This window comes from Sphingomonas japonica, from assembly GCF_006346325.1.
GTDB classification, from domain to species: Bacteria; Pseudomonadota; Alphaproteobacteria; order Sphingomonadales; family Sphingomonadaceae; genus Sphingomonas; species Sphingomonas japonica.
Map to the genome: position 1 here is coordinate 112791 of NZ_VDYR01000002.1, position 109764 is coordinate 222554.

Here is a 109764-nt window from a genome sequence, read left to right on the forward strand (position 1 = left end):
TGTTCTATCGTGACGCGGACGAGGCGCGCGCGGCGGGGTTTCGCGCGTGCCTGCGCTGCAAGCCCGACGCGGTCGGCCGCGACCGCGTCGCGGTGGCCCAGGCGGTCGCGGCGATCGAGGCGGCGGAGGAGGCGATCGGGCTGGAGCAGCTTGCCGGGCAGGTCGGCTATGCGCCGCATCATTTCCACCGCCTGTTCAAACGCGCGACCGGAGTGACGCCCGCGGCATATGCGCGCAGCTTGCGCGCCCGCCGCGCCGCGGAGGCGCTGCAGGGGGACGGCAGCGTTACCGAAGCGATCTACGAAGCCGGCTATTCCGCGCCGAGCCGCTTTTACGAGACCGCCGCAGACCGGTTGGGCATGACGCCATCGGCGTGGAAGCGCGGCGGCGCGGGCGTGACGATCCGCTGGACGCGCGCCGAGACCAGCCTGGGCCCATTGCTGATCGCGGCGACCGACAAGGGGCTGTGCCGGGTCGCGTTCGACGAGGACGAGGCGGCGCTCGCGCTGCGCTTCCCCGCAGCGGAGATCATTCGGGGCGGCGCGGTGCTGGCGGGACTGGCAGCGCGCGTGGTGGCCGAGGTCGAGACGCCGGGGCGCGACCATGACCTGCCGCTCGACGTGCAGGGCACCGCATTCCAGGAAGCGGTGTGGCAAGCATTGCGCGCGATCCCGCCGGGGGAAAGCCTGAGCTACGCGCAGCTCGCTGCGGCTGCCGGCAATTCCGGCGCGGTGCGTGCGACCGGGACGGCATGCGGCGCCAACCAGGTGGCGGTGGTGATCCCCTGCCACCGTGCGCTGCGCAGCGACGGCTCGCTGGGCGGCTATGCCTATGGCCTCGACCGCAAGGTGGCGCTGCGCAAACGCGAGGGAGCGCAGTGACCGGGTTCGTCATCGCCGGGCTCGATCCCGCGCCGTTCGCGCCGCTCTACGGACTGAGCGACGCGGCGCTCGCCGAGCGTCAGGTCGTGCGGATGCGCGCCGATGCCAAACCCGGATTCCCGTGCCGCGTGACGCTGGAGGATGCCGAACCGGGAGAAGCGGTGTTGCTGCTCAACCACGAGCATCTTGCCGTCGCCAATCCCTATCGCTCGCGCCATGCCATCTTCGTGCGCGAGGGAGCGCAGCGCGCGGCGACGTTCACCGACACGGTTCCAGAGCAGCTGGCGATCCGGCTGCTGTCGGTACGCGCGTTCGGCCGATCGGACATGATGATCGACGCCGAAGTGCTGGAAGGCAGCGGTTTGCAGGACGAGATCGCCCGGCTCTTCAACGCGCCGGAGGTTGCCTACATCCACGTCCACAATGCCCGACGCGGCTGCTTCGCTGCGCGCGTCGATCGCCGCTGACTACCCCGCCTTGCGACAGCGATAGACCAGCTTTTCGTTGGGCAGCGACGGCAGCGCGTTGCGGATCGCCGATTGCTGGGTGGCGAGGTTGGCGCGCGGCGCCGATTCGCCCGAGCACGCCTTGAGCTGGACACCGCTGCGCAGTTCGCGGGCGCGCGTCATCGCCGCGGCCGAGAGGAGATAGCGGGTGTTCGAATAGGTCAGCGTCGCTGGATCGAACTCGAGCACCGACACCGTCTGCTCCTCTTCCGGCACCAGGATGCGTTCCCAGCCGCCGGTGTCCTCGGCATATTGGGTGCGGCCGTTGACGCAGCCGTCGGCGCCCCACTCGATCCGCACCGGCGCGGCCGACGACACCGTCACCCGGCTGCGGTCGGGGAGCAGCGTGCAGACCAGCGGGCCAAGCGCCGCGGTGCGGTCGGCGGTGGTCTTTCCGGCCGTGTCGGCCCCGGCCTCGACCGCGGCATCCGCATCAAAGTCTGGGCGCAGGAAGAAGGCGGCGACGGCGGCGACCATCAGCACGCCGCCGATCGACGCGGCCCAGATCGCGGCGCGCTTCTGCCCGCGCGATGCCAGCAGCCCGCCGCCGCCCAGCCCAAGCGCGCCGAGCACGAGCAGCAGTGCGGCAAGCGCCATGACATTCTCGCGCGTGGTTTCGTTGTCGGCGCGCGCCGCCGCGATCGCACGTTCGCGGGCGATGCGCGCATCGGTCGCGGCCTCGCGCTCGCGCAATGCCGCTTCGGCCCTGGCGGCGGCTTCGGCGTCGCGATCCTGTTCGAGCCGCTCCTGAATGCTGGTGCAGGGCGCAGCGACGACCTGCGCTTCCTGCGACGCGCCGCGCAGGAAGGCGGCGAGCTCGGCATTGGCGATGGCGAACGCAAAGGTGCCGTCGCCGTCGTCTCCGCGGGTGATCGCCGAATTGACCCCGACCACGCGCCCGCACGGATCGAGCAACGGGCCGCCGGAATTGCCGCGCGCGATGTTGGCCGAATGGAGGAGCACCGCCGTGCCGACCAGGTTACGCGCGCCCGAGAATAGCCCCGACGAGCGCACCGGCGACAAGGGGGTAATGAAATCCGCGGCCGACTGCGCAGTGGCGATATCGACATTGCCGGGATAGCCGAGCGCGATCACCGGGTCGCCATCGGTCAGCACGCCGTTGAACAGGGTGAGCGGCGGCAGCCGCACGCCGGTGAACTCGACCAGCGCGAGATCGCGATCGACATCCACCGCGATCAGGCTGCCCTGGTAGCTCTTGTCGCCTTCGGATGGCACCACGCCGATCAGGACGTTGCCGGGATAGCGCGCCGCGAGTTCGACGACATGCGCATTGGTGACGATGCGGTTGGGGGCGATCGCAAAGCCCGACCCGTGCCCGAAGCCGACGACTTCGTCATCGACCACCGCAATCGTGACGATCCGCACGACGCCGCGCCCGGCGGCGGAAATATCATCGGCGCGCGCCGGTGTGGCTAGCGTCAGACACGCCAGCAGCAGTCCGAGCCAACGGATCATTCAAGCGCCCCCGAGTTCAGCAGATCGCGTTTCGGGGAAATCGCGAAATGGCGCAAGCATTCACAGGAAATTATACGGATCGACATCCACGATCACGCGCACCCTTGCCGGCCATTCGACCCGGTTCAACCAGTCGCGGATCACGTCCTGGACATCGAGCGCGCGGCGCGCGTGGACAAGCAGGCGAAAGCGGTGGCGGCCGCGCAGCATCGCCAGCGGGGCGGGGGCGGGGCCGTAGACGTGCATCGCGTCGATATCGGGGACACAGCGGGCCAGCGCGCGGGCGGTGTCGTCGGCTGCGGCCTTGTCCTCCGACGACACGACGATCGCCGCATAGCGGCCGAAGGGAGGCGCGGCGGCATCGCGGCGCGCTTCGGTCTCGGCGGCATAAAAGCCCTCGGCATCGCCCGAGATCAGCGCCTGCATGACGCTGGCGTCGGGGGCGGTGGTCTGGAGATAGACATGGCCGGGCTTGTCGCCGCGCCCCGCGCGACCCGACACCTGCATGATCTGCTGGAAGGTCCGCTCGGCCGCGCGCAGGTCGCCGCCTGCGAGACCCAGGTCGGCATCGACCACGCCGACCAGGGTGAGGTTGGGGAAATGATAGCCCTTGGTCACCAGCTGCGTGCCGACGACGATGTCGATCTCGCCCGCTTCCATGCGGCCGACGAACTCGGCGGCCTTGGCGGGTGACCAGATCGTGTCCGACGTGACGATGGCGGTGCGCGCCTGCGGCCATAGCAGCGCGACCTCATCGGCGATGCGCTCGACTCCCGGGCCGCACGCGACCAGGCTCTCCTCCTCGCCGCATTCGGGGCAAGCGCGCGGGGACGGGATCATGTGCCCGCAATGGTGGCAGGCGAGGCGGCTGATCAGCCGGTGCTCGACCATCCATGCGGTGCAGTTGGGGCATTGGAAGCGATGCCCGCAATGGCGGCACAGGGTCAGCGGAGCATAGCCGCGGCGGTTGAGAAACAGCAGCGCCTGTTCACCGCGCTCGAGCGTCGCGTCGATCGCGGTGACGAGCGGCGGCGCGATCCAGCGGCCGCGTTCGGGGGGCTGGGCGAGCAGGTCGATCGCCGCGATCGACGGCATCTGCGCCTCGCCGAAGCGGGCGGGAAGCTTGAGTTCCTCGTAGCGGCCGAGTTCGACCTGGTGCCGGGTTTCGATCGCCGGCGTGGCGGTGGCGAGCACCACCGGGCATTCCTCGAACTTGCCGCGCATCACCGCGACGTCGCGGGCATGATAGTGGACGCCGTCCTCCTGCTTGAAGCTGGTCTCGTGCGCTTCGTCGACGACGATCAGCCCGAGATTGGGGTAGGGCAAGAACAGCGCGGAGCGCGCGCCGACCGTGACCAGCGCCTCGCCGCTGGCGATCGCGCGCCACGCGCGGCGGCGCTGCGACTGGCGCAGGCCCGAATGCCACGCCACCGGCTCGCAGCCGAAGCGCGCGTGGAAACGCTTGAGGAACGGTTCGGTCAGCGCGATTTCGGGGAGCAGCACCAGCGTCTGGCGGCCCGCGCGGATCGCGGCGGCGACCGCCTCGAAATAGACTTCGGTCTTGCCCGATCCGGTGACGCCGTCGAGCAGGAACGGCTGAAACTGCGCTGCGCCGACGGATTGGCGCAAGATGCTGGCGACGTCGGACTGGATGTCGGACAGCTCGGGCGGGGCGTGGTTCGGGTCGGGCCGCGGATAGGGATGGTCGATATCGACCTCGATCCCTTCGAGCGCGCCCGCCTTGACCAGCCCGCGGATCACCGCGTCGGAGACGTCGGCGGTCGTAGCGAGTTCGCGGATCAGGCCCTGACGATCGCCGATCCGTTCCAGCGCCTGTTCGCGCTGCGGCGTCATCCTGCCCGGCGCCGTGCCGGACGCGCGGTACTCGGTGACGGTCCTGGCGCCCTCGAGCGCGGAAGTAGAGGCGAGCGCCATACGCAGCACGCTGGCCAGCGGGGCGAGATAATAGTCGGCGGTCCATTCGATCAGGCGGCGCAGCGATTCCGGGATCGGTGGCGCGTCCACCACGCCGAGCAGGTTGCGCAGGCGGTTGTCGCCGACTTCCTCGGTCGCGAGGCGATCGGCTTCCCAGACGACCCCCAGCAATTGCCGCGGGCCGAGCGGGGCGACGACGATCGATCCCGGCGCGGCTTCAATCCCGTGCGGCACCCGGTAGTCGAGCGGGCCGAGCGCGGAATTCATGACGATGACGCGGGCGCGGGACGATGGCATGGCCTGCATATCGCGTGTCGGGGGCGAAAGCGGAACCCCGCTAGGGTGCGTAGGTAAGCGCGACCACCGCGACATGGTCCATCGCATCGCGCGCGCCATTGCGGCCGAACTCGACGGCGTTGAGATAGCCGGCCTCGACCTGCAGCGCGCCATTCAGCTTGTGCCGGATCGAGGCATGGTTGCGGATCCGGAACAACCCGCTCTGGTTGTTCCAGTCGGCCTTGCCGCCGAAAAAGCTCTCGTGACGAAGCGCCCACGAGGTCGGGCCACCCGGGGTAAATGGCCGCGCATAAGCGATTTGCGGGCGAAGTCGGAAATGCACATCGTCGCCGTCGTTGCGAAACCGCTGTTCGAAGCGGAGCTGGCCTGTGAGCGTGCCGCCGGCGATCTTCGCCAGATCGACCGCCACCTGCTGGCGCAGGCGATTCTCGATCGTGCCGGGATCGCGGCGTGCGCTGTCGTTGCGCTGGTAGCCGATCTGAAGCCGCGCCCCGCTGTCGAGCGTGCGGGTGACCCACAGCGACTGGATCGTCTCGTACAATCCGCCATCGGCATCGCTGAAGCGCACGGTCGATTCGATGTCGAGGCTCAGCCGCTTCTCCAGCGGGACGATCGCCACCCCGGTCAGCCACAATTTCGCATCCTGCTCCTGCGCGCTGGCGGGCGCGATGCAGCCGAGTGCTGCGGCGGGGATCAGGAAATGGCGGATCGGCATGGCATCTCTTGGCACGGCTGTACGCTTGCCACATGACGCGGTAGAGGCGGTCGCGACGCGCGCCTAGCAGGCCGTCACCCGATTGTCACAAAGTGAAATGAGGCCCGCGCCATGAAGTTCTTCGCCGACACCGCCGATACCGCCGACATCCGCGATCTTGCCGACGCCGGGCTACTCGACGGCGTCACCACCAACCCGTCGCTGATCCACAAATCGGGGCGCAAGTTCCTCGAAGTGGTCGAGGAAATCTGCGGGATCGTGCCGGGTCCGGTGTCGGCCGAGGTCGTCGCGCTCGACCATGCGGGCATGATGCGTGAGGCCGAAGTGCTGCGCAAGATCGCCGACAATGTCGCGGTCAAGGTGCCGTTGACGATCGACGGATTGAAGACCTGCAAGGCGCTGACCGACGACGGCACGATGGTCAACGTGACCTTGTGCTTTTCCGCCAACCAGGCGCTGCTTGCCGCCAAGGCCGGGGCAACGTTCGTGTCGCCGTTCGTCGGTCGGCACGACGACAACGGGTTCGACGGCATGGCGCTGATCGGCGACATCCGCCTGATCTATGACAATTACGCGTTCGACACCGAGATTCTGGTCGCCAGCGTGCGGCATCCGATCCATGTCCTGGAAAGCGCGCGGTTGGGTGCCGACGTGATGACCGCACCGCCATCGGTGATCCGCCAGCTCGTCAAGCATCCGCTGACCGACAAGGGCATCGAGGGGTTCATGGCCGATTGGGCGAAGACCGGGCAGACCATCGGGTAAGGCGCAGAGGAGCTTCGCTCAGACCGAAACGATCCCCGCTTTTCCTCCAATTCAATGATTTAGGCTATTGTTGGATTGCGTTCGTACGCTACCATGCAATCGACCCAAACGATTGTCGCGAACTGGTCGTTACCCCCACAGCTTGAAAGCAGCGAGCGACCCCCGCCATGATGGCCTTATTCCAGCAAGCGCGCGCGGCGCTCGATTTTCTCGAACTTCACAAGCTGGAGCCATCGGCGGACAACTACGCCTTTGCGCTGGATTATGTGATGAACCCCGGGTCCGAGATGGCGCACGAGGTGAACGAGAAAACCTATGGCGGGTTGCGGTTGGCGTCGGGCGCGGTTCACAGCCTGATCGAGCGTTTCCTGTCCGAACGGCGTGGCAATGTCCTCGATCATCGCGAACGAACCGTGGCACGTCAGGCGGAGGAACTGGGCACGCTCACGTCCGATGCCCATGACCTGACCGAAGCTCTGGGCCGCGACGTCGGTGCGATCGTGCAGCAGCCCGGGGCCGAGATCGACAGGACGAAGGATCTGGTGGCGCGCCTGTCCGATGCGGAGCGCGATCTGGCGGAATTGCGCGACGAACTGCGCATGTTGCGAACGGCGGTGGGCGCTCCGGGCCAATCCACCGACGTCGATCGCGACGAACTGACGCAGGCGTTGAACCAGCGCGGCGCCCAGCGGGTGTTCGACGCGCTGGCCGAGCATGGTCGCCCCTATGTGCTGATGATGTTCAGCCTCGACGATCTCGCCGGGATCAACAAGCGCTTTGGGCACGATGTCGGCGGGAACGTGATCAACGCCTTCGCAGCGACGTTGCGGCAGGTCTTCGCGAAAGAGGAATTGATCCGCTGGACCGGAAACGAATTCATCATCGTGGCGGCGGACCTTGCGACAGCGGCCGCACGGCTGCTGGTGGAAGACGCGCTGACCGCGCTCAGCGCCCGCCGCCTCAAGCTGCGCGGGAACGGGGCGTGGATCGGTACCGTGACCGCGTCGGCGGGCGTGGTCGTCAGCCAGAACGAAACGCCCACCACTGCTTTGGTCAGGGCACGCGCCAATATGCTTGCCGCCGCCGCTCAAGGGGGCAACCACGCGATCGGCTGAGGCGGTTGCGGCGGCGAGCATCGGGGATCGCTGCCGGACGCGACGCGCTGCGGCAGATGCGCTAATGCCGATCGGTGACCGATCCACTGCCCCTGTCCTTTGCCGCGCACCTTGCCCGCGATCGGCGGCGGTCGGTGCACACGGTGCGGGCATATCAGGCGACGGCAGCGCGGTTGATCGCTTTCCTCCAGGCGCATTGGGGCGGGGCGGTGGATGCGGCGGCGCTTGGACGCGTCACGCCGGCCGACCTGCGTGCCTTCCTTGCCAAGCGGCGCGGCGAAGGCCTGGGCAATGCCTCGGCGGCGCGTGAGCTTTCCGCGGTCAGGGCGTTCCTCGCCTTTGCAGGTGGCCCCGATGCAGCACCGCCGCGCATCCGCGGGCCGCGCGTCAAGAAGGGGTTGCCCCGGCCGATCGCGCCAGCCGAAGCGGTCGCGTTGGCGGAGGAAGTCGAGGACGGCGCGCGCGAGCCGTGGATCGGCGCGCGCGACTGGGCGGTGCTGTTGCTGCTGTACGGCGCGGGACTGCGCATTGGCGAGGCGCTGGGGCTGACGGGAGCGGTCCTGCCGCTGGGCGATACGCTGCGCGTCACCGGCAAGCGCGCCAAGACCCGGATCGTGCCGCTGCTGCCGCAGGTGCGCAGCGCCATCGAGGCCTATGTCGCGCAGTCGCCCTATGGCACCGCGCGCAATGCGCCGCTGTTTCGGGGGGCGAAGGGCGGGCCGTTGTCGCCCGGGGTGATCCGGCGGTCGGTACGTGCGGCGCGGGTGCAGCTGGGACTGTCCGACCGGACGACGCCGCATGCGCTACGCCACAGTTTCGCGACGCATCTTCTGGGGCGCGGGGCCGACCTGCGCGCGCTGCAGGAGCTGCTCGGGCATGCCAGCCTGAGTTCGACGCAGGTCTATACCGCGGTCGATGCCGCGCATCTGATGGACGTGTACCGCAGCGCGCATCCGCGGGCCTGATTTTGCGTTCGTCGCACTGCGGGCCTAAGCGCTGCGCAATGTCCGACACCCCGATCGCGCTCTACATCCACTGGCCGTTCTGCGTGTCGAAATGCCCCTATTGCGACTTCAACAGCCATGTCCGCGAGCAGGTCGATCAGGACCGCTGGCGCGCGGCGTTGCTTGCCGATCTGGCGCAGGAGGCGCGCGAATTGCCGGGGCGGCGACTGGGGTCGATCTTTTTCGGCGGGGGCACCCCGTCACTGATGCCGCCGGCGACCGTCGCCGCCTTGATCGAAGCGGCGACCATGCACTGGGTGGCGGAGCCGGACGTCGAGATCACGCTTGAGGCGAACCCGTCGTCGGTCGAGGCGGCGCGATTCGCCGACCTTGCCGCTGCTGGGGTCAATCGCGTGTCGCTGGGGCTGCAGGCGCTCGACGACGCGGCGCTGGCATTCCTTGGCCGGGCGCATTCGGTGCGCGAGGGGCTGGCGGCGCTCGATACCGCGCAAGCCAGTTTCGCGCGGGTCAGCTTCGATCTGATCTACGCGCGCCCTGGGCAGGCACAGGCGGCGTGGGAAGCCGAGCTTGACCGGGCGATCGGCTTCGGGACCGAGCATCTCTCTCTCTATCAGCTGACGATCGAACCAGGGACGCGCTTTGCCACGCTGGCGGCGAGGGGCGATCTGGTCATCCCGGGCGAAGATGCGGCCGCCGACCTGTTCGAAGCGACGCGCGCGATCACCGTTGCGGCGGGGCTGCCGCCTTACGAAGTGTCGAACCATGCGCGCGCCGGGGCGCAGAGCCGCCACAACCTGACCTATTGGCGCTATGGCGATTATGCCGGGATCGGGCCCGGTGCGCATGGGCGGCGCGGCGGGCTGGCGACGGTGCGGCGCAAGAAGCCCGAGAACTGGCTGGCCGCGGTCGATCGCAACGGCCACGGGATCGAGGCGTCCGACCCGCTCGAGCCGCAGCAGCGCACGGCCGAGGCGCTGGTGATGGGGCTGCGGCTGGCAGAGGGGGTCGACACGGCGCGGATCGCGCGGCTGGGCGGCACGATCCCCGATGCGCTGGTCGATGCGAGGGCGGTGGCGCGGCTGGCGCAGGAAGGGTTGATCCTGCGCGATGGCGATCGGCTGACGGTAACGCCGACGGGAATGCCGGTGCTGGAGGCGATCCTGCGGACGATCGTCGCCTAGTCCCCGAACGTCTTTGGCGCCGGCGACACCGTCACGGTCGTGCCGCCGCGCACTTCCTGCACCTCGAGCGCACGCTGCGCGACGCCGTCGCGGCCGAAGCGGAACGGGCCGTCGAGCCCTGCATAGCCGTCGCTCGACGTCAGGCGGCTGGCGGGGAAGCGATCGCCGATCCGCCAGTCGCGCGCGATGCGCACGGTGAGCAGCACCGCGTCATAGCCAAGGCTCGCGAGACGGTACGGCGCGGCACCGAAGCGCGTGCGGTATTTGGTGGCGAACTGGCGATAGAGATTGTTGGGCACGCTGGCATACCAGGCGCCGCTGAGCGCTGCGTTCGATCCGACCGCCGAATCGGTGTTCCACAATTCGGTGCCCATCACCCGCGCCGCCTTGCCGGTCGGCGAGCGGCGCAGGATCGGCACGGCATTGCCCGCCGCCGACGCGCCGTCGGCAATGAGCACCGCCTGGTATGGCGAAGTCTGCGCCAGCTTGGCGACCGCCGCGCTGATCGAGTTGCGGCTGCGGTCGTAGGTCTGGAGCGATACCACCTGTCCGCCGGCATCCTCGACCGCGCGCAGATACGCGGTGGAGGCGCGCTGGCCGTACATGCCGACAGGCACCAGCCCGGCGAACTGGGTGACGCCGGTCGAGCGCGCATGCTCCACGACACGCGCGATCGACTGTGCCGGCGAATAGCCCATCAGGAAGGCGCCGTTGCCAGCGACCGCGCTGTCGTTCGAGAAGCTGAGCACCGGTACGTTGGCGCGGCGTGCGATCGGCGCGACGGCGCGCACGTCCTCGGCGAGCAGTGGCCCCAGGATCAGCCGGTTGCCGTCTGCCAGCGCGGCCTGCGCCGCTGCCGCCGCTCCGCGGGCGGTGTCGTAGGTGGTGATCCGCACGCGTTCGCTGCGCGTGTCGAGCAGCGCGAGCTGCGTCGCGTTGGCGATCGACTGACCGACCCCGGCGTTCGACCCCGACATCGGCACCAGCAGCGCGACCCGGTGGCGCGCGTCGTCCTGCGGCAGCCCCGGCTCGATCGGGGTCGGCCGCGTGGTCTCGGGCCTGGGTGGCGGCGGGCGATCGGCGTCGGGCACGCCGCGCGGGACGATCGTGGCGCAGGCGCTGGTGAGCAGCGCCGCGCCGATCACGATCAGCCGTTTCAGGCCGAACCCCCGTTGCAGGTTAACCGCTGCCTCTGCCATGACCGTCCCCTCATGCACGCCAAACTCTCCCCCGGCCTCTACATTGTTGCCACCCCGATCGGCAATCTCGGTGATTTGTCGCCGCGCGCCGCGCAAGTGCTTGCGCAAGCGGACGTAATCGCGGTCGAAGACAGCCGCGTGACGGCCAAATTGCTGAGGCATGCCGGGATCCGGCGCCCGATGCTGCCCTATCACGATCACAGCGCCGAAGGCGTGCGGCCCGGCCTGGTGGCGCGGATGGGGAGCGAGGCGGTGGCTTTGGTGTCGGATGCGGGCACGCCGCTGATCTCCGATCCGGGGTACAAGCTGGTCCGCGATGCGCGCGCGGCGGGGCATGCGGTGGTGACGATCCCCGGCCCGTGCGCGGCGGTGGCGGCGCTGACGCTGGCGGGGCTGCCCACCGACCGCTTCCTGTTCGCCGGGTTCCTGCCGCCCAAGCAAGGCGCGCGCGCCGAGGCGATCGCTGAGCTTGCAGGCATCCGCGCGACGCTGGTCCTGTACGAATCGGGGCCGCGGCTGGCGGCGACGCTCGCCGCGCTGGCGCACGGGCTGGGCGATCGCGAGGCCGGGGTGGCGCGCGAAATTACGAAGAAGTTCGAGGAATGCGTGACCGACACGCTGTCGTCGCTCGCCGCGCGCTATGCCGACGCGCCGCCCAAGGGCGAGATCGTCATCGTCGTCGCCCCACCGGGCGAAGCGACGCCGCCCAGCGCCGAAGATGCCGACGCCGCGCTTGCCGAGGCACTGACCCGGCTTTCCCCGGCCAAGGCGGCGGGCGAAGTCGCCAGGAAGTTCAAGCTCGACCGCAAGGTGCTGTACGCCCGCGCGATGGCGATGAAGGCGTGACTCGCGACCGCCGCGCTGCCGAAACGCGCGGGCGTGACGGCGAGCGGGCGGCAGCGTGGTATCTTCGGCTCAAGGGCTGGCGCATCCTCGCCGAGCGGGTGCGCACCGCGGCGGGGGAGGTCGATCTGGTGGCGCGCAAGGGCAGGTTGGTGGCGTTCGTCGAGGTCAAGACGCGGTCGAGCGATGCCGAACTCGACTTCGCGATCGACCGGCGGCGGCTGGCGCGGGTGGCGGCGGCAGCGGAAATCCTGGCGCCGCGCTTTGCGGATGGCGGCGAAGACATCCGCATCGACGTGCTGCTGCTGGTGCCGGGCAAGCTGCCGCGGCATATCGAGAATGCCTGGATCGGGTGACATCGCCGCGGCTCGCCCCTACCTGCGATGCCTAGGGAGTAATCGATGCCGCTGACTGTTGCCGTCCAGATGGACCCGCTCGATACGATTAACATTGCGGGTGATTCGACGTTCGCGTTGATGCTGGCAGCGCAGGCGCGCGGACACCGATTGTTCCACTATGCCGCCGAGGATCTGAGCTACGAAAGCGGCCGGGTGTGGGCACGCGCGCATCCGGTGACGGTGCAGCGCGTCGAGGGCGATCATTTCGAACGTGGCGACCCGGTGAATCTCGATCTGGGTGATGACGCGGATGTCGTATTGATGCGGCAGGATCCGCCGTTCGATCTCGGCTACATCACTGCGACGCACGTGCTCGAACGGATCGCCGACCGGACGCTGGTGGTCAACGATCCGGTCAGCGTGCGCAATGCGCCCGAGAAAGTGTTCGTGCTCGACTATGCGCGCTTCATGCCGCCGACGCTGATCACTCGCAGCCTCGCGGAAGCGCGGCGGTTCCTGGATGCGCATGGGTCGATCGTGGTCAAGCCGCTGCACGGCAATGGCGGCAAGGCGATCTTCAAGGTCGATGCCGACGGCCAGAACCTGTCGGCATTGGTCGAGATCTTCAACCTGACATGGCGCGAGCCGCACATGATCCAGGCGTTCCTTCCCGACGTGGCGAAGGGCGACAAGCGCATCGTGCTGGTCGACGGCGTGGTCGCGGGCGCGATCAACCGGCTTCCCGGGGCAGGGGAAATCCGGTCGAACCTGGCGGTCGGCGGATCGGCGGAGGCGGCGACGCTGACGGATCGCGAAGTCGAGATCTGCGCCGCGATGGGGCCGGAGCTGAAACGGCGCGGGCTGATCTTCGTCGGGATCGACGTGATCGGCGGCGAATGGCTGACCGAGATCAACGTGACATCGCCGACCGGAATCGTCGCGATCGACCGGTTCAACGGCACCGATACCGCGGGAATGATCTGGGACGCGATCGATGTGCGGCTTGCCGCCCGCTGATCGCCGCACTACCGCGCGGCGATGACCGAATTCATTCTCGATTGGATCGAGGCCTGGGGCTATCTGGGCATCTTCGTTCTGATGTTTCTCGAAAACGTGTTTCCGCCGATCCCTTCGGAAGTGATCCTGGGGCTGGGCGGGATCGCCGTCGCGCAGGGGCGGTTCGAGCTGGTGCCGCTGATCGTTGCGGGCACCGCCGGCACCGTCGCTGGCAATTGCGTGTGGTTCGTGATCGGCAGGGTGACGGGCTATCAGCGGTTCAAGCCGATCATCGACCGGTTCGGCCGCATCCTGACGCTCGACTGGAACGAGGTCGAGAAAATGTACAGTTTCTTCCTCAAGCACGGCGGTGCGATCGTATTCTGGGTGCGCTTCCTGCCCACCTTCCGCACGATGATCTCGCTTCCCGCCGGCATGGTGAAGATGCCGTGGTGGAAGTTCCTGGTGTTCACCACCGGCGGCAGCCTGATCTGGAACACGATGCTGGCGCTCGCAGGACTGTGGCTGGGCAACCGCTTCGAGGAGCTCGACCGCTATTTCGGCCCGCTCGCGCTGGTGGCGATGGGGTCGATCGTCATACTGTACGTGTACCGGGTGTTCACCTGGAAGCCCGGGACACGGGAGGGGGAGTGAGCCTGCTCGATCTCCCCTAGCCGGGACGACCGTCAGAACACCGCCGCCACCAGTTGCCGGAACGCGTCGGCGCGATGGCTGATCGCGTGCTTGGCGTCGGGGTCCATCTCGCCGAACGTCTGCTCGCCGCCATTGGGCAGGAATATCGCGTCATAGCCGAAGCCGCGCTCCCCGCGCGGTGGCCAGACCAGCGTTCCGTCGACACGGCCCTCGAACCATTCGACATGGCCGTCGGGCCAGGCGAGCGCCAGCGCGCAGACGAAATGCGCGTCGCGGCCGGCAAGCGGCCCCTTCGCCCGCACGGCATCCTCGACGCGCTGCATCGCCACGGCGAAGTCCTTGGTTTCCCCGGCCCAGCGCGCCGAAAAGATGCCGGGATCGCCGCCCAGTGCCTCGACACACAATCCGCTGTCATCGGCGAGCGCGGGAAGGCCCGACAGATCGGCGGCCTGCATCGCTTTCAGCTCGGCATTGGCGACGAAGGTCGTGCCGGTTTCCTCGGGTTCGGGCAGGTCGAGCTCGGCGGCTGAGATCGGTTCGACGCCATAGGGGCTGAGCAGCGCGGTGATCTCGCGGACCTTGCCGGGATTATGGCTGGCGATGACGAGCTTGCCCGGAGCGAGCTTGCGGATCGCCTGCGGCTCCTTGCCCTCTCCGCTCATTTGCCGATCGCCTGTTTCTGCGCGGCGAAGATGTCGGTGCAGCCGATGCGCGCGAGGCGCAGCAGGCGCAACAGGCCTTCCTCGTCATAGCAGGCGCCCTCGGCCGTCGCCTGCGCCTCGGCGATGGTGCCATTGTCGAGCAGCACGAAATTTGCGTCGGCATCGGCAGCAGAATCCTCGGGATAATCGAGGTCGAGCACCGGCGTACCGTTATAGATGCCGCAACTGACCGCGGCGACCTGGTGCCGGATCGGGTCGGCGGTCAGCTTGCCATCGTTGATCAGCCCGTCGATCGCCATGCGCAGCGCGACCCATGCGCCCGAGATCGAAGCGGTGCGCGTACCGCCATCGGCCTGGATCACGTCGCAGTCGAGCGTGATCTGGCGCTCGCCGAGCAGCTTGAGATCGGTGACGGCGCGCAAGCTGCGGCCGATCAGGCGCTGGATTTCCTGCGTGCGCCCCGACTGCTTGCCCTTGGCAGCCTCGCGATTGCCGCGGGTGTGGGTGGCGCGGGGCAGCATGCCGTATTCGGCCGTCACCCAGCCCTCGCCCTTGCCGCGCAGCCAGGGCGGCAGCCGCTCCTCGACGCTGGCGGTCACCAGTACGCGGGTGTCGCCGAACCCGATCAGCACCGATCCTTCGGCATGGCGGGTGAAATTGGGTTCGATCGTGATCGCGCGCATCTGATCGGGGGCGCGGCCGGATGGGCGCATTGGTGGTGTCTCCTCGGATTTGCGATGTGCCTAGAGCGATCGCGCGATCAGCGCCAGCCTCGCCAACCGATCCACTCGTTCCTACATCGCGTGCATGACCCCGCCGATCACCGAGCTGACCGACCGCGCCCGCGATGTGTTTCGCGTCGTCGTCGAGAGCTATCTCGAATCGGGAGCGCCGGTGGGATCGCGGACGATCTCGCGGCTGTCGGGGCTGAACCTGTCGCCGGCGTCGATCCGCAACGTCATGCAGGATTTGGAGGAATACGGCCTGCTCGCCGCGCCGCACACCAGCGCCGGGCGCATGCCGACCGAAAGCGGGCTGCGGCTGTTCGTCGACGGGATGATGCAGAGCCACGAGCCGACGCAGGAGGAGCGCGCCGCGATCGAGGCGCGCGCGGGCGAGGCCGGCCCGATCGAGGATGCGCTCGCTGCGACGACGTCGGTCTTGTCGGGGCTGTCGGCGTGCGCCGGGCTGGTGCTGGTGCCCAAGCGCGAACCGGTGCTCAAGCAGTTCGGATTCGTGCCGCTGTCCGACGACAAGGCGCTGGCGGTGCTGGTCGGCGACGACGGATCGGTCGAGAATCGCGTGGTCGAGCTGCCGCCGGGGATGGGTCCGTCGGCGCTCAATGAAGCCGCCAATTATCTGTCGGCAACGCTGGCCGGGCTGACGCTGGCGCAAGCCCAGTTGCGGCTGGGGCAGGAGATCGCCCGCGGCCGCGCCGAACTCGACGCCGCTGCGCGCGCGCTGGTCGAACGCGGGCTGGCGATCTGGAGCGAGGATGGCGGCGCGCGCCCGGTGCTGATCGTGCGCGGCCAGGCGCGGCTGATCGACACCGGAGATGCCGACGACCTCGATCGCGTCCGCCAGTTGCTCGACGAACTCGAAGGCAAGCAGGCGATCGCCGAATTGCTGGGCAGCGCGCGCGAAGGCGATGCCGCGCGCATCTTCATCGGGTCGGAGAACAAGCTGTTCGCGCTGTCGGGATCGTCGGTCATCGCCAAGCCGGTGCGCGCGCTCGACGGCCGCGTGGTCGGGGTGGTCGGCGTGATCGGGCCGACTCGGTTGAACTATGCGCGGGTCGTGCCCATGGTGGACTTCACCGCGGCGACGATCGCGCGCCTGCTTGCTTGAACTTTGGCCAAACACAGGGATTCGATGACCGACGAACGTAATTCTGACGCGCCCGAAGACGGAACGATCGACATGGCCACCGCCAATGCGGTCCCCGCTTTCGACGACGAGCGCGTCGCCAAGCTGGAAAACGAGCTGGAGGAAGCCCGTCAGGCAGTGCTCTATGCGCAGGCCGAGACGCAGAATGTCCGCCGCCGAGCCGAGAAGGAAGCCGCCGACGCGCGCACCTATGCCGCGACCGCATTTGCGCGCGACATTCTTTCGGTGGCAGACAATCTGACGCGCGCGCTGGCCGCGATTCCCGAAGACCTGCGCGGCGACGACAAGTTCAAGGGGCTGGTCACCGGCCTCGAGGCGACCGGTCGCGAGATCGAGAGCGTCTTTGGTCGTCACGGCATTACGAAGATCGAGACCAAGGGCGAGACGCTCGACCCCAACCGCCATCAGGCGATGTTCGAGGTGCCGACCGCGGACGCCGCGCCGGGAACCGTCGTTCAGGAAATCCAGTCGGGCTACATGATCCGCGACCGGTTGCTGCGGCCTGCGCTGGTCGGGGTGGCGAAGGCGCCGGACGCGAACTGATCCTTCCGTGAAGCGGCGGAGGATTGAGGTGACCCGGTTGCGGTATCGCCCTATCAGGGCGGCATGACGTCCCGCTTTGATGCCCTGCCCAACCGCCGTGCGATTGCCGACCGGCGCGCCCTCGCCGATGCGCTGGCGGCGCTCGAGGGGCGCGATGCGCAGATGCTGCGCCATGCCGCCACGGCGCTGCTTGCCGACGCCCTCGCCCGGGGCCGCGACGAGATCGCGCGGCGGCTCGCCGAGCATCCCTCGCGCGGGCTGGAAGCCGCGGGCGCCGGCGCCTTCCTGATCGACCAGTTGCTGCGCGCGCTGTGGGATTTCACGACCCAGCGCCTCTATCCCATCACCAACCCGACCGCGTCCGAGCGGATGACGCTGATCGCGGTCGGCGGCTATGGTCGCGGCGAGATGGCGCCGCATTCGGATGTCGATATCGGCTTTCTCACGCCGTGGAAATGCACCGGGTGGAGCGAGCAGGTCATCGAATCGATGCTGTATTCGCTGTGGGATCTGGGGCTCAAGGTCGGGCATTCGTCGCGGTCGATCGACGAGATGCTCAAGATGGCGAAGAGCGACGTGACGGTGCGCACCGCGCTGCTCGAGGCGCGCTATGTGTGCGGCGATACCGAACTGTACGAGGAAGCGTCGCGCCGCTTCAAGGCGGAGGTGCAAGCCGATACCGCGCGCACCTTCATCGCCGAAAAGCTCGCCGAGCGCGATGTCCGCCACGTCAAGATGGGCGACAGCCGCTATGTCGTCGAACCCAATGTCAAGGAGGGCAAGGGGGGCTTGCGCGATCTTCAGACGCTGTTCTGGATTGGCAAATATGCCTACAACGTCCAGCGCGGCGCCGAACTGGTCGATGCGGGATTGTTGAGCGCGCACGAATATCGCCGCTTTCACCGCGCCGACAATTTCCTGTGGGCGGTGCGCTGCCACCTGCACGCCATCGCCGACCGCGCCGAGGACCGGCTGACCTTCGACATGCAGCGCGAGATCGCCGAGCGCATGCGCTATTCCGACCGCCCCGGAAAATCCGCGGTCGAACGCTTCATGCAATTCTATTTCCTGCAGGCCAAGACGGTCGGTGACCTGTCGGGAGTATTCCTGGCGCATCTCGACGAGAAATATGCCGCGCGGGGACGGCGGTTCGGATTGCCCATCATCCGCCGGTCCCCGCGCAAGCTCAAGGGCTTCGTGCTGGATCGCGGGCGACTGGCGTTGCCGCACGACCAGTTCTTTCGCGAGGATCCAGTGCGGCTGGTGGAGATTTTTCAGCTGGCCGACCTGCACGGCCTGGAAATCCATCCGCTGGCGATGCGCGCGGCGGCGCGCGATGCCAAGCTGGCCGACGAGGTTCGCGACGACCGCCGTGCCAACGCCTTGTTCCTCGACATATTGAGCGGCGCGCGCCGCCCCGAACTGGTGCTGCGCTGGATGAACGAAGCCGGGGTGTTCGGCCGCTTCGTGCCCGATTTCGGCCGTGTCGTCGCGCAGATGCAGTTCGACATGTATCATCATTACACCGTCGACGAGCACACCATCCGCGCGGTTGGACTGATGAGCCGGATCGAGCGCGGCGAACTCGCCGACGAGCATCCGATCGCCACCGCGCTGTTCGACCAGATCGTTTCGAAGCGCGCGCTGTATGTCGCGGTGCTGCTCCACGACATCGCCAAGGGGCGCGGCGGCGATCATTCGGTGCTGGGTGCGCGGGTGGCGGAGCGATTGTGCCCACGGCTGGGGCTCACGCCCGCCGAGACCGAGACGGTGGCGTGGCTCGTGCGCTGGCACCTGCTGATGTCGGCGACCGCGTTCAAGCGCGACCTGTCCGACTTCAAGACGATCCTCGATTTCGCCGACAAGGTGCAGTCCCCGCAGCGGCTGATGATGCTGCTCGCGCTGACCGTCGTCGATATCCGTGCGGTGGGTCCGGGAACGTGGAACGGGTGGAAGCGGCAGCTGCTCGCCACCCTGTACGAATCGGCCGAGGAAGTGCTGCGGCTCGGCCACAAGCAGAAAGGCCGCGCCGAGCGGGTCGCGGCGAAACAGGCCGATGTCGCTGCCGCGGCGGGCTATTCGGAGCGCAAGATGGCGGGTCTGCGCAAGCGGCTGCCCGAAAGCTATTGGGTGGCCGAGCCGCTCGATGTGCTGATCGCCAACGTCCGTCTGGTCGAACGCGCCGGGGATACGCAATTGTCGATCGAGACCGCCGTCGATGCCGATCGCGGCGCGACGCTGGTGACGATCTACGCCGCCGACCATCCCGGCATCTTCTATCGCATCGCCGGCGCGATCCACGCCGCCGGCGGCAACATCATCGACGCGCGCATCCATACCTCGCGCGACGGCATGGCGCTCGACAACTTTCTGGTTCAGGACCCGTTCGGGCGGCCGTTCGACGATTTCGGCCAGCTCGAACGGCTGAAGACCGGGATTGCCGACGCGCTCGCCAACCGCGCGCGCCTGAGCGAGCGGCTCGGCGCCAAACCGCTCCCGCGGCTGCGCGCGGACGCGTTCCGGATCGAGCCGGCGGTGCTGATTGACAACAAGGCGTCGAATCGCTTCAGCGTGATCGAGGTCAATGCCCGCGATCGCCCGGCGCTGCTGTTCGACCTGGCACAGGCGCTGTTCCAGTCGAAGGTGACGATCCACTCCGCGCATGTCGCGACCTATGGCGAGCGTGCGGTCGATACGTTCTACGTCACCGACCTGATCGGCGACAAGATCGAGGGGGCGCTGCGCATGAAGGCGCTCGAGCGGCGGCTGCTCGATGCGGCGACCTGGGATGAGGAAGAAACCGCGGCGGCGTGAAGCGCGCGCTATTCGGAACGGATCTTCGGGGGTTGCGGCGGCACGAAGCTGATGATCTCGTCATTCTCCGCAGGCGTCGGCTTGTTGGCGTCGGTGAAGAGATCGAGCCCGCCGCCGGCGCGCTTGACCGCGATCGGCTCGCCGCCGTCGGGAAGCCGCGCGCGATAGTCGGCAAAGCCGAACTGGTCGGTGAGGCGGGTGCGCCCGAATCCCCAGCCGTCGGCGATTCGGCGCTGCAGATCGTCGACCGTCGCCGCGCTTTCGAGCAGGATCGGCGCGCGCCCTCCTCCGCGCTGGGCCGGCGCGGTCTGCGCCATCTTCTCATAGCCCATTTCGGGGCCGAGATCGGCGCAGACCAGGGCGTTGTAGGAATCATTGTCGCTGGCGGCGAGCAGCAGCTGGAACTGGCCAAGGTCAAGATCGTCGGCGGTGACTTCGTCGAGCACTTCGCCGCGATAGGTGGTCAGGTCCGCGCGCCGCGCCGCGCGCAACGCGAAGGTCGAGGTGTCGGCAATCGTCACTGGATAACCGAGATGCTTGAGATAGGCGCCGAACGCGGTGGTCCAGTCGTTGGCGCCGACGATCAGCACGCCTTCGCCCTTGCCGAGATCGATGCCGAGCCGCCGCGCGACCCAGCCAGCGGAAAAGCCGTGCGCGAAGATCGTCACCGCGACCACGGCGAAGCTCAAGGGGACGAGCGCGCCGGCTTCGGCAAAGCCCGCTTCGGTCAGGCGGAACGCGAACAGGCCGAGGATCGCGATCGCGACGATGCCGCGCGGCGCGATCCAGGCGATGAACAGCCGCTCGCGCCACGGCATCGCGGTGAACAACAGGCTGGAAAGTACGGTCAGCGGGCGCACCACGAACAGCAGGAGCAGCAGAAACAGGACGAATTCAATCCGGAACGCGCTAATCGTTTCCCAGTCGAGCGTCGCCGACAGAATGATGAACACCCCCGACACGAGCAGGACGGCAAGGTCCTCCTTAAAACGGTGTAGCGCGCGGCTGGTGTGGATCGGCTTGTTGGCCATCACCACGCCCATGATCGTGACGGTGATAAGGCCGGTTTCATGCTTGATGAGGTCGGCCAGCACGAAGCCGGCGATCACCGTGACCAGCAGTACCGGTGCCTTGAGATACTCAGGGACCAAGCCGCGCGGGAACAGCCAGGTGATCGCGTAGCCGAGCGCGACCCCGATCAGCGCGGCGAGCGCCGACGCCGCGCCGACTTCGGCGGCGATCGCACCGACATCGACCGAGCTGCCTTCATAGGTGACATAGCTGAGGATGCCGACCGCGAGCAGCGCGCCGATCGGGTCGTTGACGATCCCTTCCCATTTGAGCGTGTCCGACACCCGGCGCGGGACGCGCAGCGTGCGCAGCATCGGCCCGATCACGGTCGGGCCGGTGACGACGAGTACTCCGCCGAGCAGCAACGCGACGTCCCACGACAGCCCGGCGCCGTAATAGGCGGCAAGCGTGCCCAAGGCCCAGCCGATTGGCACGCCCAGCACGACCAGCCGCAGCACCGGCCATCCGGCATGGCGCAGCTCGCGGAAATTGAGGCTGAGGCCGCCTTCGAACAGGATCACCGCGACCGCCAGCTTGATGATCGGTTCCTGCAGAACGCCCAGGTCGCGATCGGGGACGATGATTCCGGTCACCGGCCCGGCGAGGATACCCGCGATCAGCATCAGCGCGATCGCCGGGCGGCCGGTGCGCCACGCCAGCCACTGCGCGCCGATGCCAAGGATGCCGATCAGCGCGAATTTGACGAGCAGCGAGTCGATCATTCGGTAAGTCCGGCGGATGGTGTAGGGTGGCTCGGCGACATGGTGAAAGGCACTAGCATGGCGGTATTGGGTATCGGGGGGATTTTCTTTCGCGCAGCCGATCCCGACGCGCTTTCGGCATGGTATCGCGAGCATCTGGGCGTCGGCGCGGGCTGCAATGCCGAGGGGACCGGCGATCCCAGCGAATGGTTCTGGAAGGTGCAGGGCGGCCCGGTGGTATTCGCGCCGTTCAAGGCGGACAGCGACTATTTCGCCGCCGACAAGGCCTATATGCTCAACCTGCGCGTCGACGATTTGGACGGGATGCTCGAGCAGTTGAACGCGAGTGGCATCGCGATCGAGACGCGCGACGAATGGGATTCACCCGAAACCGGTCGCTTCGCGCGCATCCACGATCCCGAAGGCAACGCCATCGAATTGTGGGAGATGCCGCCGCAATAAGCTAGGCGAGTGCGATCACCGGCCGCCAAAGCTGTAGGTAAGCGCCACCCCGCCCGAAAGCTGGTCGCGGCTGCCATAGTCGCGCACCAGCGGCGAGCGGCCGGCATCGGCGATGAGCCGGTCATACTTGGCATAGCCGGAGACGCCCCAGCGCGGGGTCAGCTGGCGCAGCACGCCGATATTGGCGCCAACCGCCTGAACGCCGCCGTCCGGATCATAGGCGGCGACGCCGGTGGCCGTGGCGACATCGGGCGTGACGCCGAAATAGGCGCGCTGATAGCGCCGATCGGTGAGCGTCAGCCGCGGCCCCGCCGCGACCAGCCATTTGTCGCCATCGCGCAGGATATAGTCGGCGCCGATATTGGCGATCCATCCCTTATGCCCGCCAAGCCCCTTGCGGACCTCGCCGCGCAGGCGCAGCGCCGGAAGCAACTGATATTGGGCAAAGCCGCCGACTTCGACGGTGAAGCCGACCTCGGGCACGGCGACGTCGATCTCGCCGGTGCTGCGTTCGCCTTCGAAGCCGATCGCCGGGCCGACTGCGAAACCGCCGCGGTTCCACACCGGGAAGCCGGCACTTTCATCGGGCGCCTCGAACGCGAACACGTCGTCGCCGCGCGCCCGTGATACGTCGATGAACGGGCGCAGCGAAACGCCCGATGCGCCGGGATAGCTCGGTACCAGCTGCGGACCCAATCCGACGCGCCAGCGCAGTGGTTCGTCGGGCACCGTATCCTGGGCCTGCACCGCGGCCGGGGCGACCAGGAGCGCGAGGGCCAGGGCGGGGAGCACCAGCGCGCTCCGATGCGGCGCGTTCACCGACGCCCGCCGGTCATTGCTGTTTGGGTGCCAATACCATCAGCATCTGGCGGCCCTCCATGCGAGGATAGGCCTCAACCTTGCCGTCCTCGGCAGTGTCGGCCTGGACCCGCTGGAGCAAAGCCATGCCAAGCTGGCCGTGGCTCAACTCGCGGCCGCGGAAGCGCAGCGTGATCTTGACCTTGTCGCCTTCGCCCAGAAAGTCGTGAACCTTCTTCATCTTCGTATCATAGTCATGATCGTCGATGTTCGGACGCATCTTGATCTCCTTGATCTCCTGCGTCTTCTGGCTCTTGCGGGCGATATTGGCCTTTTTCTGGGCCTCGTATTTGAACTTGCCGACATCGAGGAACTTGGCGACGGGGGGGTCGGCGTTCGGCGACACCTCGACCAGGTCGAGCCCGACCTCGGCAGCCTGCTCGATCGCCTCGCGCGTGAACATGACGCCCAGATTCTCGCCCTCGTGATCGATCACGCGGACCTTGGGCGACTGGATGAACTCGTTGAAGCGGGGGCCGTTCATCGGCGGTGGCGCCTGCGGGCGCCGCATCGGGGGTCGTATAGTGCTATCTCCTAGGAACGTTGACACGTCAACATAGGGGCAAATGCGTCATCTTGAAAGGCGCGAAGCGCGCCCGGCGCGCTTTCGCTCAATGGAGCGTGTCGAGCCGGATCGAAAGATCGGGAAGCAGCAGCGGCGCGACCGTGTCGTGTGCCGCGTTCGGTAGTATCAGTCTCGTCCGCGGATGCCCTAGCACAGATCCGGCGGCGTCGCCTCCTTGGTCAGCATCGCGATCGCGTCGTCGAGCGGCATCACCTGCTGCCCCTGGCTGCCCAGGGTGCGGATCGCGACGGTGGCCTCCTCGGCCTCGCGCTTGCCGATCACGAGCAGATACGGGACCTTGGCGAGGCTGTGCTCGCGCACCTTGTAGTTGATCTTCTCGTTGCGCAGGTCGGGCTCGACGCGGATGCCCGCGGCCTTGAGCTTGTCGACCGCTTCGCCCGCATAGCCGTCGGCGTCGGACACGATCGTCGCCACCACCGCCTGCACCGGCGCCAGCCAGACCGGCAGCTTGCCGGCGAAATGCTCGATCAGGATGCCGATGAAGCGCTCGTAGCTGCCAAAGATCGCGCGGTGGAGCATGATCGGGCGGTGGCGTTCGCCATCCTCGCCGACATAGCTGGCGTCGAGGCGGTCGGGCAGCACTCGGTCCGACTGGATGGTGCCGACCTGCCACGTGCGTCCGATCGCGTCAGTCAGATGCCATTCGAGCTTGGGTGCATAAAAGGCCCCTTCGCCGGGCAGCTCTTCCCAACCATACTCCTCGGTAGCGAGCCCCGCCGCGACCACGGCGTCGCGCAGCTCGTTCTCGGACAGATCCCACATCTCCTCGCTGCCGAAGCGCTTGTCGGGGCGCAGCGCGAGCTTGATCGCGTAGGTGAAGCCGAAATCCTTGTAGATGCGGTCGGCGAGCGCGCAGAAATTGCGCACTTCCTCGACGATCTGGTCCTCGCGGCAAAAGATATGGGCGTCGTCCTGGGTGAACTGGCGCACGCGCATCAAACCGTGCAGCGCACCGTGCGGCTCGTTGCGATGGCAGCAGCCATTTTCATAGAGGCGGAGCGGCAAGTCGCGATACGACTTGATCCCCTGGCGAAAGATCAGGACGTGCGCCGGGCAGTTCATCGGCTTCAATGCCATCCAGTCGGCGTCGTCGCTGACGATCGGACCTTCGTCCTCGGTATTGGGAACCTCGTCGGGGATGACGAACATGTTTTCGCGATACTTGCCCCAATGCCCCGACTGCTCCCACTGGCGCGCGTCCATCAGCTGCGGCGTCTTGACCTCGCGATAGCCGGCACCATCGATCGCGCGGCGCATATACGCCTCCAGCTCGCGCCAGATGATGTAGCCATTGGGGTGCCAGAAGACGCTGCCATGCGCCTCGGCCTGGAGGTGGAACAGGTCCATTTCCTGCCCGAGCTTGCGATGATCGCGCTTGGCCGCTTCCTCGAGCCGCATCAGATGCGCGTCGAGCTGCTTCTTGTTGAGCCAGCCGGTGCCGTAGATGCGGCTGAGCATCGCGTTGTTCTGGTCGCCACGCCAATAGGCGCCCGACACGCGCGTCAGCTTGAACGCTGCCGGATCGAGCCGCCCGGTCGAGGGCATGTGCGGCCCGCGGCACATGTCGAGCCATTCGCCCTGGCGGTAGATGGTCAGTTCCTCGCCGCTATCCTCCTTGGCGGAAAGTTCGGCGGCCCATTCCGCCTTGAACGTCTCGCCCTGTGCATTCCAGCGCTCGATGAGCTGCTGGCGGCTCCAGACCTCGCGCTGGAACGGCTCGTCGCGCGCGATGATGCGGCGCATCTCCTCCTCGATCGCGGGCAGGTCGTCCTCGGTGAACGGCCGGTCTTTTGGCGCGAAGTCGTAGTAGAAGCCGTCTTCGGTCGCTGGGCCGAAGGTGATCTGCGTACCCGGGAAAAGGTGCTGGACCGCTTCGGCCATGACGTGTGCGAGATCGTGGCGCACCAGCTCGAGCGCGTCCGCTTCGTCGCGCGCGGTGATCAGCGCGAGCCGTGCATCGCCGTCGAACGCGCGCGTCAGGTCGCGGACTTCGCCGTCGACCCGCGCCGCGATCGCCGCCTTGGCAAGGCCGGGACCGATCGCCGCGGCGACGTCCGCGGGCGTAGTTCCCGGCGCTACCTCGCGGACGGAGCCGTCGGGCAGCGTGATTCGGAACAGTGCGGACACGGGAAATCGCCTTTCGTTGCGGATGCGCGAGGCGCGGCTTATGCCGTCACACGGCGCGGCTAGGCAAGTCGTTGCGGGGGAACGGGCGATGATGATGACCGTGATCGTGGTGGCGGTCGTGTCGGGCGCATTGCTCGCGGGGGCGGCATGGGGGCTGTATGGATCGCTCTCGACCCGAACCGAGGGGTTTCTGGTAGCGCTCGCCGGCGGGTCGCTGATCGCATCGCTGGTCACCGAGCTGGTCGAACCGTCGATCGAGCGCTCGTCGCTCGGCGTCGCCATGGCGGGCATCGCGGGCGGGGCGGTCGTGTTCACCCTGCTCGACAGCTGGATCGAGCGCAGCTGGGGCAGCGAGTCTGGCGGCGGGCTGCTCGCGGCGATCACGCTCGACGGAATTCCCGAGAACCTCGCGCTGGGGGTCGCGTTGATCGGCGCGGGCATGCCGCAAATCGCGGCGCTGGCCGGATCGATCCTGCTGTCCAATCTGCCCGAAGCGGCAGGCGGCGCGCGCGACATGGCCAGGGACGGCAGAGGCAAGGGCAAGGTGTTCGCGCTGTGGGGCGCCACCGCGGCGCTGCTGTCGGCAGCGGCGATCCTGGGCAATCTGCTGCTGGCGGGCGTGTCCGAACACTGGCTGGCGGCGATCCGCTGCTTTGCAGCGGGTGCGGTGGTGGCGAGCCTGGCGATCGAGGTGTTTCCCAAGGCGTACAAGGACGACCACCAGATGGCGGGGATCGCCACCGCGCTCGGGCTGGTACTGGCCTTCGTGCTCGGCGATCTCGGGGGCGGCTGAGCCGGGTCAGGCGATGCCGAACGGCACCACCATGTTGCCCGCGCCGTGCCCGATCGCCGCACGGCCCAGATACGGCACGCCGAGCGCGTCGCACCAGCGCCGCACGATGAATTCGGGCGTCTCGCCGAACGGGGGATCATTCTCGACGACATCGCTGACCATGCCGAGCCGGACTCCGGCAATCCCCTTAAGCTGCGTCGCGTTACCGAGCTGGAACAGCATCCGGTCGATGCGATAGAGCGGTTCGGACACGTCCTCGATCATCAGCACATGGTCGGTCAGGTCGGGCAGCCAGGGCGTGCCGATCATGCTGGTCAGGATCGCCAGGTTGAACGCCGCCGCCGGGCGCCGCTCGCCCCCGGCGTCGAGGCTGGGTTCGAGCACGCGGCAGTCCTTGTTCACCAGCCAGGCGAGCGCGCGCCCGATCGACGCGCCCTGATCGGCGCGGCCGATCTCGAGCGGCATCGGACCGTGCACCGTGTGCCCGATGCGGCGGGCATAAAGCGCGCCGAGCAGGAAGCCCATGTCCGAATAGCCGAGATAGGTCTTGGTGCGGGCGGCGGGGCCGAGCTGCGGCATCACGCGATCGAGGATGCGGTTCGAGCCATAGCCGCCACGCGCGAACCAGATCGCGTCGATACCGGGATCGTTGGCATAGTTGAGGAATGCTTCGGCGCGTACCGCGTCCGAGCCGGCGAAATGGCCTTCGCTAGCGAAGCATTGCCGATGGACCGCGATCTCGACCTCGGGCGTAAACAGCGCCGCCAGCGCCTGGACGCGATCGGCCTGGACCTGCGTGATCGGGCGGGCGGGGGCGACGATGCCGATCTTCACTGCTGCCATCCCATTCCAAAGCCTTGCCCCAACTCTCCCCGCCCGATAGCGCGAGGCGATGCAGCACGGCAAATCCTACTTCTTCGTCGGCATCGGTGGGTCGGGCATGATGCCGCTGGCGATGATCCTTGCCGGACGCGGCGCGACCGTCGCCGGGTCCGACCGCGCGCTCGATCAGGCGAGGCTTCCCGCCAAGTTCGACGACCTGGCGGCCCGCGGCGTGGAGCTGTTCGCGCAGGACGGCAGCGGGATCACGTCGCCCGACCAGATCGTCGTCGCGTCGGCGGCGATCGAGGCGAGCGTGCCCGACATGATCGCTGCCGAGCGGGTCGGCGCGGTGCGCACGACGCGCGCCGAATTGCTCAGCAGCCTGTTCAACCAGTCGCCGCGCCCGATCGGCGTCGCGGGCACGTCGGGCAAATCGACCGTGACCGGCATGATCGGGTGGATATTGCATGCTGCCCGACGCGACCCGACGGTGATGAACGGCGCGGTGATGACCAATTTTGCGCATGCCGATGCACCGTTCGCCAGCGCGCTGGTCGGCGGCGGCGACGATTTCGTCAGTGAGGTCGACGAAAGCGACGGATCGATTGTGCTGTATCGTCCGCACATCGCGGTGCTCAACAATGTCAGCCTCGACCACAAGTCGCTCGCCGAGCTGCGGCAGCTGTTCGGCGATTTCTCGGCCAAGGCGCAGACCACGATCGTCAATATCGGCGATCCCGAAGCGGCGGCGCTGGCGGCATCGCTCGATCCGGTGCGGTTGGTGACGGTTGCGGTCGAGGGCGATGCCGATCTGATGGCGTGCGACCTCGAGCCCGAACCGTTCGCGATCGGCTTTACTCTGGTCGCGGGGGACGAGCGAAACGCCGTGCGGCTGGCGGTGCCGGGGCGGCACAATGTCGCGAATGCGCTGGCGGCAATCGCGGCGGCGCGCGCGGCAGGAGTGCCGCTGGCGCAAGCGGCGGCGGCGATCGAGGGGTTCACCGGGCTCAAGCGCCGATTCGAACTGGTCGGCAGCGCGCGCGGCGTGTCGGTGATCGACGATTTCGGGCATAACCCCGAAAAGATCGCGGCAACGATCGACACGTTGCAGGCGTTTCCCGGGCGTCTGCTGCTGCTGTTCCAGCCGCACGGATATGGGCCGTTGAAGGTGATGCGGCGCGAGCTGGTGGCGATGTTCGCGCGGCGGCTGCGCGAGGGCGACCTGCTCGTCCTGCCCGATCCGGTCTATCAGGGCGGCACCACCGACCGCTCGGTGACCAGCGCCGACATCGTCGCCGACCTGACCGCACAAGGCGCCCCCGCGCGCCACGTCCCCGACCGCACCGCCGCCGCCGCGCATCTGGTGAGCGCCGCCGCGCCCGGCGACCGCATCGTGGTGATGGGCGCGCGCGACGATACACTGGGACTGCTGGCGCGCGAAATGATGGAGATGCTGGGCAGATAGGCCTGGAAAGCAGCCTTGACATGGAAAGTAGGCTTGTCGTAAAGCAAACTTGTCATTGCAAGGAGCCGATCCGTGTCGCCCAAAGAAGCAAATCGCCGCTACCTTCGCCGCTTCTTTCCGAGCATGGGCGTCTATGTGGTGTTGCTGCTGGGATCGAACCGGATCCAGCATTGGTATCAGCCGACCGGCGCGGCGCTGTTTGCGCTTGCCATTCTCCCGGCGCTTCCAATTCTGGCGGTGATCTGGGCGCTCGGGATGGCGGTGATCGAGCAACCCGACGAGTATATCCGCCTGAAGCTCGTCAAATCGATGCTGATCGGCACCGCCATATTGCTGGCTGTCACCACCGTGTGGAGTTTCTTGGAGGACGCCGGGGTCGTGCCGCCCAAGCCGATCCATCTTGCCTTTCCATTGTGGTGCGCTGGCATGTTCCTGGGTCAGTGCTTCATCTGGATGCAGGAACGCGCCGCCGGAACCGGCGAATGAACAATCATCTGCGCAGCCTGCGCGCCGAGCGAGGGTGGAGCCAGCAGGCGCTCGCCGACCTGCTCGAGGTGTCGCGGCAAAGCGTCAATGCGATCGAGACCGGGCGCTACGATCCCTCGCTGCCGCTGGCGTTCAAGATCGCCGACCTGTTCGCGCTTCCGATCGAAGCCATCTTCGTCAATCCATCGCAGGAGCCGTCCGCATGATCCGCCTCGCCCTTTCGATCTCCATGGCGCTGGCTGCCGTACCCGCCGCCGCGCAGACCACGCCCTCCGCCGAAGGGACGCGCACCGCGCTCGCGCCTGTCGCGAGCCAGACCGACCATCTGACGATCATGACGACGATGGGGGAGGGGCCGCCGGTACTGCTGATCCCCGGCCTCGCCAGCCCGCGCACGGTGTGGAACGGCGTTCGAACCGACCTCGCCAGAAACCACCAAGTGATTTTGCCGGAGGTACGCGGCTTTGCCGGCGGCGATCCCGGCGGCAACGTCGAACCGGGCATGCTGGATGGTATCGTCGCCGATCTGGCCGAGTATCTTCGCAAGCGCGGCGGCGAAAAGGTCGCGGTTATCGGCCATTCGATGGGCGGGCTGATCGGGATGATGCTGGCGGCGCGCCATCCCGAACTGGTCGACCGGCTGATGGTGGTCGACGCGCTGCCATTCTTCGGTGCGCTGTTCGATCCGAACGCGACCGCCGCCTCGGTCGAGTCGCAGGCACGGGCGATGCAGGCGCAGATCGCGCAGGGTCCCGATGCCAAGGCGAGCACTGCAGTCACCAGCGATCCCGGCGGCATCTGGTCGAACACGCCGGCGGGACGCATCCAGGTCGCCAACTGGTCGCGTATGGCCGATCCCAAGGTGGTGGCGCAGGCGATGTACGAGGACATGGTGACCGACCTGCGCCCCGATCTGGGACGCATCACCGCCAAGCCCTTCACCGTCCTCTATGCGACCGGGGCGGGGCCGATGGCGACGGCAATCTGGGAGCGCGAATATAATGGCTCCCCGGCAACGCTGGTCGCCGTCCCCGACAGCTATCATTTCATCATGCTCGACCAGCCGGAGCGCTTCGCGCGCGAAGTGGCGACGTTTCTGGCGGATTAGCCCGCTGCCGCAGCGGGCGGTGCTTGGGGGCGGTGCGGTTTCCAAAGCGGCGCCGTCCCCCTATCTCCGGGCGCATGACCGACACCCCCGAGGCGCGCATCGCCTATCACCACAGCCCCGGCACCGGGCCGACGATCGTGTTCCTGCCGGGCTATGCATCCGACATGCAGGGCACCAAGGCGCTGGCGATCGAGGCCTGGGCGAAGGCTGAGGGCCGCGCATTCGTGCGCTTCGACTATCGCGGCTGCGGCGCCAGCGAAGGAAGCTTCGAAGACTTCACGCTCGCCGACTGGCGCGACGACGCGTTGATGATCGTCGATCGGCTGGTCGAAGGGCCGGTGGTGCTGGTCGGGTCGTCGATGGGCGGGTGGATCATGCTGCTGGTCGCCAGGGCGCGCCCGGATCGCGTCATCGGCATGGTCGGCATCGCGCCCGCGCCCGATTTCACCGACTGGGGATTTTCGCCAGAGGACAAGATGGTGTTGCTGAGCGAGGGGCGACTGGAAAAGGCCTCGCTTTATGGTCCCGAACCGACGGTGACGACACGTGCCTTCTGGACTTCCGGCGAATCGAACCGGCTGCTGTTCGGCTCCTTGCCGATCGGGTGCCCGGTGCGCATCGTCCAGGGCATGGCCGACCCCGAAGTGCCATGGGAGCGCAGCACCCGGCTGGCGCAACTGCTCGGTTCAGCCGACGTGCAGGCGTGGCTGGTCAAGGACGGCGACCACCGCCTGTCTCGCGACCGCGACATCGCGATGATCCTGCGCGCCATCGAGGAAGTGACGCCCCGCCCATGATCCTGCCGCTGATCCTGCTCCAGACGCTGGCGACGCCGGTTTCGGACGAATCGAAGCGCCATCAGGCGTGCGTCGACCTTGCGATCTCCAACCCCGCCGCGGCGCTGGCCGAGACGACCGAGTGGCAGCTGGCGGGCGGTGGCGCGCTGGCGCGGCAATGTCTGGGCGTTGCCTTTGCCACCCAGGCGAAATGGCCGGCGGCGGCGGTGGCGTTCGAGGACGCCGCGCGCACCGCCGAGCGCGCAGGCGACCGCCGTGCCGGGACCTTCTGGGCACAGGCAGGCAATGCCTGGCTGGCGGGCGGCGACACCGCAAGGGCACGCGCGGCGCTGGATACCGCGATCGGGTCGGGACAATTGGCGGAATTCGCGCTCGGCGAAGCGCATCTCGACCGTGCGCGCACGCTGGTCGCAGCGGGCGATCCCGGGACCGCGCGCACCGATCTCGACCGGGCGCTGCAATTCGCACCGGCCGATCCGCTCGCCTGGCTGCTGTCGGCGACGCTGGCGCGGCGCCAGGGCGACCTGCCGCGTGCTCGTACCGACATCGCGCAGGCGCTGAAGCGATCGCCCGACGACGCATCGGTGCAGCTCGAGGCCGGCAACATCGCGGTGTTCGGCAACGATGTCGCCGCGGCGCGAACGGCGTGGGAAGAGGTGCAGCGGCTGGCGCCGGGCAGCCCACAGGCAAAGTCGGCGGAGGCGGCGCTGCAGGGGCTGCCGGTGGAGTGATTTCCCCCGATGTGCTTCCCCACTCGGTTGGTTTCGAGCGAAGTCGAGAAACCGCCAAATGGTGCCCAGCCCCGTTTCTCGACTACGCTCTAAACGAACGGGGGAGTGCGGGTCACTTCAAATAGAAGTCCACCGTCGTCACCACGCGCACCTTCTTGAACGGCGAATCGGCGACGCCGTAGCCGGGCTGTTCGCCGTCGCGTGCTTCGATCGAGAAATAGCCCTGCGTTGCCGACTTGATCCCGCCGACGCTGGTGCCGCTGTCGTTGGCAAACTGCTCGGCCGACGCGCGCGCGTCCTTGGTCGCCTCGGCGACCATCGCCGGCTTGACGTCGTTGAGCCGGGTAAAGCTGTAGACCATGCCCGACCCTTCCTGCAGCACGACGCCGCGGCGGACGAGTTCGAACTGGCGCGCGACGGCGGCGCGGGCCTTGGCGATTTCGGTCGTGCGCAGTTGCAGCCGCTGGCTGATCGTGACGTTGGCCTGGCCCAGATTGTTATAGCCCTGCGACACGCCGGCACCCGCCGGGCTGAGCGCATCGGCGGGGAAGCCCAGTGCGCGAAAAAATGCCTCGATCGTAGCGGTATCGCGGTCGATGCTCGCCTGGACTTGTCCGAGATCCTCGCCCTGCTTGGAATAGTTGAGCGTCCACACCGCGAGGTCGGCGGTGACGTCGCGCTCGGCCAGCCCGCGCACCGTTACCGAGCGATCGGCGAGCCGCGCCCGCACCAGCCCGTTTCCGAGCAGATAGCCGCCGACGATCATACCGATCGCCAGGACGCCCGCCGCGATCAGCAGCGCCAGCGCACGATTGTCGAACAAGCGGCTTTGCATCGGATATTCCCCCACCATATGCGGTTGGCCGGTTCTGCGCATCCGCCGATGAACCGTTGCTGTATTACGATGAACGGAGCCGATTGGCCATGACCAAATATCTGCACACGATGATCCGCGTAACCGACCCAGACGCCACCATCGCCTTCTTCAATTTGCTGGGACTGGAGGAAGTGCGGCGCATCGAGAACGAAGCGGGACGCTTCACGCTGATCTTCCTCGCCACTCCCGATGCGATGAACGGCCCGGGCGAGCGCGCCGATGCCGAGGTCGAGTTGACCTACAACTGGGACCCCGAGGAATATGGCAGCGGGCGCAATTTCGGGCACCTCGCCTATCAGGTCGACAATGTCTACGACGCCTGCCAGCGGCTGATGGATGGCGGGGTGACGATCAATCGCCCGCCGCGCGACGGGTATATGGCGTTCGTCAAGTCGCCCGACGGCATTTCGGTCGAACTGCTGAGCGCCGAGCGGCTGGAGCCGGCCGAGCCGTGGGCCTCGATGCCGAATACGGGCAGCTGGTGATGCCGCTGGAGATCGTGCGCATCCCCGCGCTCGCCGACAACTATATTTTCCTGGTGCATGACGATGCCAGCGGCGAGACCGTCGTCGTCGATCCCGGTGCCGCCGATCCGGTGCTCGTGGCCGCGGCGGAGCGCGGTTGGACGATCGGCGCGATCTGGAACACGCACTGGCATCCCGACCACACCGGTGGCAACGCTGCGATCAAGGCGGCGACCGGCGCCACGGTGATCGCCCCGGCCGCCGAAGCCGCCAAAATCCCGACCGCCGACCAGCTGGTGAGCGAAGGCGATACGGTCACGATCGGTCATCATCGCGCCATCGTGCTCGAAACACCCGCACATACCGCCGGCCATGTCAGCTTTCACTTCACAGGCGACGCGCTCCTCTTCCCCGGCGATACCCTGTTCGCGATGGGCTGCGGCAGGCTGTTCGAGGGTACTGCCGACCAGATGTTCGCGGCGATGCGGCGCTTTTCGGCGTTGCCAGACGCCACCACGGTCTATTGCGCGCACGAATATACGCTGTCGAACGCGCGCTATGCGGCGGTGGCCGAGCCGGACGATGCCGATATCGCCGGGCGGCTGGCGGCGGTCGAGGCGCTGCGGGCTGCGGGCGAGGCGACCGTTCCGACCACGATCGGCGAGGAACGCGCGACCAATCCGTTCCTGCGCGCACGCGACGCGGCGCAGCTTGCCGAGCGCCGCGCGGCAAAGGATGCCTTGTGACAACATAGGATGCGGTCAGGCGCGCGCGTCTGCGTTATAGGAAGGCCCGGGGGGGATCATGGAGGTTGCGATGATCCGGATTGCTGTACCGATGCTGCTGATTCTGGCGGGATGCGCCACGAGCGCCGAACGGACCGCACAGCAGGAACAGCGCAGCGCCCGCGACGCCGCAGAACTGGCGGATCAGCTCGACGGACTGGTTGCGAGCGACACGCGCAATTGCCTCGACACCCAGACGCGCAGCTTTGCCACCGACGTCGTCGGCCCGAATATCCTCTACCGCGAATCGCGCGCGCGCATCTGGGTGACGCGAACCAGCGGCGACTGTTCGGCGGGCGGGCGCGATCCGGTTCTGGTCACCCGGTCCTTCGCGGGGCAGTTGTGCCGGGGCGACATCATCCGCTCGGTCGATCGCAGCGGCGGCATGCTGGTGGGGTCGTGCGCGGCGGGCGAGTTCACGCTCTACAAGCGCCCTGAAGGGAACGAGACATGATCCGGGCCCTGGCAGTGGCGACCTGTGGCCTGCTGCTCACGGGCTGCACGCCCAGCCCCGAGCAGCAGGCGGCGACCGACGCGCGCGCCGATGCGCGGCTGGCGAGCGCGATCGGCGACCGCGTGCCAGGCACGGCGCAGGACTGCATCGATCCGTCGCTGATCGACGGGCCGCAGGTGGTGGCGCCGAAAACGGTGATCTATCGCGAAAATGCGTCGCGCATCTGGGTCAGCACCGCTGAGGGTTGCCCGTCGCTGCGCGCGACATCGACATTGATCGTCGATATCTACGGCAGCAATCTGTGCCGCAACGACCGGTTTCGCACGATCGATCCGGGCAGCAGCATCCCTGGTCCCTATTGCCGCTTCGGCCCGTTCACGCCGTTCGACAAGCCGCGCTGATCGAAACCAGTAGCCGGGCTGTACTCCGGCGCTGGCGGTCGCAAGGCTTCGGTCGCCAAGGCTCCGGCTTTCGCCGGAGTACGGGAGCTTCGGATCGGAACAGGATTCACCGCCGCAGCAGGAATACGGCATGCTCTGCGAACAGATTGGCGGCAGCGGAGCGGGTGCGCTTGTCGCCGCTCAGGAACCACGCATCCTCTACGGTGATGCCCCGCTCGGCGACCATCGCGCGAAAGTCGTCGATGGTGACGTGATGGATGTTGGGCGTGTCGTACCAGCGTTCGGGCAGCAGACGCGTCACCGGCATGCGTCCGCCCCACAGCAGCGACGCGCGCACTTGCCAGTGCGCGAAATTAGGGAATGACACGAATGCGCGGGTGCCGATCCGGACGAGATGGTCGAGCACGATATGCGGCCGCCGCGCGGTCTGGAGCGTCTGGCTGAGGATGGCATAGTCGAACGCGGCGTCGGGATAATCGCCAAGGTCGGCGTCGGCGTCGCCCTGGACCACCGACAGGCCGCGCGCGACCGCCGCCGCGACGTTGGCGGCATCGATCTCCAGCCCGCGCGCATCGATGCCGCTGCGATCGCGCAGCGCCGCCATCAGCGCGCCGTCGCCGCAACCGATGTCGAGCACGCGGCTGCCGGGTGGCACCTTGGCAGCGATGATCGCCAGGTCGGGGCGCAGCGCGGTCATCTTTCCCCGGCCCTCAGGAACCCGTCGATCACTCGGTTCATCTCGGGCGCGTCGAGCAGGAAGGCGTCGTGTCCGAACGGAGAGGACAGTTCGACGAAGCTGGCGCGCGCGCCGGCGGCGTTGAGCGCGTGGACGATCGCGCGGCTGTCGCTGGTCGGATACAGCCAGTCGGTGTCGAAACTGATTACCGCAAAGCGCGCCGTGGTGTGGCGAAAGGCGTTGGCGAGCAGCCCGCCATGCTCCTCGGCCAAGTCGAAATAATCCAGCGCGCGGGTGATGTAGAGATAGGAATTCGCGTCGAAGCGATCGACGAAGCTGATCCCCTGGTGCCGCAAATAGCTCTCGACCTGGAAATCCGCGTCGAAGCCGAAGCTCTTGGCCCCGTTCGGACGCTCGGGACTGTGTTGCAGTCGGCGGCCGAATTTCTCGGTCAGCCCGGCTTCGGACAGATAGGTGATGTGCGCCGCCATGCGCGCCACCGCCAGCCCGGCGGTCGGCGGGGCGCCATCGCCATAATAGGCTCCCCCGCGCCAGTTGGGATCGGCCATGATCGCCTGCCGCCCGACTTCGTGAAAGGCGATGTTCTGCGCCGAATGCCGCGCGGTCGAGGCGATGACGACCGCGGCGGCGACGCGATCGGGAAAGGTGCTGGCCCAGGACAAGGCCTGCATCCCCCCCATCGAGCCGCCGATTACCGCGCGCAGCCGCGCCACCCCGAGATGATCGAGCAGCATCGCCTGTGCACGCACCATGTCGCGAATGGTGATGACGGGGAACGCCATGCCCCAGGGCTGGCCGGTCGCGGGATTTTCGCTGGCCGGTCCCGACGAACCCATGCAACTGCCCAGCACGTTGGCGCAGATCACGAAATGCCGCGCCGGATCGACCGGCAGTCCGGGACCGATCAGCCGCGTCCACCAGCCGGGCTTGCCGGTCACGGGATGCTCCGACGCGACATAGTGGTCGCCGGTCAGTGCGTGGCAGATCAGCACGGCGTTCGATCCATCCGGGTCGAGCGTGCCATAGGTCTCGTAGGCGATCTCCACCGGCGACAGCAGCATGCCGCCGTCGAGCCGCAGCGGCCCGGCAAGCGTGACATGGCGCCTGAGCCCAAAGCGTGCGTCGTCCGGCATGGCGTGCGCGGTATCGCCCGTCGCCGCTGCGTTCAAGCCGCGACCTTGCCTTGACGGTGCAACTGCGCCAGTGGCAGCCGCCATGAACGCACCCGTCCCCAAGCCGTGGATCCTGGGCATCGCTCCGTATGTTCCCGGCCGATCGACCATCGACGGCGGTACCGTGGTCGCCAAATTGTCGTCCAACGAGAATCCGCTGGGCACTCCGCCGGCCGCGCGGGCGGCATTCGACGCGGCGCTGGGCTCGCTCGAGCGCTATCCCGATCCCGCGGCGACCGCGCTGCGCGAGGCGATCGCACAGGCCCACGATCTCGATCCGGCGCGGATCATCTATGGCACCGGGTCGGACGAAGTGCTGCATCTTGCTGCCGGTGCCTTTGCCGGGGTCGGCGACGAGGTTGTGTTCGTGCGCTATGGCTTTGCCGTCTACGAGATCGCCGCGCGGCGTGTCGGCGCGACCCCGGTGATCGCGCCCGACCGCGACTATGCCACCGACGTCGATGCGATCCTCGCCTGTATCACGCCCAACACGCGGGTGGTATTCGTCGCCAATCCCAACAACCCGACCGGTGCCTATGTCGCAGGCGGCGAGATCGCGCGGCTCCACGCGGCGCTGCCGCGCGACGTGCTGCTGGTGATCGACCAGGCCTATGCCGAATATCTGGCACCTGAGGACGACGACGGCGCGCTGGCACTAGCGCGCGAGGCGGGCAACGTGCTGGTCACGCGCACCTTCTCCAAGATTTACGGGCTGGCCGCCGAGCGGATCGGCTGGGGCTATGGCTCGGCCGAGGTGATCGACGCGCTGCACCGTATTCGCGCGCCGTTCAACGTTACCACGGCAGGACAGGCGGCGGCGATCGCCGCACTTGGCGACGCTGCGTTCGTGGAGCGCAGCCGCGTGCACAATGCGCAGTGGCTGGCGTGGTTCGAGGATCAGATCGCCGCGCTCGGCAATGCCGGGCTGCGCTGCGTCCCGTCCAAAGCCAATTTCTCGCTGGTGCTGTTCGAAGGGCCGGTGACGGCCGAGGCGGCGTATCACGCGCTGCTGGCACACGGCTTTATCGTGCGCTGGCTGCCCGGACAGGGGCTGCCGCACGGGCTGCGTATCACCATCGGCACCGAGCAGCAGATGCGCGGCATCGCGCAATTGCTGCGCAGCATCATCGCAGCATGAGCGCGCCGTTCGACCGGCTGGCGATCATCGGGCTGGGACTGATCGGCTCGTCGCTGGCGCGCGGTGTGCGCGCAGCGCTGCCCGGCGTGACGCTGGTCGGATATGATGCCGACCCGGCGGTCCGTGCGACGGCGCGGCGGATCGGCCTTGCCGACACCATCGCCGACCTGCCGGGCGAGGCGGTGCGCGGCTGCGACGGAGTGATCCTGTGCGTGCCGGTCGGTGCGATGGGTTCAGTCGCGGCGGAGATCGCCGCCGACCTCGATCCCGCCGCGATCGTCAGCGACGTCGGTTCGTGCAAGGCGAGCGTGGTCGATGCGCTGCAGGCCGCGCTTCCCGGCGCGGTCATCGTTCCGGCGCATCCCGTCGCGGGCACCGAGCGCAGCGGTCCCGAGGCGGGGTTCGCGACCTTGTTTCGCCAGCGCTGGTGCATCCTTACCCCGCCCGAGGGCACCGACCCTGCCGCGGTCGATCGCGTCGCTGCCTTGTGGCGTGCGCTGGGATCGGATGTCGAGATCATGGCGCCCGACCATCACGATCGCGTACTCGCGGTCACCAGCCATCTGCCGCATCTGATCGCCTATACCATCGTCGGCACCGCGTCGGACCTCGAGGAGATCACCCAGTCCGAGGTCATCAAATTCTCGGCGGGCGGATTTCGCGACTTCACGCGCATTGCCGCTTCGGACCCGGTGATGTGGCGCGACGTGTTCCTTGCCAATCGCGAGGCCGTGCTGGAGATGCTGCAGCGCTTTTCCGAGGACTTGTCCGCGCTGCAAAGGGCGATCCGCTGGGGCGAGGGCGACGCGCTGTTCGATCGCTTTACCGCGACCCGCGCGATCCGCCGCTCGATCGTCGAGCAGGGGCAGGACGATGCCCGCGAGGATTTCGGACGCAGCCACGACTGAGCGAGCCCGATCGGAGGGTCTTGCCTCCAGCAGCCATGCATTGGGTCATCACCAGCGGTGCGAAGGTGTCCGTGCTCGACATCGCCAAGCAGGGAGCGATCACCGGGATGCGCGATGCGGCGTGGGCGGTCTGGAAGCGGCCGCCGTCGTTCCGCCCGCCGCCTTATCCCGCCCACTCCACCCACGCGCCGTGCGCGTTGACGGTCGCGAGCGTCGTCCGCGTGCCGCCCGGCCACAAGGTCAGCTCAAGCTGGACGAGCTTGCGGATATCGTCCCATTCGAAGCTGACATGCGCCAGCGGCCGTTCGGTCGTGGCATGCTTGCCCGCGTCGGCGATCAGGGCGAGGACGCGTGCGCGAGCTTGGGGCGGCAAATATTGCAGCACGATCGAATGGAATATGGCTCGGATCGTTCCCGCATCCTGCGGCTCGGCCAGCCGCTGTTCCAGCCAGGCCGCCGCATCGCCGCGATCGATCTGCGGCGGATATACTTGCGCAAGCGCGATCGCTGCATCGAGGCGGGCGGCGCGGGCGTCCTGATCCGGCCAGCAATAGGCGCGCAGGCGGTCGCACACAGCCGGGTCGGCGACGTCGAGCGGCGCGATATCGACGCCGCGCGCGGACGTGATGCGGACGGAAGCGTCGGGCGGCGGCGGGCCGCGCCATTCGGGATGGAGGCGAAGCATGGCGGCCGGGCTACCGGCAAAGACGCCGCCCAGGTCATAGCCGTATCGCCCCAGATTGAGGTTCAGTCCCGCGCTCGACCCGAGTTCGAGCAATTCGAACGAGGCGCCGGGGAATGCCGTCGCCGCGACCATCAACGCGGCCATGATCGCCGCCGCGCGCCCCACCTCGTTGGTTTGCGGGGCGCTGCCGATCCAGTCGGCGACGAAACCGTCCTGCGCTTCGAGTGCGTCGCCGAGCACCTTGGCGAAATCGCCGTCGCGTTCCTTGTACAGACGGACCAGCGCCGCATCGGCATGGCGGCGCGCAAGGGCGTGGAACGCGCTTGCGAAACGCAGGCCGACCGCGGCGTCGCCTCGATCGCCCGGCCAGCCGGCGATCCTGGCAAGGGTCAGTGGACCGCGATGGAGGATGTCCGGCCCCGCTTCCAGCACGCGTGCCGTGAACGGCGACGCCATCGCCCGGCAGATCGCGGCCTGTCGCAGGAATTCGCCGCCGTCGCCCGTCATATCGCCTTCCTCCGCTCTGCCGCTTGTTGCGCTGCACCCGCCCCGCAAGTAAAGCCCCGCGATCCATGTCCGACCCGATCATCCTCGCCGTGCCGAAGGGCCGTATCCTGGGCGAAGCATTGCCGCTGCTCGCACGCGCCGGGATCGTCCCCGAAGCGGCGTTTGCCGACGATTCCAGCCGCGCGCTGCGGTTCAGGACCAACCAGCCGGACATCGACCTGATCCGGGTGCGCGCGTTCGACGTCGCTACCTTCGTGGCGCATGGCGCGGCGCAGATGGGCATCGTGGGGTCCGACGTGCTCGCCGAGTTCGACTATTCCGAACTCTATGCACCGGTTGATCTCGGCATCGGCCATTGCCGCCTGTCGGTTGCCGAGCCTGCCGACATGGCGGCAAAGGACGACCCCCGCGGATGGAGCCATGTCCGCATCGCCACCAAATATCCGCACGTCACCCGCCGACATTTCGAAGGCCGCGGCGTACAGGCCGAATGCGTCAAGCTGAACGGTGCGATGGAGCTGGCGCCGGTGCTCGGCCTCGCCCCCCGCATCGTCGATCTGGTGTCGTCGGGACGGACCTTGCAGGAGAACGGACTGGTCGAGGTCGAGGTGATCGCGCAGGTGACGTCGCGGCTGATCGTCAACCGCGCCGCGTTCAAGACCCGAGGGCAGGTCGTGCCGCTGGTCGATCGGTTTCGCCAGGCGGTGGCGGCATGATCCGCCTCGACGCCAGCGACGCAGGCTTCGACCGCGCATTCGCAGACCTCGTCAACGCGCGGCGCGAAGCCGATGCCGATGTCGCGCGCGATGTCGCGACGATCATCGCCAGCGTGCGCGACCAGGGCGATGCCGCGCTGGCCGCGTTCACGTCCAAGTTCGATCGGCATGAGCTGGACCAAAGCGGCTGGCGGATCGAGAAATCTGATCTGGTCGCGGCGCTGGGCGGACTGTCCGACGAGTTGCGCGGGGCGCTGACGCTCGCGCGCGACCGCATCCGTGCCTATCACGAGAAGCAGCGCCCGGCCGACAGCGACGCCATCGACGACGCCGGGGTGCGGCTCGGCGCGCGCTGGCGCGGGGTCGATGCGGCGGGAATGTACGTGCCGGGCGGGCGCGCCGCCTATCCGTCATCGGTATTGATGAACGCGGTTCCGGCCAAGGTCGCGGGCGTCGAGCGGCTGGTGATGGTCACGCCCACCCCGGACGGCAAGGTCAACGCCCTGGTGCTCGCCGCCGCCGAACTGGCAGGGGTCGACGAGGTGTGGCGGATCGGCGGAGCGCAGGCGATCGCCGCGCTCGCATTCGGCACGGACCGCATCGCGCCGGTCGACATGATCTGCGGCCCCGGCAACGCGTGGGTGGCGGAAGCCAAGCGTCAGCTCTACGGCGTCGTCGGCATCGACATGGTCGCCGGGCCGAGCGAGATCGTGGTGGTCGCCGACGGCGCCAACGATCCGGCATGGATCGCCGCCGATCTGCTCAGCCAGTCCGAGCACGACCCGACCAGCCAGTCGATCCTGCTGACCAGCGATGCCGGGTTCGCCGATGCCGTCACAGCCGAGGTCGATGCCCAGATCGGCACGCTGGCGACGAGAGACGTCGCACGCGCGGCGTGGGATGCGAACGGGGCGATCATCGTGGTCCCGACGCTCGAAGAGGCGATGCCGCTGGTCAACCGTTTGGCGCCCGAGCACCTCGAACTCGCCGTCGCCGATCCCGAGCCGCTGTTCGACCTGGTCCGTCACGCCGGGTCGGTGTTCCTTGGCCGCAACACGCCCGAGGCGGTCGGCGATTACGTCGCCGGACCCAACCACGTACTGCCGACCGGCCGCCGCGCGCGCTTCGCCAGCGGGCTGTCGGTCCTCGATTTCATGAAGCGCACCAGCTTCCTGTCGCTGTCCGACGAAGGGCTGGCGGCGATCGGCCCGGCGGCGGTGGCGCTCGCCGATGCCGAAGGCTTGCCGGCGCATGCGCGTTCGGTGGCGATGCGCCTTTCCACCCAGAGCGGGTCACAGAGTTAGAACATGCCCAGCAAGACTTCCCGTACCCGAACGCAAGCCCGCGCCGCCGCGCGGCTCGCCGCCGTCCAGGCGCTGTACCAGCGCGAGATGGAGGGCACGGCCATCCCGGCCTTGCTCCACGAATTTCATCAGCACCGGCTGGGCGCGACGATCGAGGATGTCGAATATGCCGATGCCGACGTGCTGTTCTTCGACGATCTGGTAACGGGCACGACGACCCGGCTGGCCGACATCGATGCGGCGATCGCGGCGCGGCTGTCGTCGGGCTGGACCCTCGACCGGCTCGACAAGCCGATGCGTCAGATCCTGCGCGCAGGCACGTACGAATTGCTGGCGCGGCCCGATGTGCCGACCGGTGCGGTGATTTCCGAGTATCTCGACGTGACGGATGCGTTCTACGACAAGCGCGAGAAGGGGTTCGTCAACGGCCTGCTCGACGCGGTCGCAAAGGATGTGCGGGGGTAGGGCCGTATCCCGCATCGCCCCAGGTCGCGGCGATCTATGGCGTCAGGAGCCAGCCGGCGATGCAGCCGCCGGCGACGATGGCCGGCGTGACCCAAACGCCCTTGACGCGCCAGACCGCGACCAATGCTGCCGCGAAGACGGCGGTTGCGACCAGCGGATCGGACACGCGCTCGGCGGTGGTCCGGACAAGTTGAAGGAAGGTCGCTGCGATAATTCCGATGACGGCCGCGGCCACACCCGCCAAGATGCGATGTGCCCGCGGATTTTCGACCACCGCCTCCATCCGTTCGAACAGGATCATGGAAAAGGCGAAGGCCGGCAGGAACATACCCGCCGTTATCGCCAGACCCCCGCTAAGCCCGCCGATTACATAGCCGACAAAGGTCGCGAAGATGACGAGCGGCGCCGGCAGCAGACCGGCGAGCGCGATGCCATCGAGGAACGTGGAATCGGAAATCCATCCGCGTCCGACCGTATCGGCGCGCACATAGGGGATCGCCGTATAGGCACCGCCGAACGTGAGCAGGCCGCCCTTCAGGCCTGCCACGAACAAGGCGCCCAGCGTGACCGGCGCACCGTCGATCGGCAATCCGCAGGCAGGGGGCAAGGTCATGGCCGCATTTCCAAAGGCAGCGGCGATTGCGGCGATGAGGAACACCGCGATCAGAAGCGGGCGCTGCGAAAACGCATAGGTGAGCCCGGCGGCGACAAGCGCGATCCAGAACGGCACACCGGCCAGCGTCGCGACCAGGGCCGCCAGCGCGATCAAGGCCAGCAGCCGGTCTTCGATCGCATGTTCGCCGATGCGGATCACCGCGCGCAGGATAATCGCCAGAACCGCGATCTGTACGCCAAGCAGGACGCCCGAAAAGCCCGGATTGCCCGCGATCAACGTCATGTACAGCCATGCCGCGACCAGCATCAGCGCGAAACCGGGCAGCATGAAGCCGAGCCCCGCAAGCAATCCCCCCAGCCGGCCGCGTGCCATCATGCCGAAATGGACGCAGAGCTCGTGTGCTTCGGGTCCGGGCAAGACCTGCAATATCGCAAGCAACCGGTTGAACCGCGCGCGATCGATCCAGCGTTCCTGTTCGACCAGCGTTTCGCGGATCATGGCGATCTGTGCCACGGGTCCGCCGAATGCGAGCGCGCCGAACCGCAGGAATTTCAGGAACAGGGCGATCAGGCTGATCTGCGGCGGCTCGGCCCGGGCTTCATCTTCGGTCATCCCAACGCTCCCTTCACCGCAAGCGCGGTGGAATGGAGCGGACTTGGACGGGAAGACGTCTGAACGGGCGTCCGCGTTGGCCCGGGACGCAGAGCATTGGGCAGCAGCCATCGCGCTGTCAACTTCGACGGGCCGCAAGAGCAGACATAGTGTCGCTCCGCATGTATCGGTGGGCGCGTGAACGAAGCCGCTTTCCTGACTGCCCTGCGCGCACTGCCGCTTCACCCCGGCGCGCGGGGGCTGGCGGACGATGCCGCCGTGCTCGGCACCCAAGTCCTCACCCACGACATGCTGGTCGAGGGGGTGCATTTCCTGCCCACCGATCCGGCTGGCGACGTCGCGTGGAAGCTGGTGGCGGTCAACCTGTCCGACCTTGCCGCCAAGGGAGCGGTGCCGACGGGCGTGCTGATGGGCTACGGCCTTGCCGGCGACGATGCGTGGGACCGGGCGTTTCTGGCGGGGTTGGCGGAGACGCTGACGGCGTTTGCCTGTCCGCTGCTGGGCGGGGATACCGTCGTGCTGCCCAAGGGCGCGCCGCGCATGCTGTCGCTGACCGCGATCGGCGAGGCTTCGGTCGCTCCGGCGCGAAGCGGGGCGCGGATGGGGGATGCCTTGTGGGTGACGGGCACCATCGGCGATGCCGGGGCGGGCTTGGCAATCGCGCAGGGAGCCGACGGGCCGGGCGAGCTGCTGGCCCGCTATCGCCGGCCGGTGCCTCGGTTGGCCGAAGGCCTGGCGCTGGCGCCGCTGGTGTCGGCGATGATGGACGTGTCGGACGGGTTGCTGATCGACGCCAGCCGGATGGCGGCGGCCAGCGGGTGCGGCGTGGCGATCGAGCTTGGCGACGTGCCGCTGTCGGATGCCCTCAGATCAATGCCTTCCCCGACGTTCGTTTCGAGCGCAGTCGAGAAATCGCCGCACAGCGCTCAATCAGGTTTCTCGACTTCGCTCGAAACGAACGGAAGGGGGGAGGGATTATCGGAGTTGGGCACCGTGCTCGCCGCCGTCACCGCAGGCGACGATTACGAATTGCTGTTCGCCCTCGCCCCCGGCCTCCAGCCGCCTGTTCCAGCGACGCGGATCGGCATGTTCGCCGCCGGGCCGGGCCTGACGCTTACCCACCGTGGCGAACCCGTCCCTTTGCCCAAGCGACTGGGATTCGAACATTCCGCCTGAGCGCCAAGCCAGCTTGCGCGGATTCGATCGTCCCTCCATACCTTGCACGATTCGCGAACGCGCACCCGGCTTGAGACCGGGGCCGGGCGATACAGGAAGAGGGGAATACCCGGAATGTCGATCGTGTACATCGCCATCGTCTGCGGCATCGTCGCCGTGCTCTACGGCGCCTTCACCAGCAGCCAGGTGCTGCGCGCGTCGCCGGGCGACGCCCGGATGCAGGACATCGCCGCCGCCATCCAGGAAGGCGCCAAGGCGTATCTGGGCCGCCAGTATACCGCCATCGCCATCGTCGGTGTCGTCGTTGCGGTGGTGATCGCGCTGACGCTCGGGCTCGAATCGACGGTCGGCTTCCTGATCGGCGCGGTGCTGTCGGGCGTCGCGGGCTATGTCGGCATGAACATCTCGGTACGCGCCAACGTACGCACGGCGGAAGCGGCGCGGACGTCGCTCCAGGGCGGCCTGACGCTGGCGTTCCGGTCGGGTGCGATCACGGGAATGCTGGTCGCCGGGCTTGGCCTGCTCTCGATCTGCGGCATCTTTTGGTATCTGGTCGCCGTCACCGGCGTCGCCCCCAACGACCGCGAGGTGATCGACACGCTGACCGCATTGGCGTTCGGCGCGTCGCTGATCTCGATCTTCGCGCGATTGGGCGGCGGCATCTTTACCAAGGCGGCGGACGTCGGCGCCGATCTGGTCGGCAAGGTCGAGGCGGGGATTCCCGAGGACGACCCCCGCAACCCCGCGGTGATCGCCGACAATGTGGGCGATAACGTGGGCGACTGTGCGGGCATGGCCGCCGACCTGTTCGAAACCTACGTCGTCACGCTCGGGCTGACGATGGTGTCGATCGCATTGCTGGTGCAGGCGTCTTCGGCCGAGCTGCTCAACCTGATGGCGCTGCCGCTGCTGGTCGGCGGGGTGTGCATCGTCACCTCGATCATCGGCACCTACATGGTCCGGCTCGGCAAGGGCAGCATCATGGGCGCACTCTACAAGGGGTTCTGGACCACTGCGATCCTGTCGGTTCCTGCGATCTATTTCGCGTGCGCCTATGTGCTCGGCGACATGAACGCGGTGATCGGCGGCGCGGGGTTCCTCGATCCGGCGAGCGACGCGCTCACCACCGAGGCGGCGCTGGGTTCGGCGGCGACCGCGGGGGCGAGCTTCACCGGCATGGACCTGTTCTGGTGCATGATGATCGGGCTCGGCGTCACCGGCGCGCTGGTGTGGATCACCGAATATTATACCGGCACCAATTACCGCCCGGTGCGATCGATCGCCAAGGCGTCGGAAACCGGCCACGGTACCAACGTCATCCAGGGGCTGGCGATCAGCCTTGAATCGACGGCGATGCCGACGCTGGTGATCGTGATCGCGGTGATCGCGGCGTATCAGCTGGCCGGGATCATCGGCGTGGCGTTCGCGGCGACCGCCCTGCTGGCGCTGGCCGGAATGGTCGTGGCGCTCGACGCCTACGGGCCGGTCACCGACAATGCCGGCGGTATCGCCGAGATGGCAGGGTTGCCCGATGACGTGCGCGAGCGCACCGACGCGCTCGATGCCGTGGGCAACACCACCAAGGCGGTGACCAAGGGCTATGCCATCGGATCGGCGGCGCTGGCGGCGCTGGTGCTGTTCGGCGCCTACACCACCGATCTCGAGCGGTATTCGGCGGAGCTCGGCATCGGCGTCGTCGATTTCTCGCTGAGCAATCCGTACATCATCGTCGGGCTGCTGCTCGGCGCGCTGCTCCCCTATCTGTTCGGTGCGTTCGGGATGACCGCGGTCGGCCGTGCGGCGGGCGCGGTGGTCAAGGACGTTCGCGACCAGTTCCGCGACAATCCCGGCATCATGGCCGGCACCAGCCGTCCCAATTACGGGCGCACGGTCGACATCGTCACCCGCGCCGCGATCAAGGAGATGATCGTGCCGTCGCTGCTGCCGGTGCTGTCGCCGGTCGCGGTGTTCTTCGTCATCCAGGCGGTCGCGGGGCGCGAACAGGGTTTTGCGGCGCTGGGGGCGATGCTGCTCGGCGTGATCGTGTCGGGGCTGTTCGTCGCGATCTCGATGACCAGCGGCGGCGGCGCGTGGGACAATGCCAAGAAGTTCATCGAGGACGGCAATCACGGCGGCAAGGGGTCCGAAGCGCACAAGGCGGCGGTGACCGGGGATACCGTGGGCGATCCGTACAAGGACACTGCAGGCCCTGCAGTCAATCCGATGATCAAGATCACCAATATCGTAGCGCTGCTGCTGCTGGCGATACTGGCGGGGGGATGAGCTTGCGCTCTGTCGGATCAGCCGTTGAACCGCAAGTCGGCTAGCACGGGGAAATGATCCGACGGGTAGCGGCCATCGGTGTTCGCATCGATGGTCGCGAACCGTTCGACCGCGAACCCGCGGGTGAGCAGCCAGTCGATGCGCTTGCCCGGCGTGCCCTCGAACCCGTGGAACGTCCCTTCCGGCCCCTCGACCGTCTGCGCCGCGCCACGGGCATCCGCCAGGTCGCGGGTCAGCACCGCATGCGCTTCGCTGTCCGGCCCGGTGTTGAAATCTCCGGTCAGCACCACCGGCCCCGGGCCTGCGATCGCGGCGATGCGATCGGCGATCACGCCCGCGCATCTGGTGCGCGCCGCCTCATCCTCCGCGCGGTAGGGGAAGTGGGTATTGAACAGGTGGAAGCGGCGGCCGTCCGCGATGCGCTCGAACAGGCCCCACGTCGCCATGCGGGGCAGCGGATGGCCCCAACTGATGCTCGCGAGCACGTCGGGCGTTTCCGACAGCCAGAAATTGCCCAGATCGATCACGCGCAGCCGGTCGTGGCGATAGAACACCCCCATATGCTCGTCGGCATGCCCGCCGCGGCGATCGATGCCGAACCAGGCCCAGCCGGGCAGCGCGGCGATCCAGGCGTCGCCCTGCAGCTTGAACAATTCCTGCGTGCCGACGATATCGGGGTCGGCGGCGCGCACCGTGTCGAAGAACAGCCGCGCGCGGTTCGGCCAATAGTCGTCGCCGTCGGATGCGATCGGCAGCCGGACATTGAAGCTCATCGCGCGCAGCCGCGGGCTGGGTTGGCGCGCGCGCGCGGGGCGCAGCGTGGCTGCGGCGAGCCCGCTGGCGATCAGGGTGCGGCGACCGATCATCGCGCCGTCCTTGCGCGGCACGCGCTGCGGCGCAAGGGCGTTGATCGCGCGCCGCTTTCCTTTTGCCGCGGCCCGGAGTAAGGGCAGCGGCACTTTTGCGAACCGATGGGGGCTTTTTGGCCAAGGAAGAACTGCTTGAGATGCGCGGCAGGGTGGTGGAACTCCTCCCCAACGCCATGTTCCGCGTCAAGCTCGAGAACGATCATGAGATATTGGGGCATACCGCCGGCAAGATGCGCAAGAACCGCATCCGCGTGCTGGTCGGCGACGAGGTGCTCGTCGAACTGACCCCGTACGACCTGACCAAGGGTCGCATCACCTATCGCTTCAAATAAGGCGACCGGGCCGATGCGGCTCGTGCTTGCGTCCTCCTCGCCCCGCCGCCGCGACCTGCTTGCGCGGATTGGCGTCGTGCCCGATCGGGTCGACGCGCCCGACATCGACGAAAGCCCCCTGAAGGCCGAGCTGCCGCGCCCATACGCGTTGCGGCTGGCCGAGACCAAGGCGCGTGCGGTGCCGTGCGGCGCAGGCGAGATCGTGCTGGCGGGCGATACCACGATCGCGGTCGGCCGCCGCATCCTTCCGCCTGCCGAGAGTGAGGATGTCCAGCGCACCTTGTTGGGGCTGTTGTCGGGGCGGCGCCACCATTGTCTGTCGGCGGTGTGCGTGATCGACGCGGGCGGCAAGGCGCGGCTGCGGATCGCCGACACCATCGTCGCGTTCAAGCGGCTGACCGCGCGGGAGATCGATAGCTACATCGCGTGCGGCGAGGGGCTCGGCAAGGCCGGAGGCTATGCCATCCAGGGGCGCGCCGAGGCGTTCGTGCGCTTTCTGTCGGGATCGCATTCGGGCGTGATCGGGCTGCCGCTGTTCGAGACGCGCGCGTTGCTTGTGGCGGCGGGCTATCCGCTTGGCTGAATGGCTGGTCGAGACCGGGATCGGCGAGGTGCGCGCCGCGCTGGTCGAGGACGGCACGATCGCACAGGCGAGGATCGAACTGCCCGGGTTGCGCGAAGGGACGGTCGCCGAGGCGCGACTGACCGAGGTGGTGACCCCCGGTGCGATCGGGCGGGTGACGCTGGAAGGCGGCGAGGTCGCGCTGCTGCAGCCGCTGCCGCGCAGCCTGACGCAGGGCGCGTGGGTGCGGGTGCGGGTGGTGCGCGAGGCGATCGCCGAGCGCGGGGCGATGCGCCCGCCGCGGGTGATGGTGAGCGACGATGCGGTGGGCGACGGCCCCGACCTGCTGGCGCGGATCGCGGCAACCGGCATTCCCGTGCGAACCTGCCTTGCACACCAGCCCGATGCGCTGGAGGCGGCGGGGTGGTCCGAAGTGATCGAGGAAGCCCGCACTGGCGAGATCGGCTTTGGCGGCGGGGCGCTCAGGATGAGCGTGACCCCGGCGATGACCCTGTTCGACGTCGACGGCCCGCCACCGCTCGAACCGCTGGCGGTCGCGGCGGCGGGCGCGGTGGCACGTGCGATCGTGCGGCTTGATATCGGCGGGTCGATCGGCATCGATTTCCCGACGCTGAGCGGCAAGGCGGCGCGCGCGGCGGTGGCCGAAGCGATCGACGCCGCGCTGCCGCTGCCGTTCGAGCGGACCGCGATGAACGGGTTCGGCTTTATGCAAGTGATCCGGCGGCGATCGCGGGCGTCGCTTGCCGAACTGATTCAGGGCGATGCGGTGGGAGCGGCGGCCCGCGCGGCGCTGCGCGCGATCGAGCGGGTTTCGCCGCCCTACCTTCGCCCCCATATCGTACCGCGAGCGGTGGCGCTGCGGATCGCGGCGCGGCCGGACTGGCTGGACGAACTGGCGCGGCGAATGGGCGCGGTGCCGGTGATCGAGCCCGAACAGGAACGATGATGGCAAGGATTTCCGGCTGCCCGATCTGCGGCGCTGCACCCTCCCCCGAGCAAAAGCCGTTCTGCAGCCGCGGCTGCAAGGACCGCGACCTGTTGCAATGGCTCGGCGAAGGCTATCGCCTGCCGGGCGCGGCGATCGACCCCGACGATGCCGCGAACGCGCAAAGCGGGCTGGACAGCGACCCGGACCGCGACTAAGGACCGCGCTTCCCGCCCGATGGCGGTGTGCCCGAGTAGCTCAGTTGGTAGAGCACACGACTGAAAATCGTGGTGTCGGTGGTTCGAATCCGCCCTCGGGCACCATTTTTCCGCCAGACGCCGACAGCGCTCAACTCACGCTGCGCTCGCCATGTTCGAGCATGGCGGGAATGACGATCTCTTCCTCGTCGGCCAGATGCCGGTCGAGCAAAGTCGTAAGGTCCGTGAATGCATCCGCATGGCGATCGATTGCGGATCGCGCGGCAGCAGTCGGGCCACGCGCGCTGTCCACCATCGCCCGCGCGGTTTCGAGCGCCGCATGCAACGCCGCGTCGATCCTGTGGTGGTCGTTCTCCAGCAGGTCGAAGGCCGCCGCCATACGCGGGTCGAGCGCCCTGAATTTGGGGAAGTACGCCGCATCCTCGATCCGGTGATGCGCATCGAGATGCCCGAGAAACGCATTGAACGGCGGCACGAAATGTGCGGGCAGCGCAGCGGGATCGAGACCGTCGCCGCGTGCCCGCGCGTTGAGCTCACCCAGTGCGGCTGCCTCGGCGCGAAGCGCGGCGTGAACATGCAGCCAGAAGTCGGCGAGCTGTCCGAAGCGGGCATGACTGCGCCAGCCGGATTGTGGATAGCGAGCGCGCAGATAGGCGATGCTGTCGGGCAGCCCGGCGCGGGCGGGCAAGAGCAGGTCGGGGGGTGGCAACACGGCCTTCAGATAGGAACCCCGATCGCCTGCACAACGCGGATCACGCCGCGCTCTGGTCGATCCCGAGTTCGCCGAGCTTGCGATAGAGGGTCGAGCGACCGATGCCGAGGCGGCGTGCGACTTCGGTCATGCGGCCGCGATAATGGCCGATCGCGAGGCGGATGACGTCGGCCTCGATCTCCTCGAGCGCGCGCAGGTTGCCGTCATGCTTGAACAGCGTGACGCCGCCATTGGCCGAAAGGCCGCCGGGCGCGCTGCCATTGGCGCGCGGCAGCGCGAGCTGCGCGATCTGGGGAAAATCGCCGCGGGTCAGCGCGTCGCCGTCGCACAGCACCGCGGCACGGAACAGCGCGTTGTGGAGCTGGCGGACATTGCCGGGCCAGTCATAGGTGCCGAGCAGGGCAAGCGCGTCATCGGTGATGCCGAGTGGACGCAGGCCCGGTTGCTGCGCGATGCGGCCAAGCAGGTGCCGCGCGAGGGCGGAAATGTCGCCGGGGCGTTCGCGAAGCGGCGGGATCGTCACCTGGACGACGTTGAGGCGGTAATAGAGGTCCTCGCGGAAGCGACCCGCCTCGACTTCCTCGATCAGCGTCTTGTTGGTGGCGGCGATGACGCGGACATCGACTTCGCGGGTGTGGCGCGCGCCGAGCGACTGGATTTCGCCCGATTGCAGCACGCGCAGCAGTTTGACCTGGGCTTCCAGCGGCATCTCGCCGACCTCGTCGAGGAACAGCGTTCCGCCATCGGCTTCCTGGAAGCGGCCGATCTTGCGTTCGAACGCGCCCGTGAAGGCGCCCTTTTCGTGGCCGAACAGCTCGCTTTCGACGAGATTGGCGGGGATCGCGCCGCAATTGACCGCGATCATCGGCTTCTTGCCGCGCGGGGACGCGGCATGGATCGCCTCGGCGACGACTTCCTTGCCGACGCCGCTCTCGCCCTCGACCAGCACCGGCACGCGGGCGCGCGCCGCCTTGGCGGCGATGGCGAGCGCAGCGCGGAATTGCGGGGCGGAGCCGACGATCTCGTCGAACGCCAGCGGCATCGACAGTTTCTCGGTGAGCGGGCGCAGCTCGCCCTTGCTCTCGGCGCCGATCGCGGTGTCGAGTGCGGCGAGCAGGCGTTCGGGGGCGATCGGCTTGACCAGGAAGTCGGTGGCGCCCGAGCGCATCGCGCCTACTGCGCTTGCGACCGAACCATTCGCGGTCAGCAGCAGGATCGGCAGCTGCGGCCGGTTGAGGCGCAGTTCGGCGATCAGCGCGGTGGCGTCGAGATCGGGTGCCCAGTGATCGAGCAGGATGGCGTCGAGTGCCATCCCGTCCTGCGTCCCCAGCATCGCCACCGCGGTATCGTGGTCGCCCGCGAATACGGTGCGCCATCCCCTGCGCATCGCGATCGCCGCGACCAAGCGGCGCTGTGCCGGTTCGTCGTCGATCAGCATCAGCACCCGCTGGCCGTTGCGTGTCATATGTGTCCCCACTGTCCCGGTTCGAGGCAGTTGAATAGCGCAGGCGGGTAAAGGCGGGCTTAAGCGGTCGGGGCGCGATCCCCCTTGAAGCGAGGGGCGTGGCGTGGCTATGGATTGGACGAACCCAGTGACACCCAAGGATTTGTCGATGGCCGAAACCGGCGATGCCCACCCCGTCCACGAAGTGCAGCCGCACGAAGCGACCTACAGCTGGTTCACCGGATTGATGAAGACCGGCACGATCGTCACCGTCATCGTCACCATGTTCGTCATCTTCCTGATCGCCAGCTGACGTGAAGATCGCCGTCCTCAAGGAGCAGGCCCCCGGAGAGCGCCGGGTCGCGGCGGTTCCGGAGACGGTGAAGAAGTTCGTCGGACTGGGCGCGACCGTGGCGGTCGAAGCCGGGGCGGGAATCGCGGCATCGGTGCCAGATCAGAGCTATGCCGAGGCGGGTGCCGCCGTCGGCGACCGCGCCAGCGTGGTCGCCAATGCCGATATCCTGTTGGGCGTGCAGGGGCCCGACCCGGCGTCGCTCGCAGGGATCAAGCAGGGCGCCTGGCTCGTCGCCGGGCTCAATCCCTTCGGGGAGCGCGCGCGGGTCGACGCCTATGCCGCGCTGGGCGCCGAGGCGATGGCGATGGAGTTCATGCCGCGCATCACGCGCGCGCAGTCGATGGACATATTGTCGTCGCAGTCCAACCTGGCTGGATACAAGGCTGTGCTCGACGCGGCCGCCGAATATGGCCGCGCCTTTCCGATGATGATGACCGCCGCCGGCACGGTGAGCGCGGCGCGATTGTTCGTAATGGGGGTCGGCGTGGCGGGGCTGCAGGCGATCGCGACGGCGCGGCGGCTGGGCGCGCAGGTGTCGGCGACCGACGTGCGCGCGGCGACGAAGGAGCAGATCCTGTCGCTGGGCGCCAAGCCGATCTTCGTCGAGAATGTCGCAGGCATCGAGGGCGAGGGCAGTGGCGGCTATGCCACCGAGATGTCGGACGAATACAAGGCGGCGCAGGCCGAACTGGTATCGTCGCACATTGCCAAGCAGGATATCGTCATCACGACGGCGCTGATCCCCGGGCGACCGGCCCCGCGGCTGATCTCCGCCGCGCAGGTGGCGAGCATGAAGCCGGGCAGCGTGATCGTCGATCTTGCGGTCGAGGCGGGCGGCAATGTCGAGGGCGCGGTCGCGGGCGAAGTGGTCGAGGTCGGCGGGGTACGGATCGTCGGGCATCGCAACGTGGCCTCGCGGCTGGCGGCGGACGCTTCCGCACTGTTCGCGCGCAACCTGTTCAATTTCCTGTCGGCATTCTGGGATAAGGATTCCGGGCGCCCGGTGCTGGCCGATGGCGACGAGATCGGCGACGCGGTGCGGCTGACGCGTGGCGGGCAGGTCGTCAACGCGCGGCTGCTGTCCGCCTGATGGGGCTTTTCTCCGCCACCGAGACCAAGGTCGATATTGTCGAGCGCGACTATGCGCCGGTACTGATCGACGGCGAGCGGGTGCTGGCCGCGTTCAAGACGATCCGCGACCTGGTGTTCCTGACCAATCTGCGCTTCGTCCTGGTCAATGTGCAGGGGATCACCGGGCGCAAGGTCGAGATCGAGAGCGTGCCGTACCGATCGATCGTGCGCTGGTCGATCGAGCGCGCGGGGACGTTCGACCTCGATTCGGACCTGAAGGTCTGGGTTTCAGGGACGGCCGCGCCGATCGAGGTCAAGGTGAGCGCGGGCGCCAACATCGTCGCGATCCAGCAGGTTCTTGCGCGGTATATATTGGGCGGGGGGCGATAGGAGCGAGCCATGGACTTCATCAGCATCCTGTCGATCTTCGTGCTGGCATGCTTTGTCGGCTATTATGTCGTGTGGTCGGTGACGCCGGCGCTGCATACGCCGCTGATGGCGGTGACCAACGCGATCTCCTCGGTCATCATCGTCGGGGCGCTGGTGGCGAGCGCGGCGGCGGGGTCGCCGGTGGCGAAGTGGCTGGGGCTGGTCGCGGTCGCGCTGGCCAGCGTCAACATCTTCGGCGGCTTCGCCGTCACTGAACGCATGCTGGCGATGTACAAGAAGAAGGAGCGCTGAGCCGATGCACGACGCAGCGCCCGTAAACCCCTGGGTCGCGCTCGCCTATCTGGTGGCGGGAGTGTTGTTCATCCTCGCGCTGCGCGGGCTGTCTTCGCCGCAGACCAGCCGCCGGGGCAATCGTTTCGGCATGATCGGCATGACGATCGCGGTGGTGACGACGCTGGTCACGCACGAGATCGCGAGCCTGCCCGAAATCCTGGCTGCGATCGCGGTCGGCGGAGCGGTCGGCTGGATGATCGCACGGCGCATCGCGATGACGGCGATGCCGCAACTGGTCGCGGCGTTCCATTCGCTGGTCGGGCTGGCGGCGGTGCTAGTGGCGTGCGCGGCGTTCCTCAACCCGATCGCATTCGGCATCGCCAAGATGGTGATCCCGATGATCGGCCAGCCATTCGCGGTGATCGATCCGGTCAGCCGGGTCGAGATGGGGCTGGGCGTGGCGATCGGTGCGATCACCTTTTCGGGCAGCGTGATCGCGTTCCTCAAGCTGAACGGCAACATGGGCGGCAAGCCGATCCTGCTGCCGGGGCGGCATGTGCTCAACCTGGCGGTGCTTGGCGGCATCCTCGCGCTGGTCGCCTATTTCACGCAGGACCAGTCGCCGTGGATCTTCTGGACGATCACGGTGCTGGCGTTCGTGATCGGGTTCCTGCTCATCATCCCGATCGGCGGCGCAGACATGCCGGTCGTGGTGTCGATGCTCAACAGCTATTCAGGCTGGGCAGCCGCGGCGATGGGGTTCACGCTGGGCAACACCGCGATGATCGTCACCGGCGCGCTGGTGGGCAGCTCGGGCGCGATCCTGTCCTACATCATGTGCCGGGCGATGAACCGCAGCTTCCTCAGCGTGATCGCGGGCGGCTTCGGTGCGTCCGACAGCGGCGGCGGCGCGGCGGCGGCGAGCGACCGGCCGTGGAAGCGCGGGTCGGCGGAGGATGCGGCGTTCCTGATGGCGCAGGCCGAACAGGTCATCATCATTCCCGGATACGGCATGGCGGTGGCGCAGGCGCAGCACGCGCTGCGCGAGATGGGCGACAAGCTCAAGGAAGCCGGCGTGCGCGTGAAATACGCGATCCACCCCGTTGCCGGGCGGATGCCGGGGCACATGAACGTGCTGCTCGCCGAGGCCAATGTGCCCTATGACGAGGTGTTCGAACTGGAGGACATCAACGGCGAATTCAGCCAGACCGACGTGGCGTTCATCATCGGCGCCAACGACGTCGTCAATCCGGCTGCCAAGACCGACAAGGGATCGCCGATCTATGGCATGCCGGTGTTCGACGTCGGCAAGGCCAAGACGGTGCTGTTCATCAAGCGGTCGATGGGCGGAGTCGGCTATGCCGGCGTCGACAACGACGTGTTCTACGCCGACAACACGATGATGCTGCTCGCCGACGCCAAGAAGATGGTCGAGGAAATCGTCAAGAACCTCGATTAGCGGAGCGATCGATCCGTTTCGGTGCCAATCCGGCGAAAGAGTTACGTATTTTGCGTAGTTGGTCCGCTGCGGCGGCAACTCCGCTCCCCCTGAACGGCGTTCGCGCGTTAGGCTTGCTGCCATCGAACAGGGAGATTGCCGATGTCCGTTCCGCCCGCTTTGTCGTCCTCCGCAAGCGGTCCCGCGCTGACCGCCACCTTGCCCGACGCCATATTGGTGACCGGGGACATGGCACGCCGCGATATGCTGGCGGCGACGATTGCCAAGGGCGGCGTGCGCGTCGCCGCGCTGGTCGAGCCGGACGCGGTGCCGGACGCTGCGAAGAGCGGCGCGGCGCTGGTCTATCTCGACCTGTCGTCGCTCGGCGACGCACAGCTCGACGCAGCCCTTGCTGCAGTGGCGACGATCACGGCCAGCGGTAGCGCGGTGATCGCCGACTTCGCGCGGGCGCAGCTCGAGCACGTGGTCGGCGACCTGTTCGGTTCGGCGGCGGCGCTGTTGTGCGATCCCGGCGATGGCGAGCGCATCGCCGCGGTCGCGCTGGCGGTCGCGCGGCGCGGGCCGATGCTGGGCGAACGCAGCCGCGACGCTTCGGACGAGCGGTTGCAGCGGCTCAACGACGAGGTCGCGCGGATCGCCGAGACTCTGGCGCGGCTGACGCGCGGCGGCGAGGAAGGGACAGGCAGGCGCGGGGGCGTGGCCGACCGGTCGCTGGGCTATGCCGCGGAACCGGCGGGCGTGGGCGGCGGCAAGGCGGCGGCGATCCGCGCGATCCTGCGCGCGCGGCGGCTGCGCGACCAGCATCTGGGCAACGAATTGTTCGCCGACCCGGCGTGGGACATGCTGCTCGACCTGCATGCCGCCGCGATCGAGGGCGCGCAGGTGTCGGTATCGAGCCTGTGTATCGCCGCCGCGGTGCCGCCGACCACGGCGCTGCGCTGGATCCAGACGCTGCACGAACGCGGGCTGTTCGAGCGGCGGCAGGATCCGTTCGACAAGCGCCGCGCCTATATCGCGCTGAGCGAGACCGGAAGTGCGGCGATGACCGCCTATTTCGCGGCGCTGGGGGAAGCGGCGCCCAAGGTGGTGTGACGGCTTGCTAGGCAGGTCGGGCCGGCGTAAGGGCAGCGCTGCGGGCGCTTAGCTCAGTTGGTAGAGCATCTCGTTTACACCGAGAGGGTCGGCGGTTCGAGCCCGTCAGCGCCCACCAGTCTGGATTGGCGTCGCTCAATCCGACGTCACAATATCCGCATCAGCCGGGTCGCGACTGCGAGCCATGGCGCGTCCGAGACGACCTGCTGGCGCTGGCCCGGGCCGAGCGGAAGCAGATGCAGCTTGCTGCCCTCCACCCCGATCAGCCGCCCGAAGGTGAAACGCCCGGCGGGGCGCGGAACGAGCACGTCGCGGTTGAGCGCGCGCGCGAAGTCGGCCGGGGCGAGCCGCGCGCACCACAGTTCGTCGCCGGCGCGATAGTCGCCGACGCTGCCGGTGACCTGCACCGCGACCAGGTCGCCGCTCGCACGCGGCGCCGTCACCGTCGCCGGCTGGCGCAGCGCGTGCGCGCCATCGGCACCGAGTTGCGCAGCGACGGCGATGTCGGGGCGATCGGGTAACGTCACCAGATCGGCGGCATCGACCCCCAGCGCGGCGGCGATGCGGTTGAGCCAGCCGACCGAAACCGTGCGGGTGCCGGTTTCCAACCGCCCGATCGTCTGCGCGGTGGTCGGCGGCACACAGGCGCGGGCGACGTCGTCGAGCGTCATCCCCTTGGCACGGCGGACTTCGCGAATGGCGGTGATCATGCAGGCCTCGTCATCTGAACCGATATGGTTTTATTTTTTTCCTACAACCATGCCGATGTGGCAAGTGAAAAGCGTGCGAGTCGGCTGATGTGTTGCCGTCGCGGTGCAGGGAGGCGATATGCGGGAATTGGTCGAGCGGGGGTTTGACGAGGGGCGGGTCGGCGGGACGGCGCGGCGGCGCAGCGTCACGGTCAATCTGGCCGAATCGCCGCTGTCATGGCTCAAGTCGCGCGGGCATGTCGATGCGCGGCAATATGAGGCGGGGGAGCGGCTGCGCGGCGATTACGAGACCGCGTCGCTGGGACCGCGGGTGACGATGCGCTGGGACCCTGCGCCCGCGACCACGCGGCGCTCGGGGCCGCCCGAGGCGATCGACTCGACGCTGGCGCAGATTTCCGCCAAGCGCCGGTTCGATGCGGCGCTGGCGGCGGCAGGGCCGGGGCTGGGCGACGTGCTATGGCGCGTGGTGTGCGCCGGCGAGGGGCTGGCGCATGCCGAAAAAGCGCTGGGCTGGCCGAGCCGCGCGGGCAAGCTGGTGCTTACGCTGGCGCTCGACCGGGTGGCGGATCATTATCGGTTGGGGTGAAGGTGCGGGACAAGGGCCTCAGGAAGCGGTTGTAGAGCCAGTGGATGCCGATCAGCGCGATGCCGAGGCCGAGGAACGAGGCGATCCTGAGGAAGCCGTCGAGCCGAGCGGCGTCGATTACCACGATCTTGAGCGTCACGAGGACCAGCAGGCCAAGCCCGCCGCGGCGCAGGTCGGATGAGGTGGCAGCGATGCCGCGCCATAGCCAGGCAACCGCGAGCAGCAGCAGGATCGCGGAATAGCCCCAATTTTCCGCGGTGGAGACGGGGCCGGTGAGGATGCTGCCATGGGTCGCCTGACGCACCAGCGCGAGCGCGGCGGCGAGCGTGAGCGCCATCGCGATGCGGCGGTCGCGGGTAGCGGCAAGGCTGGCGAACCAGACGGCGGCGGCGGCAAGGTGGATGACGGCGAGGTTGGCGAGCGGGAGCGTGCCGACGGCTTGGGGGACCGCCAGCGGGGAGAGGAAGAGGAGGTCGAACCAGATGATGCGCAGCAGGCCGATCGCCATCAGCGCGCGGCCTGCCCACGCGGCGTCGCGGCGAAGCAGCAGCCAGCCGCCGGCGAGGAAGGCCTGGGTGATGAACGCTCGCTCGGCAAACCCGCGCGCGATGAATTCGGGTGCAGTGTCGATCGCGAGTGGCAGCTTGAGCGCGACGTAGCAGCACGCGATGGCGGCGGCGCCGGCGAGCCAGATCGCCTGGCGGCGGAATGCGCCGAACGCGAACCGATCGGCAAGCATCCAGGCTATGGCGAGCGCCGACGGGGCGGCGAGCGCGGCGAGCAGGCGCGCCGGTTCCTCCAGATAGCGGTAGGTGAGGGCTTCCCCACCAAGCGACACGAACATGGTGTTCGCGACATCTGCAAGACCGGGCAGGGCGATGGTGATCGCGACGACGAGCGCAAGCAGCGACAGGCGCGCGAGGTCGGGGTCGGAGAGGCGGCGTGCCCAGGCGATCAGCAGCGCCATTGCCGCGACGATGGGAAGCGCGATCCATAGCGGCGGGAGCAGCTGACCGGTCGCGACGATCGCCAGCAGCGCGGCGAAGGCGGTGCCGCCGATCAGGCCGGAATCGCCGCTGCCGAGGCGGTCGCGGTGGCGGTGGGTGAGGCCGATGAGCGCGGCGAGCGGGATCAGCGCCAGGAGGAACCAGCCGCCGGGGCTGGCGAGCGCGGGCGCGGCGAGGTTGGCGACCAGCAGCGGCCCGGCGGCGCCGAGCGCGGCGAGCGCTGCCCACACACGATCCCGGCGCGACAGGGCCATGCCGGTGCCGCCGAACAGTGCCGCTCCGACAACCGCGGCGACGATCGTGGCGGAGGTGGGGCCGCTGGCGAAGGCGAACCCGAGCAGCAGCAGGAACAGGGCCAGCGCGATCGGTGCGGCAAGGAGCAGCCGCGCATCCTTCCAGCCGAGCACCAGGCTGGCGGCGGCGATGGTAAGGTAGAAGCTCCACGCCAACGCGCCGAAGTCGAGCACCGGGGCGAGCGCGAGCAGCTGGATCAGCCCGAGGGTCAGCGGCGCGAGGCGCAGCCAGCCGAACCGGTCGGTGGTCGGCAGCGCGAGCGTCGCGGCGACCGCGAGCAAGATCACGAAGGCGCCGACCGCGGCAACGCTGCCACCATCCACTGCGGCGATCAGGAACCCGGTCCAGGCGAAGCCCGCAGCGGTGGCGGCGACCGCCAGCCACGGCCAGCGGCGATGCCCGGCAAGCGCGAACAGGGCAGCGATGAACAGACCCAGATAGACCAGCAGCGGCGCGATCCCGGCAGCGTCGAAGCCGGCGACGAGCGGGGCGAGGAATCCCCCCGCCAGCGCCATCACCGCGGTCGGCGGGCCGTGGCGCAGCGCGAGCGCGAGGCCGATGCCGGTGACGACGAGCATCAGCGCGAAGGCGGGGAGCGCACCGATCAGGGCGTACACTGCCGCGGCGAGGTAAAGCGTGCCATAGGCGCTGGCGACACCCGCTCCGGCCAGCGCCTGCGCGACGCGCTGGTCGCCCGAAAAGGCGGGCAGACGGCGGGCGGCTTCGCTGGCGGCGATGAGCAGGGCGGCGAAGATGGCGGCGATGAGGGCACGGGCGGCAGGGCCGATCAGGCCGCTTTCGATCGAATAGCGCACCAGGAAGAACGCGGCGACGACCAGCGCGGCGGCACCGACCCAGATGAGGAGGCGGCCGCCGATCAGATCCTCGAGATTGGGAGCGGTGAAGCGCGGGGCGGCGGGTTCGGGCTGCGGCGGGCCGATCGCGGCGCTGCGGTCGGTCGGCGGGCTGGCGCGGGGTGGCGCGGGGACTGCGCGCGGCTCGTGCGGGGCGGCGGCAGGGATCGGGCCGGGGTCGAGGCGGATCAGGCGGTCGTGGAGACGGGCGATTTCTGCCTCAAGCCTGGTCGTGCGCCGCCACAGCTGGCCGAGGGCGAACGCGCCTGCGATCAGCACCAGGAGGAGGAGGCCTTCCATCGCAGCGGCTTGTGGCACAGGCGGCGGTGTTTGTCGCGTGAGGTGGTGCGACGTGTCTCGACTTCGCTCGACACGAACGGGGTGGGGTGCAGCGCCCTATGGTGTCTGGACCGGTTCGCCCGGCACGGCCTCCTGGACCGCATAGCGAACCGGCGAAGCGGAGAGCATCAGCTTGGGCAGCGGCTTGCCCGCCGTGACGAGTGCCTGGTCGATCGGGATTGCGGCTTCGCTTTCGTTGGCGAGGAACGCTTGGACCAGCCGGGTTCCGCTTTCGGGGAGCAAATTGGCAGGGATCGCGGTCGGGGTTCGGCCGATCGCGGTGAGCCAGTGCGGGCGGCCGTCGATCCAACGTGTCGCGGGATGCGCGACCTGAAGGTCGACCAGACCCTTGAAACTGCCGAAGATCAGCGGGCGATCGCCGTCGAACAAGACCACGGGACCGTCCGCTGCACGCGGTGCGGTGAGCGCATCGAGCGCGGCGATGCCGTTGCCGTTCGGCCCGAGTACGGTCTGGTCAATCGTCAACGGATCGATGCCAGTCATTGCCTTGAGCCGAGTTGCGAGCCAGCGCGTCGGTTCGCCGTCGCCCAGCTGTTGCGGGTTTTCTGTGGCGTGGCTGAAACCGACATGCATGAGGATCTTGGAATTCGGATAAGCCTTGAGCGCGCGTTCGACGACATATTCCGCCTGCGCCTGTTCGCGTTTGTCGATGGCCGCATACATGTCCGTCGATCGCTCGTGGGAGGTGGTTTCATACGCCACCGGCCGATAGCCAAGCGCAAGCGATTGGCGGATGAAGTCGGCAAAGACCGGATCGCGCAGGTACAAGCCGGTCTCCCGCTCGGGATAGCCGCGTCGGGCAAGCTCGCGCATCATCTCGGCCGCTTTGGCGTCGGACTTGACGTTGCTTAGCGCCTCCACAGCGAGAACGTCGTACCCGAGCGGGCGCAGCGCGCGGGCGACCTGCAGCGCGAAGGCGCGGTGACGGGGGGCGGCGTGATCCTCGTTGAGGATGACGATGCGAGTGTCCTGCGCGCGCTCGACAATGGCGGCGATCGCGTTGCGAGCGGTGGCGGTCTCGATCCGCGCGATGTCGGGATCTTCGGGCAGGGGCTGAGGCGACGCCGGCGGTGCAGGTTCGCCGGTCAGCAGACCGACTGCCGACGCCCATTGATCATAGGCGAATCCAGGCTTTGGCTCGCTGTTGGAATCATGGGCGAGTGGGCGGAGCAAGGTTTCGGCGTCGAGGTAGCGTCCCTGCAGCATACCGTTCATGGCGCGGCCGATCGCTTCCTGTTCAGCGGGAGTCGGTTCGTCCTGTGCCATCGCGACGGGTGCGAGTAACGCGCAGGCGAGCGCGGCTAGTGACCGTGCGAGACGCGCGCGACGCGGCGTGATGCTTGGCATTATGTGGTTTCTCCCCGCCTTTAGCTTCCAGCGAGGCCATGCTTGGGTCAACCCCAGCCACCGACAAAGGCGATCGGAACCCTGGACCCCGACCTCGGGTCCCATCAAAGTAATACTTTGATGGGTGCCCTGCCGCCGGGGTACGTTTACGTCCCGGGACGAATGGCTTAGGCATTCGCGTTGATGGGTCGAGGGGGGGTTGCGATGCGGATGGTGCTGGGCTTGGCGGGGTTGGTGCTGGCGAATGCGGCCTGGGCGCAGGAAGCTGGGGCGCAGCAGGCCGGGGCGCCGGTCGAGTATGAGCTGTCGTTCGACAATGCCGTGCATCACGAGGCGCGGATTTCGGTCACGTATCGCGACCTTGCCGCGGGGCCGGTGCGGTTGCAGATGTCGCGGTCCTCGCCCGGGCGCTATGCGGTGCACGAGTTCGCCAAGAACGTCTATTCGGTCGAGGCCAAGGACGGGCGGGGCAGGACGCTGCCGCTGACGCGGACCGATCCCTATGGCTGGAGCGTCGCCGGGCACGACGGCACGGTGACGGTCAGCTACACGCTGTTCGGCGATCGCGCCGATGGCACCTATTCGCAGATCGACACCAGCCACGCGCACCTCAACATGCCGGCGACGCTGATGTGGGCGACGGGCTATGACGACCGCGCGGTGCGGGTGCGGTTCAAACCGCTCAAGCCCGACTGGAAGATCGCGACGCAGTTGAAGGCGGAAGGAAACAACCGCTTCTACGCGCCGAACCTGCAATATCTGATGGACAGCCCGACCGAATTGTCGAGCCATATGGTGCGCGAATGGCCGGTCGACGACAGCGGTACCAACCGCATGATCCGATTGGCGGTGCATCATGCCGGTACCGAGGCCGAGGTCGATCGGTTCGCTGGCATGGCCAAGAAGATCGTCGCCGAACAGATCAAGGTGTTCGGAGACGTGCCGGATTACGACTTCGGCACCTATACCTTCCTCGCGGATTATCTGCCCTGGGTGTCGGGCGATGGGATGGAGCATCGCAATTCGACGGTGATCTCGAACAATCGCGGCTTCGCCGAGGCCGATTTCGGGCAGATCAACACGCTGGCGCACGAATATTTCCATTCGTGGAACGTCGAGCGGATCCGCCCGGCCGAGCTCGAGCCGTTCGACTTTACCAAGGCCAATCCGACGCCGTCGCTGTGGCTGGCGGAAGGATTCACCAACTATTACGGGCCGCTGACGACCAAGCGCGCAGGTGTGATGTCGCTCGACCAGTGGCTGGCGGGAACGTCGGGAGCGCTCAACTATGTGCTCAACACGCCGGGGCGCAGATATGGCTCGCCGCAGGAGATGAGCCTGCGCGCGCCGTTCGTCGATGCCGCGGAGTCGATCGATCCGGCGACGGGCAATATCTTCACCTCCTATTATGTCTATGGGCAGGTGATCGGCATGGCGCTCGACCTGCAGTTGCGGCAGCGTTATCCGGGCGTCACGCTCGACGACTATATGCGCGCGCTGTGGCGGGTGCACGGCGTGACCGAGCGGCCGTACGCGCCTTCCGACCTGCGCGACCGGCTGGCTGAGGTGACCAAGGACCGCGCGTTCGCCGACCAGTTCTTCGCCAGCACGATCGAGGGTAACAGCCTGCCCGACTATGCGCCGCTGCTGGCGCAGGCGGGGCTGATCGTACGGGTTGCCGACCCCGCGGCGGGTTGGCTGGGGCCGGTGGCGGTCGAGGAAGGCGCGGGCGGAGTGATGCTGGCGAGCCAAGCCGCGCCGGGGACGCCGATTTATGCGGCGGGGCTGGACGAGGGCGACCGGATCATCAGCGTCGGCGGCACGCCGATCGCGAGCCAGGCGGACTGGGCCACGGCGACGTCGGCTGCGAAGCCGGGGGACCGGATCGAGATCGTGGCGATGCAGCGCGGCGCCGAAAAGCGGGCGCGAGTGACGGTGGCGGCCAATCCAAGGCTGGAAGTGGTGCGCGATCCCCAGGCCACCGCGGCGATGCTGGCGTTTCGCCAGGCGTGGCTGGGGGCGGACGTTGCGGCGGAGGCGGGGGCCGAAGATTGACCCTTGTCTTTGGGCGGAGAGTGATCGAGCTGCCGCGCAGCGTGTCTCGACTATGCGCGACACCAACGGGTTGAGGCAGGCGATGCGGTTTGATCTTATCCGGTGTCACGGGTCGGGGAATGACTTTCCGCTGATCGATGCGCGCGCGCTCGATCTGAGCGATGGCGATTGGGCGCGGATCGCGCGCGTTCTGGCGGATCGTGGTGGTCCAGTCGGGGGCGACGGGCTGCTGCTGCTGACTGCCGGTGACGCCGATCACGCGTTCGGGATGCGGATGTTCAATTCCGATGGGAGCGAGAGCGAAACGTGCCTCAATGGCTTGCGCTGCGTGGCGCGGCTGGGGTTCGAGTTGCTGGGGATCGATGCGGCGCGGGTGCGGTTGAAGGCGAGTTCGGCAGAGGTGGCGCGCAAGGCCCAGATCGCGCCGGGAGTGGTGACGGTCGAGACGCGGGCGGTGGCGTCGATCGATCTGGCGCGGGTCGGCTTGCGGATCGCGGGCGATGCCCTGATCGAAGGCGGCGTGCCGGGGTTGCCGAGCGCGCGCGCGTTCACGGCAGTGGCGATGCCCAATCCGCATCTGGTGAGCTTTGTCGATGCGGTCGATGACGGGGAGCTGTCGGCGATCGGGGAATGGGCGGAGAGTGCGCCCGATATCCTGCCGGGGCGGGGGAATGTCAGCTTCGTCGAGCTGCGGAACGGCGGGCTGTTCGTGCGGACGTTCGAGCGGGGTGTCGGACTGACCGACAGCTGCGGCAGTGCGATGGCGGCGTCGACCTTTGCGGCGGGCCTGACCGGGCGCGCGGCGTTCGGGTGCGAAGTGACGGTGTTCAATCGCGGCGGGATGGTCCGCGCCACGGCTGCGGCACCCGAGGACGGCGCGGTGGTGGCGATCGCGGGCAACGCGACGTTCTTCGAGGATGCCAGCGTCGGGATCGAGGGCGATGCGGTGGCGGAGCGGGTAGTGCACCGCGTGCGGCGAGACGAGATCGCAGCTTGGGACGCAGTACTGGCGGATGTAACCATATAGGCGTTTTACGCTTGACATCGTCACGCTGTTTGGGTACATTACAGGAACGCTGAAGAATTGCGAGTCGGGGCCTTGGTCCGGGCGACAGTGAACGAACGCTGGCGTTCGCGCTGCGCTCGAACCCGTCCCTCGACTTCGCTCGGGACGAACGGGGGTGTTCGGGATGGCTCAGCCTAACGCCAAGCGGGCGCGCGCCAAGGCCAAGTTGCCGTCGATCGCGGTGCGCAAGGCGTGCTTCCTCGAAGTGCTGCGGCAGACCGGGATCGTCAGCCGCGCGGCGCGCGAAGCAGGGGTGCCGAGTTCGACGCTGTACGCGCACCGCGCGCGCAACAAGGGGTTCGCGGCCGACTGGGACGCGGCGATGGCGCAGGCTCTCGACGAGCTCGAGGCGGTGCTGCTCGAGCGGGCGCGGGACGGCACCGAGAAGCCGGTGCTGTTCCAGGGCAAGGTGGTGAGCAGCGTGCGCAGCTATTCCGACGCGCTGGCGATGTTCCTTTTGAAGGCCAAGCGGCCCGAAGTGTACGACCGGATCGGCGGGGGTTCGGGCGCGATGGTGACGGTCAGCGCCTATGAGGTGCTGAGCGAGGAGGATGCGCGCGGCGAGGTGCGCAAGCGGCTCGACCGGCTGGCGGAGCATGAGGACGGCGCATGACATCGCGCGCGGCGCAGGTGGCGCGCGGTCCGGAGCGGGCGGCATTCGAAGGCGGGGTACGCGACTGGAAGGCGGCGCTGTACGACTGGGAATTCTGGGCCGATCCGCGGCAGTTGCCGCCGCCGGGCGACTGGCGGGTGTGGCTGATGCTGGCCGGGCGCGGGTTCGGCAAGACGCGGACCGGGGCGGAATGGGTGCATGGTCTGGCTCGCAATCCGGCGGCGCGGATCGCGCTGGTCGGCGCGACGCAGGGCGATGTCCGCGCGGTGATGATCGAGGGGGAGTCGGGATTGCTGGCCACGGCGCGCGGGCCGGTCAAGTTCGAGGCGACCAAGGGACGGCTGGTATGGCCCAGCGGCGCGCAGGCGTTCGTCCATTCGGGGGAGTGCCCCGATGGCTTGCGCGGGCCGCAGTTCGGCCATGCCTGGTGCGACGAGATCGCCAAATGGGCCTATCCCGAAGCGACCTGGGACAATCTGGCGATGGCACTGCGGCTGGGCGAGCATCCGCGCACGCTGGTGACGACGACGCCGCGGCCGATCGCGCTGCTGCGGACGCTGCGGGCGATGCCGGGAACGGTAACGGTGACCGGGCGGACGGCGGAGAACCGGCTGCTGCCCAAGAGTTTCCTTGCGGCGGTGCACGAAGCCTATGGCGGCACGCGGCTGGGACGGCAGGAGCTGGACGGCGAGCTGATCGACGAGGCGGCCGGCGCGTTGTGGACGCGCGGGCTGCTCGATCAGTGCCGAACGGCTAGTGCCCCGAGCGTGCGGCGGGTGGTGATCGGCGTCGATCCCCCCGCCGGGATCGGGCGCGACGCGTGCGGGATCGTCGCGGTGGCGCTGGGGCGCGATGGCTGCGGCTATGTGCTCGAGGATGCGAGCGTGGTGGGCGCGTCGCCCGAGAACTGGGCGCGCGCGGTGGCGGCGTGCGCGGTGCGCAACGGCGCCGACCGCGTGGTGGCCGAGGCCAACCAGGGCGGCGCGATGGTCAAGAGCGTACTGCAGGCCGCGGATGCGGTGATGCCGGTGGCACTGGTACATGCCAGCCGCGGCAAGGTGGCGCGCGCCGAGCCGGTCGCGGCATTGTACGAGGGCGGCAAGGCGTTCCACGTCGGCGGCTTTCCGGCGCTGGAGGACGAACTGTGCGGGCTGGTGCTGGGGGGCGGCTATGAAGGGCCGGGGCGATCGCCCGACCGCGCCGACGCGCTGGTGTGGGCTATGACCGAGCTGCTGCTGGGGAAGCGGCGGGGGGAGGCGAGCGTGCGGGGGTTGTGAGGGCCGGATGATCGAGGGCGGGGAGCCCTTCACCAACCTCGCCTAGCCGCCGCGCGGCAAGGCTTCATATCCTCTCCCACTGGAGAGGATAGAAACGGGGAAATCTGCAATGAAATGGTTCGGTCGGAAGGCGGGGCGTGCTTTGGCGCGTCCGGGGTTGGCGCGTGGGGTGGCGATCGGGGAGTGGCCTCGCAGCTACGAGGCGCAGGTTCGGGAGGGGTATTGCCTGAATGCCATCGCGCAGCGGGCGGTGCGGATGGTGGCGGAAGGGGTGGGATCGGCGCCGCTGACCGCATCCGATCCGGGGCTGGCCGCGCTGGTGCGGGCGCGGTCGTCGGGGCAGGTGCTGACCGAGACGGTGGCGGCGCATCTGCTGCTGCACGGCAATGCCTATGTCCAGCTGCTCGGGGACGGGCTGGGCGGGGTCGGCGAGCTGTTCGCGCTCAGGCCCGAGCGGGTCGCGGTCGAGGCGGATGCCAATGGCTGGCCGGTGGCGTATCGCTACCGCGTCGCCGAACGCGTCGTGCGGATCGCCGCGGAGGACGAAGGCGGGCGGCCGCAGATCGTCCATCTCAAGGGCTTCCATCCGCTCGACGATCATTATGGGCTGGGCTGCCTGGGCGCGGCGGCTGGCGCGATCGCGATCCACAATGCCGCCGCCAAGTGGAACAAGGCGCTGCTCGACAATGCTGCGCGGCCTTCGGGTGCGCTGGTGCATGAATCGCCGGATGGATCGGTGCTGTCGAGCGACCAGTTCGAGCGGCTGCGCGAGGAGATGGAGGCGGGGTTCGCGGGGGCGGCCAATGCCGGGCGGCCGATGCTGCTCGAAGGTGGGCTCAAGTGGCAGGCGATGAGCCTGACCCCGGCCGACATGGATTTCGTCGGGCTGAAAGCGGCGGCGGCGCGCGAGATCGCGCTGGCGTTCGGTGTGCCGCCGATGCTGCTCGGGCTGCCGGGCGACAACAGCTATGCCAATTATCGTGAGGCCAACCGCGCGGTGTGGCGCCAGACGATCCTGCCGCTGGCCGGGTCGGTACTGGCAAGCCTGGAACAGGCGCTGCGCGGGTGGGACGCAGGCGCGGCGCTGGCGGTCGATGTCGACCGGATAGCGGCGCTGGCCGAGGATCGCGAGCGGCTGTGGGCGCAGGTGAGCGCCGCGGATTTCCTGAGCGATCCCGAGAAGCGGGCGATGCTGGGGGTGGTCGCTACAACCGATACTGCGTCGTCGGCAGGCGGCAGGTAAGCGTCGTGCGGTCGTAGGTGCCGCCGGCTTCGGCGCAGCGGTCGGCCTGGACGATCGGGACCACGAACACCAGCGCGACCAGCGCGGCGAAGAACGCGAGCAGGATGATGCGAAGGCGGCGGCGCATGGTTGCCGGGTAATCGCTGGCGATCGGATTGGGAACACGTGTCCCGACTTCGGCGTGCTGCGCCGAAGTTTATCCCGAGCACGTCGAGGGGCTCGACATGAACGGTCGGAGAAAGGATCCCATCATGGATGCAAGCGTGCTGGCGCAGCTGATGCTGACCGCCGACGACGATGGTGCCGACCTCGCGACGCTGCGCGCGATCGCCGAGGAGGCAGGCGAGCTGGGGGCGGCGCGGGCGCTGGCCCGGTTGGGGCTGGGCGATACCGGCGCCGCCAAGGACATGGCCGAACTGCGCGAGCTGCTGGGAGCGTGGCGCGACGCCAAGCGCTCGGCGGTCAAGGCGGCGGTCGGGTGGATCGTGCGGATGCTGGCAGCTCTGGTGCTGGTCGGCTTGGCGGTGCGGCTGGGGTTTTCGGGATGGGTGAAGTGAGCGCGGTGCGGTTCGCTGGATATGCCGCCGTGTTCGATGTCGCCGATCGCGGGGGCGATGTCGTGCGGCGTGGCGGGGTTCGGTGGGCGGACGAGGTGCCGCTGCTGTGGCAGCATTCGGGGCCGCCGGTCGGGATCATCGAGCATCTCGAGGCCGACACGCGTGGGGTGCGGGTGATCGGGCGAGTGATCGAGGCGCGCGCAGCGACGCTGGTCGCTTGCGGGGCGATCACGGGATTGTCGTTCGGATACCGCGCCCGGGCGGTCGAGCAGGGAACATTTCGTGAACTTCTCATCCTCGATCTGATCGAGGTGAGTCTGGTCGCGCAGCCGATGCAGCGGCTGGCGCGGATACATCGGGTCGAAGCAACGGGAGAAAGTGCATGAGCGACGTGACGGACAGCCTGGCGGGCAGCTTTGCCGGGATCGAGAAAAGCGGCGTGGTCGCGAGCCGGCCGATGCTGGCGGGCGCGACAAGTGCGAGCGGGGGCGCATTCGGCGGGTTCCTGCGGTCAGGTGCAGGCGTGCTCGAATTGAAGGCGATGTCGGGCGTGAGCGGCGCCGATGGCGGCTATGCGGTGCCGCGCGAGATCGATGCGGTGATCGACAGCGTGCTCAAGGCGACGAGCCCGATCCGCGGCATCGCCAATGTCGTGCAGGTGGGCAGCGCTGGCTATCGCAAGCTGGTCGCAGCGGGGGGTACGCCGTCGGGCTGGTCGGCGGAAACCGCGGCACGGCCGGAGACGGCGACGCCGACCTTTTACGAGATCGCGCCGCCGATGGGCGAGCTGTACGCCAATCCGGCGGCGAGCCAGGCGATGCTCGACGATGCCGGGTTCGATGTCGAGGGCTGGCTGGCGAACGAGATCGCCATGGAGTTCGCCAAGGCCGAGGGGGCGGCGTTCGTCGGCGGCAACGGCACCAACCGGCCCAAGGGGTTCCTGACCTATCCGACCGGGACCGCGGGCGACGCGACGCGGGCGTTCGGGACGATCCAGTATCTGGCGAGCGGGGCGGCGGGCGATTTCGCCGCCAATCCGCAGGAGCGGCTGATCGACCTGGTCCACAGCCTGAAGGGACCGTATCGCCAGGGCGCGAGCTGGGTAATGAACGCGTCGACGCTGGCGCGCATCCGCAAGATGAAGACCAGCGACGGCGCGTTCGTGTGGACGCCGGGAATTGCTTCGGGCCAGCCCGACACGCTGCTGGGCTATCCGGTGGTCGAGGCCGAGGACATGCCCGACATCGCCGCGAACAGCCTGTCGATCGCGTTCGGCAATTTCAAGGCGGGGTATCTGGTCGCCGAGCGCGCCGAGACCGCGATCCTGCGCGATCCCTATTCGAACAAGCCGTTCGTCCATTTCTACGCGACCAAGCGCGTCGGCGGGGCGGTGACCAATTCGGAAGCGATCAAGCTGATGAAGTTCGCGGCGGCGTGATCCGGTGGGGGGCGGGGCCGGCAGCGGTCCCGCCCCCATGCTTTTTGAACAACGGGAGACGATCATGGCAGATGCCTTTTTTAACCAGGCCGACCAGGTGTCGGCCCCGGCGACGCGTGCGGTGGCGATAGTGCCGCACGATACCGCCGCGCTGGCCGACATTCCCAAGGCGCTGTACGTGGGCAGCGGCGGCACGCTGGTATTGCGCGCGAGCGGCAGCACCGGGGATGCGAGCTTTCGCAACGTCGCATCGGGCAGCGTGCTGCCGGTGCGCGCGAGCCATGTTCGGGCCACCGGCACGACCGCGGCCGACATCGTGGCGCTGGGCTGATGGCGGCGATCGCCGTCGGCATCCCGATCGGGCGGCGCAATGCGCGGGCGGGGTTCGACTTTACCGGACCCGCGCTGCCGCCCGGCGCGGTGCTGACGCGGGCCAGCGCAGCGACCTGCGTGACGGCACAGGGGTTGCTGGCGACGCTGCCGCCCGATGCACCGCGTTTCGACCATGATCCGGCCAGCGGACGGCGGCGCGGATTGCTGATCGAGGATGCGGCGACCAACATCGTGATCGGCAGCAGCGCGTTTGCGGCGGCGCCGTGGATCGCCGACAGCCTTTCGTTGGCGTCCGGCGCTCCGGCCCCCGACGGCAGCGCGTCGGCAACGCTCGCCACCGACGCCAGCGAGACGGCGTACGGAGTCATGTCGCAGAATTTCGCGGCACGGGCACAGCCATCGGTCGCGTCGCTGTTCGTGCGCAAGGATGCAGTCGCGGCGAGCGTGCGATCGCTGCTGCTGCGGCTGCGGCTGCCGCAGCACGATCTGAAGCTCGATACGGCAAGCGGAGCGCTGGTCGCCAGTGGGCCAAGCGCGGGCGTCATCGATCATGGCGCATACTGGCGGGCGTGGGTCAGCGCCGACGCCGGGGTGTCGAGCGTGTGGTGCTACATCGCCGTCGCGCAGGGCGTGCTTGGCGCGGGCAACAGCCCGACCGTGACAGGAAGCGCGACGATCTGGGGAATGCAGGTCGAGAACGGCGTCCGGCCGACCAGCGCGATCGCCACCGAAAGCGCCGCGGCGACGCGCGCGCGCGACCGGCTGACGCTCGACTGGTCGCGCTGGGGGATCGTCGATGCGGCGATGCCCGTCCGATACGTTTTCGACGACGGGTCGAGCGAGGTCCGCACGGCGACCGTCGCAGCCGGGCTGAGCGAGGCACCGAACGACCTGGGGCGGGCGCATATCGCGCGCATCGAGCGCGCCTGACGGCGCTCGCAGATCGACGCGCGCGCCTGAACGGCGCTCGGAGGACAACAAGCGCCAGAGCGGCGCGGGCAGGCAACAGGGAGATCGACATGCAGCAGGGACCTGGCGCAGTGGCGCCGGGCGGCGGCGACCGCGTGGCTGCGATCGCCGCCGCCAAGACATGGGCGCGGATCGAGGGAGAGGGCGAGACTGCGCTGCTCGGCACGATGGTCGATGCCGCCTATGCGCTGGCCGAGGCGTTTACCGGGCAGGTGCTGATCGCGCGCGAGATCGTCGTGGTGCGACCGGCAAGTCCGTGGTGGGGCGCGATCGGGGTGGCGCCGGTGACCGGCGTGGCGCGGGTCCGAGGGGTGCCCGCGGACGGCGCCGCGTTCGACCTGCCGGTCGAGGGCTATGCCATCGATATCGACGCAGAGGGTGACGCCTGGTTGCGGGTGACGCAGCCCGGTGCGGGCGGCCGCGTCGAGGTGACGCTCACCGCCGGGATTGCGGCGGACTGGGCAAGCTTGCCGCCGCCGATCGCACAGGGAATCGTCCATCTGGCGGCCGACCGCTTCATGGCGCGCGACCGCGACTTGCCGCCGCCTGCGGCAGTCGCAGCCTTGTGGCGGCCGTTCCGGCGGATGCGGCTTTCCAGCCGGCGTAGGGCTTCGGCGTGATGGAGCGGCTGATGCAGCGCGGCGAGCAGCGGGCCGAGGCAGCGGCGGAGCGGCTGCGCATGCGGGTGGCGCAGCTGCTGCGCGATCGATTGCCCGGCGCGGCGGTGACGATCGAACGCGGCGGGATCGCCATCGAGGGGCGTGCGATCGAGGCACGGCGCGATGCCGATCCGGCGCTGCGCTGGATCGCAGGAGAGTTGCGATGAGCGTGCATGAAGCGCTGACGGCGGCGCTGGTCGCGACATTGCGCGGCGATCCGGCTTGCGAAGGTGTCGGGGTGTTCGACGCGCCGCCGGTGCGCGCCAGCCCGCCCTTCGTCGAGGTGACGCCGCCCATCCTGGCCGACTGGGGCGCCAAGGACCGGCGCGGCGTCGAGGCGCGGCTGCTGATCCGGATCGAGGATGCGGGCGAGCGGCCGGTGCGAGTGCGCACGCTGGCCGACGCGGTCGGCGGCGTGGTCGCGGCCGGCGTGGCGGTACCGGGCTGGGAAAGCGGCACAGCGGTGCTGGCGCGCAGCCGGATCGCGAGACGCGGCGATGCCAAGGGCGATGGGCGCTGGATCGCGACAATCGAGTTCCGGATGCGGTTGCTGGAGTCGGTTTGAGAATGCGCTGCGTGCGCATTCCGCCGCACCAGCCCGCTCCCCCACCCGGCCACCCATCGGAATACCGTGTGGCCGGTCGGGTGGGGAGCGGGCCGGTGCGGCACTATCAACCAAAAGGAGAGTCATCATGGCGGTGGAGAAGGGGAGCGCGTTCCTGCTCAAGGTCGGGAACGGAGCGCAGCCGGTGGCCTATGCGACCGTCGCCGGGCTGCGCACGACGCAGGTGTCGATCGGCGGCGAGGCGGTGGCGATCACGTCGAAGGATTCGGGCGGCTGGCGCGAATTGCTGTCGGGCGCGGGCGTGCGCTCGGTGAGCGTGTCGGCGGCGGGGATCTTCACCGGGTCGGCGGCGGAGACGCGCATCAAGGCGTCGGCACTGGCCGGGGCGATCGACGACTATCGGCTGAGCTTCGAAAGCGGCGAGACGCTGACCGGACGCTTCCTGGTGACGCGGCTCGACTATGCCGGGGACTATAATGGCGAGCGCAACTACACGGTCAGCCTGGAGAGTTCCGGGCCGGTGGTGGCGGCGTGAGCCGGGCGGCCAACCCGGCGCGCGGCGAGGCTGAATTGCGGGTCGGCGGAATTGCACTGGTATTGCGGCCGTCGTTCGAGGCGCTGGTCGCGGCCGAGCAGGAGCTGGGGCCTTTGTTCGCGCTGGTCGAGCGTGCGGCGGAAGGGCGGCTGGCGCTGGGCGAGATGGTGGCGCTGTTGTGGCACTGTGTCCGCGACATTCCCGAGGGGATGACGCGCGCGCGGTTCGGCGAGGCGGTGGTGGCGGGCGGCCTTGCGGCGGCGACGCCGGTGCTGCGCGCCGTGCTGCGACAGATCCTGAGCGGGCGGTGACGTTTGCCGGTGCGGCCGCCCGGCTCGCCGGGATGGCGGGAGTGGCGTTCGGGTGGTCGCCCGATGCGTTCTGGCAGGCGACGCCGGACGAGCTGGCCGCACTGGTGCGCGGCTTGGCGGGCGACGCGCCTGCGCCGCCGGACCGCGGCGACCTTGCGAGACTGATGGAGGCGTTTCCCGATGGAGGATGAAGTCGAGCGGCTGGTAATCGGCGTGCGCGCCGACACCGCCGCGTTCGCGCGCGACGTCGCCGAGATGCGCACCAGCCTGGAAGGACCGTTCGCGGCCGGGGCGGGGCGCGCGGGCGACGCGATCGAGCGGTCGCTGCTGCGCGCGGTGCGCAGCGGCAAGCTGGGGTTCGAGGATCTGCGTCGCACCGCGCTGGCGGTGATGGGCGACATCGCGTCGAACGCGGTGGCCGGCGGGGTCGGCGCGATCGTCGGCGGCAGCGGGCGCAGCGGCGTCGGCGGCCTGCTGAGCGGCTTGCTGTCGGCGCTGTCGGGCGCGCCGGGGCGGGCGACGGGTGGTCCGGTCAGCCCCGGGCGGCCTTATTGGGTCGGCGAGCGCGGGCCCGAGCTGTTCGTGCCGACATCGGCGGGGCAGGTGCAGGCGGCAAGCGGCGGCGGGCGCGATGTGCGCGTGGCGATCACGGTGCGCAGCGACGGCGGCACGGGCGCTCCCGAAGCGCTGGCGCGGTCGAGCCGACAGGTGGCGCGCGCGGTCAAGGCGGCGCTGGTCGGGGTGGAGTGAGCGGAAGGGGGAAGCGCGTGGGGCACGCCCCCTCCACCACCGACCTGCGGTCGGCGGTCCCCGGCATCAGGTCGATCAGGCTCCCAGCCTGATCTTGGATTGCCGAGGGCAATCCACCCTGATGCTCCATGCCTGGGAGGATATATGGGTTTCTGGCTTTGCGACCGGCGGAGCGTGCAGACGACGAGCGTGATCTCGCGCTTCGATCCGCGCTTCTGGACGGTCAATTTTCCGCGGCCGATGATGGCGAGCGTCGTCACCACCGCGCACGACGCGCTGAGGGTCGATTGCACCTTCTATCGATTGCGCGACCTGGCCGGGCTGATCTGGGAAGCGGAGGATCGCTACGACCATCCGCTGCTCAAGTACGAGACCGATCGCGATTTCCGGGGATGCCGCCTGCGCTTTCGCTGGCGCAGCGAAGGGGTGCAGCCGCTCGATGCCATCGACGGCCCGACGTTGACGATCGAGGGGCGCGATGCCGACGGCACGGCGAAAGCCTGGTATGTGCGGCTGTGGAACTATGCCGAAGGCACGCCCGAAAATGCCGAGATCGCAATCGATTTCGACGATCTGGTCGGCGGCTTCCTGCTGCCGGAGGAAGCCGATCCGGTGTTCGCCGGCGATGTCGACCGGATGTTCATCTCGATCGTGCCGCCGGGATATTCGGAGGAAGGACTGCACCTCGACGCGCCGATCGAGGCGAGCGTCGCGATCACCGGCCTGGCGTGCGAAGGACCGCAATCGGTGCTGGCGATCGGCGATGCGATCGTTCCCGAGCACGGGCTGTCGATCGCGAGCGGCTATGACGACAGCTATAACCTGACGCCCGCGCGCCTGCTGCGCAACGCGCTGCAGCTGGGGTATCGCGGGGCGATCAACCATTATGTCGGGATGAGCCATTATTTCCGGCTCGAACGGGTCGACGACCGGTTCTACGTCAGCCTTGCAGGAGGCACGCTCAATGCGCCGTGCGCGGCATGGCACCGCGATTTCGCCGAGCGTGCGCGGGCGCTGGGCTATGGCATCATCTGGTCGCTGAGCTACGAACTGTTCGACCTGCATTGCTGGGGCGACTGGAAGCAGCGCGCATGGGACGGGTCGCCTGCGCTGACCGGGTGGGAGCCGCCCTCGACATTGCTGTCGCCCGCGCATGCCGGGGCGATGGGGTATCTGCACGCCGTGGCGCAGGCGTTCGTCGCGATCGGGCAAGGCGCGGAGCTGCCGATCCGGTTCCAGATCGGCGAACCGTGGTGGTGGGTGACGCCGCAAGGGGTGCCGTGCCTGTACGATGACGCGGCCAGGGTAGCGTTCGGCGGCGATCCGACGGTGATGACGTCGATCCGTGGGAGCAAGAACCAGGCCGAGCGCGACCTGCTCGACGCGGCGGGGGCGCTGCTGGCGCAATCGACCGCGGCGCTGGGGGATGCGGTGCGGGCGCAGGCGCCGGGAGCCGAGCTGCTTCTGCTCGCCTATCTGCCGACCGTGCTCGATGCCGAAGCGCCGGAGGCGATGCGCGCCAACCTGCCGCTGGGCTGGGCCAGGCCCGCGTTCGATGTGCTGCAGCTGGAGGACTATGACTGGGCAGCGACGGGTAATGTCGGCGCCAGCCGCCGCGGCGTCGCGCTCGCCGAGGCGCGGCTGGGCTATCCGGCGGCCGAGCAGCACTATCTGGCCGGATTCGTGCTGCGCCCCGACCAGTCCGACCAGTGGCGCGCGATCGATGCGGCTGCCGAGGTCGGGCGCAGGCGCGGCGTGGCAGCGACCTTCGTGTGGGCGCTGCCGCAGGTGCTGCGCGACGGATATGTCCATTTCGACGAGGAGGAACCGGTGGAGGGTTTTGACGACGTGCGCTTTCCGATTGCGCTGGGGCGCGCGGCGGAAGTCAGCCCCGAGACCGGCAGCACGATCCTGACCAGCGCGTCGGGGCACGAGCAGCGCAACGCCAGCTGGGCCGGCGCGCGGACGCGGTACGATGTCGGGCCGGGAGTGCGATCACACGCGGATATCGCCGCTCTGCTTGGCTTCTTTCGCGCGCGGATGGGGCCGGTGCGCGGGTTCCGGTTGCAGGATCCATTCGACCATAGCTCGCGGGGCGATGGCGCGCCGCCGTCGCCGTTCGACCAGGCGATCGGCGAGGGCGATGGGCAGACGCTGCGCTTTGCGCTGGTCAAGAACTATGGCGCGGTGGCGCGGCGCATCACGCGGCCGGTGGCGGGAAGCGTGCGCATTGCGATCGGCGGTGACGAGACAGCCGGTTTCACGCTGGACGCAGGCGGCTGGATCGACCTCGACACCGCGCCCGAACCGGGGGCGATCGTCACCGCCGGCTTCGCGTTCGACGTACCGGTGCGGTTCGCCGAGGAGCGGCTGAACGTGAGCGGCGCGACGTTCCAGGCGGGCGAGGCGGCGAGCGTGCCGCTGATCGAGATCCGCGAGGATTGAGGCGGCTGCCCCCGAGCAACAGGCTCGCGTCCAGCTGAGAAACGCCCGGTAGCGCCCAGTTCGCGTTTCTCGACTTCGCTCGAAACGAACGGATCTCTCTTTGAAAATCAGGAGTATGTGATGCACGACATCACGACCCGCGCCTTTGCGTGGCGCGTCGAGCGGCGCGACGGGGTGGCGTTCGGGCTGACCAGTCACGACCGCGACCTGTGGCTGGACGGCATGGTCTATCGCGCCAATCCGGGGATGACGCCGTCGGCGATCGAGCGCAGCGACGGGCTGGATGCCGACAGCATGGACGTGACCGGGGCGCTCGACCATCCCGCAATCGTCGAGGCGGACCTGCTGGCGGGGCGCTGGGACGGAGCGCGGGTGGCGCTGTTCGCAGTCGATTGGACCGGGACGCAGCCGCCGATCGCGCTGGGCGAAGGGACGATCGGCGCGATCGAGACGCGCGCGGGCGGCTTCACCGCCGAACTGCGCGGGGCAAGTGCTCGCTTCGACGCGGCGGTAGTCGAGGAAACGTCGCCCGAATGCCGCGCCGAGCTGGGCGATCGGCGCTGCCGCGTGGCGATGGCGGCGCGGCGGCGCTTTGCGGTGGTAATGGCGGCGGAGGGCGCGGTGCTGACGCTCGATCGGTCTGAGCCGAGCGCCAATGGCTATGGCGGCGGCCTGCTGCGCTGGGTTTCGGGTCGCAATAGCGGACTGGAGGATGCGATCGCGCAGTCCGATGGGCCCGACGTGACGCTGCGCGCACCGCCGTGCTTTGCCGCCGAGGGGGCCAGGGTCGAGCTGATCGAGGGGTGCGACAAGTCGCTCGCGACCTGCCGGGGCCGGTTCGGCAACGCCGCGAATTTTCGCGGCGAACCGTTCCTGCCGGGGATCGACCTGCTGACGCGATATCCGGGGGCATGACCATGAAGAAGCGCACGGTGGAAGTGCCGCCGCGTTCGGCGCGCGTGGCGGCGGCGGCGCGCGCGCTGGTCGGGGTGCCGTTCCGGTTGCACGGGCGCGACCCCGCGACCGGGCTGGACTGCATCGGTGTGGCGGCGCTGGCCGTGCGCGGCGGGGGCAGCGACGCACCGGTGCCGGTTCCGACCGGCTACGCGCTGCGCTCTGGCGATGTCGGGCGCATGCTCAAGGGACTGGCGGCGGCGGGGCTCGAGCCGGTCGGCGACAATGTTCCCGGCACGGTAGCGCTGGTGTTGCCCGGGCCGCGGCAATTGCACCTGGCGGTGCTGACCGACGCCGGTTTCGTCCATGCCGACGGCCGCGCCAAGCGCGTCGTCGAGCGGCCGGGGGCTCTGCCATGGCTGGTGCTGGGACGCTGGCGCCTGCGCGAAGGGGAGGAATGACATGGCGACGCAGGTATTGACCGCGGTCGGCGGGATCGTCGGCGGCCCGGTCGGCGCGGCGATCGGCGGGCTGATCGGGCAGAGCGTCGATCGGGGGGTGCTGTTCGCGCCGCCCGCACGGCAGGGGCCGCGGCTCACCGAATTGGCGGTGCAGACCTCGTCCTACGGCACGCCGATCCCGAAGCTGTTCGGGACGATGCGCGTCGCAGGCACGGTGATCTGGTCGACCGACCTGATCGAGACCGAAACCGAGGACGAGGGCGGCAAGGGCGCGCCGGACAGCGTGCGCTACAGCTATTCGGTATCGTTCGCCGTGCTGCTCTCGGCACGGGCGATCCGCGGGGTCGGGCGGATCTGGGCCGACGGCAAGCTTCTGCGCGGCGCGGCGGGAGATTTCAAGAGCGCGTGCAGCTTTCGGCTGCATAACGGCGGCGAGGACCAGCCACCCGACCCGCTGATCGCCGCGGCGCACGGGATCGGCGCGGTACCGGCGCAGCGCGGCTGTGCCTATGCGGTGTTCGAGGATCTGGCGCTGGCCGACTATGCCAACCGCATTCCGTCGCTGACCTTCGAAGTCGAGGCGGACACGGGCGCGATCGACGCCGGCGCGATCGTCGCCGAGTTGTCGGGCGGCGCGGTGGGTAGCCAAGGCGCGGTGCTGCCGCTCGGCGGATTTTCCGCGCATGGCGGTTCGCAGCGCGCGGTATTCGAGGCGCTGGCCGAAGCGAGCGGCGGCTGGTTCGCGCCGGAGGCGGCGGGGTTGGTGCTGTGCGCCGGCGAGGGGGCAAGCCGCGACGTCGGCGATGCCGGGATTGGCGGCGCGCATGCGGTGCGCGCTCGGGCGATCGAGCCAGCCGACCGCGCGCCGCGGATCGTCACGGTGCGCCATTACGACGCCGCGCGCGATTATCAGGCAGGGGTGCAGCGGGCGACGCGCCCGGGTGCCGGATCGCGCAGCGAGGCGATCGACCTGCCCGCCGTGGTATCTGCCAGCGCGGCCAAGGCTATCGCCGAGGCGACGATGGCGCGTGCCGATCGCGATCGCGAGCGACGCACGCTGCTGCCCGGAAACGCGGCGCTGGACGTGCGTCCGGGCGATCGGGTGACGATCGCGGGGGAGGAGGGGCAATGGCGGGTGCGCCGCTTCGCGCTGGAGACGATGGCAGTGACGCTGGAGCTGTCGCGGCTGACCCGCGCGCCGAGCGCAGCGGCGGCAGCGGCATCGGGCAGCTTCGTCGCGCCGCGCGATGCGGTCCACGGTCCGACCCGCATCGAGGCGTTCGAATTGGCACCGGTTGGAACCGAAGCCGCGAGCGCCCCGACGATCGCGATCGCGGCGGCGGGGGAAGGGCAAGGCTGGCGACGGGCGGCGCTGATCCTGAGCAGCGATTCGGGCGCGAGCTGGCAAGCGATCGGCGCGACGCGCGGTGCCGCCGTGATCGGCACGGTATTGGCGCCGCCGGGTGCGGCATCGGCGATGATCGAGGATCACGTCCATGCGATCGAGGTCGAGCTGGCGCATCCCGGGATGCAGCTTGCCGGCGCCGACGCGGTGCGGATCGACCAGGGCGCCAATCTGGCGCTGGTCGGGCGCGAGCTGATCCAGTTCGGCACGGTCGAGGCGATGACGCCGACGCGATGGCGGCTGACGCGGTTGTGGCGCGGGCGGCGCGGGAGCGAGCGCGAGATCGCGGCGCATGCCGCGGGCGAGCGCTTCGTGCTGATCGAACCGCAGCGTGTGCTGACGCTGCCGGTCTCCACTGCTGCGATCGGGCAGCAACTGCGCGTGGCGGCCAGCGGCATCGGCGACGGCGTCGGCGCGGCCGAGGCGATCGTGGCGATCGATGGTCGATCCCTGCTGCCGCTGGCGCCGGTCCATCCCTCGATCGAGCGCCATGGGGACGGATCGGCGACGCTGCGCTGGGTACGGCGCAGCCGGATCGGATGGCGCTGGAGCGATGGCGTCGATGCGCCGATCGGCGAAGAGCGCGAACGCTATCGCATTGCCGTGACCGTGCCGGGATCGCCGGCAGCGGAGATCGACACCGAAGCGCCGCAGCTGACGCTCGATCCGCAACAGGCTGCGGCGCAGACGCTGGTCGCGCTGCGCCAGGTCGGCACGCACGGCCCGTCCCCTGCCAATATGTTCGCGCTCGGAGCGCTATCGGGAGATCAAGGATGAGCGAGACCACCAGCCGCTGGGCGTTGCCGCTGCTGCACGCGGGCCAGGCGCAGAAAGAGACGACGCACAACGAAGCGCTGATGCGGATCGACATGATGCTGCACGCCAGCGTCGAAGCGATCGGCGTACTCGCGCCACCTGCCGAGGTGGAGCCCGGACAGAGCTGGATCGTGGGCGACGGCACAACCGGAGCGTGGGGCGGTCGCGACGGGCAGCTGGCGACCTGGACCGAGGGTGGCTGGCGCTATGTTGCGCCGCAGCAGGGGATGCGCGTCTGGTCGCGCGCGGACGGGGTGTGGGCCGACCGTATCGATGGCGGCTGGACGATCGGCATCGTCACTGCCGGCGCGATCCGGATCGCGGGACAACAGGTCGTAGGCGCACGATCGGCAAGCGTACCGATCCCCGATGGCGGCGCCGTTATCGACGCGGAAGCGCGCGCCGCGATCGCCGGAATCATCGACCGCCTGGCGTCGCACGGACTGGTGGAAAGCGGCTGATCTGTGCCCTTGAGGCAACAGTCCTGCAATTTGTTTCGCTTGCGCGGAAACCAACGACGAAGTAGTGAGTTTGCGCTGTCCGTAGTGACAACGAAGAAAGGGGACTATGATGCGGAAGCTTGCCGTTGCAATGGCACTTGCCTCCACCGCGCTCGCCACTCCCGCCCTCGCCCGCGACAATGCGTGGTATGTGGGCGTCGAAGGCGGCGCGATGATCGTCGAAGACATCGATTTCAAGCTCGATGGCACCGAAACTGTCGTTAATTCGACGGACTCCAACTATGGCTGGGATGTCGATGGCATCGCCGGTTACGACTTCGGCGCGTTCCGCGTCGAGGCGGAAGTCGGCTATCGCCGCGCAACCGTCGACGAGCATCGCACCACGGTCGCGCTCGGCGGCATTCCTGCCGGCGTCTATGACGATCGCGCATTCGGCAAGGCATCGGCGCTCAGCTTCATGCTGAACGGTCTGCTCGATTTCGGCGCCGACGACGGCGTTCAGGGCTTTGTTGGCGGTGGCGCCGGTGTGGCCCGCGTGAAGTACGACGAATACGGCATCTCGCCGGTCGTTCTGATCGACGACAGCGACACGGTTTTCGCTTGGCAGGCGATTGCGGGTATCCGCGCTCCGCTCAGCGAAAATGTGGACGTCTCGCTCAAGTATCGCTTCTTCAATGCCGACGACGTCAAGGTCGTGGCAGCGACGGGCGACCTGCTCGAGTCGCGGTTCCGGTCGCACAGCCTTCTGGGTGGCCTGATCTTCAACTTCGGTGCGCCGACGCCTCCGCCGCCGCCACCACCGCCGCCTCCTCCTCCGCCTCCCCCGCCGCCTCCGCCGCCTCCGCCGCCGGAAGTGGTTTGCACTCCTGGACCGTATATCGTGTTCTTCGAGTGGGATAAGTCGGACATCACGCCTGAGGCAGCCGGCATTCTCGACAACGCGGTTTCGGCCTATCAGAGCTGCGGTAACGCGCAGGTCATGCTGGCTGGTCACGCCGACAAGTCGGGCCCTGCGGACTACAACGTCGGTCTGTCGCAGCGCCGTGCAGATGCCACCCGTGGCTATCTGTCGTCGCGTGGCATCCCAGACGGCGTCATCTCGTCGGAAGCGTTCGGCGAAGGCCGTCCGCGCGTCGACACTGCCGATGGCGTCCGCGAACTCCAGAACCGCCGCGTGGAAATCACGTACGGTCCTGGCGCCGGAATGTAATCTACCCGAATATCGGGACAGCGTATTCGAGGGGGTCGGGCAACCGGCCCCCTCTTGTATTTGTAGCGACTGCGTATGGGTGCCGCGAGCACCCGGCCGCGGCGGTACGTTAGGGACCGAGGTCGGGTCGTCACCTTGCCACGATCGGTTCGATGCAAGCGTGCAGAGGCTCGCCCCGCTGGCCGTCTGGCCGCGACATGCAGGCGTTCGTCAAAGCGGCAGGGTTTGCGCCGGCGATTGCGTCGCCCTGCCAAGCGAAGCTCTTACGCGGCGTTCGAAATGCCGCACTCGTGGAGCCGTTAGTCGATCAGCGCGGCGCGCATCCAATCCGCAACGATCGCATCGTCCAGCGCGTCGATACGGCGCAGCTCTACCATCATGCCAAGTTCGGGATAGCGAATCCGGGTTCGCGCGCCTGCGTCGCCGATCGGCGCGACGACCAAGCGACGGTTTACCTTGGCGCGGTGATGCATGCGGGCGGTGTTTTCCTGTCCGACATAGCAGCCTTTGGCGAAGCTGACGCCGTTCAGCTCGCGCGCATTGGCTTCCAGCCACAGCGTTTCGCCGGAGCCCAGTTCGGCGATCCCCTCGGTGACGCCGCGCGACAGCCGGTTCGCCCGCCATGCCGCGGACGCATCCTCGCCGTCGCCGTCGCCGAGCCAGCGATTGCCCAACTCGGCGAGGCGCGGATCGGGCACGCCGCGGGCCGGATCGCGCGACCAGTGGACGCCGCCGGCGACGCGCTCGATGGTGACCGGGCGCCGCAACCGGTAGAGTGCGAGGCGCCGTACCAACGCGTCGGCCTGATCCGCTTCGCAATCGATGAGCAATGCTTGGCCGCCGTCCCTTTCGTCGTCCCACAGCACGAAGTCGAACAGCGCTTTGCCTTGCGGTGTCATCAGACCTGCCCATCGCGGGCTGCCGGGCCGCACGGCGACGACGTCCTGCGTCAGCAGCCCTTGCAGGAAATCGCGCGCTTCGGGGCCGGCCACGCGGATCAGGGCGCGGTCCGCGAGCCAGGTGCTGGTTTCGGTCATCCTGAGAAGGTAGGGGGTAGCTGGAACCAGCGAAAGAGGCGGCGATGAACGGCGATACCTTGTTGACCGGGGGGACGGTCCACCTTCCCGGCGGAACGGCGGAAGTCGATGTGCTGATCGAGAATGGCCGGATCGCGGCGATTGGCGGCACGCACGATGCCGCCGAGACGATCGAATGCACCGGACTCGACATCCTGCCGGGCGTGATCGACAGCCAGGTCCATTTCCGCGAGCCCGGGCTCGAGCATAAGGAAGACCTCGAGAGCGGCAGCCGTGCCGCGGTGCTCGGCGGTGTGACCGGGGTGTTCGAAATGCCGAACACCAATCCCAACACCGACAGCGAAGCCGCGATCGCCGACAAGCTGTCGCGGGCCAAGGGGCGGATGTGGTGCGACCACGCCTTTTATGTCGGCGCGACTGCCGCCAATGCGCACGAACTAGGTAGGCTCGAGCGGTTGCCGGGGACGGCGGGGGTCAAGATCTTCATGGGGTCGTCGACCGGTAACCTGCTGGTCGACAAGGACGATGCGCTGCTGGCGGTGCTGGCGTCGGGCACGCGCCGCGTGGCGATCCATGCCGAGGACGAGGATCGGATGAACGCGCGCGCCGCGACGCACCGGATCGACGGCGACGCCGCGTCGCACCCGGTGTGGCGCGACGACGAAAGTGCGATGATCGCGACCAAGCGCATTCTGGGGCTGGCGCGAACGGCGCGGCGGCGCATTCATGTGCTGCACGTCTCGACTCCTGCCGAACTGGCGCTGCTCGCCGCGCACAAGGACATCGCGACATGCGAAGTGACGCCGCAGCACCTGACACTGGCCGGGGAGGACGCTTATCCGCGGCTGGGAAGCCATGCGCAGATGAACCCGCCGATCCGGTCGGGCGCGCACCGCGACGGGTTGTGGCACTGGCTGGGGCAGGGCGTTCCCGACGTGATCGGTTCGGACCATGCGCCGCATACGCTGGGCGAGAAGGCGAAGCGCTATCCGGCGTCGCCGAGCGGCATGCCCGGCGTGCAGACGCTCCTGCCGCTGCTGCTCGATCATGTCGCGGCCGGGCGGCTGACGATCGCAAGGCTGATCGACCTGACGAGCGCGGGGGCGCAGCGCATCTTCGGGATCGTCGGCAAGGGGCGGATCGCGATCGGTTATGACGCCGACTTTTCCATCGTCGATCGCCAGCGGCGCTGGACGGTGACCAGCGACTGGCTCGCCTCGCGCAGCGGCTGGTCGCCGTTCGAAGGGATGGCGCTGACCGGCAAGCCGATCGGCACGATCATCCGCGGCAAGCGGGTGATGTGGGAGGACGAATTGGCCGAAGCCGCGACCGGCGAGCCGATCCGGTTCGAAGCGACGGAGTTTCGCTGACCTACATCCCGCTGTTGATGTGCAGGATGTTCCCGTCGGGATCCTTGAACCATGCCGCGGCGAACCCGTCGGTCCGATAGGCATCGCCGTCGAACTTCATTCCGTCCATCGTGCCATAATCCTCGAAGGCGACGCCTCTCGACTTGAGTTCGGCAACGATCGCATCGAACGCTTCGCCGCAATCCCACACGACCGCGTTGGCGCAATTGGTGCCAGCCTCGTCGCTGCGGTACACGTTGAGGAACGTCGTACCCGTCCGCAACGTCAATACGCCTTCGGTGTCGGCCACGATGGCGAGCCCGAGCGTATCGCGGTAGAAGGTCCGGGCACGATCAACGTCCTTGACCGCGACGATCGCGCTGGAATTGCGGTCCGTGAGCATCGGTTTTCTCCCTTGTGCCTCGGACGTAACGCACCGAGCACCAAAGCGTGCCGACCGGTCAGCCGCGAGCCGGCGCTTCTTCGCCTCCGGAATGCCCGACGTCCTGGACCGGCTGGACGCTCGCATAGGGCATCACCAGCGTACCATCCGGCGCGGCGGTGAAGGTCGTCTGGGTCGGATAGGCGATCTCGATGCCGTCGTCGTTGAAGCGCTGGAGGATGGCGATGCCGATCGCCGTGCGGACGTCGTAGAAGGTCGCATAGTCGGGACCCGCGGTGTCGAACTCGATCTCGAAATCCAGGCTCGACGCGCCGAAATTGACGAAGCCGGCGCGGATGAAGATGCCCTGGTTGGCCTCGACGATGTCCTTGAGAATGCCGGGGATCGCGGCGCAGGTGGCCGGCGGCGTCTGATAGATGACGCCGATCGTCCATTTGTGGCGGCGATGGTCGCGCCGCGTGTTGTTGAGGATCTCCTTTTCGAGCAAATTCTTGTTCGAGATGATCCGCTCCTCGCCGGTAAAGGCGCGGATCCGCGTCGATTTGAGGCCGATCGCCTCGATGCTGCCAAAGGTCTGGTCGTAGTTGATGCTGTCGCCGCGGCGAAACGGCTTGTCGAAGATGATGGAGAGCGCTGCGAACAGGTCGGCGAAGATGCCCTGTGCGGCGAGGCCGATGGCGATGCCGCCGACGCCCAGCCCGGCGACCAACCCGGTGACGTTGACCCCAAGATTGTCGAGCACCACGATCAACGCGATCGCGAACAGCGCGAACGTCACCAGCAGGCGGATGATTCCCATCGCACTGCCAAGCGCCTCGCCATGATGGTCGCCCTGCGTGCGCGCCTCGACCATCCCCAGGATGATCTCGCGCGCCCAGATCGCGGCCTGGAACACCGCGGCGATGGTGAACAGGAAATTGACCGTGCTGGTCAGCAATTCCGGCGCATAGGCATAGCCCTCGACCAGCTTGATCGCGACCATGATGATGAAGAAATTGCCGGTCTTCGCCGCCGCGCGTCGCAGGATCGCTGCCCATCCGGTCGAATCCGGCTTGGTTTCGTTGCGATGCGTCGCCCAGTTGCGCACCCAGTGGAGCGCGCCGACGATCAGCACCGCGATCACGGCGGCGATCGCCAGTTGCAGCCAGTTTGACTGGATCCAGGCCAGCGATGTGGCGACCAGTTCGCCCACCTGTTCCTGAAAGCGATCGGGGGACCAGGCCGGGGCGGTCGGCGGGGCGGCGGCGTTGGCCGCGGCGGCATTGCTCATGAAATTCTCGTCAGGCTGCTTTGGCAGGATGGGGCTCGGGCCGCGCGGCATCGCGTTCGAGAAAGGCGATCAGCCCGCGTTCGGCACGGGTCAGATACCGCGCCGTACGCGGCAGCTTCAACCCCTGTACGAACGCGGCCTGCGCCGCCTTGTCCTTGGCCAGGTCCACCAGCTGTGGATGGACATAGGATTTGCGCGCGATCGCCGGCGTATTGCCCAGCGCCTGCGTGACCGGCTCGAGCATCGCCTTGAGCCCGATCGGCGCCTGGGCCGTAACCAGCGTCTCGAACGCGATCGCACTCGCGCCCCAGGTGCGGAAATGCTTGGCGGTGAAATCATCGCCCATCGCCGCATGGATATAGTCGTTGACGTCGCTCGACGTCACCGCATGCGCCTCTCCGGCATCGTCGAGCCAGCGGAACAGATGCTGCCCCGGCAGGTCCTGGCATTTGCGCACGAACCCGATCAAAGACCGGTCGGTGATCGTCAGCACGCGCAGTTTGCCCGACTTGGCGGTATACTGCAATTTGAGCGTCGATCCGCCCAGCTTGGCGTGGCGCTTGCGCAGCGTCGTCGCGCCGAAGCTCTTGTTCGCCTTGGCATAGCCCTCATTGCCGATGCGAACATGGCCGAGGTCTAGCAGCCGCACGACGGCAGCGACCGCGCGTTCCTTGCTCAGCGATCGCTTGCGCAGGTCGCGCTCGACCGCCTTGCGCAGCGCGGGGAGGCGATTGCCGAACGCCGCGCACAGATCGTATTTCGCCGCTTCCTGCGCCTCGCGGAACTGCGGGTGATAGCGATATTGTCGTCGTCCCTTGTCGTCATAGCCGATCGCCTGGATGTGGCCGCCGCCGGTCGGGCAGAACCACGCCTCGGTATAGGCGGGCGGCAGGCCGATCGCATTGAGCCGGTCGATCTCGTCGCGGTCGGTGATGCGCTCCCCCCTGGCGTTCCAATACCCCCAGCCGCCGCGTACCTTGCGCCGCGTGATGCCGGGTCCGGTGCATTCGACGAAATGGATCTTGGCGGCCAACGTGGTTTTCCTTCGGTGTGGCTCAAGGAATGTCCGCAAGCCGCTTTCGTTCCGGAACCGCCGCCCCGGCGCGATGGTTACCGCGCTATTGCTTCCCCAGTATCAAGGAGTTTCCCCATGGCCGATCTGTCCTCGACGCGCGTGCTCATCCTCGCCACCGACGGGTTCGAGAATGACGAGCTGTTCAAACCGCGCCAGGCGCTGCTCGACGCCGGGGTGCAGGTGACGCTGGCCTCGATCAGGACCGATCCGATCCAGGGGGTGAAGAACGATAGCGAGCCTGCCGACACGATCACCCCGGACATGACGATCGACGATGTCGATACCGAGGATTTCGACGGCCTGCTGCTCCCCGGCGGCGTCGGCAATCCCGACAAGATGCGGATGCAGGAACGCGCGGTCGACATCGTCGAGGAGTTCATGGACGACAGCAAGGTGGTCGCGGCGATCTGCCACGCGCCGTGGCTGCTGGTCGAGGCCGACGTCGTCGACGGTCGCCGCGTCACCAGCTGGCCATCGGTGCGCACCGACCTGACCAACGCCGGTGCCGACGTGGTCGATGAAGAGGTCGTCGTCGACGGCAACCTCATCACCAGCCGCAAGCCCGACGACATCCCGGCATTCAACAAGGCGATGATCACAGCGCTCACCGAAGCGATGGCCGAAACGGCGGACTAACCCTTTCGTCATTCTGGCAAACGCCGAAATGGCAGTAACCGCTCGCTAGGGTTTCCCCACTAAGCACAAGGGCGCGGAGCCACGGTCTCCGCGCCCTTTCGTTTGCCCGGAGCTGTTCATGCGCCTCGCCATTCCTGCCATTGCGCTCGCCATCGTCGCCGTTCCCGCCCAGACACAAGGCACTGCGGCCCCCTTCACGGTGGTCGAGCAGGGGCGCGGCTATTCCAGCCTCGCCGATGCTGTGAACGCGATCGGCGGCGGTAGCGGCACGATCCGCATTGCCCCCGGCACCTATCGCGACTGCGCGGTGCAGACCGAGGGCCGCGTCAGTTTCGTCGCCGCCCAGCCCGGCACCGCGATCTTCGACGGCGGCGTGTGCGAGGGCAAGGCGGTGCTGGTGCTGCGCGGGCAGGGATCGAAGGTCGATGGCCTGATCTTCAGCAACATCCGCGTGCCCGACGGCAACGGCGCGGGCATCCGCATGGAACAGGGCAATCTGGTGGTCAGCAACGCGATGTTCCTCGACAGCCAGTCGGGTATCCTCGCCGGAGCCGATCCGGCAAGTTCGATCGAGATCGACCATTCGTCCTTCGCCGGGCTGGGCAAGGATCCGACCGGCAACGGCGCGCACGCCGTCTATATCGGCCGCTACGGATCGGTCCGCGTCACCGCCTCACGCTTCGAACGCGGCACCGGCGGGCATTATCTCAAAAGCCGCGCCGCCAGGACGATCGTCACCGGATCGAGCTTCGACGACAGCAAGGGGCAGGACACCAATTACCTGATCGACATGCCCAACGGCTCGACCGGGCGCATCGCCGACAACACCTTCGTCCAGGGGCCGAACAAGATCAACTATTCGACGCTGATCACGGTCGCGCCCGAAGGCGTCGAGCACAGCAGCGCCGGCATGGTCATCGAAGGCAACACCGCCACGCTAGCGCCGGGCTTCGAATATCGCACGACGTTCGTGGGTAACTGGTCGGACGACAAGGTGACGGTGCGCGACAACGCGCTGGCGGAGCGGATTACGGTGTATGAGGACCGGTGAAGGCCGAAATGCAAAGCGAGCGGCAATAGTGACAGGTGACTGACAGCAAAGGTGCTTTATTCACCCTGCTTCGGGTACCAAGCTATCGACATTGCGGACTGCTGCTATCCAGCCATACACGGCGCCAGCAATGTAGACGCGGAATTGAGCCGGATCGACGATCACCCTTTTGGCGTTATTGACGCACGGCTTGCCACGATTGATAATTTGGCCGCGGAGTTGGCTTTCCTCATCCGAGCCGGGGTCTGACAGAACGAGGCGAGAGGCACGTTCCGGCTCCAACAGGACGAAACATCCTGCGACACGCGCGAACTTGCGGTCGGTGGCTTTACGATTCTGGCCAAGGCGTCTCTCTCGGGCAAGGAAACGCCGCCGAACTTCGGGATCAAGCACATCCTTGTGCGTCAGCACGACGTCGGGCGCATAATTCGCCAACACTGCTTCGATCAGCGCGCCGCGGTCATATGTCGAGCGGCAAGTACTGCCCGAATTCTGGACCAGCATGGGATTACAATCTCCGTAGTACGGAGATTCCCGAAGGGGCGGGTGCGGCAACGCCGAATAACATCCTTGATGAGTCCGAATAATCCGGTCGAGCCCCCACCAGCTTGTAGGACTGTTGGGCGGGTCGTCGATAGCCAATCGAAGTAGCCTGTTGCTCGGCAACTTGGTACAGCGGACGAATCTGTATGCCTCCGCCGCAAGCCTTCTACTTACAGGACTGACGACGGCCGGAGCCCTGAGCCTGAAATCGGGATCGAGAGGGCGCTCGCCAGTGACAATTATTTCTTCTTCTTCTGCGGCTATCGACGAGTCGTCTTCCCGGCCCCGATTTTTCGTCCGACCGGCGCGCGTCTCTTGCGATTGCCCGACCGTCGGCGATGTGGGACCATCGAACGAATGCGATGCATTCCAAGGCCAGCCCAACGCTATTGCAGCTACAATAGTCCAAAGGCGATTACCCAACATATCTAAAATGATGGCAGCATTCGGCGGTCGTCACAACCCGCTTGATAAGCGTGCGTTTGCGCGCCGACTGCTCAAGGACGCACATCTGCCCGCTCGGTAACCAGCTTAGACAAATGGTTGCGTGCCTCCCCCACCATCCCTCACCCGCAACTTCTTCGCCAGATATTCCAGACACGCCACCCGCCGCCACAGCCCGCTGTCCCCGATCGCCTCGACCCGGAAGAACCGCCGCATCGCCGGGAACTCCAGGTCGATCACCCGGCCCATAAATTCGGGCTCCAGCAATCCCCCATGCTCGTCCCCCATCGGGCGCAGGCGGCGCTGGATCGCGTAGCTTTGCTGGCGCAGCCACACCGGGCGGATGCGGGTCGACCATTCCTTGAAGCGGTGAGCACGCGATGGGGCTTGCGCGAAGTGGTGCCCGTAATCCGAAGGCTGCCGCGCCAGCGCGGGCTCGATCGCGGTCAGTAGCGCCGCCTCGAACTTGCCCGCCCGTTTGAGCGCCATCGGCAGCGTCATCGCGTCCGCCACCACGCGGTGGTCGAGGAACGGCATCAGATACGCGCCGTGGCGCGCCTCCAGGCTGATCTCGCGCCCGAACAGCGCGCGGGCGCGGACGCGCGGATAGACCGTCTCGATCTCGGCGCGGGTGGCTTTGGCATCGGCGGACGGCAACCCGATCGCGCGCGCGATCTTGGCCCCCACCGCGGCGATGAAGCCTTCGCCGTCGAACAATTCGGTCGCGTCGCTCGCCACGAATCGCCCGAAGAACGTCCGCGCGATATCCGCCGGGGTGAACCTCCGGTCGGCGAGGTAGAAGAAGTCGCGATAGATCTCGCCCGCGCCGCCCGATACCGCCAGCCGCCCGCCCGCGTGTCGCCGGTCGCGCGCGCCGGCATAGCCGCCCTCGTCGAAGATGTTGCCATAGGTCGGCAGGCCATCGAATTCGTGGAAATTGCGTTCGACCTGCGCCGCGAATTCATCGGGGGTCGGCCGCGGCCGCCCCTTGGTGATCCATTCGACGTCGAACCCCAGCCGCTCACCGATGCCCTTAGCGAGCACCACGTCGCTGCCCTCGACGGGGCCATAGACATAGACGTGCGGCTGCACCCCCTCCGCCCGCAGCGCCGCCAGTACCAGCCGCGAATCGATCCCGCCCGACAGCGGACAGTTGATCGCATCGCCGAAGCTGCGTGTGTGCGGGCTGAGGATATCGCGCAGCAGCCCCTTTTGCCGCTCGATCCGATCGGCGACCGGTGCGTCCAGGAAGTCGCGCGGCAGCGGCTTGTCGATCGCATGGTCGATCGTGCCGGTGTCGGTCAGCTCGACGATCCTGTCCGGCCCAAGCGTCTTGAGCTGAGCGAACACCGTATCCTCGCCGACCGGCATCACGTTGAACGCGAATTCGTACACTCCCTGCGCATCGAACGAGACGCGCGGCAGGCACTTGGCGGCGGCGAGCAGCGAGGTCGAGAAGATGCGCCGCTCGGCATCATGGTAGAGCTCGAACGCGCCGAACCAGTCGGTGAACACGAACGCGCGGCCCTCGCGCACCACCAGCGCGACGAACTGCCCGCCGATCCGGTCCCATGCCAGATGCGGCAGGCTCGCCTCGCGCAGCAACGCCTGCAGCGCAGGCAACCCCATCCGCCCGTCGACGGTGATCGTTCCCGCGACCGCGACGAAATCCGCGCCCTCGGCCAGCACCAGTTCCGGCCCGCCGCAGATATAGGGGGCGGTGAGCACGCGCCAGCGTCCGACGCGGTGCTCGGTCATCGCGGTAAAGCCGTGCAGCGCATACTGCGCGCGCGCGGTCGCGACGGCCCGATCGGCGAAGTCGGGATCGGCGTCGTGGACGAGGAACAATGAGGCCATGCGTTACCTTGCCCTCATGCCGGATGCGCGGCAGCAGGCTTGCGCGCCCGCCCGATCGGCACGAACCCCGCCGCCTTGCGCCGCCGTGTCACATAGGTGTCGAACCCGATCTGCACGCCGACCAGCATGTACGGAAACGGATTGAGCGCGATCCCGACGAACAGCGCGCCGATCAGGATTATGAGGTGCGTGTGCTGCAGCGCGCTCGCCAGCGGCGCGATCCATGCCTCGTCGGGCGGCGCGTTCGCATAGCGCCGGCGGATCAGCTCCATGCGGAATACGCCCCCGAAATGGATCATCAGCCACAGCGCGAGGCCGATCCAGCCCTGCTCGCCCAGCATCTCGAAATAGGCGCTGTGATAGGCGCGCCCGGCATCGACCTCGGGCGAGAAGGTGACAGTCTGGTTTGCGCCTTCGCCGGTCACCTCGACCTTGTTATATGCGATCTTGTTGGCGCGATAGGCGTCGAAGCCGCCGCCCAGCGGATGCTCCTGCACATAATCGAGCGTCCATTTCCACACCGCCAGCCGGGTCGAGGCGCTGGCATCGGCCTGGTACGACTTGATCGTCGACATGCGGTCGGTGAAGGTCGATGGCAGGAACGGCAGCGCTACCAGCCCGACCGCCGCGATCCCGATAAGGTACGGCAGGCGCCGCTTGACGTCGCGCAGCATGAGGACGCCGAGCACGGCAACGCAGACCAGGCCGGTGCGCGCCGACGTCCCGATCGGCATCAGCAGGCAGGCGAAGATCAGGCAGTATCCGAACGTCTTCACCCGCCAGTCGGGCGGAAACACGGTGCCGTGCCGCATCAGCCACAGGATGATCGGGATCACCCCGACCGACACTGCCGAGATGATCGAGCTTTCGAACAATCCCGAATTATTGTCGACGATCAGGTTCAGTTCGCCATAGCCCGCGCCGCCCGAGAACACCGTCTTGAGCCCGCCGACGATCACGATCGTGCCTAGCGACAGGATAATGAACAGCAATATCGCCTCGAAGCGCAATTTGGTGCGCAGCGTCAGCGGCAGGAAGATCGCGAAAGCCAGCGATTTCCACGCCCATCCCCATTTCTCCGCCGCCTCGATCGGGAAATCGGCGCGCCCGGTGGTGAACGCACACCAGCCGAGCAGCGCCAGCAGCAGCAATTGCCGCCACGCCAGCCGCACGTCGCGTTTGTCGTCGACCGCCGCCCAGCTGAGCACCGCCGCCGCCACCGCGATCAGCGAGATCGGCACGGAGTTGAGCAGGTAATAGCTCATCCGCTGCGGGCTGACGATGTCGATATAAGCATAGACCAGGATCAGCAGGAACGGCCGCTTGAAGGCGGCGGCGAACATCGCGATCAGGAATGCGACGAAGAACAGGTCACGCATCGCTGCGCGGCTCCGCCTTCGCCTTGCGCCAGCTGCGCTTCTCCGCGCTCGGCGATGCGGCATCGTCGTCGAGATCGCCGCGCGCCAGCAGCCGCCAGGCGGCGATCAGCATCAGCCCGTGCGTCAGCAATATCGAGAAATTGTCGATCATGTCGCGCGCGTGCGTCCCCGAATGAAGCGAAGCCTATCGCACGGCGCGGTTGATGGGGCGTTAAGCCTCGCGCGCATCGCGGCGTCTTTGCGATTGCCTTGCGCGCCCGCTTGCGCGACGCAGGGCCGGGATGCGGCACGGCGGAACATGGATGCGGCGATGACGCAGGGCAGGGTGCGGTTCGATCGCTTCACGCTCGATCCGGACGAGCGGCGCTTGCTGCGCGACGGCGAACCGGTCGAGCTGAATGCGCGCTATCTCGATGCGCTGGCGCTGCTGGCGCGGCATCCGGGCCAGCTCGTGACCAAGGACCGCTTCCTCGAACAGGTGTGGCACGGCGTGCCCGTCACCGACGAAGCGCTGACGCAGTGCATCCGCGCGCTGCGCCGCGTGCTCGGCGACGACGCCGCCCGCCCGCGCTTCATCGAAACCGTGCCCAAGCATGGCTATCGCTTCATCGTCCCGGTCGAGCCGGACGAGCACGCACAAGCGGCGTCGGGCACGAGCGGGCAGGAGTTTGCGCTGCTCGGCGCGGCGGGAGCGCTTGGCGCCGGCGCTGCCGGAATTCTCGGGGGGTTGTTCTACGGCTTCGCCAGCACTGCCCAGCCGCTGCAGCCCGGCACCGGCGCGCTATCGATGTTGGCCGTGTTACTCGCGATCACGGTCGTGCTGGCGCTGGTCGGCGGGGCAGGGGTCGCGTTCGGGATCGCCGCGGCCAGCGCGTGGCGGCCGGGCCAGCGCTGGCTGCGCATCGTCGGCGGCGCGCTGGGCGGCTTGGTCGTCGGCGCGGGCGTCAAGCTGGTCGGGACCGACGCGTTCGACCTGCTGCTCGGCCAGTCGCCCGGAGACATCACCGGCGCGGGCGAAGGCGTGGTGCTCGGCGCTGCGGTCGGCATGGGCAGCTGGCTGGCTGCGACCCATCGCCGCTCGCTGGCGCACGCCGTGGCATCCGCCGCAGCGATCGGCGCGCTTGCCGGCCTGTCGCTCGCGCTGCTCGGCGGACGCCTGATGGGCGGCAGCCTCGCGCTGCTGGCGAGCCGCTTCCCCGCGTCGCGCCTGCGCCTCGACGCGATCGGCGCGGTGTTCGGCGAAACCGGCTTCGGCCCGATCAGCCATGCCGTCACCGCCGCGCTCGAAGGCGGCTTGTTCAGCGCTTGCATCGTCGCGGCGATGCTGGCGGCCGAACGCTGGAAGACCACCACTTCGACATCATGATCCGCAACGGGCGAAAGAGGTCACCCCAGCCCTTACCATTGACCCCGCCTTAACCACCGCCATGCCAAATCGCCGGGGATGCGGATCCTGCACATCCTCGACCACAGCCTGCCGCTGCACTCCGGCTATACGTTTCGCACCCGCGCGATTTTGAAGGCGCAGGTCGCGCGCGGCTGGGACATCGCCGGCGTCACCGGTCCGCGCCATCCCGGCAACGCCGACCTGAGCCGCGAGACGATCGACGGTCTCGACTTCTTTCGCACCGTCCCCCCGCGCAAGGGTCCGCCGGTAATCGGCGAACTGCTTGAGATTGCCGCCTTCGCCCACCGCATCGCCGAGGTTGCGCGCGACTTCCGCCCCGATATCCTCCACGCGCATTCGCCGGTTCTGAACGCGCTGGCAGCACTACGCGCGCGTGCCGTCACCGGCGTGCCGCTGCTTTACGAAATCCGTGCCTTCTGGGAAGATGCCGCGGTCGGCAACGGCACCGGCCGCGAAGGCTCGGCCCGCTATCGCCTCACCCGCATGGCCGAAACGCACGCTGTGCGCCGGGCCGATGCGGTCGCGGTGATCTGCCAGGGGCTAAAGGACGATCTGGTCGCGCGCGGCATCGCCCCCGACCATATCATGCTCTCGCCCAACGGCGTCGATCTGAACGTGTTCGGCGATCCGCTGCCGCCGGACCCGGCGCTCGTGCGCGATCACGGTCTGGAGGGCGCCGACACCATCGGCTTCATCGGCAGCTTCTACGACTATGAAGGCCTCGACGACCTCATCGCCGCGATGCCCGCGCTGGTCGCGCGCCGCCCTGCCGCAAAGCTCATCCTGGTCGGCGGCGGTCCGATGGAAGCCGCGCTGCGCGCGCAGGCTGCCGCCTCGCCGGTCGCCGAGCGCATCGCCTTCATCGGCCGCGTGCCGCACGATCAGGTCGATCGCTGGTACAGCGTCATCGACGTGCTCGCTTATCCGCGCAAGCATATGCGCCTGACCGATCTCGTCACGCCGTTGAAGCCGATCGAGGCGATGGCGCAGCGCCGCCTGGTCGCCGCCTCCGACGTCGGCGGTCACCGCGAGCTGATCCGCGATGGCGACACCGGCAGCCTGTTCGCCCCCGACGATCCGCCGGCGATCGCCGCGGCACTGGCCGCTCTGTTCGAAGACCGCTCGGGCTGGGAAGCGCGGCGCACCCGCGCGCGCCGTTTCGTCGAGGCAGAGCGTAACTGGTCGTCAAATATTTCGCGCTACGCTCCGGTCTATCAACGGCTGATCACTGCCACTGCATTGGAACCTTCATGGTCGCGTTCGCCTCCCGCCAAAGCATGAACCTCTCGGTGGCGCAGCTCGCCGCCGCCGTCGTCGCCGGGCTCGTCCTGCTGGCGATCGCGATCGCGCCGGCCGAAACGCTCGAGGCGCTGGTGATGGCCAGCGGGCTTCCCGCCGTGCTCCCTGCCGCGGCGGCGCCGCTCGGCCTCACCGCACGGGCGGCGCTGCTGTTCGTCGCGGCATGCGGGTTCGGCGCGCTGGGATGGGCGCTGGTCCAGCTCGGCTTCGGTGTCCGGCGCACGCCCGATCTTGACACAGACGATGTCGCGGAGCTTCCCTCGATCCGCCGCGCCGATGCCCATCCCGATGCCCCCGCGCGGGCTCCGGTGCGCGCGGCGCGCGATCTCGGCGATCCGTTCGCTGCGGATCTCGCGGCATTCGCTGCCGAGCCGGGCGACGACGAAATCGCCCTTCCCGCCGATCTCGATACTCCGCTCGCCGCGTTCGATCCCGGCGCGGTCCGCCCGATCCCGCTGACGGCCGATCGTCCGGCGCGGCTCGATGCCGGCGAGCGCATCGAGACGTTCGAGCTCACTCCGGCGCGGCGTCCGGCGCCGGTTCTCGCCGCGCCGCCGGTCGATATCGAGCCCGCGGCCGAGGCCCCGATCGCCGGACCGGAGACCGAAGCCACCATCCACGCGCTGCTCGCCCGGCTCGAACGCGGCGTCGAACGCCGCCGCCGCAGCCCCGCGCCGCCGCAGATCCACGCCGCGCTCGATTCGCTGCGCCACGCGGTCGGCGCCTGATCCGCTCATCGGTCCGCGACGCTCAGCAATTCCAGCTCCGCCTCGACCCGGACGCCGTCATCGTGCCGCGTTACTACCACAGCGTCGGCGATCAGATGCCCCGCCACCGGGAGATCGAGGTCGGGCAGCGCATCCAGCCAGCGCGCGATTCGCTCGCCTGACGCGGTCTCGACCCGCAGCGTGTGCCGCGCGCCGCTGAACGTCACGCTGGCCCAAGGTTCGGCGTCGGCGGTGATGACGTCCAGCACGATCCCCGCCTGTGCCGCCGCGCGGACCAGCGCGCGCTCGACCAGCCGCCCGGCATCGGGCTCGCGCATCATCGTTGCTCGGCCAGGAACGATTCGATTCGCCGGACCGTGCGCGGGCGCGGCTCGCGGCCACGCCGCAGATCGTGGACGAAGCGCGGATCGGCCATCGCCCGCCGCCCGAACGCGCTCGCCGACATATCCTGTTCCCGAAGGTAGCGTTCCACCTTCCACCGCAAATCCATCCACACCGCCTCCTGTCGCGACTCGTTATGTTCCTCTTCTGTTCCTTGAAATCCTACTTGTCTAGGATTTTTCCTGCGGCTAGGGATTGCGTGTGGACAGTCTCGAACAACGCTGCATTCTCGCCGATTTGGTGCGCGAACGCGGGCTTAGCCTAGCGGCGCTGTCGCGCGACCTGCTTCGCCGCAACGCCGCGTATCTCCAGCAATATGTCACCCGCGGATCGCCGCGGCTGCTGGCGGAGGCGGACCGGGCGTTGCTCGCCGACTATCTCGGCATCGACGAAACCGTGCTCGGTGGTCGGCCGCGCGGCGCAGTCACGCATGTGCCATTGCTCGCGATCGGCGCGTCGGCGGGGCGGGGCAGGCTGGTCGATGCCGCCGCGCGCCGCGTCGCGCAGCCGCTGCCCAGCGCCTTGCTCGAACAGCTCGGCGTTGCCCCCGCCGCCGCCTCGATGATCGTGGTCGAAGGCGATTCGATGGCGCCGACGCTGGCCGACGGCGACACCATCCTGGTCGATTCCGCCGATCGCCGCGTTACCGCCGCGCCGCGGCTCTACGTGCTGCGCATCGACGACGCGCTGATGGTCAAGCGGGTCGCGCTGGCTGACGGCGTCTGGCACGTCACCAGCGACAATCCCTGCGCACCCGATCCGGGTCGGTTCGATCCCGGCACGGTCGCATTGATCGGCCGCGTCCGCTGGCTCTCGCGCGAACCCGACTGAACGGCGCGGTCAGCCAGCCCGGCGCTGGTCGGCTGCCCAGATCAGCAGCGCGATCAGCGCCCCGATCGCAGTGCCGACCACGAACCCCGCCGATGGCTGGCCGAGCGCAACGCCGATGCCGGTGCCGACCAGCATCGCGATCGCGACGAATGCGCCGCCCGCTTTGGGGCCGGGGGATTTGGTGGCGGGACCGGTCATCGCGCCGCTCTGCCATGTCCCGATGCCGGACGCCAGTGTCCCGCATCGGGCCGGGCGATACGCTTGCGGCGGCGTGGTGAACGCGCGTCAACCCTCGCGCCGCGCCCCAGCCGCGGCAGTTCCAATCGTGGCACGCGGCTTGAGTGGGGGTGGCGGCATGGACAAGACCATCTACCTCCCCGATCGCGGCGCGGTCGCCGACGCCGCCGACCTGATGCTCCGCTTCGGCGCGGAGGCCGGGCTCGAAGCCGCGATCCGTGCCAATCGCAGCCGCGATCTCGGCAACCATGTCCATTTCTGCCGCTGGCGTTCGATCGAACGGCTGATCCTCGTGCTCGGCGATGATATGGCGACCGGTACGCTGCACTGAGCGGCGTGCCCGGCGATCTGCCGCCCGCCACGCATTTTGCGCCATTGTCGCGCCGCCCCCGCCCGCGCTACTAAGCCGCATGGTTTCGCGCACGCGTCGGCGTTCTTGTGTTCTGGCCGCCGTCGGTTGCACCCTGCTGGCAGCGCCGCCCGCGCTCGCGCAGGACACTAGCCTCGATCCCGGCACCCCGCTCGATGCCGACGCCGATATCGGGGTCGCCTGGCCGGATCTCGCGCTGCAGCCGGGCGAGGAGGCCGCTGCTACCGACGCGACCACCGACATCGCCGCCGAAGCGCGCTACAGCTGGCGGATCGAGGGGCTCGATGCCATCTGGACCGACCTGATGCGCCAGCGCTTCGACGCCGCCTCGACGCTGAAGGCCAATGACGACGATCCCGCCAACGCCGCGCAGATCAACCGCCGCGCGCGCGAGGACGTCGAACTGCTCAATCAGATCCTGCGCGCCGAGGGCTATTACGACGCGCGCATCCGCCCGCAGGTCGAGCCGCAGGCGGGCGAGTTCCTCGTCACGCTGGTCGTGCGTCCGGGGCCGGTCTATCGCCTCAACTCGATCGATCTCGCCGGGATCGAGGGCGCGGGCGACAAGACCGACGAACTGCGCGAGGCGTTCGCGCTCGAGCCCGAGGCCCCGGCCAATGCCGACGCGATCGCCGCCGCCGACGAACGCCTGCGCACCGCGATCGGCAGCGAGGGTTTTCCGTTCGCCAGGGTCGCCGAGCCGGAGATCGTCATCGATCATGCCACCCAGACCGCGACCATCGGCATTGCCGTCGATCCGGGGGCGCAGCGCCGCTTCGGCCGCATCGTCACGACGACCGACCGGGTGTTCGACGGCGACCACGTCCAGGACATTGCCCGCTTCGAACCCGGCCAGCTCTACGACGCCGCCGAGGTCGAGGATCTGCGCCGCGCGGTCATCCAGACCGGGCTGGTCTCGTCGGTCGATATCGTTCCGGTGGAGGGGCAGGCACCCGGCACCGTCGATCTGCAAGTGGCACTCGAACCCGCGCCGCCGCGCACGATCGCGGGCGAATTGGGCTACGGCACCGGCGAGGGCGCGCGCGCGGAAGTCAGCTGGACGCACCGCAACCTGTTCCCGCCCGAGGGCGCGTTCACCGTGCGCGGCGTGCTCGGCACACGCGAACAGCTCGGCAGCCTGGTGCTGCGCCGCAACAATTTCCAGGATCGCGATCGCGTCCTGACGCTTCAGGCATCGGCCGCGCATCTCGAACGCGACGCCTTCGAGGCGGACACGATCAGCCTGTCCGGCGCGCTCGAACGCCAGACCAACATCTTCTTTCAAAAGACCTGGACCTGGTCGCTCGGTGCCGAGCTCGTCGCCACCGACGAGCGCGACGTGATCCTCGACACCGGCGAGGCGCGGCGGCGGACCTATTTTATCGGCGCGCTGCCAACGTCGCTCAACTATGACGGCTCGGACGACCTGCTCAACCCGACCACCGGCTTCCGTCTCGGCGGGCGCTTCTCGCCCGAAGTGTCGCTCAGCGGCCAGACCTTCGGCTATTCGCGCATCCAGCTCGACGCCAGTGCCTATCAGCCGGTCAATGACCGCGTCGTGCTGGCCGGACGCGTGCGGCTCGGCTCGATCCTCGGCGCGCCCCGCGACGCGATCGCGCCGTCGCGGCGCTTTTATGCGGGCGGCGGCGCATCGGTACGCGGCTACGGCTTCCAGTCGATCGGTCCGCGCGATCCCAATAACGAGCCCGTAGGCGGGCGCTCGCTCAGCGAATTTTCGCTCGAGGCGCGGGTCAAGGCGTTCGGCAATTTCGGGATCGTGCCGTTCTTCGACGGCGGCAACATCTATACCTCGACGCTGCCGCGCTTCTCGGACTTCCGCTACGGCGCCGGCGTCGGGGTGCGGTACTATTCCAATTTCGGCCCGATCCGCGTCGATGTCGGCACCCCGCTCAACCCGCAGCCGGGCGATTCGCGCATCGCGGTCTATGTCTCGCTGGGCCAGGCGTTTTGAGCGACGACGTCCAGCAGCCGAAGCGTCGCAGTCCCTGGCCGCGCCGCATCGCTGGCACGCTGGCGCTGCTCGCCGGGTTGTGCGCGCTGGCGCTGGTCCTGCTCGACAGCCCGCTCGGCCATCGCTTCGTCGCCGACCGCATCGCCGCGCTCGAACCCGCCAACGGCCTGCGCTACCGCGTCGGCCGGATCGAGGGATCGCTGTTCGGCAAGGCGCGGCTGATCGAAGTCCGCCTGTTCGATCGCAACGGCTTGGTGTTCCAGGCGCCGCAAGCCGAACTCGACTGGAACCCCTTCGCATGGAGCGCCAACACCCTGGCGATCCGCCGCCTGATCGTACCGCGCGCGACGCTCGCCAAATTGCCCGAACTCACGCCGACGGGCCGCACCGGCCCGATCCTGCCCGGTTTCGACATCGCCATCGGCGAATTGCGCGTCGATCGCCTCGACCTTGCCGCCGCCGTCACCGGCCGGCCGCGCACCGGGCGCCTCGTCGCCCGCGCCGATATTCGCGGCGGCCGGGCGATGGTCGACCTGGCCGCGTTGGTCGAGGGCAGCGATTTCGTGCGGATCGACCTCGACGCACAGCCCGACCGCGACCGCTTCGACCTGCGCGCGCGGGCACGCGGGCGCGCCGACGGCGTATTGGCGAAGCTGACCGGGATTGCCCGCCCGCTGTCGCTGACCATCGCGGGCGACGGCCGCTGGTCGCGCTGGCAGGGCCGCGTGCAGGCGGATGCGGGCGACGAACGCCTGATCGACCTTGCGCTCGGCAACGAAGCCGGGCGCTACACGCTGGGCGGGACGGTCGCGCCGCAAAGCCTGTTGCGCGGTCGGCTGCAGCGGCTGACCAGCCCGCGCATCCTGGTCAACGCCGCCGCCACGCTCGCCGACCGCCGCCTCGACGGCAACGCGTCGCTGCGCACGCCGTCGCTCGATATCGAGACGACTGGCGAGATCGACCTGGCGCGGAGTGCCTTTCGCAACCTGCGCACCCGCGCGCGGCTGCTCCGCCCGCCCGCACTGTTCCCCAACATGACCGGACGCAATGTCGAGCTGCGCGCGATTCTCGACGGCGCGTTCGCCACGGCGCGCTTCGACTATCGCATCACCGCCGACCGCTTCGCCTTCGATGCGACCGGGTTCGAAGGCGCGCGCGCCGCCGGGCGCGGGCGACTGTCGAAGGCGCCGGTGACGGTGCCGGTCGCCTTTACCGCGCGCCGCGTCACCGGCGTCGGCGACGTCGCGGGCGGCATCCTCCAGAACCTGTCGGTATCCGGAAACCTGCGTGTCACGCCGACATTGGTGCTCGGCGACGACCTGCGGCTGCGCTCGGACAAGCTCGACGGGCGCATCATGCTGATGCTCGACCTCACCAATGGCCGCTACGAAGTCAGCCTGAACGGCGGGCTCAACCGCTATCTGATCCCCGGCCTCGGCATCGTCGACGTCCAGTCGCGGCTGACGGTGATGCCCGGCCCCGGTGGCCGCGGCACCCGCGTGGTGGGCACCGGCGTGGCGCAGATGGTGCGGCTCGACAACGCGTTCTTCCGATCGCTGACCGGGGGATTGCCCCGCATTGTCGCGCGGCTGGAGCGCGGTCCCGACCGGGTGCTCTATTTCCGCGACCTGGTGCTGACCTCGCCCGACCTCACGCTGCGCGGCAACGGGTATCGCCGCACCGATGGCAGTTTCTTCTTCGAAGGCAGCGGCGAGCAGGCGACCTACGGCCCGGTTACTGTTCGCCTGGACGGTCGCATCGACCGCCCGGTGCTCGATCTGACCTTCGCCAGCCCGCAAGCGACGCTGGGCTTGGCCGGCGTCACCGCGCACCTCGATCCGACGCCGGCGGGCTATGCGTTCACGGCGCAAGGCGGCTCGCGGCTCGGGCCGTTCACCGCGCGCGGGCGCATCGATCTGCCGCGCGGCGGCAGCGCAACGGTCATCTTCGAGGAGCTGCGCGTCAGCGGCACGCGCGCCACCGGCCAGCTTGCGATCGTCCCCGGCGGTTTCGACGGACGGCTCGACATCGATGGCGGCGGGTTGTCGGGCATGCTGCGCTTCGTGCCGGTAAATGGTGTCCAGCGGATCGAAGGCGACATCGACGCACGCGCCGCAGCGCTGGCGGGGGTGACGGTGCGCCGCGCGAGCCTTGCCTTTGCGACGCTGCTCGATCCCGGTGGGACGACGCTCGAAGCCACCGTCGCCGCGCGCGGGCTGCGCGCATCGGGGCTCACGATCGGCAGACTCGCCGCCAGCGCGAAGCTGACCGACGGCGTGGGTGAGATCACCGCTTCCTTCTCGGGCCAGCGCGGCCGGGCGTTCGACCTGCAAAGCGTCACGCGTGTTAGCCCCGACCAGTTCCGCATCCAGCTCAAGGGCAGCGTCGATCAGCGCCCGCTCGCGCTCGACGAGGCCGCGGTGGTCAGCCGCGATGGTGATGGCTGGCGGCTCGCGCCGGTCGATCTCAGCTTTGCGGGCGGCACCGCGCGGCTTGGCGGCCGGGTCGGTCCGGGCGAGACCAGCGTCGAGGCAAGCGTCGCTCGCCTGCCGCTGGCGGTGCTCGACATCCTGCTGCCCGGCGCGGGGCTGAGCGGCGCCGCCACCGGCAAGCTCAGCTATACCGACCGCGCCGGCGTGCCAGATGGCCGCATCGACATGCGCGTGCGTGGATTGAGCCGCGCGGGGCTGGTGCTCTCGTCGCGGCCCGTCGATCTCGGCATCGCCGGGGTGATCGACGCCCGCCGCGCGGGCTTTCGCGCGGTCGTGGCCAGTGACGGCCGCATCATCGGCCGGGCGCAGGCGCGGATGGCACCGCTCGGGCCGGGCGCGCTGTTCCAGCGGATCGCGAATGCACCCTTGTTCGCACAGGTCCGCTATGACGGCCCTGCCGACACGCTGTGGCGGTTGACCGGGATCGAGCTGTTCGACCTTTCCGGGCCGGTCGGTATCGCCGCCGATGTCGGCGGTCGCCTCGCCGATCCGCGCATCCGCGGCACCGTCGTGTCGAAAACCGCGCGCATCGAAAGCGCGGTCACCGGCACGGTGCTGACCAATGTCCAGACGCGCGGCCGCTTCAACGGATCGCGGCTGGTGATCGACGAGTTCTCCGCCAGCGACGGGCGCGAGGGCAGCGTCAGCGGCTCGGGCGCGTTCGACCTGTCGGCGGCGTCGGGCTTCGCGATCGACCTCAATCTTCAGGCGCGGAACGCGGTGATGATCAACCGCGACGATATCGGCGCGGCGGTGACCGGGCCGATCACGATCCGTTCGGACGGCAATGGCGGCACGATCGGCGGCGACGTCCGGCTCGACCGCAGCCGCTATCGGCTGGGACAGGCGGTCACCGCCGCCGCGATCCCGCGGCTCAACATCCGCGAAGTCAACCAGCGCGGCCCGGATGACGAAGAGGACATCGTTCCCGTCGAACCATGGCGGCTCGATCTGCGCGCACGCGCCCCCGGCGGGCTGTTCGTGACCGGGCTCGGCCTGTCGAGCGAGTGGTCGACTGACATCCAGATTGGCGGTGAGCCGACCAATCCCAAGATCACCGGCCGCGCCGACCTGGTCCGCGGCGATTATGAATTTGCCGGCCGCACCTTCGATCTCGATCGCGGCGCGATCCGCTTCGACGGCTCGGTCCCCGCCAATCCGTCGCTCGACATCGCCGCCAATGCCGACACGCAGGGGCTCAACGCGACGATCCGCGTCACCGGCACCGCGCTCAGGCCGGAGATCGGCTTTTCCAGCATTCCGGCGCTGCCCGAGGACGAACTGCTGTCGCGACTGCTGTTCGGCACCTCGATCACGCAGTTGTCCGCCCCCGAGGCGCTGCAGCTGGCGGCGGCGGTGGCCGCGCTGCAGGACGGCGGCGACGGGCTCAATCCGATCAACGCGGTGCGCCGCGCCGCCGGGCTCGACCGCCTGCGCATCCTGCCTGCCGATCCGCAGACCGGGCAGGGCACCGCGATCGCCGCGGGCAAATATCTGACGCGGCGGACCTATGTCGAGATCATCTCCGACGGTCAGGGCTATTCCGCGACGCGCGTCGAGTTCCAGCTCACCCGCTGGCTGTCGTTGCTCTCGTCGATCTCGACGATCGGGCGGCAAAGCGCCAACATCCGGGTATCACGCGATTATTGATTGATCGCGCCGCGATCGCGCGCCACTGGCGGGGAGCGACTGGCTCGCCTGTACCTCCCTTGCGTCCGACTCCAGCGTTCGAGGCCGAATGACGCTTTCCCAGATCCTGTCGGTGACCGTGCTTGCCGGGATGATGCTGCTGTTCCTGTGGGGACGGCTGCGCTACGATATCGTCGCTATCCTGGCGCTTCTCGCCGGGCTGGCGGTCGGCATCATCGCGCCCGACGATGCGTTCAGCGGCTTTTCCGACGATATCGTCATCATCGTCGGTTCGGCGCTGGTGATTTCGGGTGCGGTCCAACGCTCGGGCGTGATCGAGACGCTGCTCGCACTGCTTGCCAAGCGGGTGACGCGGGTGCGTTCGCAACTGCTGCTGCTGACCGCCTCGGTCGGCTTCGCCTCGGCGCTGGTCAAGAATATCGGCGCGCTGGCGATGTTGATGCCCGCATCGTTCCAGATGGCCAAGCGCTCGGAAAGCTCGCCATCGGTGTTCCTGATGCCGATGGCGTTCGCGTCGCTACTCGGCGGGCTGATGACACTGATCGGCACCTCGCCGAACATCATCGTCAGCCGGGTGCGCGGCGAGCTGACCGGCGAACCGTTCCGCATGTTCGATTATCTTCCGGTCGGGCTGGGGCTGACGCTGATCGGGCTGCTCTATCTGCGCTTCGCCTATCGCCTGCTGCCGCGCGACCGCCGCGCCGCGCCGACGATGGGCGAGGCGCTCGACATCAAGAGCTATGTCACCGAAGCGACGATCACCGAAACCTCGCCTGCCGCCGACGAGACCGTCGCCGCCTTCGTCGCGCGCCACGACTCCGAAGTCACCGTCACCGCGGTGCTGCGCGCCGGCATGCGCAGCGCGCCGCATCCCGACACCGAATTGCGCAGCCGCGACACGCTGATCCTGGGCGGAGCGCCCGACGCCCTCGAACGCGTCATCGCGCGCGACCGCCTCGCGCTCGAGGGACACGACCGCGACGCGCCGGAAGGGTCGCAGGAAGACGATATCGGCGTCATCGAAGCGGTAGTGAACACCGAATCGGTGCTGATCGGCCGCACCGCCGGACGCATGCTGCTGCAGCGGCGCTTCGGCGTGAACCTGATCGCGGTGGCGCGGCGCGGCGAGCGGTTGACCCGGCGGCTCGCCAATATCGAGCTTCGCGCCGGCGACGTGATCGTGCTGCAGGGACCGCTCAGCCTGCTTCCCGAACGGCTGCGCGACCTCGGCTGCCTGCCGCTTGCCGAACGCACGCTGCGGCTGGGCAGCGCGCGCAAAGGACTGCTGCCGCTGGCGATCCTCGGCGCGGCGATGGCGGCTACGGCGACCGGGTACGTCCCCGTCGCGGTCGCGTTCTTCGCCGCTGCCGGGCTGATCCTCGCCAGCGGCGCGCTGCCTATCCGCGAGGCGTATGATCATGTCGAATGGCCGATCCTGATCATGCTCGGCGCGCTGATCCCGGTCAGCGACACGCTGCGCACCACCGGCACGACCGACCTGATCGGCGCGTTCCTTTCGGATACCGCGGCGACGCTGCCGCCCTGGGGCGCCGTGGCGATGATCCTGACCGCGGCGATGGCGGTCACGCCTTTCCTCAACAATGCGGCGACGGTGCTGGTGATGGCGCCGATTGCCGCGACCTTCGCGACCGGGCTGGGCATGCGCCCCGAACCGTTCCTGATGGCGACCGCAGTCGGCGCGGGGTGCGATTTCCTCACGCCGATCGGGCATCAGTGCAACACGCTGGTGATGGGGCCGGGCGGCTATCGCTTTTCCGACTATGCCCGGCTGGGCGCGCCGCTGTCGCTGATCGTGCTGGTGTTCGGCACGCCGCTGATCCTGTATTTCTGGCCTGCGCTTTGATTTGACGGCTGCGCGCCCCTAGCTTGAGGCGAAACCCAAGCAGGAGAGTGCAATGCGTACCCCCGAAGCCGTCGCCGGAATGCCGTGCCCGGTGTGCAAGACCGGCCTGGCGATGAGCGAGCGCAACGGCATCGAGATCGATTACTGCCCCACGTGCCGCGGCATCTGGCTCGATCGCGGCGAACTCGACAAGATCATCGAGCGCGCGGCTGCGCAAGAGGCGCCGCCCGCGCCGCAACCACCTGCGCCGCCGCAGCCCGGCTACGCTCCCGCTGCGCCCTATCCGCCACAGGCGCACAATCCGTGGGACCGCCCGAGCCACCAGGGCCAGGGCTACGACCCGCGCTACGGCAAGAAGCGCAAGAAGTCGTTCCTTGAGGAAATGTTCGACTGAGGCCCACGTGACGTCGGCCGGTGTCGTGCTATGCCGCAAGCCATGACCTCGATGACCTATGCCGACTATCTCGCGCTCGACACGGTGCTGGGGGCGCAGCATCCGATCTCGGACCATCACGACGAACCTTTGTTCATCGTCATGCATCAGACGATGGAGTTGTGGATGCAGCAGACCATCCACGAAGTCGGTCTCGCCTGCCGCCTGATCGCCGCCGATCGCCTCCACGAAAGCTACAAGACGCTGGCGCGGGTCAGCCGCATCCAGGCGGTGATGACGCTGTCGTGGGACGTGCTCCAGACGATGACCGCGACCGACTATCTGCGCTTCCGGCGCGTGCTCGGCACCTCGTCGGGCTTCCAGTCGGACCAGTTCCGCACCGTCGAGGTGATGCTCGGCTTTCGCGACGGTCCGCGCCACGGCCCGCACACCCGCGCGGCGGCGGCGCAGCCCAGCCTGTGGGACTACGCCAACGCCGCCGCACACCGCGCCGGGCTGCCGATTCCGCCTCGCGCGCTCGCCCGCGACTGGTCCGCGCCCTATGCGCACGACGCGGAGGTCGAGGCGGCATGGGCGCTGGTCTATCGCGACGAGGAGCGCTGGTGGCCACTCTATCAGCTCGCCGAGAAGCTGGTCGATGTCGACGAGGCGTTCGCATCGTGGCGGCACAAGCATGTCCTGACCGTGTCGCGCATCATCGGACACAAGCAGGGCACCGGCGGCAGCAGTGGCGTCGATTATCTCGCGGCGACCCTGCCCAAGCGCGCCTTTCCCGAACTCTGGTCGCTGAGGACGCAGCTGTGACCAGCTACAAGCATTTGTTCCAGCGCGCGCTCGCCGCGGCTCCCGAGCGGCTGCACATGGCGGCGCACAGCCATCATCTGTGGCCCGACGCGTCGTGGCTGGGGCACCAGGCGGCCTGGGACGACGCCGCGCGGCTCGCCGACAAGAAATGGTCGCGGGTGATGGGCGAGATCTGGCAGGGCGCGCAGCACCATGTCGCGCGCGAGCTGAAGCTGCCCGATCCGGAAACCGTGGTGTTCGCCGGCAATACCCATGATTTCCTGGTACGCATCGCCTCGGCGATCGACGCCCGCCCGCTGCGCATCCTCGCCACCGACGGCGAATTTCACAGTTTCCGCCGCCAGGCCGCGGCCTGGGTCGAGGCGGGGCAGGCGACGCTCGACCTGGTGCCTGCTACCGGCCATGATCCGGTCGCGGCGCTTGCCGAACGGATGGCGCAGCGGCGGCATGATCTGGTCGTCGTCAGCCAGGTGCTGTTCGGATCGGGCCGCGTGCTGTCGGGGTTCGACCGGCTTGCAATCCACGCCGCGCCCGAAGGGCCGTGGCTGCTGATCGACGGCTATCACGGCTTCATGGCCACCGACACCGATCTCGAAAGCATCGCCGACCGCGCTTTCTACACTGCCGGCGGCTATAAATACGCGATGTCGGGCGAAGGCGTAGGCTTTCTCCACGCCCCGCCCGGCTTCGCGACGCGCCCCGTCCAGACCGGCTGGTATGCCGAGTTCGACGATCTGTCGCTGCCGCCGGGCGGAATCGGCTATGCCCCCGATGCGCGGCGTTTCCTTGGCGGCACTTTCGACCCGTCGGGGCTGTACCGGTTCGTCGCGGTGCGCGACATGCTGGTGCGCGAACGGCTCGACACCGCGGCGATCAGCCGCCACGTCGCAGGCTTGCGCGACCTGCTGATCGCCGGGATCGAGAACACCGCGCTTGGCCATGCAGAGCTGCTCAACCCGCCGATCGGCGGCCCGCAGGCACGCTTCCTTGCCCTGCGCAGCCCGCACGCGGGCAAATGGCAGGGGCGGTTGCTCGAACGCGACGTCGTCACCGACGTGCGCGGCGACGTGCTGCGCATCGGACTGGGTCTGTATCATGACGAGCGCGACGTGGCGCGGTTCGTCGAGGAAGCAGGGTGGCTCTGATTCGGTTCAGCGCTCGACCACTTGCCCGCGCATCGGCGCCAGCTTCGACAGGAACCGGTTCTGCGCCGAAAAGCTCACCCCCTCGTCGGCCATCGCCGCCTGCAGATTCTCGACCAGCCGGTTCATGTCGGCCTGCTGGATGCCCAGATCCTTGTGCGCCGCCTTCATGTCGCGCCCTGAATAGGAACACCCGGCATTGAGGATCGCGCAGAACTGCTCGAAGATCGTCCGCTTCAACCGCACCTGATCGTGGTTGGCGAATACCGGCCCGGTCACCGGATCGGCGAAGTTGCGCCGCACGAAGCCATCGACGATGCGGTGGATACCGTCCTGCCCGTGGAACGCCTGCGCCATCGCATCGCCCTCGAAGGCGCGCGCGCCGAGATTGCCGGGGCGCACCGCATAGGGTTCGACCGCTTCCTCGCCCGGCATCGCATGGGGCGGGGCGGCGGGCGGCGTTTCCTGGAACAGCAGCGCGACAGCGAGCAGGATGGCGGGCATGGTCGTCTCCAACATCAGAACCCGGCCTGCAGCTGGAACAGCACGCCGCGCTGGTCGGGCACGGTGGCGATCGAGCCGAGATCGGAATAGGCGACCGTCGCGGTCAGGTTGCGGTTGATCGCATAGGCGGCGAACGCGTCGAACCAGTCGTGCTCGCGGGCGATGCCCAATTTGTCGGGCTTGGACCGGTATTCGCCGCCGATCACGAAGCGGCGCGACAACTGATACGCCGCCGATCCTTCGAAATGCAGGTCGTAGCTGTCGTCCTTGTCGCCGCCAAATCCCAATATGCCCAGCTGATTGGCCTTGGTCGCGCGTGCGGTGACGTTGAGCAGCACGCTGTGCGACAGCAACAGCTTGGTCGCCGACACATAATAATCCGCGCCTTCGGAATGCCTCGCTCCGACCGCGGCGACGATCGGCGCGTCGAGATTCTTCTTGTACTGGATGCCGGCCGCGATCGCGGGCAGCATCGGCGCGCCATAGACGACGTCGCCGAGCAGCTTGACCTTGGCGCCATAGACGTCCTGGTCGAAGGCGAAATCCTGGCCGATGCCGAGCACGGCGCCGATCTCGTTGGTGTTGAAATTCTGGCGCGCATAGCTCAGCTCGACGCGGTCGAAGATGCCGATCGCGACGCTTAGGCTGCGGAAATCATAGC

General features: G+C 68.3%; 115 protein-coding genes and 2 tRNA genes (2 of these 117 running past the window's edge). 82 read left to right on the plus strand and 35 right to left on the minus strand.

Annotation, left to right across the window (positions count from 1 at the left end; translation table 11 throughout):
* A protein-coding gene (ada, locus tag FHY50_RS12620; protein ID WP_140231281.1) for a bifunctional DNA-binding transcriptional regulator/O6-methylguanine-DNA methyltransferase Ada crosses the window boundary here: on the plus strand, window positions 1-881 show its 3' portion. It extends 157 nt beyond the left edge of the window; the window shows 881 of its 1038 coding nt (coding positions 158-1038); the start codon falls outside the window, past its left edge; the stop codon is at window positions 879-881.
* Complete coding sequence (locus tag FHY50_RS12625) at window positions 878-1348, plus strand: DUF1203 domain-containing protein (protein WP_140231282.1); 471 nt, start codon at window positions 878-880, stop codon at window positions 1346-1348. The genes ada and FHY50_RS12625 overlap by 4 nt, the downstream gene beginning before the upstream one ends.
* Here FHY50_RS12625 and FHY50_RS12630 read toward each other — a convergent pair whose 3' ends face one another.
* Genes FHY50_RS12630 through FHY50_RS12640 form a run of 3 tightly spaced genes read right to left on the minus strand, consistent with a single transcriptional unit; the run spans window position 1349 to window position 5810 of the window.
* The gene (locus tag FHY50_RS12630) at window positions 1349-2863 is read right to left on the minus strand and encodes a S1C family serine protease (protein WP_140231283.1); all 1515 of its coding nucleotides are present in this window, start codon (window positions 2861-2863) and stop codon (window positions 1349-1351) included.
* Between the two features lie 60 nt (window positions 2864-2923).
* Window positions 2924-5104 carry a primosomal protein N' gene (locus tag FHY50_RS12635; RefSeq protein WP_140231284.1) on the minus strand — a complete coding sequence of 727 codons (2181 nt, stop codon included), beginning with the start codon at window positions 5102-5104 and terminating at the stop codon, window positions 2924-2926.
* A gap of 31 nt (window positions 5105-5135) precedes the next feature.
* Window positions 5136-5810, minus strand: coding sequence for a DUF2490 domain-containing protein (locus tag FHY50_RS12640; protein WP_140231285.1), 675 nt, complete (start codon window positions 5808-5810; stop codon window positions 5136-5138).
* Window positions 5811-5921: 111 nt separating this feature from the next.
* On the opposite strand from FHY50_RS12640, the gene fsa reads away from it, so the two are divergent.
* The 4 genes from fsa (at window position 5922) to hemW (ending at window position 9836) form a co-directional block, all read left to right on the plus strand.
* Window positions 5922-6575, plus strand: a complete 654-nt coding sequence (fsa, locus tag FHY50_RS12645) for a fructose-6-phosphate aldolase (protein WP_140231286.1) — start codon at window positions 5922-5924, stop codon at window positions 6573-6575.
* Window positions 6576-6742: 167 nt separating this feature from the next.
* Entirely contained in the window at window positions 6743-7690 is a 948-nt protein-coding gene (locus FHY50_RS12650; protein ID WP_140231287.1) for a GGDEF domain-containing protein, read from the plus strand.
* Between the two features lie 74 nt (window positions 7691-7764).
* A complete protein-coding gene (locus FHY50_RS12655; RefSeq protein ID WP_180345153.1) occupies window positions 7765-8655 on the plus strand; it encodes a tyrosine recombinase XerC in 891 nt (296 codons plus the stop codon).
* 38 nt (window positions 8656-8693) lie between these two features.
* A complete protein-coding gene (gene hemW, locus FHY50_RS12660; RefSeq protein ID WP_140231288.1) occupies window positions 8694-9836 on the plus strand; it encodes a radical SAM family heme chaperone HemW in 1143 nt (380 codons plus the stop codon).
* Here hemW and FHY50_RS12665 read toward each other — a convergent pair.
* Complete coding sequence (locus tag FHY50_RS12665) at window positions 9833-11035, minus strand: penicillin-binding protein activator (protein WP_140231289.1); 1203 nt, start codon at window positions 11033-11035, stop codon at window positions 9833-9835. The two genes, hemW and FHY50_RS12665, sit on opposite strands and share 4 nt — an antisense overlap.
* A gap of 12 nt (window positions 11036-11047) precedes the next feature.
* Between FHY50_RS12665 and rsmI the strand changes: the two genes are divergently transcribed.
* The 4 genes from rsmI to FHY50_RS12685 are packed head-to-tail and all read left to right on the plus strand — an operon-like array spanning window position 11048 to window position 13866.
* Window positions 11048-11881 (plus strand): 16S rRNA (cytidine(1402)-2'-O)-methyltransferase, encoded by an 834-nt coding sequence (rsmI, locus tag FHY50_RS12670; protein ID WP_140231290.1) that lies wholly within the window; start codon window positions 11048-11050, stop codon window positions 11879-11881.
* Window positions 11878-12234: a YraN family protein gene (locus tag FHY50_RS12675; RefSeq protein ID WP_140231291.1), complete on the plus strand. Its 357-nt coding sequence runs from the start codon at window positions 11878-11880 to the stop codon at window positions 12232-12234. Before rsmI ends, FHY50_RS12675 begins: the two co-directional genes overlap by 4 nt.
* Before the next feature lie 45 nt (window positions 12235-12279).
* The gene (gshB, locus tag FHY50_RS12680; RefSeq protein ID WP_140231292.1) at window positions 12280-13233 is read left to right on the plus strand and encodes a glutathione synthase; all 954 of its coding nucleotides are present in this window, start codon (window positions 12280-12282) and stop codon (window positions 13231-13233) included.
* A 21-nt stretch (window positions 13234-13254) separates the two neighbouring features.
* Window positions 13255-13866, plus strand: coding sequence for a DedA family protein (locus FHY50_RS12685; protein WP_140231293.1), 612 nt, complete (start codon window positions 13255-13257; stop codon window positions 13864-13866).
* Window positions 13867-13898: 32 nt separating this feature from the next.
* On the opposite strand, the gene rdgB is transcribed toward FHY50_RS12685, so the two are convergent.
* Both rdgB and rph read right to left on the minus strand, forming a co-directional pair.
* Window positions 13899-14528, minus strand: coding sequence for an RdgB/HAM1 family non-canonical purine NTP pyrophosphatase (gene rdgB, locus FHY50_RS12690; RefSeq protein WP_140231294.1), 630 nt, complete (start codon window positions 14526-14528; stop codon window positions 13899-13901).
* Window positions 14525-15241 carry a ribonuclease PH gene (gene rph, locus FHY50_RS12695; RefSeq protein WP_140231295.1) on the minus strand — a complete coding sequence of 239 codons (717 nt, stop codon included), beginning with the start codon at window positions 15239-15241 and terminating at the stop codon, window positions 14525-14527. The genes rdgB and rph overlap by 4 nt, the downstream gene beginning before the upstream one ends.
* A gap of 94 nt (window positions 15242-15335) precedes the next feature.
* On the opposite strand from rph, the gene hrcA reads away from it, so the two are divergent.
* From hrcA to FHY50_RS12710, 3 genes are all read left to right on the plus strand, one after another.
* Window positions 15336-16376 (plus strand): heat-inducible transcriptional repressor HrcA, encoded by a 1041-nt coding sequence (gene hrcA / locus FHY50_RS12700; RefSeq protein WP_140231296.1) that lies wholly within the window; start codon window positions 15336-15338, stop codon window positions 16374-16376.
* 24 nt (window positions 16377-16400) lie between these two features.
* Window positions 16401-16958 (plus strand): nucleotide exchange factor GrpE, encoded by a 558-nt coding sequence (gene grpE, locus FHY50_RS12705; RefSeq protein WP_140231297.1) that lies wholly within the window; start codon window positions 16401-16403, stop codon window positions 16956-16958.
* 63 nt (window positions 16959-17021) lie between these two features.
* The gene (locus FHY50_RS12710; RefSeq protein ID WP_140231298.1) at window positions 17022-19772 is read left to right on the plus strand and encodes a [protein-PII] uridylyltransferase; all 2751 of its coding nucleotides are present in this window, start codon (window positions 17022-17024) and stop codon (window positions 19770-19772) included.
* A gap of 8 nt (window positions 19773-19780) precedes the next feature.
* Here FHY50_RS12710 and FHY50_RS12715 read toward each other — a convergent pair whose 3' ends face one another.
* A complete protein-coding gene (locus FHY50_RS12715) occupies window positions 19781-21565 on the minus strand; it encodes a cation:proton antiporter (protein WP_166745443.1) in 1785 nt (594 codons plus the stop codon).
* Window positions 21566-21622: 57 nt separating this feature from the next.
* On the opposite strand from FHY50_RS12715, the gene FHY50_RS12720 reads away from it, so the two are divergent.
* Window positions 21623-22006: a VOC family protein gene (locus tag FHY50_RS12720; RefSeq protein WP_140231458.1), complete on the plus strand. Its 384-nt coding sequence runs from the start codon at window positions 21623-21625 to the stop codon at window positions 22004-22006.
* Window positions 22007-22021: 15 nt separating this feature from the next.
* Here the strand turns inward: FHY50_RS12720 and FHY50_RS12725 are convergent, their stop codons facing one another.
* The 3 genes from FHY50_RS12725 to thrS form a co-directional block, all read right to left on the minus strand.
* The gene (locus FHY50_RS12725; RefSeq protein WP_166745444.1) at window positions 22022-22798 is read right to left on the minus strand and encodes a MipA/OmpV family protein; all 777 of its coding nucleotides are present in this window, start codon (window positions 22796-22798) and stop codon (window positions 22022-22024) included.
* Between the two features lie 40 nt (window positions 22799-22838).
* Window positions 22839-23375: a translation initiation factor IF-3 gene (gene infC / locus FHY50_RS12730; protein ID WP_140231300.1), complete on the minus strand. Its 537-nt coding sequence runs from the start codon at window positions 23373-23375 to the stop codon at window positions 22839-22841.
* 201 nt (window positions 23376-23576) lie between these two features.
* The gene (gene thrS, locus FHY50_RS12735) at window positions 23577-25577 is read right to left on the minus strand and encodes a threonine--tRNA ligase (protein WP_140231301.1); all 2001 of its coding nucleotides are present in this window, start codon (window positions 25575-25577) and stop codon (window positions 23577-23579) included.
* An 88-nt stretch (window positions 25578-25665) separates the two neighbouring features.
* Here thrS and FHY50_RS12740 point away from each other — a divergent pair, with 88 nt between their 5' ends.
* Window positions 25666-26370: a ZIP family metal transporter gene (locus FHY50_RS12740; protein ID WP_140231302.1), complete on the plus strand. Its 705-nt coding sequence runs from the start codon at window positions 25666-25668 to the stop codon at window positions 26368-26370.
* A 6-nt stretch (window positions 26371-26376) separates the two neighbouring features.
* On the opposite strand, the gene FHY50_RS12745 is transcribed toward FHY50_RS12740, so the two are convergent.
* Complete coding sequence (locus FHY50_RS12745) at window positions 26377-27204, minus strand: LD-carboxypeptidase (RefSeq protein ID WP_140231459.1); 828 nt, start codon at window positions 27202-27204, stop codon at window positions 26377-26379.
* 58 nt (window positions 27205-27262) lie between these two features.
* Between FHY50_RS12745 and FHY50_RS12750 the strand changes: the two genes are divergently transcribed.
* The 6 genes from FHY50_RS12750 (at window position 27263) to FHY50_RS12775 (ending at window position 31779) form a co-directional block, all read left to right on the plus strand.
* Window positions 27263-28657, plus strand: coding sequence for a glutamate ligase domain-containing protein (locus FHY50_RS12750; RefSeq protein WP_140231303.1), 1395 nt, complete (start codon window positions 27263-27265; stop codon window positions 28655-28657).
* Window positions 28658-28729: 72 nt separating this feature from the next.
* On the plus strand, window positions 28730-29143 hold the full coding sequence (locus tag FHY50_RS12755) for a hypothetical protein (RefSeq protein ID WP_140231304.1): 414 nt from the start codon (window positions 28730-28732) through the stop codon (window positions 29141-29143).
* Complete coding sequence (locus tag FHY50_RS12760) at window positions 29140-29349, plus strand: helix-turn-helix transcriptional regulator (RefSeq protein WP_140231305.1); 210 nt, start codon at window positions 29140-29142, stop codon at window positions 29347-29349. Before FHY50_RS12755 ends, FHY50_RS12760 begins: the two co-directional genes overlap by 4 nt.
* Entirely contained in the window at window positions 29346-30251 is a 906-nt protein-coding gene (locus tag FHY50_RS12765; RefSeq protein ID WP_140231306.1) for an alpha/beta fold hydrolase, read from the plus strand. Before FHY50_RS12760 ends, FHY50_RS12765 begins: the two co-directional genes overlap by 4 nt.
* 74 nt (window positions 30252-30325) lie before the next feature.
* The gene (locus FHY50_RS12770) at window positions 30326-31048 is read left to right on the plus strand and encodes an alpha/beta hydrolase (protein WP_140231307.1); all 723 of its coding nucleotides are present in this window, start codon (window positions 30326-30328) and stop codon (window positions 31046-31048) included.
* A complete protein-coding gene (locus FHY50_RS12775; RefSeq protein ID WP_140231308.1) occupies window positions 31045-31779 on the plus strand; it encodes a tetratricopeptide repeat protein in 735 nt (244 codons plus the stop codon). The genes FHY50_RS12770 and FHY50_RS12775 overlap by 4 nt, the downstream gene beginning before the upstream one ends.
* 112 nt (window positions 31780-31891) lie before the next feature.
* On the opposite strand, the gene FHY50_RS12780 is transcribed toward FHY50_RS12775, so the two are convergent.
* Window positions 31892-32614 carry an SIMPL domain-containing protein gene (locus tag FHY50_RS12780; protein ID WP_140231309.1) on the minus strand — a complete coding sequence of 241 codons (723 nt, stop codon included), beginning with the start codon at window positions 32612-32614 and terminating at the stop codon, window positions 31892-31894.
* Window positions 32615-32703: 89 nt separating this feature from the next.
* Between FHY50_RS12780 and FHY50_RS12785 the strand changes: the two genes are divergently transcribed.
* The 4 genes from FHY50_RS12785 to FHY50_RS12800 all read left to right on the plus strand — a co-directional run bounded on the left by FHY50_RS12785 (window position 32704) and on the right by FHY50_RS12800 (window position 34760).
* The gene (locus FHY50_RS12785) at window positions 32704-33141 is read left to right on the plus strand and encodes a VOC family protein (RefSeq protein WP_140231310.1); all 438 of its coding nucleotides are present in this window, start codon (window positions 32704-32706) and stop codon (window positions 33139-33141) included.
* The gene (gloB, locus tag FHY50_RS12790) at window positions 33141-33866 is read left to right on the plus strand and encodes a hydroxyacylglutathione hydrolase (RefSeq protein WP_140231460.1); all 726 of its coding nucleotides are present in this window, start codon (window positions 33141-33143) and stop codon (window positions 33864-33866) included. Before FHY50_RS12785 ends, gloB begins: the two co-directional genes overlap by 1 nt.
* 70 nt (window positions 33867-33936) lie before the next feature.
* Window positions 33937-34359 carry a hypothetical protein gene (locus FHY50_RS12795; RefSeq protein ID WP_140231311.1) on the plus strand — a complete coding sequence of 141 codons (423 nt, stop codon included), beginning with the start codon at window positions 33937-33939 and terminating at the stop codon, window positions 34357-34359.
* A complete protein-coding gene (locus tag FHY50_RS12800; RefSeq protein ID WP_243846647.1) occupies window positions 34356-34760 on the plus strand; it encodes a hypothetical protein in 405 nt (134 codons plus the stop codon). The genes FHY50_RS12795 and FHY50_RS12800 overlap by 4 nt, the downstream gene beginning before the upstream one ends.
* Window positions 34761-34866: 106 nt before the next feature.
* Here the strand turns inward: FHY50_RS12800 and metW are convergent, their stop codons facing one another.
* Together metW and metX are read right to left on the minus strand one after the other, a co-directional pair.
* Window positions 34867-35457, minus strand: a complete 591-nt coding sequence (metW, locus tag FHY50_RS12805; protein WP_140231312.1) for a methionine biosynthesis protein MetW — start codon at window positions 35455-35457, stop codon at window positions 34867-34869.
* Window positions 35454-36590 carry a homoserine O-acetyltransferase MetX gene (metX, locus tag FHY50_RS12810; RefSeq protein WP_140231462.1) on the minus strand — a complete coding sequence of 379 codons (1137 nt, stop codon included), beginning with the start codon at window positions 36588-36590 and terminating at the stop codon, window positions 35454-35456. The genes metW and metX overlap by 4 nt, the downstream gene beginning before the upstream one ends.
* An 82-nt stretch (window positions 36591-36672) precedes the next feature.
* Between metX and hisC the strand changes: the two genes are divergently transcribed.
* Window positions 36673-37767 carry a histidinol-phosphate transaminase gene (hisC, locus tag FHY50_RS12815; protein WP_140231313.1) on the plus strand — a complete coding sequence of 365 codons (1095 nt, stop codon included), beginning with the start codon at window positions 36673-36675 and terminating at the stop codon, window positions 37765-37767.
* Complete coding sequence (locus FHY50_RS12820; protein WP_140231314.1) at window positions 37764-38675, plus strand: prephenate/arogenate dehydrogenase family protein; 912 nt, start codon at window positions 37764-37766, stop codon at window positions 38673-38675. Before hisC ends, FHY50_RS12820 begins: the two co-directional genes overlap by 4 nt.
* A gap of 163 nt (window positions 38676-38838) precedes the next feature.
* On the opposite strand, the gene FHY50_RS12825 is transcribed toward FHY50_RS12820, so the two are convergent.
* A complete protein-coding gene (locus tag FHY50_RS12825; protein ID WP_140231315.1) occupies window positions 38839-39867 on the minus strand; it encodes a DUF2332 domain-containing protein in 1029 nt (342 codons plus the stop codon).
* A 65-nt stretch (window positions 39868-39932) separates the two neighbouring features.
* Between FHY50_RS12825 and hisG the strand changes: the two genes are divergently transcribed.
* From hisG to nusB, 3 genes are read left to right on the plus strand one after another with little or no spacing between them, the layout of a single operon-like run.
* Entirely contained in the window at window positions 39933-40583 is a 651-nt protein-coding gene (hisG, locus tag FHY50_RS12830; protein WP_140231316.1) for an ATP phosphoribosyltransferase, read from the plus strand.
* Window positions 40580-41887: a histidinol dehydrogenase gene (hisD, locus tag FHY50_RS12835; protein ID WP_140231317.1), complete on the plus strand. Its 1308-nt coding sequence runs from the start codon at window positions 40580-40582 to the stop codon at window positions 41885-41887. The genes hisG and hisD overlap by 4 nt, the downstream gene beginning before the upstream one ends.
* Before the next feature lie 3 nt (window positions 41888-41890).
* Entirely contained in the window at window positions 41891-42352 is a 462-nt protein-coding gene (gene nusB, locus FHY50_RS12840; protein ID WP_140231318.1) for a transcription antitermination factor NusB, read from the plus strand.
* A gap of 34 nt (window positions 42353-42386) precedes the next feature.
* On the opposite strand, the gene chrA is transcribed toward nusB, so the two are convergent.
* On the minus strand, window positions 42387-43580 hold the full coding sequence (gene chrA / locus FHY50_RS12845) for a chromate efflux transporter (protein ID WP_140231319.1): 1194 nt from the start codon (window positions 43578-43580) through the stop codon (window positions 42387-42389).
* A gap of 177 nt (window positions 43581-43757) precedes the next feature.
* On the opposite strand from chrA, the gene thiL reads away from it, so the two are divergent.
* Both thiL and FHY50_RS12855 read left to right on the plus strand, forming a co-directional pair.
* Window positions 43758-44756: a thiamine-phosphate kinase gene (thiL, locus tag FHY50_RS12850; RefSeq protein WP_140231320.1), complete on the plus strand. Its 999-nt coding sequence runs from the start codon at window positions 43758-43760 to the stop codon at window positions 44754-44756.
* Between the two features lie 114 nt (window positions 44757-44870).
* Window positions 44871-47039, plus strand: a complete 2169-nt coding sequence (locus FHY50_RS12855) for a sodium-translocating pyrophosphatase (RefSeq protein WP_140231321.1) — start codon at window positions 44871-44873, stop codon at window positions 47037-47039.
* Window positions 47040-47056: 17 nt separating this feature from the next.
* Here the strand turns inward: FHY50_RS12855 and FHY50_RS12860 are convergent, their stop codons facing one another.
* Window positions 47057-47905 (minus strand): endonuclease/exonuclease/phosphatase family protein, encoded by an 849-nt coding sequence (locus tag FHY50_RS12860; RefSeq protein ID WP_140231322.1) that lies wholly within the window; start codon window positions 47903-47905, stop codon window positions 47057-47059.
* 116 nt (window positions 47906-48021) lie between these two features.
* On the opposite strand from FHY50_RS12860, the gene infA reads away from it, so the two are divergent.
* The 5 genes from infA (at window position 48022) to FHY50_RS12885 (ending at window position 50071) form a co-directional block, all read left to right on the plus strand.
* On the plus strand, window positions 48022-48240 hold the full coding sequence (infA, locus tag FHY50_RS12865) for a translation initiation factor IF-1 (RefSeq protein WP_033923152.1): 219 nt from the start codon (window positions 48022-48024) through the stop codon (window positions 48238-48240).
* A 13-nt stretch (window positions 48241-48253) separates the two neighbouring features.
* Entirely contained in the window at window positions 48254-48823 is a 570-nt protein-coding gene (locus tag FHY50_RS12870; protein WP_140231323.1) for a Maf family protein, read from the plus strand.
* A complete protein-coding gene (locus FHY50_RS12875) occupies window positions 48816-49769 on the plus strand; it encodes a ribonuclease (protein ID WP_140231324.1) in 954 nt (317 codons plus the stop codon). The genes FHY50_RS12870 and FHY50_RS12875 overlap by 8 nt, the downstream gene beginning before the upstream one ends.
* Complete coding sequence (locus FHY50_RS12880; RefSeq protein ID WP_140231325.1) at window positions 49766-49966, plus strand: DNA gyrase inhibitor YacG; 201 nt, start codon at window positions 49766-49768, stop codon at window positions 49964-49966. Before FHY50_RS12875 ends, FHY50_RS12880 begins: the two co-directional genes overlap by 4 nt.
* Window positions 49967-49995: 29 nt before the next feature.
* A tRNA-Phe gene (locus FHY50_RS12885) sits at window positions 49996-50071 on the plus strand.
* A 25-nt stretch (window positions 50072-50096) separates the two neighbouring features.
* Here the strand turns inward: FHY50_RS12885 and FHY50_RS12890 are convergent.
* Both FHY50_RS12890 and FHY50_RS12895 read right to left on the minus strand, forming a co-directional pair.
* Complete coding sequence (locus tag FHY50_RS12890) at window positions 50097-50675, minus strand: hemerythrin domain-containing protein (RefSeq protein WP_208402847.1); 579 nt, start codon at window positions 50673-50675, stop codon at window positions 50097-50099.
* 43 nt (window positions 50676-50718) lie between these two features.
* Window positions 50719-52143 carry a sigma-54-dependent transcriptional regulator gene (locus FHY50_RS12895; RefSeq protein ID WP_140231327.1) on the minus strand — a complete coding sequence of 475 codons (1425 nt, stop codon included), beginning with the start codon at window positions 52141-52143 and terminating at the stop codon, window positions 50719-50721.
* Between the two features lie 148 nt (window positions 52144-52291).
* Here FHY50_RS12895 and FHY50_RS12900 point away from each other — a divergent pair, with 148 nt between their 5' ends.
* The 7 genes from FHY50_RS12900 (at window position 52292) to FHY50_RS12930 (ending at window position 56880) form a co-directional block, all read left to right on the plus strand.
* Entirely contained in the window at window positions 52292-52435 is a 144-nt protein-coding gene (locus tag FHY50_RS12900; protein ID WP_166745445.1) for an aa3-type cytochrome c oxidase subunit IV, read from the plus strand.
* Between the two features lies 1 nt (window position 52436).
* On the plus strand, window positions 52437-53567 hold the full coding sequence (locus FHY50_RS12905; protein ID WP_140231329.1) for an NAD(P) transhydrogenase subunit alpha: 1131 nt from the start codon (window positions 52437-52439) through the stop codon (window positions 53565-53567).
* On the plus strand, window positions 53567-53938 hold the full coding sequence (locus FHY50_RS12910) for a PH domain-containing protein (protein WP_140231330.1): 372 nt from the start codon (window positions 53567-53569) through the stop codon (window positions 53936-53938). Before FHY50_RS12905 ends, FHY50_RS12910 begins: the two co-directional genes overlap by 1 nt.
* 9 nt (window positions 53939-53947) lie before the next feature.
* Complete coding sequence (locus FHY50_RS12915) at window positions 53948-54229, plus strand: NAD(P) transhydrogenase subunit alpha part 2 (RefSeq protein WP_140231331.1); 282 nt, start codon at window positions 53948-53950, stop codon at window positions 54227-54229.
* Window positions 54230-54233: 4 nt separating this feature from the next.
* The gene (locus FHY50_RS12920) at window positions 54234-55670 is read left to right on the plus strand and encodes an NAD(P)(+) transhydrogenase (Re/Si-specific) subunit beta (RefSeq protein WP_140231332.1); all 1437 of its coding nucleotides are present in this window, start codon (window positions 54234-54236) and stop codon (window positions 55668-55670) included.
* Window positions 55671-55811: 141 nt separating this feature from the next.
* Window positions 55812-56762 carry a helix-turn-helix domain-containing protein gene (locus FHY50_RS12925; protein WP_140231333.1) on the plus strand — a complete coding sequence of 317 codons (951 nt, stop codon included), beginning with the start codon at window positions 55812-55814 and terminating at the stop codon, window positions 56760-56762.
* Window positions 56763-56804: 42 nt separating this feature from the next.
* A tRNA-Val gene (locus FHY50_RS12930) sits at window positions 56805-56880 on the plus strand.
* A gap of 28 nt (window positions 56881-56908) precedes the next feature.
* On the opposite strand, the gene FHY50_RS12935 is transcribed toward FHY50_RS12930, so the two are convergent.
* Complete coding sequence (locus tag FHY50_RS12935; protein ID WP_140231334.1) at window positions 56909-57472, minus strand: helix-turn-helix domain-containing protein; 564 nt, start codon at window positions 57470-57472, stop codon at window positions 56909-56911.
* Between the two features lie 118 nt (window positions 57473-57590).
* Here FHY50_RS12935 and FHY50_RS12940 point away from each other — a divergent pair, with 118 nt between their 5' ends.
* Complete coding sequence (locus FHY50_RS12940; protein ID WP_140231335.1) at window positions 57591-58058, plus strand: DUF6456 domain-containing protein; 468 nt, start codon at window positions 57591-57593, stop codon at window positions 58056-58058.
* Here the strand turns inward: FHY50_RS12940 and FHY50_RS12945 are convergent.
* Window positions 58012-60513, minus strand: coding sequence for a DUF2339 domain-containing protein (locus FHY50_RS12945; RefSeq protein WP_140231336.1), 2502 nt, complete (start codon window positions 60511-60513; stop codon window positions 58012-58014). The two genes, FHY50_RS12940 and FHY50_RS12945, sit on opposite strands and share 47 nt — an antisense overlap.
* 96 nt (window positions 60514-60609) lie before the next feature.
* Complete coding sequence (locus FHY50_RS12950; protein WP_140231337.1) at window positions 60610-61839, minus strand: hypothetical protein; 1230 nt, start codon at window positions 61837-61839, stop codon at window positions 60610-60612.
* Window positions 61840-62124: 285 nt separating this feature from the next.
* On the opposite strand from FHY50_RS12950, the gene FHY50_RS12955 reads away from it, so the two are divergent.
* The 5 genes from FHY50_RS12955 to FHY50_RS12975 all read left to right on the plus strand — a co-directional run bounded on the left by FHY50_RS12955 (window position 62125) and on the right by FHY50_RS12975 (window position 68174).
* Complete coding sequence (locus tag FHY50_RS12955; RefSeq protein ID WP_140231338.1) at window positions 62125-63975, plus strand: M61 family metallopeptidase; 1851 nt, start codon at window positions 62125-62127, stop codon at window positions 63973-63975.
* Between the two features lie 82 nt (window positions 63976-64057).
* Window positions 64058-65002, plus strand: a complete 945-nt coding sequence (gene dapF / locus FHY50_RS12960) for a diaminopimelate epimerase (protein ID WP_140231339.1) — start codon at window positions 64058-64060, stop codon at window positions 65000-65002.
* A gap of 163 nt (window positions 65003-65165) precedes the next feature.
* Window positions 65166-65654, plus strand: coding sequence for a hypothetical protein (locus tag FHY50_RS12965; protein WP_140231340.1), 489 nt, complete (start codon window positions 65166-65168; stop codon window positions 65652-65654).
* Entirely contained in the window at window positions 65651-66931 is a 1281-nt protein-coding gene (locus FHY50_RS12970) for a DNA-packaging protein (protein WP_140231341.1), read from the plus strand. Before FHY50_RS12965 ends, FHY50_RS12970 begins: the two co-directional genes overlap by 4 nt.
* Window positions 66932-67040: 109 nt before the next feature.
* Window positions 67041-68174 carry a phage portal protein gene (locus FHY50_RS12975; RefSeq protein WP_140231342.1) on the plus strand — a complete coding sequence of 378 codons (1134 nt, stop codon included), beginning with the start codon at window positions 67041-67043 and terminating at the stop codon, window positions 68172-68174.
* Here FHY50_RS12975 and FHY50_RS14260 read toward each other — a convergent pair.
* Window positions 68137-68301, minus strand: coding sequence for a hypothetical protein (locus FHY50_RS14260; RefSeq protein WP_166745446.1), 165 nt, complete (start codon window positions 68299-68301; stop codon window positions 68137-68139). The genes FHY50_RS12975 and FHY50_RS14260 overlap by 38 nt on opposite strands.
* A gap of 124 nt (window positions 68302-68425) precedes the next feature.
* Between FHY50_RS14260 and FHY50_RS12980 the strand changes: the two genes are divergently transcribed.
* From FHY50_RS12980 to FHY50_RS13065, 18 genes are all read left to right on the plus strand, one after another.
* A complete protein-coding gene (locus FHY50_RS12980) occupies window positions 68426-68731 on the plus strand; it encodes a DUF6127 family protein (protein WP_180345155.1) in 306 nt (101 codons plus the stop codon).
* Window positions 68719-69117: an HK97 family phage prohead protease gene (locus tag FHY50_RS12985; RefSeq protein ID WP_140231343.1), complete on the plus strand. Its 399-nt coding sequence runs from the start codon at window positions 68719-68721 to the stop codon at window positions 69115-69117. The genes FHY50_RS12980 and FHY50_RS12985 overlap by 13 nt, the downstream gene beginning before the upstream one ends.
* Complete coding sequence (locus FHY50_RS12990) at window positions 69114-70169, plus strand: phage major capsid protein (RefSeq protein ID WP_140231344.1); 1056 nt, start codon at window positions 69114-69116, stop codon at window positions 70167-70169. The genes FHY50_RS12985 and FHY50_RS12990 overlap by 4 nt, the downstream gene beginning before the upstream one ends.
* Before the next feature lie 64 nt (window positions 70170-70233).
* Window positions 70234-70500: a spike base protein, RCAP_Rcc01079 family gene (locus FHY50_RS12995; protein ID WP_140231345.1), complete on the plus strand. Its 267-nt coding sequence runs from the start codon at window positions 70234-70236 to the stop codon at window positions 70498-70500.
* Window positions 70500-71432, plus strand: a complete 933-nt coding sequence (locus FHY50_RS13000; protein ID WP_140231346.1) for a phage head spike fiber domain-containing protein — start codon at window positions 70500-70502, stop codon at window positions 71430-71432. The genes FHY50_RS12995 and FHY50_RS13000 overlap by 1 nt, the downstream gene beginning before the upstream one ends.
* A gap of 89 nt (window positions 71433-71521) precedes the next feature.
* Window positions 71522-72091 carry a head-tail connector protein gene (locus FHY50_RS13005; RefSeq protein WP_140231347.1) on the plus strand — a complete coding sequence of 190 codons (570 nt, stop codon included), beginning with the start codon at window positions 71522-71524 and terminating at the stop codon, window positions 72089-72091.
* A gap of 11 nt (window positions 72092-72102) precedes the next feature.
* Window positions 72103-72297: a hypothetical protein gene (locus FHY50_RS13010; RefSeq protein WP_244935371.1), complete on the plus strand. Its 195-nt coding sequence runs from the start codon at window positions 72103-72105 to the stop codon at window positions 72295-72297.
* A complete protein-coding gene (locus tag FHY50_RS13015; RefSeq protein ID WP_140231349.1) occupies window positions 72294-72695 on the plus strand; it encodes a tail completion protein gp17 in 402 nt (133 codons plus the stop codon). The genes FHY50_RS13010 and FHY50_RS13015 overlap by 4 nt, the downstream gene beginning before the upstream one ends.
* A 127-nt stretch (window positions 72696-72822) precedes the next feature.
* A complete protein-coding gene (locus FHY50_RS13020; protein ID WP_140231350.1) occupies window positions 72823-73230 on the plus strand; it encodes a phage major tail protein, TP901-1 family in 408 nt (135 codons plus the stop codon).
* On the plus strand, window positions 73227-73541 hold the full coding sequence (locus tag FHY50_RS13025; protein ID WP_140231351.1) for a gene transfer agent family protein: 315 nt from the start codon (window positions 73227-73229) through the stop codon (window positions 73539-73541). Before FHY50_RS13020 ends, FHY50_RS13025 begins: the two co-directional genes overlap by 4 nt.
* Complete coding sequence (locus FHY50_RS13030; protein ID WP_244935372.1) at window positions 73538-73732, plus strand: phage tail assembly chaperone; 195 nt, start codon at window positions 73538-73540, stop codon at window positions 73730-73732. Before FHY50_RS13025 ends, FHY50_RS13030 begins: the two co-directional genes overlap by 4 nt.
* Window positions 73722-74291 carry a tail tape measure protein gene (locus tag FHY50_RS13035; protein WP_140231352.1) on the plus strand — a complete coding sequence of 190 codons (570 nt, stop codon included), beginning with the start codon at window positions 73722-73724 and terminating at the stop codon, window positions 74289-74291. The genes FHY50_RS13030 and FHY50_RS13035 overlap by 11 nt, the downstream gene beginning before the upstream one ends.
* A 144-nt stretch (window positions 74292-74435) precedes the next feature.
* A complete protein-coding gene (locus FHY50_RS13040) occupies window positions 74436-76736 on the plus strand; it encodes a DUF2460 domain-containing protein (RefSeq protein WP_140231353.1) in 2301 nt (766 codons plus the stop codon).
* A gap of 120 nt (window positions 76737-76856) precedes the next feature.
* Window positions 76857-77651 carry a DUF2163 domain-containing protein gene (locus FHY50_RS13045; RefSeq protein ID WP_140231354.1) on the plus strand — a complete coding sequence of 265 codons (795 nt, stop codon included), beginning with the start codon at window positions 76857-76859 and terminating at the stop codon, window positions 77649-77651.
* Window positions 77652-77653: 2 nt separating this feature from the next.
* Window positions 77654-78091, plus strand: a complete 438-nt coding sequence (locus tag FHY50_RS13050; RefSeq protein WP_140231355.1) for a peptidoglycan endopeptidase — start codon at window positions 77654-77656, stop codon at window positions 78089-78091.
* A gap of 1 nt (window position 78092) precedes the next feature.
* Window positions 78093-80273 (plus strand): GTA baseplate fiber-binding domain-containing protein, encoded by a 2181-nt coding sequence (locus tag FHY50_RS13055; RefSeq protein WP_140231356.1) that lies wholly within the window; start codon window positions 78093-78095, stop codon window positions 80271-80273.
* On the plus strand, window positions 80270-80773 hold the full coding sequence (locus tag FHY50_RS13060) for a DUF2793 domain-containing protein (RefSeq protein ID WP_140231357.1): 504 nt from the start codon (window positions 80270-80272) through the stop codon (window positions 80771-80773). The genes FHY50_RS13055 and FHY50_RS13060 overlap by 4 nt, the downstream gene beginning before the upstream one ends.
* Before the next feature lie 109 nt (window positions 80774-80882).
* Entirely contained in the window at window positions 80883-81983 is a 1101-nt protein-coding gene (locus tag FHY50_RS13065; protein ID WP_140231358.1) for an OmpA family protein, read from the plus strand.
* Between the two features lie 299 nt (window positions 81984-82282).
* Here FHY50_RS13065 and ygfZ read toward each other — a convergent pair whose 3' ends face one another.
* Entirely contained in the window at window positions 82283-83020 is a 738-nt protein-coding gene (gene ygfZ / locus FHY50_RS13070; RefSeq protein WP_140231359.1) for a CAF17-like 4Fe-4S cluster assembly/insertion protein YgfZ, read from the minus strand.
* Window positions 83021-83064: 44 nt separating this feature from the next.
* On the opposite strand from ygfZ, the gene FHY50_RS13075 reads away from it, so the two are divergent.
* Window positions 83065-84390, plus strand: a complete 1326-nt coding sequence (locus tag FHY50_RS13075) for a dihydroorotase (protein WP_140231360.1) — start codon at window positions 83065-83067, stop codon at window positions 84388-84390.
* Between the two features lies 1 nt (window position 84391).
* Here the strand turns inward: FHY50_RS13075 and FHY50_RS13080 are convergent, their stop codons facing one another.
* The 3 genes from FHY50_RS13080 to FHY50_RS13090 are packed head-to-tail and all read right to left on the minus strand — an operon-like array spanning window position 84392 to window position 87075.
* Window positions 84392-84772, minus strand: coding sequence for a VOC family protein (locus tag FHY50_RS13080; RefSeq protein WP_140231361.1), 381 nt, complete (start codon window positions 84770-84772; stop codon window positions 84392-84394).
* A 58-nt stretch (window positions 84773-84830) separates the two neighbouring features.
* Window positions 84831-86042, minus strand: coding sequence for a mechanosensitive ion channel family protein (locus FHY50_RS13085; RefSeq protein WP_140231362.1), 1212 nt, complete (start codon window positions 86040-86042; stop codon window positions 84831-84833).
* A 10-nt stretch (window positions 86043-86052) separates the two neighbouring features.
* Window positions 86053-87075, minus strand: a complete 1023-nt coding sequence (locus tag FHY50_RS13090) for a DNA topoisomerase IB (RefSeq protein WP_140231363.1) — start codon at window positions 87073-87075, stop codon at window positions 86053-86055.
* A gap of 117 nt (window positions 87076-87192) precedes the next feature.
* On the opposite strand from FHY50_RS13090, the gene FHY50_RS13095 reads away from it, so the two are divergent.
* The gene (locus FHY50_RS13095) at window positions 87193-87753 is read left to right on the plus strand and encodes a type 1 glutamine amidotransferase domain-containing protein (RefSeq protein WP_140231364.1); all 561 of its coding nucleotides are present in this window, start codon (window positions 87193-87195) and stop codon (window positions 87751-87753) included.
* Between the two features lie 118 nt (window positions 87754-87871).
* Complete coding sequence (locus FHY50_RS13100) at window positions 87872-88804, plus strand: right-handed parallel beta-helix repeat-containing protein (RefSeq protein WP_140231365.1); 933 nt, start codon at window positions 87872-87874, stop codon at window positions 88802-88804.
* Window positions 88805-88864: 60 nt separating this feature from the next.
* Here the strand turns inward: FHY50_RS13100 and FHY50_RS13105 are convergent, their stop codons facing one another.
* The 4 genes from FHY50_RS13105 to FHY50_RS14265 all read right to left on the minus strand — a co-directional run bounded on the left by FHY50_RS13105 (window position 88865) and on the right by FHY50_RS14265 (window position 93178).
* Complete coding sequence (locus FHY50_RS13105; RefSeq protein WP_140231366.1) at window positions 88865-89308, minus strand: hypothetical protein; 444 nt, start codon at window positions 89306-89308, stop codon at window positions 88865-88867.
* A 570-nt stretch (window positions 89309-89878) separates the two neighbouring features.
* The gene (locus FHY50_RS13110) at window positions 89879-91648 is read right to left on the minus strand and encodes an asparagine synthetase B family protein (RefSeq protein ID WP_140231367.1); all 1770 of its coding nucleotides are present in this window, start codon (window positions 91646-91648) and stop codon (window positions 89879-89881) included.
* A 14-nt stretch (window positions 91649-91662) separates the two neighbouring features.
* A complete protein-coding gene (locus FHY50_RS13115) occupies window positions 91663-93027 on the minus strand; it encodes a putative O-glycosylation ligase, exosortase A system-associated (RefSeq protein WP_140231368.1) in 1365 nt (454 codons plus the stop codon).
* The gene (locus FHY50_RS14265) at window positions 93020-93178 is read right to left on the minus strand and encodes a hypothetical protein (protein WP_166745447.1); all 159 of its coding nucleotides are present in this window, start codon (window positions 93176-93178) and stop codon (window positions 93020-93022) included. Before FHY50_RS14265 ends, FHY50_RS13115 begins: the two co-directional genes overlap by 8 nt.
* A gap of 159 nt (window positions 93179-93337) precedes the next feature.
* On the opposite strand from FHY50_RS14265, the gene FHY50_RS13120 reads away from it, so the two are divergent.
* From FHY50_RS13120 to FHY50_RS13130, 3 genes are all read left to right on the plus strand, one after another.
* Window positions 93338-94393 carry a winged helix-turn-helix domain-containing protein gene (locus tag FHY50_RS13120; protein ID WP_166745448.1) on the plus strand — a complete coding sequence of 352 codons (1056 nt, stop codon included), beginning with the start codon at window positions 93338-93340 and terminating at the stop codon, window positions 94391-94393.
* 78 nt (window positions 94394-94471) lie between these two features.
* Window positions 94472-95716 (plus strand): TIGR04063 family PEP-CTERM/XrtA system glycosyltransferase, encoded by a 1245-nt coding sequence (locus FHY50_RS13125; RefSeq protein WP_140231370.1) that lies wholly within the window; start codon window positions 94472-94474, stop codon window positions 95714-95716.
* Window positions 95686-96462 (plus strand): hypothetical protein, encoded by a 777-nt coding sequence (locus FHY50_RS13130; protein ID WP_140231371.1) that lies wholly within the window; start codon window positions 95686-95688, stop codon window positions 96460-96462. Before FHY50_RS13125 ends, FHY50_RS13130 begins: the two co-directional genes overlap by 31 nt.
* Window positions 96463-96467: 5 nt before the next feature.
* Here the strand turns inward: FHY50_RS13130 and FHY50_RS13135 are convergent, their stop codons facing one another.
* Window positions 96468-96782 (minus strand): hypothetical protein, encoded by a 315-nt coding sequence (locus FHY50_RS13135; protein ID WP_140231372.1) that lies wholly within the window; start codon window positions 96780-96782, stop codon window positions 96468-96470.
* Between the two features lie 262 nt (window positions 96783-97044).
* On the opposite strand from FHY50_RS13135, the gene FHY50_RS13140 reads away from it, so the two are divergent.
* Window positions 97045-97674 carry a S24 family peptidase gene (locus tag FHY50_RS13140; protein WP_140231373.1) on the plus strand — a complete coding sequence of 210 codons (630 nt, stop codon included), beginning with the start codon at window positions 97045-97047 and terminating at the stop codon, window positions 97672-97674.
* 9 nt (window positions 97675-97683) lie between these two features.
* Here the strand turns inward: FHY50_RS13140 and FHY50_RS13145 are convergent, their stop codons facing one another.
* The gene (locus tag FHY50_RS13145) at window positions 97684-97872 is read right to left on the minus strand and encodes a hypothetical protein (protein ID WP_140231374.1); all 189 of its coding nucleotides are present in this window, start codon (window positions 97870-97872) and stop codon (window positions 97684-97686) included.
* Between the two features lie 157 nt (window positions 97873-98029).
* Between FHY50_RS13145 and FHY50_RS13150 the strand changes: the two genes are divergently transcribed.
* From FHY50_RS13150 to FHY50_RS13180, 7 genes are all read left to right on the plus strand, one after another.
* Window positions 98030-98242: a hypothetical protein gene (locus tag FHY50_RS13150; RefSeq protein ID WP_140231375.1), complete on the plus strand. Its 213-nt coding sequence runs from the start codon at window positions 98030-98032 to the stop codon at window positions 98240-98242.
* Between the two features lie 79 nt (window positions 98243-98321).
* The gene (locus tag FHY50_RS13155; RefSeq protein WP_140231376.1) at window positions 98322-100253 is read left to right on the plus strand and encodes an autotransporter assembly complex protein TamA; all 1932 of its coding nucleotides are present in this window, start codon (window positions 98322-98324) and stop codon (window positions 100251-100253) included.
* A complete protein-coding gene (locus FHY50_RS13160) occupies window positions 100250-104395 on the plus strand; it encodes a translocation/assembly module TamB domain-containing protein (protein ID WP_180345156.1) in 4146 nt (1381 codons plus the stop codon). Before FHY50_RS13155 ends, FHY50_RS13160 begins: the two co-directional genes overlap by 4 nt.
* A gap of 88 nt (window positions 104396-104483) precedes the next feature.
* The gene (locus FHY50_RS13165; protein ID WP_140231377.1) at window positions 104484-106259 is read left to right on the plus strand and encodes an SLC13 family permease; all 1776 of its coding nucleotides are present in this window, start codon (window positions 104484-104486) and stop codon (window positions 106257-106259) included.
* A 52-nt stretch (window positions 106260-106311) separates the two neighbouring features.
* The gene (locus tag FHY50_RS13170; RefSeq protein ID WP_140231378.1) at window positions 106312-106653 is read left to right on the plus strand and encodes a TFIIB-type zinc ribbon-containing protein; all 342 of its coding nucleotides are present in this window, start codon (window positions 106312-106314) and stop codon (window positions 106651-106653) included.
* 42 nt (window positions 106654-106695) lie between these two features.
* Window positions 106696-107457: a tryptophan 2,3-dioxygenase gene (locus FHY50_RS13175; protein ID WP_140231379.1), complete on the plus strand. Its 762-nt coding sequence runs from the start codon at window positions 106696-106698 to the stop codon at window positions 107455-107457.
* Window positions 107454-108602: an aminotransferase class V-fold PLP-dependent enzyme gene (locus FHY50_RS13180; RefSeq protein ID WP_244935373.1), complete on the plus strand. Its 1149-nt coding sequence runs from the start codon at window positions 107454-107456 to the stop codon at window positions 108600-108602. The genes FHY50_RS13175 and FHY50_RS13180 overlap by 4 nt, the downstream gene beginning before the upstream one ends.
* 6 nt (window positions 108603-108608) lie before the next feature.
* Here FHY50_RS13180 and FHY50_RS13185 read toward each other — a convergent pair whose 3' ends face one another.
* Window positions 108609-109103: a group I truncated hemoglobin gene (locus FHY50_RS13185; RefSeq protein ID WP_140231380.1), complete on the minus strand. Its 495-nt coding sequence runs from the start codon at window positions 109101-109103 to the stop codon at window positions 108609-108611.
* Between the two features lie 14 nt (window positions 109104-109117).
* On the minus strand, window positions 109118-109764 hold the 3' portion of the coding sequence (locus FHY50_RS13190; RefSeq protein WP_140231381.1) for a DUF3034 family protein. Its footprint extends 226 nt past the window's final position; the window shows 647 of its 873 coding nt (coding positions 227-873); its start codon lies off the right edge, out of view; the stop codon is at window positions 109118-109120.

What these genes read in the sequence shown, in the direction of transcription:
- FHY50_RS12630 (WP_140231283.1), bottom strand. Translation starts at nt 2,863, where the DNA reads ATGATCCGTTGGCTCGGACTGCTGCTGGCGTGTCTGACGCTAGCCACA.
- FHY50_RS12635 (WP_140231284.1), bottom strand. Translation starts at nt 5,104, where the DNA reads ATGCAGGCCATGCCATCGTCCCGCGCCCGCGTCATCGTCATGAATTCC.
- FHY50_RS12640 (WP_140231285.1), bottom strand. Translation starts at nt 5,810, where the DNA reads ATGCCGATCCGCCATTTCCTGATCCCCGCCGCAGCACTCGGCTGCATC.
- fsa (WP_140231286.1), top strand. Translation starts at nt 5,922, where the DNA reads ATGAAGTTCTTCGCCGACACCGCCGATACCGCCGACATCCGCGATCTT.
- FHY50_RS12650 (WP_140231287.1), top strand. Translation starts at nt 6,743, where the DNA reads ATGATGGCCTTATTCCAGCAAGCGCGCGCGGCGCTCGATTTTCTCGAA.
- hemW (WP_140231288.1), top strand. Translation starts at nt 8,694, where the DNA reads ATGTCCGACACCCCGATCGCGCTCTACATCCACTGGCCGTTCTGCGTG.
- FHY50_RS12665 (WP_140231289.1), bottom strand. Translation starts at nt 11,035, where the DNA reads ATGGCAGAGGCAGCGGTTAACCTGCAACGGGGGTTCGGCCTGAAACGG.
- rsmI (WP_140231290.1), top strand. Translation starts at nt 11,048, where the DNA reads ATGCACGCCAAACTCTCCCCCGGCCTCTACATTGTTGCCACCCCGATC.
- gshB (WP_140231292.1), top strand. Translation starts at nt 12,280, where the DNA reads ATGCCGCTGACTGTTGCCGTCCAGATGGACCCGCTCGATACGATTAAC.
- FHY50_RS12685 (WP_140231293.1), top strand. Translation starts at nt 13,255, where the DNA reads ATGACCGAATTCATTCTCGATTGGATCGAGGCCTGGGGCTATCTGGGC.
- rdgB (WP_140231294.1), bottom strand. Translation starts at nt 14,528, where the DNA reads ATGAGCGGAGAGGGCAAGGAGCCGCAGGCGATCCGCAAGCTCGCTCCG.
- rph (WP_140231295.1), bottom strand. Translation starts at nt 15,241, where the DNA reads ATGCGCCCATCCGGCCGCGCCCCCGATCAGATGCGCGCGATCACGATC.
- hrcA (WP_140231296.1), top strand. Translation starts at nt 15,336, where the DNA reads ATGACCCCGCCGATCACCGAGCTGACCGACCGCGCCCGCGATGTGTTT.
- grpE (WP_140231297.1), top strand. Translation starts at nt 16,401, where the DNA reads ATGACCGACGAACGTAATTCTGACGCGCCCGAAGACGGAACGATCGAC.
- FHY50_RS12710 (WP_140231298.1), top strand. Translation starts at nt 17,022, where the DNA reads ATGACGTCCCGCTTTGATGCCCTGCCCAACCGCCGTGCGATTGCCGAC.
- FHY50_RS12715 (WP_166745443.1), bottom strand. Translation starts at nt 21,565, where the DNA reads ATGATCGACTCGCTGCTCGTCAAATTCGCGCTGATCGGCATCCTTGGC.
- FHY50_RS12720 (WP_140231458.1), top strand. Translation starts at nt 21,623, where the DNA reads ATGGCGGTATTGGGTATCGGGGGGATTTTCTTTCGCGCAGCCGATCCC.
- infC (WP_140231300.1), bottom strand. Translation starts at nt 23,375, where the DNA reads ATGCGGCGCCCGCAGGCGCCACCGCCGATGAACGGCCCCCGCTTCAAC.
- FHY50_RS12740 (WP_140231302.1), top strand. Translation starts at nt 25,666, where the DNA reads ATGATGATGACCGTGATCGTGGTGGCGGTCGTGTCGGGCGCATTGCTC.
- FHY50_RS12750 (WP_140231303.1), top strand. Translation starts at nt 27,263, where the DNA reads ATGCAGCACGGCAAATCCTACTTCTTCGTCGGCATCGGTGGGTCGGGC.
- FHY50_RS12760 (WP_140231305.1), top strand. Translation starts at nt 29,140, where the DNA reads ATGAACAATCATCTGCGCAGCCTGCGCGCCGAGCGAGGGTGGAGCCAG.
- FHY50_RS12765 (WP_140231306.1), top strand. Translation starts at nt 29,346, where the DNA reads ATGATCCGCCTCGCCCTTTCGATCTCCATGGCGCTGGCTGCCGTACCC.
- FHY50_RS12770 (WP_140231307.1), top strand. Translation starts at nt 30,326, where the DNA reads ATGACCGACACCCCCGAGGCGCGCATCGCCTATCACCACAGCCCCGGC.
- FHY50_RS12775 (WP_140231308.1), top strand. Translation starts at nt 31,045, where the DNA reads ATGATCCTGCCGCTGATCCTGCTCCAGACGCTGGCGACGCCGGTTTCG.
- FHY50_RS12780 (WP_140231309.1), bottom strand. Translation starts at nt 32,614, where the DNA reads ATGCAAAGCCGCTTGTTCGACAATCGTGCGCTGGCGCTGCTGATCGCG.
- FHY50_RS12785 (WP_140231310.1), top strand. Translation starts at nt 32,704, where the DNA reads ATGACCAAATATCTGCACACGATGATCCGCGTAACCGACCCAGACGCC.
- gloB (WP_140231460.1), top strand. Translation starts at nt 33,141, where the DNA reads ATGCCGCTGGAGATCGTGCGCATCCCCGCGCTCGCCGACAACTATATT.
- FHY50_RS12795 (WP_140231311.1), top strand. Translation starts at nt 33,937, where the DNA reads ATGATCCGGATTGCTGTACCGATGCTGCTGATTCTGGCGGGATGCGCC.
- FHY50_RS12800 (WP_243846647.1), top strand. Translation starts at nt 34,356, where the DNA reads ATGATCCGGGCCCTGGCAGTGGCGACCTGTGGCCTGCTGCTCACGGGC.
- metW (WP_140231312.1), bottom strand. Translation starts at nt 35,457, where the DNA reads ATGACCGCGCTGCGCCCCGACCTGGCGATCATCGCTGCCAAGGTGCCA.
- metX (WP_140231462.1), bottom strand. Translation starts at nt 36,590, where the DNA reads ATGCCGGACGACGCACGCTTTGGGCTCAGGCGCCATGTCACGCTTGCC.
- hisC (WP_140231313.1), top strand. Translation starts at nt 36,673, where the DNA reads ATGAACGCACCCGTCCCCAAGCCGTGGATCCTGGGCATCGCTCCGTAT.
- FHY50_RS12820 (WP_140231314.1), top strand. Translation starts at nt 37,764, where the DNA reads ATGAGCGCGCCGTTCGACCGGCTGGCGATCATCGGGCTGGGACTGATC.
- FHY50_RS12825 (WP_140231315.1), bottom strand. Translation starts at nt 39,867, where the DNA reads ATGACGGGCGACGGCGGCGAATTCCTGCGACAGGCCGCGATCTGCCGG.
- hisG (WP_140231316.1), top strand. Translation starts at nt 39,933, where the DNA reads ATGTCCGACCCGATCATCCTCGCCGTGCCGAAGGGCCGTATCCTGGGC.
- hisD (WP_140231317.1), top strand. Translation starts at nt 40,580, where the DNA reads ATGATCCGCCTCGACGCCAGCGACGCAGGCTTCGACCGCGCATTCGCA.
- nusB (WP_140231318.1), top strand. Translation starts at nt 41,891, where the DNA reads ATGCCCAGCAAGACTTCCCGTACCCGAACGCAAGCCCGCGCCGCCGCG.
- chrA (WP_140231319.1), bottom strand. Translation starts at nt 43,580, where the DNA reads ATGACCGAAGATGAAGCCCGGGCCGAGCCGCCGCAGATCAGCCTGATC.
- FHY50_RS12855 (WP_140231321.1), top strand. Translation starts at nt 44,871, where the DNA reads ATGTCGATCGTGTACATCGCCATCGTCTGCGGCATCGTCGCCGTGCTC.
- FHY50_RS12860 (WP_140231322.1), bottom strand. Translation starts at nt 47,905, where the DNA reads ATGATCGGTCGCCGCACCCTGATCGCCAGCGGGCTCGCCGCAGCCACG.
- FHY50_RS12870 (WP_140231323.1), top strand. Translation starts at nt 48,254, where the DNA reads ATGCGGCTCGTGCTTGCGTCCTCCTCGCCCCGCCGCCGCGACCTGCTT.
- FHY50_RS12880 (WP_140231325.1), top strand. Translation starts at nt 49,766, where the DNA reads ATGATGGCAAGGATTTCCGGCTGCCCGATCTGCGGCGCTGCACCCTCC.
- FHY50_RS12895 (WP_140231327.1), bottom strand. Translation starts at nt 52,143, where the DNA reads ATGACACGCAACGGCCAGCGGGTGCTGATGCTGATCGACGACGAACCG.
- FHY50_RS12900 (WP_166745445.1), top strand. Translation starts at nt 52,292, where the DNA reads ATGGCCGAAACCGGCGATGCCCACCCCGTCCACGAAGTGCAGCCGCAC.
- FHY50_RS12910 (WP_140231330.1), top strand. Translation starts at nt 53,567, where the DNA reads ATGGGGCTTTTCTCCGCCACCGAGACCAAGGTCGATATTGTCGAGCGC.
- FHY50_RS12915 (WP_140231331.1), top strand. Translation starts at nt 53,948, where the DNA reads ATGGACTTCATCAGCATCCTGTCGATCTTCGTGCTGGCATGCTTTGTC.
- FHY50_RS12920 (WP_140231332.1), top strand. Translation starts at nt 54,234, where the DNA reads ATGCACGACGCAGCGCCCGTAAACCCCTGGGTCGCGCTCGCCTATCTG.
- FHY50_RS12925 (WP_140231333.1), top strand. Translation starts at nt 55,812, where the DNA reads ATGTCCGTTCCGCCCGCTTTGTCGTCCTCCGCAAGCGGTCCCGCGCTG.
- FHY50_RS12935 (WP_140231334.1), bottom strand. Translation starts at nt 57,472, where the DNA reads ATGATCACCGCCATTCGCGAAGTCCGCCGTGCCAAGGGGATGACGCTC.
- FHY50_RS12940 (WP_140231335.1), top strand. Translation starts at nt 57,591, where the DNA reads ATGCGGGAATTGGTCGAGCGGGGGTTTGACGAGGGGCGGGTCGGCGGG.
- FHY50_RS12945 (WP_140231336.1), bottom strand. Translation starts at nt 60,513, where the DNA reads ATGGAAGGCCTCCTCCTCCTGGTGCTGATCGCAGGCGCGTTCGCCCTC.
- FHY50_RS12950 (WP_140231337.1), bottom strand. Translation starts at nt 61,839, where the DNA reads ATGGCACAGGACGAACCGACTCCCGCTGAACAGGAAGCGATCGGCCGC.
- FHY50_RS12955 (WP_140231338.1), top strand. Translation starts at nt 62,125, where the DNA reads ATGCGGATGGTGCTGGGCTTGGCGGGGTTGGTGCTGGCGAATGCGGCC.
- dapF (WP_140231339.1), top strand. Translation starts at nt 64,058, where the DNA reads ATGCGGTTTGATCTTATCCGGTGTCACGGGTCGGGGAATGACTTTCCG.
- FHY50_RS12965 (WP_140231340.1), top strand. Translation starts at nt 65,166, where the DNA reads ATGGCTCAGCCTAACGCCAAGCGGGCGCGCGCCAAGGCCAAGTTGCCG.
- FHY50_RS12970 (WP_140231341.1), top strand. Translation starts at nt 65,651, where the DNA reads ATGACATCGCGCGCGGCGCAGGTGGCGCGCGGTCCGGAGCGGGCGGCA.
- FHY50_RS12975 (WP_140231342.1), top strand. Translation starts at nt 67,041, where the DNA reads ATGAAATGGTTCGGTCGGAAGGCGGGGCGTGCTTTGGCGCGTCCGGGG.
- FHY50_RS14260 (WP_166745446.1), bottom strand. Translation starts at nt 68,301, where the DNA reads ATGCGCCGCCGCCTTCGCATCATCCTGCTCGCGTTCTTCGCCGCGCTG.
- FHY50_RS12980 (WP_180345155.1), top strand. Translation starts at nt 68,426, where the DNA reads ATGGATGCAAGCGTGCTGGCGCAGCTGATGCTGACCGCCGACGACGAT.
- FHY50_RS12985 (WP_140231343.1), top strand. Translation starts at nt 68,719, where the DNA reads ATGGGTGAAGTGAGCGCGGTGCGGTTCGCTGGATATGCCGCCGTGTTC.
- FHY50_RS12990 (WP_140231344.1), top strand. Translation starts at nt 69,114, where the DNA reads ATGAGCGACGTGACGGACAGCCTGGCGGGCAGCTTTGCCGGGATCGAG.
- FHY50_RS12995 (WP_140231345.1), top strand. Translation starts at nt 70,234, where the DNA reads ATGGCAGATGCCTTTTTTAACCAGGCCGACCAGGTGTCGGCCCCGGCG.
- FHY50_RS13000 (WP_140231346.1), top strand. Translation starts at nt 70,500, where the DNA reads ATGGCGGCGATCGCCGTCGGCATCCCGATCGGGCGGCGCAATGCGCGG.
- FHY50_RS13005 (WP_140231347.1), top strand. Translation starts at nt 71,522, where the DNA reads ATGCAGCAGGGACCTGGCGCAGTGGCGCCGGGCGGCGGCGACCGCGTG.
- FHY50_RS13010 (WP_244935371.1), top strand. Translation starts at nt 72,103, where the DNA reads ATGCAGCGCGGCGAGCAGCGGGCCGAGGCAGCGGCGGAGCGGCTGCGC.
- FHY50_RS13015 (WP_140231349.1), top strand. Translation starts at nt 72,294, where the DNA reads ATGAGCGTGCATGAAGCGCTGACGGCGGCGCTGGTCGCGACATTGCGC.
- FHY50_RS13020 (WP_140231350.1), top strand. Translation starts at nt 72,823, where the DNA reads ATGGCGGTGGAGAAGGGGAGCGCGTTCCTGCTCAAGGTCGGGAACGGA.
- FHY50_RS13035 (WP_140231352.1), top strand. Translation starts at nt 73,722, where the DNA reads ATGGAGGATGAAGTCGAGCGGCTGGTAATCGGCGTGCGCGCCGACACC.
- FHY50_RS13040 (WP_140231353.1), top strand. Translation starts at nt 74,436, where the DNA reads ATGGGTTTCTGGCTTTGCGACCGGCGGAGCGTGCAGACGACGAGCGTG.
- FHY50_RS13045 (WP_140231354.1), top strand. Translation starts at nt 76,857, where the DNA reads ATGCACGACATCACGACCCGCGCCTTTGCGTGGCGCGTCGAGCGGCGC.
- FHY50_RS13050 (WP_140231355.1), top strand. Translation starts at nt 77,654, where the DNA reads ATGAAGAAGCGCACGGTGGAAGTGCCGCCGCGTTCGGCGCGCGTGGCG.
- FHY50_RS13055 (WP_140231356.1), top strand. Translation starts at nt 78,093, where the DNA reads ATGGCGACGCAGGTATTGACCGCGGTCGGCGGGATCGTCGGCGGCCCG.
- FHY50_RS13060 (WP_140231357.1), top strand. Translation starts at nt 80,270, where the DNA reads ATGAGCGAGACCACCAGCCGCTGGGCGTTGCCGCTGCTGCACGCGGGC.
- FHY50_RS13065 (WP_140231358.1), top strand. Translation starts at nt 80,883, where the DNA reads ATGCGGAAGCTTGCCGTTGCAATGGCACTTGCCTCCACCGCGCTCGCC.
- ygfZ (WP_140231359.1), bottom strand. Translation starts at nt 83,020, where the DNA reads ATGACCGAAACCAGCACCTGGCTCGCGGACCGCGCCCTGATCCGCGTG.
- FHY50_RS13075 (WP_140231360.1), top strand. Translation starts at nt 83,065, where the DNA reads ATGAACGGCGATACCTTGTTGACCGGGGGGACGGTCCACCTTCCCGGC.
- FHY50_RS13080 (WP_140231361.1), bottom strand. Translation starts at nt 84,772, where the DNA reads ATGCTCACGGACCGCAATTCCAGCGCGATCGTCGCGGTCAAGGACGTT.
- FHY50_RS13085 (WP_140231362.1), bottom strand. Translation starts at nt 86,042, where the DNA reads ATGAGCAATGCCGCCGCGGCCAACGCCGCCGCCCCGCCGACCGCCCCG.
- FHY50_RS13095 (WP_140231364.1), top strand. Translation starts at nt 87,193, where the DNA reads ATGGCCGATCTGTCCTCGACGCGCGTGCTCATCCTCGCCACCGACGGG.
- FHY50_RS13100 (WP_140231365.1), top strand. Translation starts at nt 87,872, where the DNA reads ATGCGCCTCGCCATTCCTGCCATTGCGCTCGCCATCGTCGCCGTTCCC.
- FHY50_RS13105 (WP_140231366.1), bottom strand. Translation starts at nt 89,308, where the DNA reads ATGCTGGTCCAGAATTCGGGCAGTACTTGCCGCTCGACATATGACCGC.
- FHY50_RS13110 (WP_140231367.1), bottom strand. Translation starts at nt 91,648, where the DNA reads ATGGCCTCATTGTTCCTCGTCCACGACGCCGATCCCGACTTCGCCGAT.
- FHY50_RS13115 (WP_140231368.1), bottom strand. Translation starts at nt 93,027, where the DNA reads ATGCGTGACCTGTTCTTCGTCGCATTCCTGATCGCGATGTTCGCCGCC.
- FHY50_RS14265 (WP_166745447.1), bottom strand. Translation starts at nt 93,178, where the DNA reads ATGATCGACAATTTCTCGATATTGCTGACGCACGGGCTGATGCTGATC.
- FHY50_RS13120 (WP_166745448.1), top strand. Translation starts at nt 93,338, where the DNA reads ATGACGCAGGGCAGGGTGCGGTTCGATCGCTTCACGCTCGATCCGGAC.
- FHY50_RS13125 (WP_140231370.1), top strand. Translation starts at nt 94,472, where the DNA reads ATGCGGATCCTGCACATCCTCGACCACAGCCTGCCGCTGCACTCCGGC.
- FHY50_RS13130 (WP_140231371.1), top strand. Translation starts at nt 95,686, where the DNA reads ATGGTCGCGTTCGCCTCCCGCCAAAGCATGAACCTCTCGGTGGCGCAG.
- FHY50_RS13135 (WP_140231372.1), bottom strand. Translation starts at nt 96,782, where the DNA reads ATGATGCGCGAGCCCGATGCCGGGCGGCTGGTCGAGCGCGCGCTGGTC.
- FHY50_RS13145 (WP_140231374.1), bottom strand. Translation starts at nt 97,872, where the DNA reads ATGACCGGTCCCGCCACCAAATCCCCCGGCCCCAAAGCGGGCGGCGCA.
- FHY50_RS13150 (WP_140231375.1), top strand. Translation starts at nt 98,030, where the DNA reads ATGGACAAGACCATCTACCTCCCCGATCGCGGCGCGGTCGCCGACGCC.
- FHY50_RS13155 (WP_140231376.1), top strand. Translation starts at nt 98,322, where the DNA reads ATGGTTTCGCGCACGCGTCGGCGTTCTTGTGTTCTGGCCGCCGTCGGT.
- FHY50_RS13165 (WP_140231377.1), top strand. Translation starts at nt 104,484, where the DNA reads ATGACGCTTTCCCAGATCCTGTCGGTGACCGTGCTTGCCGGGATGATG.
- FHY50_RS13170 (WP_140231378.1), top strand. Translation starts at nt 106,312, where the DNA reads ATGCGTACCCCCGAAGCCGTCGCCGGAATGCCGTGCCCGGTGTGCAAG.
- FHY50_RS13175 (WP_140231379.1), top strand. Translation starts at nt 106,696, where the DNA reads ATGACCTCGATGACCTATGCCGACTATCTCGCGCTCGACACGGTGCTG.
- FHY50_RS13185 (WP_140231380.1), bottom strand. Translation starts at nt 109,103, where the DNA reads ATGCCCGCCATCCTGCTCGCTGTCGCGCTGCTGTTCCAGGAAACGCCG.